The organism is Nisaea denitrificans DSM 18348 (assembly GCF_000426505.1).
In the GTDB taxonomy this organism is placed as follows: Bacteria; Pseudomonadota; Alphaproteobacteria; order Thalassobaculales; family Thalassobaculaceae; genus Nisaea; species Nisaea denitrificans.
This window is the reverse complement of record NZ_AUFM01000011.1, coordinates 1,202,907-1,317,235: the sequence shown is the minus strand read 5'-3', so window position 1 is coordinate 1,317,235 and position 114,329 is coordinate 1,202,907. Positions and strand designations below refer to the sequence as shown.

Sequence of the window (114,329 nt, the reverse complement as noted above, 5' to 3'; positions counted from 1 at the left end):
CAACAGCTCCGGGATGATGGTCTCGAAGCCATGTCGATCAACACGCTGCTTGCCAAGATGGGCACGTCGGACCCGGTCGAACCCCGGCAGACACTTGATCAGCTCGTCGCCGATTTCGATATTTCCAAGTTTTCCCGAGCGACGCCGCGTTTTGATCCGGCGGAGCTGCATGGCCTGAATGCAAAGATCCTGCACGACACGGCGTTCACTGTTGTTGCCGATCGGCTGGCGGGGATGGGTATTGCCGGTGGCGAGCCGTTCTGGCTGGCGGTCCGGGGCAATCTCGAACTTCTGCCGGACGCGAAACTCTGGTGGGATGTCTGCTCGGGCGAGATCGATCCGTTGATCGAAGATGTGGAATATGCCGCTGCCGCTGCGGCTATCCTGCCGGAAGGCCCGTGGGACCAGGGAACCTGGAAGGCATGGGCGGATGCGGTCAAGACGGCGACCGGGCGGAAGGGCAAGCAGCTCTTCATGCCTCTGCGCGAGGCGGTAACCGGGCAAAGCCGTGGACCGGACATGGGTGAACTGTTACCTTTGATCGCGCGCGAGAAAGTGCTCGCGCGGCTGCAAGGCTCTCGTGCCTGAGGAACTCTCGATGTTTTCGCGCAAGCTGCATGACGTGATCAATGTACCGGCTTTTCTTGCCGGCGATCTCTGTCGCGCCTAGGCGCCCGGACCGGCTCTGACCGGTTCCCCTAAATAGTCCCCATTCCACGCGAAACGGAAGCCCGCGCGATGTCCGCCATGACCATTAAATTGCACAATACGCTGACGCGTCAGAAAGAAACCTTCGAGCCGATCGATCCGGCGAACGTGCGGCTCTATGCCTGCGGCCCGACCGTTTATGATTATGCTCATATCGGCAATGCGCGGCCTGTCGTCGCTTTCGATATGCTGTTCCGGCTGCTGCGTCTCGTCTATGGCGAAGAGCATGTGCTCTATGTCCGCAACATCACGGACATCGACGACAAGATCAACGCACGGGCCAAGGAGTCCGGCATCAGTATTCGCGAGCTGACGGAGGGGACGGCTGAGGTCTACCGGGCGGACATGGCGGCGCTCGAGGCTCTTCCGCCGTCGGTTGAGCCGCGTGCGACAGAGAATATTGCCGGCATGATAGAAATGATCGGAACCTTGATCGACAAGGGCCATGCCTATGCCGCGGACGGTCACGTTCTCTTCAGCGTACCGTCCATGGAAAAATATGGCGGGCTCTCCCGGCGAAATAGGGACGAGCTGATTGCCGGTGCCCGCGTCGAGGTGGCGCCGTACAAGAAGGACCCGGCCGATTTCATCCTCTGGAAGCCGTCGGACGATGAAACTCCGGGCTGGGAAAGCCCCTGGGGATACGGCCGGCCGGGCTGGCATATCGAATGCTCGGCGATGAGCGCGCGCTATCTTGGCGAGGAGTTCGATATTCATGCCGGCGGATTGGATCTGATCTTCCCACACCATGAGAACGAGATCGCCCAGAGCTGCTGCGCGCACGATACCGAAAGGATGGCCCGCTATTGGGTGCATAACGGCTTCGTCACGGTCGAGGGCGAGAAGATGGCCAAGTCCGTTGGCAATTTCTACACCGTCAACGACCTGCTGAAGGACTGGCAGGGTGAGGTGATCCGCTATCACCTGCTGTCCACCCACTATCGGGCGCCGATGGATTTCTCCAAGGAAGGCCTGAAAGAAGCGAAAGCCGCGCTCGACCGGTTCTATCTGGTGCTGCGCAATGTGGAGGTGGACGAGCTTCCCGACTCGAAGCCTGATCGGCATCTGGTCGATGCACTGGCGGATGACCTCAACACGCCGCTTGCGATTGCCCGTCTGCATGTGCTCGCGACAGAAGCAAACAAGGCGCCGACCCGGCGCAAGAAGGCGAAGGCGCAGGCCAAGCTGAAAGCATCGGGTGAGCTGATGGGGCTCTTCGGCAGCGATCCGGATGCCTGGTTCCGGTGGTCGTCCGACGCGGGTGAAAGCCTCAGCGATGCCGACATCGAGGCGCTGGTCGCACGCCGCATCGAGGCACGTAAGGAAAAGGATTTCGCCGAGGCTGATCGTGTCCGCGATCAGCTTGCCGAGGCCGGCATCGTGCTGGAGGATGGCGCGGGCGGGACGGCTTGGCGGCGCGGCTAGGCTGTTATGCCCTAGCCTGGTCTCAGACGCTGTTGAAGGGGATCTCGGTGGCCACCATGCTCACGAGAATTCGTTTCACCGTCGCGTCCTCGTCGACGAGCGGAAGGATCAGGCGGGACCAGCGGTCCCAGCGGGCGATCTTGTCCAGCTCATGAGCCCGATCCTTGTCGTGCTCGGTATAGACAGTGATGTTGTTGCGCGCGGCCGCCTGATATTGCGGCCGCACATTACGCGTCGATTCTGTATTAAGTTCCGCGCTGGTGCGACCGGTGAGATCGGCGCCATAGGTATCGACCACCTGTGAGCCGTAAAGCCGATAGCGGTAATTCGCGTAATTGTCCGTCGGCTCCAATACGACAATTGTCCCGAGCGCTGGCTTGACGTCGAGCGGATCAAACCGTTTGTAGAAAACCCCGTTGATGTCATCGCGGTATTTCGATTTGAACCAGTCCACCAGACAGCGGTGCTGCGGATGGATGAAATGGTTGCTGTCTAGGTCTGCATTGCGGACGGCGGAAATCGCGTAGTTGTGCAAGGTGTAGCCGCGCGGATCCGGCAGTAACCTCTGCAATCTGGGATCGGCGGGGGCAAGGGAAGCGTAAATGAAATTGTCGTCTCGCAATGGTGCACTCACTAGGTTGCAGAGGGTCTGAACTGGTAGGTGTGCTCATAGCGAGATATGAATAATTTTAAGTTAAAACGCCAATTAAATTCAATAAAGTTAGGGCTGGTTTCCGAGGTTGGTTCACCAATCATGAGCCATCGTCGTCACCTGTTGAGGTCGTTGTTCAGTCCTGCCGGGCTAATGCCTTTGTGCCAGCCATCGCGGCAATGCTAAAACACCGTCACGCATAACAGGATCGGGCCCATGACGGACAATCGTATCTATCTTTTCGACACGACACTCAGAGACGGACAGCAAACCCGCGGTGTTGATTTTACGCCGGCGGACAAGATTGCGATTGCGCGCGCTCTGGACGAGATAGGGATCGATTACGTCGAGGGGGGCTGGCCGGGCGCCAATCCCACCGATGACCGGTTTTTCGCCGATCCGCCAAAACTGGAGCGGGCAACCCTTGTTGCTTTCGGGATGACGCGGCGTCCCGGGCGCAGTGCGGAGAATGATCCGGGGCTTGCCGGCGTGCTCGGCTCGAAAGCGGGTGCGGCGTGTCTGGTTGGCAAGACATGGGACTTTCACGTCGATGTCGCCCTTGAGATCGAACGGGACGAAAACGTCCAGATGATCCGCGACAGCATGGCCCTGGCGATCAAGCGCGGTTTCGAGCCTATGTTCGATTGCGAGCATTTCTTCGACGGCTACAAGGCCAATCCGGAATATGCACTGTCCTGCGTAACGGCAGCCTATGAATCCGGTGCGCGCTGGGTCGTGCTTTGCGACACCAATGGCGGCGCGCTGCCGCATGAGGTCGAGCAGATCGTCACGGATGTCATCAAGGTGGTGCCTGGCAGTCATATCGGCATCCACACGCATAACGACACGGAGAATGCGGTGGCCAATACGCTGGCGGCTGTTCGCGCCGGAGCGCGGCAGGTGCAGGGCACGATCAACGGTCTGGGTGAGCGCTGCGGTAATGCGAACATCGTGACCCTGACAGCGATCCTCGGCCTCAAGATGAACTACGAGACCGGGGTCGACGCCAAGGGAATGACGCAGCTGAAGAAGCTGTCACGGATGCTGGATGACCGTCTGAACCGGTCGCCGAACCCGCATGCGGCCTTTGTCGGTGACGCGGCCTTTGCCCATAAGGGCGGCCTGCATGTTTCGGCGGTCCAGAAAGATCCGAAGACTTATGAGCATATCGATCCGGAGCTGGTAGGGAACCAGCGCCATATTCTGGTCTCTGATCAGGCGGGGCGCTCGAACATTCTTGCCCGCTTTGCCGAGATCGGGGTCGAGATCGACCCGAAAAATCCGAAGATCCAGCGTCTGGTCGAGGATGTGAAAGAGAAGGAATTCCTCGGCTATTCCTTCGACACCGCCGAGGCCAGTTTTGAATTGCTGGCGCGCAGGACTGTTGAGTCTGTGCCTGATTACTTCTCCATCGAGCGCTTCCGGGTGATGGATGAACGCCGCTTCAATGCGAAGGGGCAGACGGTGATCGAGTCCGAGGCGACAGCCACCGTCGTGGTCGCCGGTCAGCGCCTGCACGAAGTCGCGGTCGGTAATGGTCCCGTCAACGCGCTCGATCTTGCCATTCGCAAGGCTCTGAGCACCGCTTACCGGAACATCGATGACGTGAAGCTGATGGACTACAAGGTGCGTATCCTTCCGCCGCCGCCGAACAGCGACGGTACGGACGCGGTGACCCGGGTGATGATCGAAAGCGCCGCGCCGGACGGCACCACGTGGCGAACGGTCGGCGTCTCAGCCAATATCATCGACGCGTCAATCATGGCGCTTTCCGACAGCCTGAACTACCGGCTGCTCAAATCCGGAACCACCGCGAAGGTCGACGCCTGAGCCATGGCTGGAACAGATAAGAGCAAGGCGGGCGCCCGCGGTGATGCGGATGCGCCGGTTGTCATTCTCGTGCGCCCACAATTGGGAGAGAATATCGGTGCCGCCGCGCGGGCCATGCTGAATTGCGGGCTTGAAGAGATGCGGCTGGTGGCTCCGCGTGACGGTTGGCCGAACCCGAAGGCGGAATCCATGGCGGCCGGCGCCGTCACAGTCCTGGAAAATGTCAAAGTCTTCGATACCACGAAAGACGCGATTGCCGATCTCAAGCTGGTTTTGGCAACCACGGCCAGGAGCCGGGATCAGGTGAAGCGCGCCTTTACGCCCCGTGCGGGTGCGGCGGAAATGAAGCGCCATATCGGCAGCGGCCATCGGGGCGGTCTCTTGTTCGGGCCGGAGCGGTCAGGGCTGGAGAATGACGAGGTGGCTCTGGCCGATGCCATCGTGCATGTACCGCTGAACCCGGCCTTCTCGTCGCTCAACCTCGCACAGGCGGTCTTGCTGCTGGGCTACGAATGGTATCAGGCGGGGGACGAGACCCCCGATGTTATCCTGAGCGGCCAAAGCGACCCCGCCAGCGTCGAGGACAGGGAGTATTTCCTGAACCGCCTGGAAGACGAGCTGTACGAGGGGGGCTTCCTGTTTCCGGAAACCCTCGCGCCGACCATCCGCCGCAACATCCGCAATATCTTCAATCGCGCTCAAATGACGGATCAGGACGTGCGAACGATGCATGGCGTGGTCAGCACGCTGCTGAAGAACAAGGTGCGGAAAAAGGGCTGACCGCTCGCCTCGCAGTGATAGCTCGCCCAGAGCTCAGCCTTCCGCCTTCTTCCTTTGTGCGCGCGCCACCAGGTTGAGCACTTCCACTGCGGCAGAGAAGAACACAGCGAAGTAGATATAGCCGCGCGGAATGTGGAAGTGCAGTCCGTCGGCAACCAGCGCCACACCGACCAGCATCAGGAAGCTGAGTGCGAGCATTTTTGTCGTCGGATGCTTCTCGATAAAGCTGGCGATCGGACCGGCTGCAACAATCATCACGGCCATGGCAATGACGACGGCGGCGATCATGACGCCCAGATCGTCAACCATGCCGACGGCGGTAATCACGGAATCGATGGAGAAGACGAGGTCGAGCACGATGATCTGGCCGATCACGCCCGCGAACCCGGCGCTGACCTTTGCCTTTGTCTCTCCATTTTCGCCCTCGACCGAGTTGTGAATTTCGTGCGTGCCCTTGTAGAGCAGGAACAGCCCGCCGAGCAGCAGGATGAGATCGCGCCAGGACAGCGTGAAGCCCTGGATTTCCGCCAGCGGTGCCGTCAGGCCGACTATCCAGGCGAGCGCCGAGAGCATCACCAGCCGCAGGATAAGCGCCAGCCCGAGGCCGATCCGCCGGGCCATGGGCCGCTGGGATTCAGGCAGGGTCTCGGCGACGATCGAGACGAAGATAATGTTATCGATCCCGAGAATGATTTCCAGCGCTGTCAGGGTGGCGAGGCTTGCCCAGATCGCGGGGTCCAGAATCCAGTCCATGCGCTGATATCCTTCTTTGGCTGCGTTGCTCGATTATGCTTATAACGTGCTGCGTTTTATCCGGTTCAATCCCGCAGTGCACCGCCTAGTTAAACCATCCGTTCCGGTGCTTGACTTGAGGGCCGCGATCCTTATAGTGCGCGCCTCAATTCCCGAGAACGTGGGGCAGGCGGATAAGCCGTCGGTCCCCGGCCCAAGGCTCTCTAAAGTCATGGGCACTATCGGGACAAAATGAAGAAAACTAAAGGAGATGGGTTATGGGCAAGCGCCTTAACTCGAAGCATAAAATTGACCGGCGCCTTGGCGTCAATCTCTGGGGCCGCGCGAAGTCTCCGTTCAATGACCGCGAATATGGCCCGGGCCAGCACGGTCAGCGCCGCCGGAAGCCGTCCGACTTCGGTATTCAGCTCATGGCGAAGCAGAAGCTGAAAGGCTACTACGGCAATATCGGCGAGAAGCAGTTCCGTAAGTATTTTGCAGAAGCGGTCCGGCGCCGCGGTGATACCGGCGAAAACCTCGTTGGTATTCTGGAGTGCCGCCTGGACGCCGTTGTCTACCGCATGAAATTCGTGCCGACCGTGTTCGCCGCACGTCAGGCCGTCAGCCACAACCACGTGATGGTGAATGGCAAGCGCGTCAACATTCCGTCCTACATGGTCAAGGAAGGCGATGTCGTTGAGCTCAAGGAAAAGTCTCGCGAGATGCCGATGGTGATCGAAGCGGCCGCTTCCAACGAGCGTGACATTCCGGATTACATGGATGTCGACCTCGACAAGAAGCGCGGCACCTTCACCCGGGTCCCGAAGCTGGAAGACGTCCCGTACCCGGTTCACATGGAACCGAACCTCGTGGTCGAATTCTACTCCCGTTAAACCGGGATCAGACAATTACGGAAAAGGCCGCTCTTCGGAGCGGCCTTTTTTGATTCTGCATCTCATCCTTGGTGTGCTGTCAACCGTAGACGGTCGGCGTAGGATTATTCCCCCGCCGCCATGCTCGCTGACCGCTTCGGCAGGACCCAGTTCGGGCGCGGAAAGTGGCAGGTGTAGCCGTGCGGGACGCGGAGGAGGTAATCCTGGTGTGCGGGTTCGGCCTCCCAGAAGTCGCCTGCAGGGGTGACTTCCGTCACTACCTTGCCGGGCCACAGGCCGGAGGCCTCGACATCGGCGATGGTGTCCTCGGCCACCTTCTTCTGATCCTCCGACAGGTAAAAGATCGCGGAGCGGTATTGCGGGCCGCGGTCGTTGCCCTGGCGGTCTGCTGTGGTCGGGTCATGGATCTGGAAGAACAGCGCCAGGATATCGCGGTAGCTTGTCTCCGCCGGATCGAACTGGATCTGGATGGATTCCGCATGGCCGCTTTTGCCGGTCTTCAGGTCGTCATAGGTCGGGTTGGCAACCGAGCCACCGGTATAGCCGACGCGGGTCATGGTGACGCCCGGGTGCCTGCGGATCAGGTCCTGCATGCCCCAGAAGCAACCTCCGGCGAGGAGGGCGGTTTCTCGTTCCGTGCTCATAAATCAGCTCCCTTTGCTCACAGCATCGCTCATTCTCTGATATAGGGCAAAATTTCCGGGTTTCAGGTCACAATGCCGCGTCTTTGGGTCGGCCTTTTCCTTGCCGATCATGACAGTTTGCCTATACTCCCGCGCCGTTGGTGGTGCAGCGGCCTCTTAGCCGCGCCCCGCTTGTGTTTCACGGGCCCCGCCGGGCCCTCTATCGTCAAGGCGAACCCATGTCCGAGAGCGTCAAAAAAGTTGTGCTGGCCTATTCCGGCGGCCTCGATACCTCCGTAATCCTGCGCTGGCTGCAGGACACCTACAATTGCGAGGTTGTCACCTTTACAGCCGATCTGGGGCAGGGAGAAGATGTCGAGCCGGCGCGTGAGAAGGCCCGGATGATGGGCATCAAGGAAATCTATGTCGAGGATCTGCGCGAGGAATTCGTGCGCGACTATGTTTTCCCGATGTTCCGCGCCAACGCGCTCTATGAAGGCACCTATCTGCTTGGCACCTCGATCGCCCGGCCGCTGATTTCCAAGCGTCAGATCGAAATTGCCCAGGAAGTTGGCGCCGATACCGTCTCCCACGGCGCGACTGGCAAAGGCAACGACCAGGTCCGTTTCGAGCTCAGCTATTACGCGCTGCAGCCGGACATCAAGATCATCGCGCCGTGGCGCGAATGGGACCTGACCTCGCGCACCAAGCTGATCGAGTTTGCCGAGAAACACCAGATTCCGATCGCCAAGGACAAGCGCGGCGAAGCGCCGTTCTCGGTCGACGCGAACCTGCTGCACTCCTCCTCCGAGGGCAAGGTGCTGGAAGATCCGTGGAAGAGCCCGGAAGAATATGTCTTCCAGCGCACCGTCTCGCCGGAAAATGCGCCGGACAAGGCGACCGACATTGAGATCGATTTCGAGCATGGTGACCCGGTTGCGATCAACGGTGAGCGGATGTCGCCGGCGACCCTGCTGACCGCGCTGAACGAGTATGGCGGGGCCAACGGCATCGGCAGGCTTGATCTGGTGGAGAACCGGTTCGTCGGCATGAAGAACCGTGGTGTCTACGAGACCCCGGGCGGCACCATCATGCACCATGCCCACCGGGCGATGGAAAGCCTGACGCTCGACCGCGGCATGGCGCATCTGAAGGACGAGATGATGCCGCGCTATGCGGAGCTGATCTATAACGGCTTCTGGTTCTCGCCGGAGCGCGAGATGATGCAGGCCGCGATCGATCACAGCCAGCGCAACGTCACCGGTACCGTGCGGATGAAGCTCTACAAGGGCAACGTCACCTGCACCGGCCGGAAGGCGGATCGCAGCCTCTATTCCGAGGATATCGTGACCTTCGAGGAAGGCTCCGGCACCTACGATCACAAGGACGCTGCCGGCTTCATCAAGCTGAACGCGCTGCGCCTGCGTCTGAACAAGATGCTGCAGGGATAACTCTCTCCCGCGGGCATCTTGCCCCCGGTTGTCATCCCGATGAAAATCGGGATCCACGGATAGCATTTGTCGCTCTATGATCCGTGGATCCCGGATCGGGTCCGGGATGACGAAGGGAGAGATTGTGACCGGTTTAATCTTCTCAGAAGAGGTTGAAACGGCCTTGTCCGACGGCCGTCCCGTCGTCGCGCTTGAAAGCACCATTCTCACTCACGGCCTGCCGAAACCGGACAATCTCCATATTGGCCAGGAGATCGAGGCGGAAATCCGCAGCGCGGGAGCTGTGCCCGCGACTATCGCCGTGCTGGACGGGACCGCTCGTATAGGACTGTCGACACCGGATCTGGTTCGGCTTTGTTCCATGGACGATGCGGTGAAGCTCTCCCGCCGCGATCTTGGTGTGGCGCTCTCTAAGAGCTGGACCGGCGGGACCACGGTCGCCGCCACCATGATCCTCGCTACCAGGGCCGGGATCGAGGTCTTTGCGACCGGCGGGATCGGCGGTGTGCATCGCGGGGCCGAACTGGATTTCGATATTTCCGCCGATCTGGATGAGTTGGCCCGAACTCCGGTGATGGTGGTCTCGGCCGGAGCGAAATCCATTCTCGATCTGCCGAAAACACTGGAGGTCCTGGAAACGAAAGGCGTGCCGGTGATTGGCTATGGCACAGACGAATTCCCGGCCTTCTTCTGCCGCGCCAGCGGGTTGCGTGTGCCGCTGCGCCTCGACAGCCCCGAAGAGATTGCCGCCGCCTGGCGTGCCGGACGGGATCTGGGCCTCGATACCGGCATGCTGATCGCCAACCCGGTGCTGGAAGAGCATGCCCTCGACCGGGCGACAATGGAGCGGATCATCGACGACGCCCTGTTCGAGGCGAAACGGACCGGCGCATCGGGCAAACAGGTGACGCCGTATCTTCTGTCGCAGATCCGGGCCGCGACCGGCGGCGCCAGCTTGACGACGAATATCGCGCTGGTTCGGGCCAATGCCCGTCTCGGTGCGGGAATTGCGGTCGCGCTCGGCACGCCGCGACAAAACTGACCAGCGTCAAAATCGCACATTGCTGCGACGCAGCATTTTCGATTAGGCAAGTGGCCTGACGGCGATAAGCCGAAATGGCCACCTATCGAGGATTTTGATAATGCTGAACCTTTTCTACTCTGTTCCGTTCGTCGGCTGGATGGTTCGTGATTTGCGAACGGGAGGCGAGTCGGTCTTCACCTATTTCCTCATCAATTGCGGGCTGCTCTGGATCCTGTCGGCGGTCCTGTTCGGCTATCCGGGGATCATCATTCCGGCGCTTTGCGCCGTGCCGGTGATGTTCACGCTCCTGCTCCTGCTGACGCGTGGCAAATACGAGGTCGGGTGATCGGGCCGGAAGCCATGTTTACATCGGTATAGCGCTCACTCCTACGATATAGGGGTGGGCGCCATGCAGCACAGCCCAAAGCACGAGCCCGCCGCCGAAGCGAAGCCAGCCGATACCCTTCCAGTCGAGCTTTGTCCGGCCTTCAAGGATTGCCCGGAACGGCAGCACGGAGGTGGTTAGCTCAAACGGTGCCCATTTGGCGCCGAACTCGGCCCGCTTCTTGGTGTCGATCTTGACCATGCCGCCGAAAGCCAGCACGGCCATGCCGCCGAACAGCAGCATTGAGGCGGCATCGCCGCGCACGGTCAGGTGCGCCAGCGCCCAGAGGCCGATGGCCATCATGACCGGGTGGCGGGTCACCGTCAGGATGCCGCGCACCAGATGGGGGTCGTCGAAATCCTCTTCGGCCATCATGGCTGTCGGGCTGAACGGATTGTAGCCGCAGACCAGCAGGATCGCGGCGAGCGGCATCACGACATTCGGGATCCAGCGGGTCCAGAGCGGCGGCTCCCAGACCGTGACATAGGGCGCATCGCCGTAGGCGAGAACCATCCAGACCATGGCAACGCCGGCGGCGAGGGAGAACAGGCCGCGGAACCGGTTGGTGCCGATCTGTTCGATCAGGGCCAAGCGGATGCTCGGCCAGCCGAGCAGGAAATGCCCGCCGACAAAGGCCACGACGGCGGCGAAGAGTGCGTCCAGGCTTCCAGTCATACCGCTCCCCAAAGCAGTTGTTCTCCGCGGCGCCCGACTCTTGAGGTGGACGGGTAGCCGGTTTCAGGTCATCACAGGCCATATAAGTGTAGCCGGTCGGGAAGCAAAGATGGATGACGAAAGCCTGAAAAAACTGATGCGGGAGATGCTTGGCTCCGCTGTGGGAGACGGTCGGCTGTCCCCGAACCAGATTGGCGCGGCGGCGGGCGGCGATCCGGGTGGACCGAAACCGGCCTGGCGGGCGCTGTTACGGCAAATTGAGCGGGTCGCCGTGGTGCTGGAGGCCGAGGGCGTGCTGGTGGCACTGCGGAAAGGGAAGCCAGTTCCGCTGGCCGAGGCGAAGGGCGTGATCCGCTACGCGGCCAAACCCAATACCTGAGCCAACAAGGTCCGAATCAGAGTGCCGGCATATCCCAGCCGCGGCGGCGGCAGGCAGCTTCAACTGTATTGCGGAGCAGACAGGCAATGGTCATCGGGCCGACGCCTCCCGGCACCGGGGTGATGGCGCCTGCGACTTCGGAGGCGCTGGCGAAATCGACATCGCCGACCAGCCGGGTCTTGCCCTCGCCTTTCTCAGGCGCGTCGATCCGGTTGATGCCGACGTCGATCACGGTCGCGCCCGGCTTCACCCAGTCTCCCTTGACCATCTCCGGACGCCCGACGGCAGCCACCAGAATATCGGCCCGGCGGCATTCCGCTGGCAGGTCCTTTGTCCGGGAATGGGTAACAGTGACGGTGCAGCTCTCGCGCAGGAGCAGGGCGGCCATCGGCTTGCCGACAATGTTGGAGCGACCGACGATGACGGCATGTTTGCCGGTCAGGTCGCCCAACTGGTCGCGCAGCAGCAGCAAGCAGCCGAGCGGGGTGCAGGGCACCAGCGCATCGCCGCCGGTGGCCAGACGGCCGGCATTGATCACGTGGAAGCCGTCGACGTCCTTTTCCGGCGCGATAGTGTCGAGTACGGCCTGGGCATCAATATGATCGGGCAGGGGAAGCTGCACCAGGATGCCATCAACTGCCGGATCGGCATTCAGGTCGGCGATCAGTTTCAGCAGAGTATCCTGACTGGTCGATGCGTCGAGCTTGTGCTCGAACGAGGCCATGCCGCTCTCGATCGTCTGCTTGCCTTTGTTGCGGACATAGACCTGGCTCGCCGGGTCTTCGCCCACCAACACCACGGCAAGGCCGGGGACGGCGCCGTGTTTGGATTTCAGATCCGCGATGGCGGCGCCGATGCGGTCCCGCAGCCCGGCCGCGAAGGCTTTTCCGTCGATCAGTGCGGCAGTGCCCATGGGGTGTTTCCCTCTATTGCCCGAACTCTCTATTAGCCGGGCGCTTGTTGCGCGAGCCAGTCTTCCAATTGTGCCGCGAGGGCCGCTCCGTCTCCGGCGATCAGCAGGGTCTTGCGCCGCTGCGTCGCGCCGGACCGGACATCAATGCTGCTTTTCGGAAGCTTCCAGCTTTTCGACAGCATTTTGATCAGGGCCTTGTTGGCGCGGCCATTCTCCGGAACGGAGGTGACCGTGGCTGTCAGCCATGCGACCTGTTCAGCATCCATCGCGACACCGCCGATGGCATCACGCGATGCATTGGGCGTCAGGCGGACATGTAAACGCAGCCCTTCCGCAACCGTCTCGAAGGGCCATGCGGTCATCAGGTGCGGAGTCCTAGCCGAAATATTCCCACATCAGGCTGCGTAGAAAACTCAAGCCCAGGACCAGGACAATCGGCGAGATATCAAGGCCGCCGAGGTTAGGCAGGACGTTCCGGATCGGGCGCAGCAGCGGCTCGGTCACGCGATAGAGGAAATCCATCACAAGATAGACAAACCGGTTCTGCGAATTGATCACGTTGAACTGCACCAGCCATCCCATAATGATGAAGATGAAAAGCGCGTAAATATAGAGCTGGATGACTGTACTAACGAGATTCAGCAACGACAGCATGTGCGAGTTTCCGTCCTTCAGGGATGTTCGGCGCCACGGACCGTACCGTCCGGCTGCGCGATGGGCAAGCGCTTGGCGCTGCTGATTTTAACCCTGCTTATATGGGAGGGGTAGAGCCATATGCAAAGCCCTGGATCAGAGGTGCTTTGCCCTTGCAATGAATTGTTGCTTCTTTTATCTGTCTGCATCGCGCCGGAGCACGTGATTGCCCGGCTTCGGTGGGGCCGTAGCTCAGCTGGGAGAGCGTCGCGTTCGCAATGCGAAGGTCGGGAGTTCGATCCTCCTCGGCTCCACCAAAATCTCCCCCCAATTCATTTCAGTATTTTTCGGGTTTGAGCCCGGGCACGTATGCACCCGGGTTCGTTAGAATTTGGCGTGTCACAAACCATCGACCATCAGCCTGGCGAGCCCCGCGCAGATCGCCAATACCCGACCGATGCTCCAGTGCCATCGCAGCAACAGAAACCCATTCAGTGCGGTGAGCACCGCCACGCGCCAGTCGAATGTTGCAAGCTCGGGCTGCCAAAGCGTGAAGGGGCCGATTTCCTGCCTCGTGACTTCCCCGAACATCACATGCAGGCCAAACCAGAGCGACAGGTTCAGGATTACGCCGACCACCGCTGCGGTGAGTGCCGCTCGCCTTCCTTAAATGCGTCGATGTTTGTTACACTGAATGAGTGAACGAAGAAGCTGGTAAACCGGCTCGATTTAGGGAGGAGTTTGCGGGTGGTGGCGAAATGATCGTCTCATATGATCCGCTTCTGGTTGTGGCGTCGGTGGCGGTCGCGGCGATGGCGTCCTTTACCGGGCTGCGGCTGCTGATCGGATTGCGCCATGTTGACAGTGCGACCCGCAAGGCACAGCTCGCGAAAGCGGCGATGGCGATCGGCGGCGGGATCTGGTCGATGCATTTCGTCGGCATGCTGGCCCTGCGCCTGCCGGTGCCGGTGGCCTACGACCTGCTCTATACGCTCGGCTCCGTGCTGATCGCGATCCTGATCACGGGCGCAGGCCTTGCCCTGATGCATCTGGGCACCCGTTCGCTTTCCAAGACCGTTGCGGCGGGAACTCTCATCGGATGCGGCATCGTGGCGATGCATTATGTGGGCATGGAGGCCCTGACGGGGAGCTGCATCGTCAGCTACAGCCCGTTCGGCTTCGTGCTGCCGACCATGATTGCGGTCCTGTCCTCGACCTGTGCGCTGGCGCTCGCTTACAAGAAGCGCACCCTGATGCAGCTCAGTCTGGGCGCGCTGGTGCTGGGGGTCACGATATCCAGCATGCACTATTCGGCCATGGCATCTACCGCCTTCAGCCGTACCGCGACCACCATACTGGTGGAGGGCCCGATGCTGCCCGATACCTATCTGGCCTTGGTGGTCGCGGTCGCCGCCTTTGTCGTCTGCGGTTTGTTCCTGCTTTCCGCGCTTCCGATGGACGGCCCTCTCCCGGTCCGCGATACGACGGCGCCGGAAACGGACGAGACGAGAGAAGACGCTTCCGCTCTTGCCGGCCTGTCTGCATCCGACGAGGTCGCGGCGCAACAGGCCCGCCCGATGCCGACCGGACCGCTCGGCCGGATCCGTATTCCTTATGAACGCAACAACACGACCTACTTCCTGACTCCGGACAACATCCGGTCCATCAGGGCCGACGGTCACTACACCGAGATCTATGACGGCGCGGCGCATGTCTTCTGCCCGTGGTCACTGTCCAAGCTGGAAGGGGTGCTGAAAGGCACCGCCTTCCTGCGCACGCACCGGAGCTTCCTGCTCAATATGGAGCATGCGGCGGGTTTCGAGCGGCAGAAGGACAAGGCCTTCGTGCTGGTCGCCGGGCAGAGCCGCGAGGCGATACCGGTCAGCCGGTCCCATATGGGCGACGTGCGCAAGGCGCTGGGACTGTAACCCCGCCGTCAGTAGCCGCTGCAGTTCGTGCAGCTATTTCGCCATTCGTGCAAGTGAGGCGCCCGGGGCGCATAGCCATCTGTGCATCCGCCGCCGTGTATTCATGCTGTCCCTCAAGTGCCGGCAAACCGGCAACGAGGCCAATAGAGCCGCAGTCCTTGAGGGAGGGTAGCCACAATGATCCCAGGATCATTCGAATATCATCGCCCGGAATCCGTCGACGGTGCCATCGCCTTGCTGAACGAGCATGGTGACGAGGCGCGCCTGCTCGCGGGCGGTCACAGTCTGATACCGATGATGAAATTGCGCATGGCGGTGCCGTCGCACATCGTCGACCTGCAGGCCATCGATAGTCTGCATGGCATCTCGGAAGAGGGAGGCGAGCTCGTCATTGGCGCGCTGACAACCCAGCACGAGGTGTTGACCTCCGACCTGCTCGCGGCCAAATGTCCGATCATCCCGGAAGCGGCGGCGCTGATCGCCGATCCGCAGGTGCGCTATTGCGGCACGATCGGGGGCAATGTCGCGAACGGTGATCCCGGCAATGACATGCCGGCGATCATGCAGGCGCTCGGCGCGCGGTTCCGTGCGGTTGGCCCTAACGGCAGCCGGGACATCGCCGCCCGGGACTATTACGAAGCCGCCTACTTCACCGAACTCGAGGAAAACGAGGTTTTGACCCAGATCCGGATTCCGACTCCGGCCGTGGGCCACGGCTCCGCCTACGAGAAACAGAAGCGCAAGATCGGTGACTACGCGACAGCCGCGGCCGCCGTTATCCTGACCGTGGAAAGCGGGCGCTGTATCTCGGCATCGATCGCGCTCACCAATGTAGCGTCGACGCCGCTCTATGCGGAAGCGGCGGCAGGCGCGCTCGTCGGAACTGATCTCGGGGCGGACGCAGTCGACACGGCGGTGCGCCTCGCCGAGGAGATCACTGAACCCACGAGCGATGGACGAGGGCCGGCCGATTTCCGGACCCATGTCGCCGGTATCATGGTGCGCCGGGCTATCGCCCGCGCCCAGAAGAACGCCGGTTGAGGGAGAGCCGACTGATGTCAAAGATGCATGTCAAAATGAACGTCAACGGCGCCGAGGTCGAAGGCCTCGCCGAGCCGCGCACCCTGCTGATCCATTTCCTGCGCGAGCAGCTTAGCCTTACCGGCCCGCATATCGGCTGCGAGACCAGCCATTGCGGCGCCTGTACCGTCGATCTGAATGGCAAGTCGGTGAAATCCTGCACCGTCTTCGTCGCCCAGTCGAACGGCGCGGAGGTGACCACGATCGAGGGTATTGCGAATGCCGACGGCACCCTGCACGCGCTGCAGGAAGCCTTCCGCGAGCATCACGGCCTGCAATGTGGCTTCTGCACCCCGGGCATGATCACGAGAGCATACAGGCTGCTGCAGGAAAACCCGAACCCGAGCGAGGAGGAAATCCGCTACGGCATCTCCGGAAATCTCTGCCGCTGCACCGGTTACCAAAACATCGTCAAGGCCATCCAGGCCGCGTCGGACGAGTTGAACGCGAGCAAGGAGGCTGCGCAATGAACGCCGAAGTCGCCAGCGTCGAGGAACGTAAACAGAACCTGAAAGGCATGGGCACCTCCCGCCGCAGGGTCGAGGATGCCCGCTTCGTGCAGGGCAAGGGAAACTATGTCGACGACATCAAGTTGCCGGGCATGCTGTTCGGCGATTTCGTCCGCTCGCCATATGCCCATGCCCGTATCAAGTCGGTGAACAAGGAAGCGGCGCTGGCCGTGCCGGGGGTCAAGGCGGTGCTCACCGCGGATGACCTGAAGCCGGTCAATCTCGCATGGATGCCGACGCTCGCCGGTGACGTGCAGATGGTGCTCGCCGACGGCAAGGTCCTGTTCCAGGGCCAGGAAGTGGCCTTCGTCGTCGCCGACGACCGTTATGCGGCGTCCGATGCGGCCGAGCTGGTCGAGGTCGAGTACGAGGAACTGCCGGTTCTGGTCGATCCGTTCAAGGCGATGGACGCCGATGCACCGGTCCTGCGCGAGGATCTCGAAGGCAAGACCGAAGGGGCGCACGGGCCCCGCCGTCACCACAACCATATCTTCACCTGGGAAGTCGGCGATCAGGACGGCACCGAAAGGGCACTGGCCGATGCCGAAATCGTGGCCAAGGAGAAGATCACCTACCAGCGTGTCCATCCTTGCCCGCTGGAGACCGCTGGCTGCGTCGCTAGCATGGACAAGGTAAACGGCCATCTCACCCTCTGGGGTACCTTCCAGGCGCCGCATGCGGTGCGTACCGTGGCCTCGCTGATCTCCACAATTCCGGAGCACAAGATCCGCGTGATCTCACCGGATATCGGCGGCGGCTTCGGCAACAAGGTCGGCGTCTATCCCGGCTATATCTGCTCCGTCGTCGCCTCGATCGTGCTCGGCGTCCCGGTGAAGTGGATCGAGGACCGGATCGAGAACCTGCAATCGACGGCCTTTGCCCGCGACTACCACATGACGGGGGAAATATCCGCGACCAGGGATGGGCGGATCACCGGGCTCAAGTGCCACGTGCTCGCGGACCATGGCGGCTTCGACGCCTGCGCGGACCCGACCAAGTTCCCGGCCGGTTTCTTCAACATCTGCACCGGCTCCTACGATATCCCCGTCGCCCACGTATCGGTCGACGGCGTCTATACCAACAAGGCGCCGGGCGGCGTCGCGTACAGGTGTTCCTTCCGGGTGACGGAGGCATCCTATTTCATCGAGCGGATGATGGATGTGCTCGCCCGCAAGCTGGAGATGGATCCGGCGGAGCTCAGGATAAAGAACTTCATCAAGAAAGAGCAGTTCCCATACACCTCGGCGCTCGGCTGGGAGTACGACAGCGGCGACTACCATACCGCGATGGAAAAGGCGCTGGAGACGGTCAAGTACAAGGCGCTCCGGGACGAGCAGAAAGCCAACCGCGAGGCCTTCGCGCGCGGCGAGACCCGCTCCCTGGTGGGGGTCGGCGTCGGGTTCTTCACCGAGATCGTCGGTGCTGGTCCGATCAAGAACTGCGACATTCTCGGGCTCGGGATGTTCGACAGCTGCGAGATCCGGGTGCATCCGACCGGCAGCGCGATTGCCCGGCTCGGGACCATAAGCCAGGGGCAGGGTCATGCTACGACCTTCGCCCAGATCCTGGCCTCCGAGATCGGCATCCCTGCGGACCAGATCACGGTCGAGGAAGGCGATACGGACACCGCGCCTTATGGCCTCGGGACCTACGGTTCCCGCTCGACGCCGGTCGCCGGCGCGGCGACGGCGATGGCGGGCCGGAAGATCAAGGCCAAGGCGCAGATGATCGCCGCCTGGCTGCTCGAGGTGCATGACGACGACGTCGAGTTCGACGTCGACCGGTTCGTGGTCAAGGGCGCGCCGGAACGTTTCAAGACCATGGCCGAAGTCGCTTTCGCCGCCTACAACAACGTCCCGCCGGGTCTGGAGCCGGGTCTGGAGGCCGTCAGCTACTACGATCCGCCGAACATGACCTATCCCTTCGGGGCCTATGTCTGCGTCGTCGACATCGACGTCGATACCGGTGTGACCGACATCCGCCGCTTCTACGCGCTGGACGATTGCGGCACCCGGATCAATCCGATGATCATCGAGGGACAGGTGCATGGCGGCCTGACGGAAGCCCTTGCCATCGCCATGGGCCAGGAGATCTCCTACGACGAAATGGGGAACGTGAAGGGCGCGAGCCTGATGGACTTCTTCCTGCCGACGGCGGTTGAAACGCCGGTCTGGGAGACCGATTTCACCGTCACGCCGTCGCCGCACCACCCGATCGGTGCGAAGGGTGTCGGGGAGTCGCCGAATGTCGGCGGCGTCTCGGCTTTCTCCAACGCCGTCAACGATGCCTTCGCCCATCTCGGTCTAACCCACACGCAAATGCCGCATGATCACTGGCGGGTGTGGAAGACGGCCGAGCGGCTCGGCATCACGGCCTAGAAACCCACCTCCGGGCCGGGCGGCAACCCATGCGTCGTCCGGTCCGGGTTTTCAAACCATGAGAGATTACAAAGAGCTACAGGCAAAACTCGCAGAAGCCGGTTACATCGCGGAGGAAAGCCTCGCGATGGCGCTGACGCTTGCGACCGAGATTCACCGTCCGCTGCTGCTGGAGGGCGAGGCGGGCGTCGGCAAGACCGACATCGCGCGGGCGCTGGCGAAGCTGCTCGGCACCCGGCTGATCCGGTTGCAGTGCTACGAAGGGCTGGATGCGAACGCGACGCTCTACGAGTGGAACTATCAGCGCCAGCTGCTGTCCATCCGGGCCCGCGAGGCAACCGAAGGGGCGGACTCTGCAGAGACCCTGGAGAACCATATTTTCTCCGAGGAATACCTCCTGCGGCGACCGCTGCTGGAAGCGATCAGCCAGCTCGAGCCGCCGGTCCTGCTGATCGACGAGATCGACCGCGCGGACGAGGAGTTCGAGGCCTTTCTGCTGGAACTGCTGGCCGACTATCAGGTGACGATCCCGGAACTTGGCACCATCGAAGCGGTCTCGATCCCGCATGTGGTCCTGACCTCGAACGGCACCCGGGCGCTCTCCGACGCGCTCCGCCGGCGCTGCCTCTATTCCTGGGTCGATTATCCGGACGCGGAGAAGGAGCGGGCTATCCTTGCCGCGCGGATGCCGGAGATCGACGACGAACTCGCACGGCGGATCGTCGGCTTCGTGCAGCAACTCCGCCGCGAGGAGCTGGAGAAGGTGCCAGGCATTGCCGAGACGCTGGACTGGGCGACGGCGCTTGTTGGTCTCAAGGTGGAGAAACTCGAGGACAATCTCGATCTCCTGCAGGCGAGCCTCATCTGTTTGCTGAAGACAGAGGCGGACCAGCGCGCGATCGCACCGGAAGTTACCCAACGCCTGATGGGAAAGGTCGCGTGACGATGGCGGAGCCCGGCGAGAATGGCGCCCTGCCGGAGCCCCCGGGACCGCGGGAGCGGATGCGGGGCTTCATCGCCCATCTCCGGCTGAACGGCTTCACTCTCGGTCCGTCTGAGACGGCCCTGTCGCTCGACATCGTCAGGCGCCTCGACAGGCCGACACCGGACGGCGTACAGGCGGCGCTCAAGGTCGCGCTTTGCGGCAACCGGGAGGACTGGGAGCGGTTCGACACGCTGTTCCGGGCCTATTGGTTCGGCGAGGGTGTGAGGCGCGCGAATATCCTGCGGGGGGAGAATACCAGCACGCCGAAACGGGCACGCCCGGCGCTCTGGGACAAGGTGCTGCCGCCGGAAGATCGGGCAGGGCGTCCGATCGGCGGGGCGGCGCAGGCGACAAACGCCAGCGACGGCGAGGAGGATGCGGAAGCTCCCTCCGCGCCGCACCGGATTGCCGCCGACCGGCGTGACAGCCTGTTCAAGACCGATCTGCGCGAGATCTCGGCGAAAGAGGATATCGCCGAGGCGGAACGGGTGGCGGAGAGTTTGGCGAGCGCGATGCGGTACCGTCTCAGCCGACGCCGCAAGCCTTCTGCACGGGGGCGCGGTCTCGACCTCCGGCGCACCATCCGGCGCAACATCGCCCATGGAGGCGAGCCGGTGGATCTGCTGAAACGGACGCGGCCGGACCGTCCCGTGCGCATCGTGATACTGCTCGACGTTTCCGGCTCGATGAAGCTCTACAGCCGGTATTTCCTGCTCTTCGTACGCGGCCTGCTCTGCCGCTGGATGCGGGCCGACGCCTACCTTTTCCATACCCGTCTCGTTCGGGTGACTGACGCACTTACCGACAAGGACCCGTTCCGGGCGCTGGCGAAGCTCTCTCTGATGATTGAAGGCTTCGGCGGCGGCACACGGATTGCCGGCGCGCTTGAGGATTTCAACACGCGCTACGCCAAGCAGGCGATCGACAGCCGGACCGTCGTGGTGATCCTGAGCGACGGCTACGATACCGAAGCGCCGGAGCATCTGGCGCGAGAACTGAAGCGGCTCAAAACCCGCGCGCGCCGCATCGTCTGGCTCAATCCGCTGCTCGGCTGGAAGGACTACGAACCTGTGGCGCGGGGCATGGCGGCGGCGCTGCCCCATATCGATCATTTTTCCGCTGCGAACAGCCTCCAGGCGCTGGCCGCGCTCGAGCCCGAGCTGGCGGCCTTATAGGGAGACGGAGGAATGGAACGGCAGCACGATGACGTTTTCACCACGATCGCGGCCCTGATGGAGGCGGAGGCGGAGTTCTGCGTTGCGACCGTGGTGCGGACCGAGAACGCGACCAGCGCCAAGGCCGGGGCGAAGGCGGTGGTGCTCGCGGACGGGACGATCAAGGGATTTCTCGGCGGCGGCTGCGTGCAGGGCGCCGTGCGCCGCTCCGCGGAAGCGGTGCTCGACGCGGGGGAGCCCCGCCTGATCCGGGTGAAGCCCGGCGACGAGGTGGTCGAGCGGCTCGACCGCGACGGTGTTGAGCTGCACAAGAGCGGCTGTCCGAGCGGCGGTACCGTCGACATCTTCATCGAACCGATGCGACAGGCGCCGCGGCTGGTGATCTGCGGCGGCTCTTCGGTCGCGACCGTTCTCGCGCGGCTCGCCGTTACCCTCGGCTACCGGGTGACGGCGGCGGCGCTGGCAGAAGATCTCGCCGGATTCACCGTCGATGTGGTGCGACACGAGGGGTTCGAGTTCGAAGCGTTGGATCTGGCGGCGCGCGACTTCGTCGTTGTCGCGACGCAGGGCAAGCGCGACCGCGAAGCACTCGCGGGGGCGCTCGACAGCGGTGCCGGTTTCGTCTCCTTCGTCGGCAGCCGTCGCAAGGCGAACGTAATGCGCACACACTTGGCGGAGCGCGGACTGCCGGAGGCACGATTGGAAGCGCTCAAGGCTCCGGCGGGACTCGACATCAACGCCATCGAGCCGGAGGAAATCGCGCTTTCCATCATGGCGGAGCTGGTTGCGGTCCGCCGTCAGCGCGCCCGCGACAGCGCGGAAAACAACGGGAGGGCAACGGCATGAAGCGACGTCTCGGCAGAGCGGTCGGACGGATCCGTGCCTTGTTGCGGCGCGCGATCGAACAGGCCTCGGCCATAGTGCCTGTCTGTTGCTGAGCTAAAACTTTGCGGCAATCAGATTTCTAGTAACATATTGAAAAATATATATTTCGGGAATTCATGGAACACTAAAGAACCTTGGGAAACAAAATATCTTGGCGTTCGCAAAGCGAAGGTCGGGAGTTCGATCCTCCTCGGCTCCACCAAAATATCCCCAAGTCATTTCAGTATTTCTCGGGTTTGAACCCGGGCACGTATGCACCCGGGTCCGTTAGAATTCAGTGTGTCACAGACCGTCCACCATCAGCCAGGCGAGTCCTGCGCAGATCGCCAGTACCCGGCCGATGCCCCAGTGCCATCGCAGCAACATCAGACCGCTCAGAGCGGCCAGTACCGCTACGCGCCAGTCAAATGTTGCAAGCTCGGGTTGCCAGAGCGTGAACGGGCCGATTTCCTGCCGTGTAACTGTTCCGAACATCACATGCAGGCCGAACCAGAGCGACAGGTTCAGGATCACGCCGACCACCGCTGCGGTAATGGCCGAAAGCGCGCCTTTGAGGCGTGGCTGGGCCGAAATCCAGTCGATATAGGGAGCGCCGGCGAAAATCCAGAGGAAGCAGGGCACGAAGGTGACCCAGAGCGTAAGGGCCGCCCCGGCTATTCCGAGCATGATGCCGCCGTCACGATAGGCGGCGAGGAAGCCGACGAACTCCGTCACCAGGATGAGTGGGCCGGGCGTGGTCTCGGCGAGACCGAGGCCGTCCATCATTTCGCCCGCGTTAAGCCAGCCGAAGGTGCCGACCACGTCCTGTGCCATATAGGCCAGCACGGCATAGGCGCCGCCGAACGTGACCACCGCGAGCTTGGAGAAGAACAGGCCAAGATCGGTCAGGACCGGAAACCCGGAGAATTGGGCGACGAGCAACACCGGAAGCCACCAGATAACGAGCCAGACGGTAACCGTCAGCATGGTTCCGCCGAACGAGCGGCCAATCGGCGCGGCAGTGGTATCCGACGCTGAGGCCGAGCCGCTTGCCGCCCAGCCCCAGAGGGCTGCGGCGCCAACGATGAGCGGGTAGGGCAGATCGAGGATGAAGATCCCTGCGAAGGCCAGGCCGGCAACGATCCAGTCACCGCGCCCGCGCAGCGCCCGTTTCGAGACCCGCAGCAAAGCTTCGACGACGATCAGAAGAACCGCCGATTTTACCCCGAGGAACAGGCTGTCGATCAGCGGCACCTGACCGAACAGGGCATAGATTGCCGCTAGGGCAAGGATCAGCACGGCCCCTGGTATGACGAAAAGCAGGCCGCCAATCAGGCCGCCGGCTATGCCGCGAAGACGCCAGCCGGCATAGGTGGCGATCTGCATGGCTTCGGGGCCCGGCAGTAGCATGCAGAAGCTCAGAGCATTCAGATACTGTTGCTCGGTGAGCCATTTCAGCTCCTCCACCAGCAGCCGGTGCATCAGGGCTATTTGCGCTGCCGGACCGCCGAAGGACAGCAGGCCGATTTTCAGGAAGACCTGGAACAGGGTACCGAGCGACGGGGCATTGCGCGCCGCCGCGACGGTTTCGGTATATGTGTCGGTCATGGCTTCAGGCCTTCACCTTCGCGGTCGGCCAGTCATGTCCCTCATCGACCGCGTCCCGGCACCACCGGTAGAAGGCATCGTAGAGCGTCATGCCTGCTTCAAGCTGGCGCAGGTCGTCCCGGTACATGCGCGACAGGCCAAGTGACGCGGCAAGCAGCCCGGCGGCCTGCGGTGCCAGATCGTGGCGATCGGTATCCGCAGCGCGAACGATAGTTGCCAGCAGTTTCAGCGGTTCCGTTTCAAGGCCGAATTCCGAGACCATCGTGTCGAAGCTGCACTCTTCGCCGCGATGGCTCCAGAACACACCTTCGACATCGAACGGGGTGGCCCCAAACCTGTCGGCGACGTCCATTACTTCGGCCGGGGAAACGAAAAGAAAACGTGCCGAGGGATCGACGAAACGGCGAATAAGCCAGGGGCAGGCAAGCCGGTCGACTTTCGGGCGATGGCGCGTGACCCAGAGAGTTTCGCCGGATTTCCTGCGTGGCGGTATGGACACTGCCGGGACCGCCGGTTGTCCGGCCTCGTGCCAGGCTACGACACCGCCGTCCAGGCTTTCGGCGGCAATTCCGCTGGTTCGGAGAAGGGCTGCTGCCCCCTGGCCGAGTTTGTGGCCTTTCCGGCAGACGACGACCACCCTGTGGTCCTGAAGCCGGGGCACCAGCGCTTCAATGTCGTTAAACGGATGCCTGAATGACCCAGGTATGAGACGCGGGTCGGCGTTGAAATCATCATCGACGCAGACGTCGACGACGACCGGTGCTTCTGGCGTGCCGATAAGGCGGGCGAGTTTGGAAACTGTAATTATATCTGGTGACGGCATGGCGCGTCCTCCCAAAATGCGGGTTCAAAGGACGCGAAACTTGGGCTGTCGCCTCACGAGGCGCTCGCGAGCCCCATACGATGAAAATGCGAGAAGGGCCCGCGGCTGTCAAGGATGTCGGGATCAGTAAATACGGGCGGCCAGAAGAGTGTCCTCGTCCATCGTGATCCCGAGGCCTGGCGCATCAGGTACGGTCAGATAGCCGTCCCTTGGCACAGAAGTCGATCCGCTGATGCAGCGGATGATCGACTCATGGCCTTCATGATATTCCATCGCTCCATGCTCCAGAGCGCCCGCCATCAGGTGCAGATTGATGAAATCCCAGCCGCCTGCCGGGCAGACCTCCCGGTTGTGGCGGCCGGCGAGGCGGATGACGTCGAGAGCTTTGCTGAAGCCGCCGGCGAAGACGGCGTTCGGCTGGATGACGGAGACGCCGCCCTGCCGGATAAGTTGCTCAAACCGGTATTCCGACTGCTCCATCTGTCCGGCGCCGACGGGACAGTCGATTTCGCCGGTGAGTTCCGCCAGTCGGCGCGGATCGTTGTCGCGCAGGGGTTCTTCCAGCCAAGAAAAGCGGGCATCCGAGACCGCATAGGCTAAATTGCGGGCGGTGAGGAGATCGAACCCGCAATTGGCGTCTGCGATGAGATCGGCATCCGGGCCGATGGCCTCGCGGACGGCGAGAATGCGTTCCGCGTCCTCCTGCCAGGGGCGGCCTTTGGCTGCGATGACGATCTTCACACCGGCTGCACCGGCCTTGATAGCGAGTGAGGAAGCTGCCTGCAGGGCGTCGATGTCGAGATGGGGCAAGCCGCAGGTGACATGCACAGGAACGCGGCTGCGCTTGCCGCCGAGCAGGGCGGCAATGCTTTTCCCGGCAGCCTGGGCCCGGATGTCCGTAAAGGCGATTTCAAGAGCGGAGAGGGCGGAGATGACCACGCCTGTCATGGCACGAGGATTGAAACGCCGTTCGATGGTTGCCATGAGATCCGGTCCGAGGGGATCTTCCCCGGTAATCGCTTCAGACAGCGCGTGATTCAGGAAATGGGAGACCTCGGCGGCGAGGAAGCGTCCCGTGAAGCCATTACCTGAAATGCCTTCATCTGTATCAATGCAGCAGCGGAGGAAGACCGGACCGTCTGTCCCGGCATAGGTTGCCCTGCTTTCCTGCTCGCCTGCTGCAACCGGGCGGTGGACGCTGGCCTGTATCCGGGTAATGCGCATCTGGGGGCCTCATGGTCTGATATGCATCGGGGCGGCCGAAGCCGCCCCGAGACGATAATGTTTAGCTCTGGACCGCGTCAGCAGCCTTGCGTTCCTGCCTTTTGGTTCGGAACAGAGTGACCAAGGGCCAGATCATCGAGGTCAGTGTCAGGACCAGGAAGGTCACCACAATCGGTCGCTCAAGGAAGTGGAACCAGTTGTGGTCGAAGATGATCAGGGACTGCTTAAGGCTGTTTTCTACGAGCTCGCCGAGGATCAGCCCCATGATGATCGGGGCCGCGGAGAAGCCGTAGCGCTTCAGCACGAAGCCGAACAGGCCGGCCAGCACCATGATCCAGACATCCATGATCGACTGGTCCATGGCATAAGCACCGATGGAGGCGAGCACGAAAACGGCGGGCCAGAGGAACTCGGTCGGGATCAGGGTGACGCGTGCGAACAGTTTGGCACCGGCGAAGCCAAAGGCGGCGAAGGCGAAGTTCGCGATCAGCATCGACAGGAAGATGGCGTAAAGCAGGGTCGGTGTCTCGGTGAAGAGATGCGGTCCGGGCCGCAGGCCATGCGCCAGCAGCGCGCCGAGGATGATCGCCGTAGTGGCGCTGCCGGGAATGCCGAGCGCCAGGGTCGGCACCATGGCAGCCCCGGTCGCGGCGTTATTGGCGGCTTCCGGACCGGCAATGCCGCGGAGATCGCCCTTGCCGAACTGGCTCTTGTCCTTGGCCCAACGCTTTGCCTCGTTGTAGCCGATCATGGCTGCAACGGTGCCGCCCTCGGCCGGAAGTAGACCGATGAAGGAGCCGATACCGCAGGACCGGCAGATCGTGCCGAAGCAGTGCTTGAAATCGGCCCAGCCGGGCAGCTTCACCGCATCGAAGATGGCACGCACCCGGCCTTCCTTAAGCTTGGACGCCTGCGTCAGGAACTCACAGCCGGCGAACAGGCCGATCATCACCGGAATGAAGTGAATGCCTTCCGACAGCTCCCAGTAGCCGAAGGTGAAGCGGTCCACGCCAGTGGTGAAATCCATGCCGATCGTGGCGAGCAGAACGCCAAAGGCACCGCCGATCAGGTTCTTCAGGGCTGACTCGCCGCTGATCGTCGCCAGCATTGAAAGGCCGAAAAGAGACAGGGCGAAATATTCGGGAGGGCCGAAATTATAGGCGACCCGAGAGAGCAGGGGGGCCGCCACGATGAGCACGACGACGCTGAAGATCCCGCCGATCACGCTGCTGACCGCGGCCATGCCGAGAGCCATGCCGGCTTGTCCTCTCTGGGCGAGGGGATAGCCGTCGAACGCTGTCGCCGCTGCGGGTGGTGCACCCGGGGCATTGACGAGGATCGCTGTGATCGATCCGCCGAACGTTCCGGCGCAATAAAGCGCACTCAACAGGGAAATCGCCGGGATCGGATCCATGGTCAGTGTGAATGGCAACAGCAGTGCCGTGGCCATCGTGGAACTCAGGCCGGGCATGGCGCCGACCAGAACGCCGCCTATGGTCCCGATCAGGATAACCGTGATCAGGTAGGGATCAGAAAAGGCCACAAGGGCGGTGAGAAACGCATTCATCAGTTCGAACCAATCTGAACGCTAGAAACCGAGAATGCCGGCATCGAAATGCACGCCGAGCCCAAAGGCGAACAGCGCGTAAATCGCTCCGGGGAAGAGCACTGCAAACGGAATGACCGCGTGCCAGCGCCGCTCGCCCCAGATCACGGGCATGAAGAAACAGAACAACGCCATGGCAAGGATGAAGCCGATGGCCTCGAAGGCGACCACGAAAGCAAGCATCATGGCGGCAGTCATGGCGACCATTGCCGGCACCGACTTGCCCGGACGTGAATCCTTGCGGAACGAGATCACCATGAGGGCGAGCGCAAGGACGGCAATCACCGAGATCACCAGGCGGGGGAAGGTTGCCGGTTGCACGTTCTGGGCGACAGCGGCCGGAGCGTCGGCGAAGCTGAGGGTGATCCAGTAGGCGACCGCGCAAAGGACCACGGTACAGAAACCGATGACCATATCACGCGGAAACCGGGCTGCTGGTGCAGCCCGGTCAACGGAGGGTTTGCTTGACATAGTGTCCTCAGAGCATACCGAGTTCAGTGAGGGCCGTGGTGCTCTCGTCATAGATCCGGCGGATGTGCGCGGTCCATTTCTCGGCACCGATGACGCTGGATTTCGGCATGCCGCCGGAAGCCAGGTACCCTTGGTAGACGCCGTGCTCCATCGCTTTCACGAGGCCGCCGCTGAGTATATCGATGCGGTCCTGCGGCACGCCGGAGAGGCAGGCGAAACCACGGACCGTGGAAGCCACTGAGTCGACGCCGGAATCGCGGGCGGTCTTGACACCGTTGAGGGCGGCAATCGGCTCTTCGGAGAGGCTGACGACCGGGCGGAATTCACCGGCGCTGTACTGGGACTCGCCTTCTGCATAGTTCAGCAGGGCCACGTCGATATTGCCGGAGACCAGGTTCGTCACGATGTCCCCGCCACCTTTGAACGGGACAATGGTGTACGGCATGTTGCCGCAAGCCTTGGCGAAGTTGTGGATGCCGACATGGTCAGCGCCACCGGCGAAGGTGGTGCCCCACTTCAGGCCGCCTTTCTTAGCGGCGGCGGCGGCCATCAGATCGTCGAGGGTCTTGATCTTGCTGTTCGAGCCCACGGTGACGATCTGCGGATCGTCGGTAGCGCGTGCCAGGCCGACCATTTCCTCGATCTTGATTGGCACTTTCTTCTGAATGATCTGGAAAATGTGCGACTGCGTGATGGTCATGAAGGTGTAGCCGTCACGGGGGCGCGACTTTGTGTACATCAGCGCAGCCGAACCGCTGCCACCGCGCTTGTTCACTACGACCAGATCCTGTTTGAACACCCTGCGGGCCCGCAGCATCATCATGCGGGTGGTGATGTCGGTGCCGCCGCCCGGACCGGCATGGGTCACGACGTTCAGGGTCTCGGCCGGGAAGTCTTCTGCGAAGGCCTGATCACCAAAGGTGGCGACTGCCGCGCCGGTAGCGCCAGCCAATACCGTGGATTTCAGAAAATCACGGCGATTGAAGAAAGCTGAATTGGACATAAATTTCCTCCATTGTCCTAACTCGTAGAAAAGGCGCACCAGGATCACCCCCGCGAGGGAGTGCCGTTGATGATGCGTAGGCGATTGTCAGTCCGGTTCTTTTAGTGGCCGGCCAGATTGGTTTTCTGAGGGTCCGTCTTGGAGAGCCCAGACGGTTCTTCGGTCAATGTGCCAAGGAAGCGTTTGCATCCTCGTTCGATATGAATACGCCCGGCTTCGCGAGCGGCGTCGGGATCGCCGACGACGATGCCGGCAAGGATGGTTTCGTGCTCTTTCACGGACTCCGCGATGTTCGGAACGTTTGACAGACCGCGGCGCCGGAACAAGTGCATTTCCTTCACGACGCTGTGGTAGACGTCGATGGCGCGCTGGTTGTGCGAATGGTTAATGATGGCGGTGTGAAAGTCGACATTAAGCCGGTAGTAGGCTTCCTTGTCGTCGCAGGCGAGGGCCGCCCGCATCGCGCTCATGTTTTCGCGCAATAACGTCACGGTCTCATTATCGTGCCGCCGGGCGACTTCCTGACACGCCAAGGCGAAAAGAGCGCCGCGTAGGGCATAGAGATTCTTGACCTCACCGAGGCCGATTGTCCGCGCTATGGCGCCTTTGTTGGGGAGAATTTCCACCAGCCCGGATTGTGCCAGACTGCGCAGGGCTTCCCTGACGGGCCCGCGGCTGACGCCGAGCTCTTCGGCAATCAGCGCTTCCCCTATCCGTGCGCCCGCGGCGATTTCGCCGGTCAGCACGCGCCTCTCGATCTCACGCTCAACGTGAGTTGTCAGAGTCGCGTATTCGCGAGCGTGGAAGGGTTTGTTTTGCATGGCCATCTTTTTTATAGGCGTTTCCTCGTTATGTCGACTGTAAATAGTAGAAATGCAGATTGTCAACAATCAACAAACTACATATTGTCCGCAGGTAACCAAATTCGCTGCGACATTCATCGCGGTGCCCTGTAAAAAGGGTTCCAAGTAATTGAGAAACCGGAGGAAAGTGTTCAAAAATGGGCATTTCTCATGCCAGTACGGTGCTGAACAAATACAAGGTTCTTGATCTTACGCGGGTGCGCTCGGGTCCGACTTGCGTGCGGCAATTGGCCGATTGGGGCGCCGACGTGATCAAGATCGAGATGCCGGCGACAGACAATGCCGGGCAGCTTGGCGGACCGCGTGAAGGCGCCGATTTCCAGAACCTTCATCGCAACAAGCGCAGTCTGACCCTTAACCTTAAGGACAAGCGCGGGCTTGAGGTTTTCCGAAAACTCGCCCGTGAGGTCGATGTCATCGTCGAGAATTTCCGTCCGGACGTTAAAAACCGGCTGGGCATCGATTACGAGACGCTGTCCAAGGACAATCCGGGACTGGTCTATGCATCGATTTCAGGCTTCGGCCAGGACGGACCGTTGGCCAAGCGCCCGGGTTTCGATCAGATCGCGCAGGGCATGGGCGGCTTGATGTCCATTACCGGCAAGCCCGGGGAAGGACCGATGCGGGTCGGTATTCCGATTGCGGACCTTACTGCGGGTATTTTCTGCTCCCAGGCTATCCTGCTGGCCCTGCTCGAGCGCGAACAGTCCGGTAAGGGGCAGTGGGTGCAGACCTCGCTCCTGCAGGCCCAGGTCTTCATGCTGGATTTCCAGGCGGCGCGCTGGCTGGTCGACGGCGACGTGCCGAAACAGGCTGGAAACAATCACCCGACCAGCATCCCCACCGGGGTCTTCAAGACGTCCGACGGCTACATGAACATCGCCGTTGCCGGACAGGCCATCTGGGAAAAGTTCTGCGCTGCCATGGGCAAACCGGAATGGAACGAGAATCCGGATTACGCGACAGGAACAGCCCGGTCCGATAACCGGGACGCCCTGAACGCAGAGATCGAGGCGGAGACTCTCAAGGACACCATGAGCAACTGGATCGAGCGGCTGAATGCCGCCGGTGTGCCTTGTGGTGAGATTAATGATATCCAGCAGGTCTTCGAAAGCCCGCAGGTGGCGCATTTGGGGCTTGCCCAGCCGGTCAAGTCGCACGAGCGTGGCGATACCCATCTGGTGGGCCAGCCGATTATCATGAGCCGGACGCCATCGACCATTGCTTCACCGCCACCGATGGCGGGTGAGCACAATCAGGAAGTGCTGACGGATCTCGGCTTTGCCGCTGATGAAATTGAGACATTGAAACGTGACGGCGTCATCTGAGCGCTGGAATACAAAGGGAAAGAGACAGACCATGACTGACAAGATTCTCACCAGCCAGGAAGGCGCGATCGCCCGGATCGTTTTTAACCAGCCGGAAAAGCGCAATGCCGTATCGCTGGAAATGTGGGAAGCGGTTGAAGCGGCGCTCGACCGATATTCGGCCGATGACAGTGTTCGGATCCTGATCCTGTCCGGCGCGGGCGGAAAAGCCTTCGTCTCCGGCGCCGATATTTCCAAGTTCGAATCCGAACGCGCCAGCGCCGACGGTGTTGCCCGCTACAACGCAACCACCAAGCGGGTCTATGACAAGGTCGCCGATTTCCCGAAACCGGTCATTGCACAGATCAACGGCTTCTGCGTCGGCGGCGGTGTTGCGCTCGCGGTCTGCTGCGATCTCAGGATCTGCGGTGAAAGCTCCAAGTTCGCGATCCCGGCCGCCAAACTCGGTCTCGGATATGGCTACCCGGGGATTTCCCGCCTGTCCGCGCTTGTCGGGCCGAGTTTCGCCAAGGAAATCTTCTTCACCGCAGGCCGCTTCGAAGCTGAAGACGCCCGTATCATGGGGCTGGTGAACCGGGTTGTTCCGGACGATCAGGTCGAACAGTTCTGCCTCGATTATGCAAAGACCATCTCAGAGAACGCGCCGATGACCGTTAATTCGGTGAAGTTCATCGCCAATCAGACCGTGGCGCCCGAAAGCGAGCGGGATCTGAAGAAGTGTGACGAACTGGTCACGGCCTGCTTCGCCAGTGAAGACTATATCGAAGGCCGCCGCGCCTTCATGGAAAAGCGTAAGCCCGAATTCAAGAACCGCTAAGATCAAGAGACATGCGGACGTGGCATTGCTGCGTCCGCGTTTTTATACCCGAACGTTCATTGCGGGCGGATCGCGGTAAATATTTCTGAAATCAGTTCTTAAACGGGCTGTTTCGGATGATAGGTTTTCTCCAACAGAGGGAGAAAGCAGCAATGGCACACGAAAAAATCATACGGACCGATGGAAAAGTGTCCCGCAGCGGCGCGGTCAATGCTGAAAGCTATGATGAATGGGCCAGTGACTATGACCGGGAGCTGGCAAGCTGGGGCTACGATGCGCCGGAGCAGGCAGCCGGACTGCTAAAAGGTCATCTTCCCGGTTTCGAGAAAGCGGCGATCCTCGATTGCGGATGTGGGACAGGATTGACCGGCGCGGCGCTCAGGGCCGCTGGCGCTGGTGGCGACTTGACGGGGTTGGATGCGTCTGAAGCCAGTCTCGAAACTGCGAAGCTGAAGAAAGTCTACGACCGTCTGGAATATGCGGACCTCAACAAGCGACTCCCGCTTGATGACGAGTCCGTGGATGGCATCCTTTGTATCGGTGTTCTGACCTATCTTGAGGAAGCGGCCATCTTCAAGGAATGGCTGAGAGTGCTCCGTGCTGGCGGTGTCGCGGTGTTCACCAGCAGGGATGATTTCTGGCAGTCGCGCGGTATCGCCGAGATGCTGAACCGGCTGGAGCTGGAGGGCCGTTGGGAGTCGCTGCATGTCTCCAGGCCGATGCCTTATCTGCCGGGCAACCCAGATTTTGCGGACAAGGTGAAGGCTATCTACGCGGTTTACAGAAAGCTCTGATCCCGAAACATAGCGAGGCGTGCAACGGACTGTTTGGGCGGGCTAATTCTCAGCGTCATAATTGTAGATATAAGGCAGGAACAGGCGCGCAATCGATGGGTGCTTCAGGGCGAGATCGCGGATGTCGGTCTCGCCCGGATAGGTTTCGAGATGCAGGCCGACCTGGCTGGTGGCTACGATATTGATCTTCAGGCCGGAAACCTCATCGCCTATCGAGAGCAGGGCTTCGCCGCGGAATTCAATCGACGTTTCCGATGTGAACAGAAAGCCGATCAGCGAGACGTTGACGATCTCACCCTTGATGACGGTTCCGTCCGGAAGTGCCAGTTCTGCGTCGACATGGAATGCCACGCGATCGAATGCGCGGCGCTCCTGGTCCGTCATGTCACGCATCCAGCCGGTCCTGTTGTAGCTCTCGTTCAGCTTGTCACTCATGTTTGATCCCAGGGCGGTTGGCTGTACTGATTTGTACGGTACGTTCTCTGATAACCCAACTTTCAAGTTAGCGGAATGGGGCGCGACAACCTTCTTCGAATCTATGCGTCATCCTGAAGCATTGAAAGGGCTCGTTAAAGGGGCCACTCTTCACGTGTATCTTCAGAAGGAGGCTGGGTCGTGCATCTCAAATCTCCCATGCTGCGGTTCCTGTTCGGTCACGGGGTGATCGGTGGCGGGGCCGGTATCGCCATTGCGATCAGCCTGCTCGTGTTCGATGTTGCCGGGCTTGCAAGCCTGAGCATGAAATCCGAGCCGACGTGGCTTGGCCCGTTTCTGCTTTGCTTTTCCTTCTTTGCGTCCTTCAGTGCGCTGGCAATGGGGGCTGCGGTCATGAGTTATGACGATTATGGGAATGATGGAGATGACGACGGAACGACTGTCCAGCATCGCATCGTCCCGGATACGCAAAACTCAGAGTCCGGCCGGGCCGAGAGAGCCGTTATCAGAGTCCGTAAATAGGTCTCTCTTCTAACGCGGCAGGGCAGCTTCAACGGCCTTGATCAGCTTTGCGGCAGATGGGGCAGTCGTCGATGCAAACCAGTCGATGGCCTTGCCGTCCGGGCCAATCAGGATCTTGTAGAAGTTCCAGCGAGGCTTCGAGAGTGGCCCCAGTTCTTTCGCTGCCCAACGGTAAAACGGGTGCGCCTGCTCTCCGGAGACCGTCTGTTTTTCCGTCATGGGAAAGTCCACGGCGAAATTGACCGCGCAGAAGTCCTTAATTTCGTCTGCAGTTCCGGGTTCCTGCGCACCGAAATCGTTGGAAGGTACGCCGAGCACCACAAGGCCGCGCTCCCTGTAACGTTCCCAGAGTGCCTGCAATCCATCGTACTGCTTCGTAAAGCCGCACAAAGAGGCTGTGTTCACCACGAGCACCGCCTTTCCCGCGTACTCCTTCATGGAAAGCGGATCTCCTTCTATCGAGACGAAGGAGAAATCGTGGGCACTCGTTGCCGCGGCTTGACCGGCAGGCATCAGGAGCAGCCCGAATAGGATTGCGCCTGCAAGGCGCGTTGCGTGAATGTCCATGTCCGTGATCTCCAATCTCTCTCGATACGAAGCCCGGCCTGCATCGGATGACCTTGCCGGTGGATCATGTCGACAGCAGCAGGAAGAAGATTCCGGTGATTACCAGGCCGATCCCGGCGAGCTCCAGCGGGCTGCTCTTTTCCTTGAAGAAGAGATAGGAGGCCGCGAAGGTGAAAACGAGTTCGATCTGGCCGAGCGCGCGGACATAGGCGGCATTCTGGATCGTCATGGCGGTAAACCAGCAGGCGGAAGCGGCCATGCCGCTGAGCCCGACAATGCCTGCGACTTTCCAGTTCCGCAGCGCTGCCGTGATCTGCCCCGGGTCCCGGATGCGCATGTAGCCCGCCATGGCGACGGTCTGCATGATGGTGACGCAGCCGAGCGTGAAGCCGGCCTGGATCAGGAATCCTTCACCTCCGAGGGAAAGCGACGCCGCACGGTAGGATACCGCCGAGATACCGAAGCAGGCGCCGGAGGCGAGACCGATCATGGCCGTCCGGCTGGTCAGGGAACGGACGATGCCGGAAATCCCGGTGGCCTGCTTGGCGGCGGAAATGGCCAGTACCCCAATGAAGCTGATCAGGATCGCGACCATTGCGCCGGCGGTCAGCGGGTCGCCGAGAATGACGATGCCGAAGACCGCGGCCTGCACTGTCTCGGTCTTGGAATAGGTGGTTCCAACGGCAAAGTTCCGGAAGGCGAAGAGATAAACGAGCAGGGCGGTGGCGGCGATCTGAGTCGCTCCGCCGATGGCCGCATAGATCCAGAAGGCCAGTTGCGGCTCCGGCATGCTGAGACCGACACCGTCATGCAGGAACCAGACATAGAGCCAGGCCGGGACTACCGCATAGAAGAAGCGGATAAAAGTCGCTCCGGACGTGCTGAGCTTCGATGTCAGATGCTTCTGCAGCGCAGAGCGCAGGTTCTGGCAGAAAGCCGCAGCGATAGTGATCGGAATCCAGAGTTCGATCATTAAAAATACCTATATTTCAGAATATTGTGAGTGTTTGTTAAAGTGATGAGCGGCGGATGTGACAATCCGGTCGTTTGAGGATATCCGGCTGCAGGCTGAGGCCGTGTCCGGCGCCTGCCGGTGCCGTGATCTCGCCGTTGGTGACCGGGGGAAGCTGTGTGACGAGATCACTATACCAGCCGTAATAGAAGGCGCGCACCATTTCCTGGATGAAGCAATTATGGGTGTTGAGGGCCAGATGGGTCGAGGCGGCAAGGACGACAGGCCCGGTGCAGTCATGGAAGGCGACTGGAACGTGCCAGGCATCCGCCATGGCTGCCATCTTGCGCGCTTCGGATACCCCCCCGCCCCAGGCGATATCGGTGATGATCAGGCTGAGGGATTCCATCTCCAGCAATTGCCGGTAGTCGGCACGGCCACCACGCGTCTCGCCGACAGCGATGGGGGCGGCGGTGGCACGGGCCACCTCGTCAAGGCTGGAGAGATTGTCCATAAAGACCGGGTCCTCGACCCAGAGCGGGTCTACGGCTTCCAGGGCACGGCTGATCTTGATTGCGGTCGGCCGGTCCCACATGGAATGCAGCTCGGCCATGATGTCCATGCGGTCGCCGTGAGCCTCGCGGATCTTTTCGAACGGTGCCATGGCTGCCGTCAGGTCGCGCGGGTTGATATGGTGGCCCCGGCTGGCTTCGGCGGCATAATCGAACGGCCAGATCTTCATTGCCGTGATGCCCATTTCCAGCAGGCTGGCGGCAAGCTCGTCGGCGTGATTCAGGAAAGCGTCGAGATCCTCAAAACCTCCCTGATTGGCGTCGAGGCCGAAATTATCAGTGCCCTGGGTCGGTCGGTTCTGCACGTAGCGGGTGCCGGCGCAGGTATTATAGACGCGGATGCTGTCCCGGACCGCGCCGCCAAGCGCCTGGTGCAGCGGCATGCCTTTTGACTTTGCGAACAGATCCCAGAGCGCGATGTCGACCGCGGAGCGGCCACGCATCTCCGCGCCAGCTCCGCTGAAGCCCACATAACCGGTCAGGTCGCGTTGATGCTGTTCGATCCGGTGCGGATCCTTGCCGAGCAGATAGGGAGCGATGATGTCGTGAATATGGGCCTCGGCGGCGCCGGGCCCATAGAAGGTTTCGCCGAGGCCGTCCGCGCCGTCGTCGGCGATAACGCGGACCCAGAGCAGGTTTGGAAATTCCTCGATCCTGATGGTTTCGATTGTCGAGACTTTCGCGCCCATTCTTTTCCTCCACCTTCGTCACCGGTCTTTGCCGTTTTTTCGATTGTGGAGCGAAGCGGGAGGGAGCGCCAGCCAGCGGTCGGAAATAGGCGCGCTTTCTTAAAGCACCAATCCAACTCCTTTCTTGATCAATCCGATGACCGAGTTGATCGCATCGACGCGCATGCTTTGGGCTGCCGTTGCGTCTTTTGCGGCTTTGATCTTTGCGTCCATGTCCGCAATCGTCGGGGTGTTGATGCTCGCCATCTTGTCCGCAATGTCAGAAAGCGACATCCCGTCGATCTCGTTCTTCAGATTATTGATCTTGACTGTTGTCAAGGTGCGGTCCGGCTCGTCAAGGGAGCTTGCGGCGCTTTCCAGCGCGGCGATCTTTTGGTTCAGTTCATCGCGGGTCATACGGAGAATCCTTCCGGAACAATGCGTGGGAACGAGCGGTGGGGTTAGCCATCCAGACCGGTCAAGAGGACCTTCAGGTCATTGGCGGCACCGGTCACGCGCGGGATGGTCATTTGGACCTTTGTTATCAGATGTGAGACGGAGGGCTGCTCAAGCACGCTGCTGACGATTTTCTGGCCTGCTTTTTCCGACTCGATATAAGCATCCAGGGCGATCTGCACGTCCTTCATCGTGGCGATGTACTGTCCGAGCTCCTCCGATTTCGCCTTTATGGCGTGGAGATCCTGCTGCAGCTTGGCACGGGCCGCAGCTGCTGATTTCGCGGATGATTCGGACGCTTTCAGGACTTTTTCCGCCAGTGTCTTACGTTCGGCCGCGCTGTCGCCCTTATTGCTATCGGACAGGAGCGTAACCAGTTGCGCTTTGCTGTCTGCTTCCCGGGCGGCAATCCGCTCCTCCGCCTGTTTCTGAATTTTAGTGGAAGCAAGGACAAGGGCCTCGGACTGGGTGGCGACGGCTGTGATTGCCGTTTCGAAATACTGGATTTGCGCCGTTGAAAGCTGTTTGACCTCGGGCGGTGTCGCGCAGGCGGAAAGTGCAATCAGCATCGCGCCGGCCATGATGTTTCGCAGAGTGCGCATACAACCTCCATGGAGCGCTGTTGCGCTCAACTGTTATAAATATTCTCCTAAAAAGTGTATTTTGTGTTGCGACTAATGGCAATCGAAAAAAATACTTATTTACTCAAGATGAAGGTGTGGCTCGTACTTGCAGACGCGTTTTATCAATCGTAGCTGCGCGCGTCCTCGATCACCTTGCCGTCATTTGCAAGGCTGCCTTCGGCGACGAGTGAGACCGAACCACGAAGTTTCGTGACGGATTGCAGGCTGGACGCAACAGCGTCGGAAAGAGCTTCTCCGGATGCTGCCGTTTCGCAATGCAGAGTCATTACGTCCTCGCCGGTTCGTCCGGTGACGATAAGGCGTGCTTTCGAGATTTCCGGATGGCGTTTCACCACCTCGGCGACCTGCCCCGGGTGAACGAACATGCCTTTGATCTTGGTGGTCTGGTCGGCACGGCCCATCCAGCCCTTGATGCGCTGGTTGGAGCGCCCGCACGGGCTGGCGCCGGCCAGGACCGCAGACATGTCTCCGGTGCCGAAGCGGATGAGCGGATAGCTCTGATTGAGGCTGGTGACGACAATCTCTCCAACCTCGCCTTCAGCGACCGGATCGCCGGTGCCGGGGCGGACGATTTCCACGATCACGCCTTCGTCCAGGATCATGCCCTCCAGAGCCGGGCTCTCATAAGCGACGAGCCCGAGATCTGCAGTGCCATAGCATTGCAGTACATCGCAGCCGAGATCGGAGAGTTCCTTGCGCAGGCTCGGGGGCAGGGCTTCGCCGCCGACGAGGCCCTTCTTCATGCTGGAGATATCGACACCGAGTTCCCGTGCCTTTTCCAGGATGATTTTCAGGAAACTTGGCGTTCCGCCGTAGCCAGCAGGTTTGAGGTCGGAAGCTGCCTGGACCTGCATTTCGGTATTTCCGACGCCGCCCGGAAAGACGGCACAACCGATGGCGCGTGCGGCGCTGTCGACCATCATCCCGGCCGGGGTCAGGTGATAGGAGAAGCAGTTGTGCAGGATCTCGTCCTTACGGAACCCGGCGGCGTAAAGTGTACGCGCGAATCTCCAGGGATCGGGCTCGGGGCCTTCTGCATCGTAAATCGGGCCAGGCGACATATAGAGCCGGGCAAGGCCGTTCGGTGCGACAGTGGTCATGCCGCCAAAGGGAGGTGTGCTTTTCTGCAGGTCAAGCAAGTCGCCCTTGCGGGTGACGGGGAGGCCGGCAAGGGCAGTACGGCTGGTGATCGCGCCCGGATCGACATCCGCCAGCAGTTTTCCGAAATAGGCGGTCTTGCCCTTGGCCAGGGCGACCTGAGCGGACAAGGCCGCCATCTGGGCGGCCTCGCGTTCGTCGGTACTGCGGGTTTCAAGCGTGTCGTAAAAATCGCCGCTCATTTCGGTACGGTCCCCAACTCTTGAATGCGTGACGATGTGTTAGCCGAGCCAACGTTTGCGACGGCGGTAATGCTTCACGTCGCGGAAGCTCTTCCGGCCGCCGGTGCTGATGCCGAGGTAGAATTCCTTCACATCCTCGTTTGAGCGCAGGCTTTCCGCATCGCCTTCCATGACGACCCGGCCGCTTTCCAGGATGTAGCCATACTTCGCGTAGCGCAGAGCGACGTTTGTGTTCTGCTCGGCCAGCAGGATGGAGACACCTTCCTGCTCGTTGATCTTCTTGACGATCTCGAAGATCTGTTCGACCAGCTGCGGGGCGAGGCCCATGGACGGCTCGTCCAGCAGGATTGTTTTAGGCCGGCTCATCAGTGCCCGGCCGATGGCAACCATCTGCTGCTCGCCACCGGACGTGTAGCCCGCCAGGCTGGTGCGCCGATCACGCAGGCGCGGGAAGTAATTGTAGACCATCTCCAGATCCCGGGCGATGCCCGCCCTGTCCCCGCCGCGTGTGAACGCACCGGTCATCAGGTTTTCCTCGACGGTCAGATGTTCGAAGCAATGGCGGCCTTCCATGACCTGGATAACGCCCTGCTCGACCAGATTGTGAGGGTTCATCGACTGGATCGGGTTACCCTCGAATTCGATCGTGCCTTTCGTTACCTCGCCGCGTTCAGACTTAAGCAGGTTCGAAATGGCTTTCAGTGTTGTGGTCTTGCCAGCGCCGTTGCCGCCGAGAAGGGCGACGATGCCGCCGCGCGGGACTTCAAGGGAGACGCCCTTCAAGACCAGAATGACGTGGTCGTAGATGACCTCGATATTATTGACGCGGAGTATCGGTTGTTCCGCTCCGGTTTCCTGTTCGACCGCTGTCACTTCCTGTTCCTCCGGATGATTGGACGCGGCGCCGGTTGTCCGGCGCCGCGTCCGTATCAGGTCATCAGCTGCAGCTGCGCGGCGTGATGTTGTTTTCCTTGGCGTAAGCCGCGGCATCTTCCTTCACGAGGGCGCGGACGACATCGTGCATCGGCTCGATCCACTCGGAGACGATGTTCCACTTGCCTGCGGCCGCATCCCATTGCTGGATTGCGATCGGGCCGTCACCTTCGTGATTTTCGCAGGTGATCTTGATCGGCTTCATGAAGTTTTTCAGGCCGAGGCGATCAAAATCGGCTTCCTTGAGGTCGATTGCCTCGAAACCGTCACGCACATGCTCACCGCGAATGTCCTTCGTGCCATGGATCTTGATGGCATTCCGCATCGCTTCAGCCGTGAAAATGGCTTCGAGCATGCCACGGTTGTAAAGGACTTCGCCCACACGAGCTTCTTCGCCCGCGCCGTTGCCCTTGGCATAGACGTGGGTTTTGATTTCCTCCAGAGCTTTGAAGTTGGAGCCCGGAGCATGCATGGTGCCCGCGAGATAGCCGTTCGCAGCCGGACCGGCCGGTGCGACGTCATTCTCTGAACCGGACCACCAGACGCCGATGAACTTGTCCATCGGGAAGCGGATGGCTGCGGCTTCCTTGATGGCAACCTGGTTCATCACGCCCCAGCCCCACATGAAGATCCAGTCGGGCTTGCCGCGGCGAACCTGCAGCCAGGTAGCTTTCTGTTCCTGACCCGGATGGTCGACCGGCAGAAGCATCAGCTCGAAGCCGTACTTGGCGCCGAGCGTTTCCAGCGTCTTGATCGGCTCCTTGCCATAGGCGGAGTTATGGAAGACGAGGGCGATCTTTTTGCCCTTCAGGTTCTCCATGCCACCTTCCTTTTCGCCGACATATTTGACGAAGGCGCTGGCCTGGGACCAGTAGGTCGCCGGGAAGTTGAAGATGTACGGGAAGACGGTGCCGTCAGCTGCGGAGGTCCGGCCGTATCCCATGGAGAGGATCGGAATTTTGTCTTCGCTGGCCTTCGGGATCAGCGCGTAGGTCACGCCGGTGGAGTGCGGGTTGAAGACGAGGGCACCTGACTGGCCTTCGTTTTTCAGGTTCTCGTAGCACTCGACGGAGACCTTGGTGTTGTAACCGGTCTCGCACTCGACGACATCGACCTTGATACCTTCAACGCCGCCGTCACGTTCGTTCAGCATGTTGAAATAGTCGATGAAGCCGTTCGCCAGCGGAATGCCGTTCGGGGCATAGGCGCCCGTCCGGTAGACCAGGTTCGGAACGGTATAGGAGTCATAGTCCGCCCGGGCGGTTTCCGCCCAGGCCGCGCCAGCGATAACGCCCGCCGCCGCGATGGCAATGCTTGCCTTCGATAGTCTCATTAGTTGCCTCCCTTAAAGTGGCCGCATATTTCGCGGTCCGTTCAGGTTAGTGCGTGAAGTGCCACGCGGAGCCTTTTCCCCCTGCCAGACAAGGCTGGTCAGTAGGGGAAGGGCCAAAGTCGGAGCTTCTCCTTGGCGATCTGCCACATGCGTGCCAGACCGTGTGGCTCCTTGATGAGGAAGAAGATGATCAGCGAGCCGACGAGCATGAACTCGATATGTTTCGCCGTCACCGGAACCATCCCGATCCAGTCGACCAGAACGACCTTCAGCCCGACCGGCATCAGCGCCATGAAGGCGGCACCGAGGAACGATCCGAGCACGCTGCCAAGACCGCCGATGATGATGGCGAACAGCACGAAGAACGATTGCAGGATGTCAAAGGCTTCCGTGGCTTCGACGGTGCCGAGCCAGATATGGAAGATGATCGCACCGCCCATGCCGATATAGAAAGACGAGACGGCAAAGGCCAGCAGCTTGGTCTGCAGCGGGCGGATGCCCAGAAGCTCGGCCGCGATGTCCATGTCCCGGATCGACATCCAGCTACGCCCGACACGGCCGCGTACCAGATTCAGGGCTATCCATGTAAAGACGATGATGAAACCGAGCACGAACAGATACTGTGCGGCGGGCTCGGCCTGCGGTCCGGAAACAAGGAACCCGAACACTTCGCGCGGCGGTGCGGTGATCTGGCTCATTTCGTAATTGTAGAACCACGGCACCTTGTTGAACATCCAGATCAGGAAGAACTGGGCCGCCAGCGTTGCGACGGCGAGATAGAACCCCTTGATCCGCAGACTAGGCAGGCCAAACAGCACGCCGACAGCCGCTGTACAGCCGCCGGAGAAAAGGATCACGAAGATCAGGTTCAATTCCGGAAAGGCCGTGCAGAGCTTATAGGAGCTGTAGGCGCCGACAGCCATGAAGCCGCCGGTACCGAGGGAGATCTGGCCGCAATAGCCGACGAGGATGTTCAGGCCGAGCGCGACCAGCGCATAGACCATGAACGGCAGCAGGATAGCTTTCGACCAGTAGTCGTTGATGACAAATGGAATGATGGCAAGTGCCACCACCAGGATAGCGGCCAGCAGAATCTTGTCCTGAAAGATCGGAAAGAGCTGCTGATCGGCGGCATAGTTCCGTTTGAACTGGCCTGTTTCACGGTACAGCATGGACTTAAACCCTTTCGATGATCTTGTCGCCGAACAGTCCTTGCGGCCTGAACATCAGGAAGGCGAGTGCCAGCATGAAGGCGAACCAGTTTTCCACGGCACCGCCATGGACGCTGTACCAGAAGACTTCGACGACCTTTTCCCCAAGCCCGATGATCAGACCGCCGATAATGGCGCCGGGGATGGAAGTAAAACCGCCAAGGATGAGGACGGGCAGGGCCTTCAGCGCGATCAGCGACAGGCTGAACTGCACGCCGGACTTACTGCCCCACATGATTCCGGCCACCAGCGCGACGATGCCGGCGACAGACCAGACGATGACCCAGATCTGCTGCAGAGAGATGCCAACGGAGAGGGCCGCCTGATGATCGTCGGCCACGGCGCGGAGCGCACGGCCAATCCGGGTCTTGGTGAAGAATATTGCGAGGACGGCGACGAGTGAGCCGGCGGCGATGGCCGCGGTTACATCGAGCTGCTCGACATAAACCCCGCCGATATCCCAGATGTCGGTCGGCAGACCGATATCCAGAACCTTCACATCACTGCCCCACATCAGGTCGCCGGCGCCTTCCAGCACGTAGGAGAGGCCCAGCGTGGCCATGAAGAGAATGATCAGCTCCTGGTTCACCAAGGGTCTGAGCACGACCCTTTCGATTATCACGGCGAGAAGGATCATGATCACCACCGTGGCGCCTAATGCGACGATGACGGTGAGCCATTTGGGCAGGCCGTCCGGCATATATTCCATGATGCCTGTAAGGGTCAGCGCGGCAAACAAAGCCATCACGCCCTGGGCAAAGTTAAAGACGCCGGATGCCTTGAAGATCAGCACAAAGCCGAGGGCGACGAGGGAGTAAAGCACTCCGGCCATCAGGCCCTTGATTACGGTTTCGATGAAGATGAGGGGGTCGAGGTACATGTCCACGAAGGGCTGCACCAGCACTGCATAAATTAGTTCCACGTTCGGACTCCTTTGGCGCGCCGTGTCAGTCGTGGCTCACGCCAAGATAGGCGTCGATGACATTTTGATTGGCGCGCACCTCGTCGGGCGTGCCGTCTGCGATCTTCACACCGTAATCCAGCACGACGACCCGGTCGGACAGGTCCATGACCACGCCCATGTCGTGTTCGATCAGGATCACGGTGGTGCCGAATTCCTCGTTCACATCCATGATGAAGCGGGACATGTCCTCCTTTTCCTCGACATTCATGCCGGCCATCGGCTCGTCGAGCAGGAGAATGTCCGGATCCATCGCCAGTGCGCGGCCGAGTTCAACCCGCTTCTGCAACCCGTAGGGCAAGCGGCCGACAGGCGTGCGCCGGATCGGCTGGATCTCGAGAAAATCGATGACTCTTTCCACATGCGCCCGGTTTTCCAGCTCTTCCTTCTGGGCCGGGCCGAAATAGAGGCACTGCCAGAAGAAATTGCTCTTCATCTTCAGCAACCGGCCGGTCATCAGGTTGTCCAGCGTGCTCATGCCGCGAAACAGGGCGATGTTCTGAAAGGTCCGGGCGATGCCGTGCGAGGCCGCGTAATACGGGTCCATGGACGGGAAGGTCTTGCCGGCGAATTTGATCTGGCCCGAGCGCGGTTTGTAAAAACCGTTCAGGACATTCAGCATCGAGGACTTACCGGCCCCGTTCGGGCCGATGATGGCGCGGATCTCGCCCTTGCGGACGTCGAAACTGACATCGTTGATGGCGGTCACACCGCCGAATTTCACGATGATGTTCTCGACGGCGAGAACCGGGTCGCCGATCGTGCGCGTGTCGACGCTGCCGGAGGGCGGGTTCACCCCGCCTGAATCGATTACCTGTGCTTCTGCCACGCTCAGCCTGCCTTTTTCATTTCGGGCGCTGCGGCGCCGTCGACTTTCTCGATGTGCATGGACGCTTCGATGTTGCCCTTGCGGCCATCCTCGAACGTCACCTCGGAATTCATCTCCGCCCGGTCGCCTTCGCCGTAGAGCGCTTCGATGATCGGACCGTAGCGTTCGGAGACCACACTGCGGCGCACCTTGCGGGTTCGTGTGAGCTCTCCGTCATCCGCATCCAGCTCTTTGTAAAGAAGCAGGAACTTCCGGATTTTCTGGGTGTCCGGCAGGCTCTCGTTCACATGGGCGATTTCGCTGCGGATCAGCTCGTAGATCTCCGGGCGGTCCGAGAGGTTGGTGTAGGAGGTGAAGGGGATGCGGGCTTTCTCTGCCCATTTCGAGACGATCGAGAATCGGATGCAGATGATCGCCGTCAGATAATCCCGATCGGCCCCGAGGATCACGGCCTCGCCGATATAGGGCGAGAACTTCAGTTTGTTCTCGATATATTGCGGCGAGAATTTCGTGCCCGTGCGGGTCTGGGCGATGTCCTTCACCCGGTCGATCACCGTCAGCCGGCCTTTGTCGTCGAAGAAGCCGGCATCGCCGGTATGCATCCAGCCGTCCTTCATGTCTTCCTTGGTAGCTTCCTCATTCTTGTGGAAGCCGCGAAACATGTTCGGGTGCCGGGTGATAATCTCGCCGACGCCGTCTGTGTCGGCATCGATGATCTTCACTTCACAGCCCTCGAACGGCACGCCGACCGTATCGACGTCGATTTCCTTGCCGTCCTGCAGGGTGTAGGCACCAAGCAGCTCGGTCTGGCCGTAGAGCTGCTTCAGCGGTACGCCCATGGCGAGGAACAGTTTGAAGGTGTCGGGCCCCATGGCGGCGCCGCCGGTGGCGGCGGAGCGTACATTGGCAAAACCGAGCCGGTCGCGCAGGGCGCTGAACAGGGCGACATCAGCCAGCCAGGACTTGCCTCCCTTGTCGAGTGCCTCGCGTCCCATCTCCACGCCCTTGTCGAAGATCCACTGGGTCAGTGGTCCCGCATCCATCACCCGGGCGCGCATGTCGGCGGCGATCTGCTCCAGCACCCGCGGGGCGAGCAGCAGGAAGGTCGGGCCGATCTCGCGCATATCGCTCATCGCGGTTTCCTCGTTCTCCGGGAAACTCACTTTCATGCGGGAATTCAGCCCGAAGCCGATGGTGTAGACCTGCTCCATGATCCAGGGCATTGGCAGAACGGAGACATATTCGTCCGTCGAGTCCTTCGGGTCGTGCTTCAGATAGAGCTGGGTGTGGCGAACGAAATTGCCGTGCGGCAGCTCTGCCAGCTTCGGGTTCGACGTGGTGCCCGAGGTGGTGCAGAGAATGGCGATATCTTCGCCTGTCACCGCGTCGACCATCTGGTCGAACAGTTCAGGCGAGGCGGAATGGATCTCGGCGCCGCGGGCGACCAGATCGTCGAAGCTGACGATCCGAGGATCGTCGAACTTCCGCATACCGCGGGTGTTGGAATAGATGATTTTCTCGATCGTCCCGGCGCGGTCGCCGAGATTGAGGAACTTGTCGACCTGCTCCTGATCTTCGGCATAGGCCATCCTGGCCGCGCTGTAGCCGGTGAGATAGGCGATCTCGTCTTCCAGCACGTCGCGGTAAAACCCGATGGTCATCGCGCCGACGGACTGGGCCGCAAGCTCGGCGCAGATCCAGTCGACATTGTTATCGCCGATGATCGAGAAGACGTCGCCTTTGACCAGCCCGGCTTCGTTCAGGGCCAGCGCAAGATTTCGGACCCGTTCCAGATAGTCGGCCCAGGTGAATTCGGTCCAGACACCGAAATCCTTCTCGCGCAGCGCTACGTCATTGGGAAACCGTTCCGCGTTATAGCGGAGGAGCTTCGGCAACGTGTCGTAAACCGAAGCGTCCGGGTATTCGTACGCCATGTTCCGTCCCTATTACTCGGACCGAAACCGGGCAGGCGCAGACGGAATTCAGCTATGGAAGATAGCCGTGGATGGACCCGTGGCGTGATGCCGCGAGCCGTTCCTCCCTGTCTGTCCTGGCCCTTGACCTCCGCGTTTGCCGCGGATGATCAGCTTCGGACCTTTTGTTATTTCCGGGTCCAGCGACATTGCGCCGGGCCTCGTTATCGGTGCCGATTTTTGGATGCACTCGTGCCTAGGTCAACAAGATAATTTCGATACGGGCATTTTGCGGAACTGAATTTCGCAATTTCACCGGGCCAGCGCATGCACTGGGTACTGGCACTCGTCGGTGGAATTTCCTATATAAAAGATGCGCGGTCAGGGGCGCTCCCCTCCCACGCCACAAAGACTTATGGAAAAGACCGGGCCGAGGCGCTCCTCGGGCGGCCACCATCACAAATCATAGGAGATGATAGTGACTGCTGGCCAAGACAGCCTGAAAACCCGACGTACGCTCAAGGCGTCCGGGAAAAGCTATGATTATTACAGCCTTGAAGCCATGGCAGATGCCGGTTTTCCGGAGATTCGCAAGCTTCCGCACTCGCTGAAAGTACTGCTGGAAAACCTGCTGCGCTACGAAGATGGGCGCACGGTAACCCTGGACGACGTCAAGGCGCTGTCCGAATGGGTAAAGAATAAGAAGTCTTCCCGTGAAATCGCCTATCGTCCGGCCCGGGTCCTGATGCAGGACTTCACAGGAGTTCCGGCCGTGGTCGATCTCGCCGCCATGCGCGACGCCATGACGCAGCTCGGCGGTGATCCGGAAAAGATCAATCCGCTGTCGCCTGTCGACCTGGTGATCGATCATTCGGTCATGGTGGACGCATTCGGCGGTCCCGACTCGTTCAAGAAGAACGTCGATCTGGAGTTCGAACGGAACGGCGAGCGGTACGAGTTCCTGCGCTGGGGCTCCAAGGCCTTCCGCAACTTCCGCGTTGTCCCGCCGGGAACAGGCATTTGCCATCAGGTCAACCTGGAGCATCTGGCCCAGACTGTCTGGACCAAGGACGAGGACGGCAAGACGATTGCCTATCCGGACACGCTGGTCGGCACGGACAGCCACACAACCATGGTGAACGGCATGGCCGTGCTCGGCTGGGGCGTCGGTGGTATCGAGGCGGAAGCGGCCATGCTCGGCCAGCCTGTCTCCATGCTGATCCCGGAAGTCGTCGGCTTCGAGCTGACCGGCAAACTGCCGGAAGGCGCGACGGCTACCGATCTGGTGCTGATTGTGGTGCAGATGCTTCGCAAGAAAGGCGTGGTCGGCAAGTTCGTCGAATTCCACGGCTCCGGCCTCAGCCACCTCAGCCTGGCGGACCGCGCGACCATCGCCAACATGGCCCCGGAATACGGCGCCACCTGCGGCTATTTCCCGATCGACAACGAGACCCTCAGCTACCTCAGGCTGACCGGCCGCGAAGATGACCGGATTGCGCTGGTGGAAGAGTACGCCAAGGCCCAGGGCATGTGGCGTGACGACAGCCAGGAAATGGTGTTCACGGACACCCTGTCGCTCGATCTCGGTACCGTGGTGCCGTCAATTGCCGGCCCGAAGCGTCCGCAGGACCGCGTGCTGCTGACCGAAGCCGCTCCGGAATTCGCCAAGGCCTTCATGGATCTCGCCGGCGGTGTCGCGCCGCGGACGATGGACGTCGAAGGCGAGGACTATACGCTGAGCGACGGTGACGTGGTGATTGCCGCAATCACCTCCTGCACCAACACCTCCAACCCGTCAGTGATGATTGCGGCCGGCCTCGTCGCTCGCAACGCGGCGGCCAAAGGCCTGACGGCGAAGCCATGGGTGAAGACCTCGCTCGCACCGGGCTCCCAGGTCGTCACCGACTATCTGGAAAAGGCCAACCTGCAGGTCGAGCTGGACAAGCTCGGCTTCAACCTCGTCGGCTACGGCTGCACTACTTGCATCGGCAATTCCGGCCCGCTCGACCCGCATATCGCGGAAGCGGTGGAGAAGGGCGATCTGGTCGTCACCTCTGTGCTGTCCGGCAACCGGAATTTCGAGGGCAGGGTGAACCCGCACGTCAAGGCGAACTATCTCGCCTCGCCGCCGCTGGTCGTTGCCTATGCCATCGCCGGTAACCTGAACGTGGACCTGTACAAGGACGCGCTTGGCGAAGATCCGGACGGCAACCCGGTCTACCTGAAGGATATCTGGCCGACCAACCAGGAGATCAGTGAACTCCTGGAGGCCGATCTCAGCCGGGAGATGTTCCAGAACCGCTATGCCAACGTGTTTGAGGGCTCGGCGGAATGGCAGGCGGTGCAGACCACCGGCAGCCTGACCTACAACTGGAACGACGGTTCGACCTACGTCCAGAACCCGCCTTACTTCAAGGGTATGGACAAGGAGCCGGGCGCGTTGGCGGACATCACAGGTGCCCGCGAGCTGGCCATCCTCGGCGACTCGATCACCACCGACCACATCTCACCGGCCGGCTCCATCAAGTCGGACGGCCCGGCGGGCGACTATCTGCGCGAACGTCAGGTCCGCCCGGTGGACTTCAACGCCTACGGCGCACGGCGCGGCAATCATGAAATCATGATGCGCGGCACTTTTGCCAATATCCGGCTGAAGAACGAGATGGTCGAAGGCGTGACCGGCGGTTACACCAAGCACCAGCCTTCCGGCGAGCAGATGGCGATCTATGACGCCGCCATGCGCTACGAGAAGGAAGGCGTCTCTCTGGTCATCGTCGGGGGCAAGGAATACGGCACCGGCTCCTCCCGTGACTGGGCGGCCAAGGGCACCCGTCTGCTGGGCGTCAAGGCCGTGATCGTCGAGAGCTTCGAGCGTATCCACCGCTCCAACCTCGTCGGCATGGGCGTGCTTCCGCTGCAGTTCAAGGACGGCATGAACCGCGAGACCCTGGGCCTGAAGGGGACGGAACAGTTCGACATCACGGGGATTGCCGACGGCATCACCCCGCGCATGGACGTGCCGTGCAAGATCACCTACGCGGACGGCTCCACCAAGGATGTGACCCTGCTTTGCCGCATCGATACCGCGGACGAGGTGGAGTATTATCGTCACGGCGGCATCCTGCAGTACGTGCTGCGGAACATCGCCAAGGCGGCATAACGCCCACCCGTACAGCGTCGAAAACCCGAATGGAAAACGCCCGGCTTCAGCCGGGCGTTTTTGTTGCTTGACGGCCAGTTTAAAGTGACTACATGAACGCGTCATGGGCGCGGATAATAAAATGTTTTACATCCAGGGCGAGCTTATCGAGGCCGGGTCGACACCTGGTTTCGAGTTTGCGTCGTATCGCCATGCCCCGGACGTCCTGCACCGGATCAAGGTGGTCGGCCCGATTGGCCTGAAAGAACGCATCCCGCTCTATCGCAAGACCCTCGCACTGACCCCGGCCGATACGTATTTCTGTATCCTCGACAACAGCGAGCGCCATCCCAACAGCCTCAGTTTTGAGGATATCAGGTTCCTCGACCAGTTGTTGCTGGACGCGGGTATCGCCACTTTCTATGGGGCGACGATTACGCTCGACGCCGGATACCGCGATATCGTCGAGCTTGCGAATGCGAACGTCGAGAATATCGGTTTGAAGGGAAAACTGATGACGACGCACAGCCCGGAGGAGGCCGAAGCCTTTATCATGGAAATGCTCGCAAGCACTGACGGCGGGAAGTAGAAACCGGCGTGCCCCAGCCCGCCCGCACTAGCCTCTTTCCAGCGGTCATCCCCCCAATTTCATCGTCCTAACCCTCAATCAACTCTGTCAGCTCGAACTTCGTCACATCCACCAGCCCGAGATCGCTGATCCGCAGCTCCGGGATCACCGGCAGGGCGAGCAGGGAGTGCTGCATGTAGGCGTTGTTCAGCGTGCAGCCGCATGCCTCCATGGCGGCGACCATGCGGTCGGCCTTGGCGGCGACCTCGATTGCCGGGTGGTCGGACATCAGCCCGGCGATGGGCAGCTCGACCAGCGCGAGCTCTTCGCCGTCCTTCCACACCGTGACACCGCCGCCGACGGCGCCCAGCCGGTTCGCGGCCAGCGCCATCATCTCCCGGTCGGTGCCGACGACGATCATGTGGTGGCTGTCATGGGCGACGGTGGAGGCCATGGCCATCCGGCCCTTGTAGCCAAAGCCGGAGACAAACCCGTTCACCACGCCGCCGGTGGCGCGGTGCCGCTCAACCAGCGCGATCTGGCAGACGGCGCCGTCTCCCTCGACCACACCGTCCGCGACCGGCAGCTCGGCTGTCAGCGCCTTGGTCGGTGCCTGGTTCTCGACCACGCCGATCACCTTGGCGGTGACCGCATTCGCGCCCTCCGGCGCCGGGACCGCGAAATCCGCCGCGGCCAGTGTCTTGCCCAGATGCACCGTGTGCCGGGCGGAGTCCGGCCAGTCGTAATGCGGGCAGTCGACGGTGATCTTGCCGTCCATCGCCACGGTCTCCCCGCGCGCGATGACATGCTCGATCGGCAGGCTCACAAGGTCCGAGGTCAGGATCATGTCGGCCCGGCGGCCGGGCGTGATCGAGCCGAGTTCACGCTCCAGCCCGAAATGGGTCGCGGTGTTGATCGTCGCCATCTGCAGCGCCACCAGCGGATCGCAGCCGCAATCGATGGCATGGCGGACGACGCGGTTCATGTGGCCGTCATTCACCAGCGTGCCGGAATGGCAATCGTCGGTGCAGAGGATGAAGTTCCGTGGGTCCAGACCCTTCTCCGTCACCGCTGTGATCTGGCTTTCGACATCGTACCAGGCCGAGCCCAGCCGCATCATCGAGCGCATGCCGTTGCGCACCCGGGCAATCGCGTCGGCTTCTTCGGTGCCCTCGTGATCGTCCGCCGGCCCGCCCGCCACATAGGCGCTGAAGGCGATACCTTTGTCGGGAGAAGCGTAATGCCCGCCGACGGTCTTGCCCGCCCGCATGGCCGCCGCGATTTCCGCCAGCATCTGCGGATCGCCGTTGATCACGCCTGGGAAGTTCATCATCTCGCCCAGCCCGATAATCCCCGGCCAGCTCATCGCCTCCGCCACGTCCTCGGCGCTGATCTCGAAGCCCGTGGTCTCCAGCCCCGGCGCGGAGGGGGCGCAGGAGGACATCTGGGTGAAGATGTTGACCGGCTGCAGCAGCGCCTCGTCATGCATCATCCGGACGCCGGCAAGGCCGAGCACGTTGGCGATCTCGTGCGGGTCTGTGAACATGGTCGTGGTGCCGTGCGGGATCACGGCGGCGGCGAACTCGGCCGGCGTCAGCATGCCGGACTCGATATGCATATGCGCGTCGCACAGCCCAGGGATCAGATACCTCCCGCCGCCCTCGATCACCCGCGTGCTCTCGCCGATGCAGTGGGAGGCGTCCGGCCCGGTATAGGCAACCCGCCCCTCGGCCACGGCGACCTGCCAGTCCAGCACCTCGCGGCTGTGCACATTGACGAGGCGCACGTCGCGGATGACGAGATCCGCCGCCTCCCGCCCGGCGGCAACGGCAACCAGACGCGGCGCGGCCTCGGGCCAGCTTTTCAGCGCGGGCCGGCTCTGGAGCGAAGAATCGGACATGGGCGTGCCTCCGGAACAGGGAATGGCTCGGTTGAGCCTTGTTCTTATGTATGGCCGGGCCGCCGGCGATGCAAATGGTGCCGGTGATGCAAATGGTGAAAGCGGGGCCGGTACCCCTGCTTGGATATGGAATTAAGGCTTTTGGATCGCTGTCCGGGGATGCTTTGATGACATCGAATGATGTGAGCTGACCGAAGACCGCCTTATGCTGACCGAAAACCACACTATTGCGGGCGAGCTGATCGAAACCGGGACGATGAACTGTTTCGAGTACGCCTCCTATCGGGTCGGAGGGGAAGTCTTGCACCGGATCAAGGCAGTCGGCCCGATCGGCATCAAGGAGCGCCTGCTGCTCTATCATGTGATCGCCAGGCAGAGCCCGTCGGGCGCCTTGTTCGCGATCCTCGACAACCACCAGCGGCACGAGAACAGTCTCTCGATCGAGGACATGGACGCGATCGTCGAGGTCCTGAAGGCGGGCGGCGTCACCGCTTTCTACGGCGCCACCGTCACCCGCGATCCCGACTACGACAAGATCGGCAAGCTCGCCAACGCGCATATCGTGCTCTCCGGCCTCGTGGGCCGGGTGATCGTGACCGGCGATGCAGAAGAGGCCGAAATCTTCATGCAGGAGATGCTCTCGGCCCGCGCCGCCGCCCGGGGCGAGCAGGCGTAACCGGCCGGGGGAGCGTAAGCGCGCGGCAATGCAAAGACGCTATCGGATCTGCTGCCTGACCAAGAACAGAGCCAATCCAGCCTATGTCGGTGCGCAGATCGCGGCGGCACGGCTGGCGCAGACCCTCGGCTGCGATCTGACCGGGGCCGCGCCGGAGACCCCGGACGATATCGACGAGCAAAGGGCATTGCTCTCCCAGGCCATCGACAGCCGCCCCGACGCCATCCTGATCGCCCCCGTCCATCCCTCGGCCCTCGACGAGAGTTTGCAGAAGGCAAAGGATGCCGGGATTCCGCTGGTCTATTTCGTCGCCCATTCGGACCGGGTGACGCCCGCGAGCTTCGTCACCTCGGACAATTACGCCCTGGCAGTGGCGGCGGCGGAGACCCTCATCCGGGAGCTGGGCGGGCGCGGCCGGATCGGCATCATCGAGGGCGCGCCGAACTCCCCGACCACGGCGCCGCGCACCAGGGGCTTTCTCGACGCCGCGGCAAAGCACCCGGAGATTTCCGTCGCGGCCCAAGAGACCGGCCAGTACCAGCGCCCCGGCGGCCGGCAGGCGATGGCACGGATGCTGGCGCAGCACCGGCAGCTCGACGGCCTGCTCGCCGCCAACGACGCGATGGCCCTCGGCGCGCTGGAGGCCCTCGACGCCGCCGGGCTGTCCATCCCCGTGGTCGGCATGAACGCCATGCCGGAAGCGATCACGGCGATCCGCGCGGGCCGGATGCTCGCCACGGTCAGCTTCGACGCCCCGGCACTGGTCTGCACTGCACTGATGGCGGCACTGCGGATACTGAAGGGGGAGGCGGTGCCGGAGGTGATCGAACTTCCGGCGGAGGTCATCGGGCGGGAGAACTGCGCGGCCTGGGATTGCCCGTATGAGGAGCGTCCGTTGCCGGAGTGGGGCGAGGGGGATATGTCGTCCTCTCAATTGTGTGAGGTTTGAATATGTCTAGGGTGCCCAATTTCTACTGGGTCACTCAAGTTTATCGATTTCAAGCGTACCGTCGTCCTTGATGAAGTATCGAAACATAAACTGAATGTCATTTTCGTCCGCATCCCACTCCTCAGATTCTTCGATAATTCGTGCATAATTTGCCTCGGCTGCCTGAATATCGTCAATATCTTCGAGTTCTAGTTCGTCGTGCATCCAAGAATACGGTAATTTAGCGATCTTGAGATCGTGGCGAGCACGAAGTGCTTGCACAGATTCGAGGTTATAACATTCTGAAAAATCGACTTTTCTCAAGCGAGGCAGTTTTTCGGTGAAATCAATTTGTCGAAGTTGATTTGAATCTATGAGTATAGATTCCAAATTTTTGCATTCTTGTATCGGACTAAAATCATCAATATTTTTGAGTCCGCGTAAAAAAATATTTGAAATATTGGGAAAGAATTTCAAAAAATTTAGACTACTTAATGATGTGTCAGATCTAATAGAAAGAGATTTTAAATTAACTAATTGTTTTTTAATTTTTCCATTAATATCAGACTCGGTTTTCCAAAATGTAATTTTTTCAAGACTATTTAACGAAATGGCAATGTCTAGATCTGCATCGGATTCGATGTTAAATGTTTTTAACGTTTTGCAATGAGATAGAACAATTTTTTTATAATCTGTGCTAACGAATAAATTCTCGCCATCCTTCAGAATAGAATCAATTTTGGGGTTTCCGATTTGGGCAAATTTTTGTAATGCATACATAGCTTCGTTTTCTGAGGTAGAGATTAAGGCAGATACACAATACTCCCAGTGTTTCCTGTATTTTTTGGCCGTAAATCTCATTAGAGGATCGATGATAATGTCTCCGACTGATCCTAAATCATCGGCTTCCGAAAAGTTCTTAGGTGGAAGAATTTCGGTTATGTAACTATTGATACGATCTCTTAAATTTCTATCTAGTTCGGATATCTCTGGTATAAACATTTGTAATTGTATTATGCATCGGCGCCTATTCTCACTGTCTAAATTATCGATTTCGGATAAAATATCTGAAATGCATTTATTTGAGAAATCAGGCGGTGCGATTGATAATACGAACCCGTTTATGATAAGAGAATCAGGGTCGAGAAATTTTCGAATAACGAATTCTACATTCCGTCGTTCAGAAATTCTTATTGAATAAAAATACTCCATAAATGTCTTGTGTGAGAAATCGACATCATTAATAGAAGGGCTTCGAAGTAGGTGGCTTCGTTCTGTTAGGAATTTAATTATATGATTTGCATGATTTGAGTTTATATCGAGAGAAGGCAGGTATTCTTTAAGGGAATCAGATATATCTATAGCGGGTAATTGAATTGATTTTCTGGTGTAAAAATATTCTGAAATATAACACAGTATTTTCCTGATTATTTTTTCATCTAAAAAAACGGGTAAATCCGCCTCAATATCACGTTCGCTGTCGCGGCGAATTAATGCATCTGTGGCAATTCGATATAGTTCTCCTTTGCTTTTTGGTATTTTTCCTTTTCTATCGGAGTTTACTAGACATATTAATGAGCATATCAACGGAGTTCTAACAATATTTCTCAGCATTGTGTTCGTAAATATCTGTTTTATCAGTCTGTTTTTTAATACATTATTTTCATCTTTGTCAGATTTATTGTTGTTGTATTGTTGTTCGGTAAAAGCATCGTGCCATTTGTTTATTAGTGATAGTACTTGATTGTTGTCCATTGGTTCTATGTTTATTATAACTTCATCTGATCCATATTCTTTGACTAGATTGTTGAGTTCCGTGCTTGCATATGGTCTAGTAGATAGATAGGCTTTTGATGAATTAAATGACGATAAGAGTTCGTCTATCCATTCTCTTGCATTTTTTCGTCTCTTCTCAGTAAGTTCATCATACCCATCGATTAAGAAGAGAATTTGGCGTGTTTGCATTACGTGGGTAATCCAAGATGGATCAATCTGTGAGGACACCAACTCAATTTGTCCGATAATCAAATCGTTTCCTGTAGGGAATTTTTTGTCGCTATAATCCCTAAGTTTAATGAATATAGGAAAGTAATCATAAAATTTCTTAATCTGTTCGGGTAGTTTTCTTTGCAATATAGAGATTGCAATCCAAGAGAAAATAGTTGTTTTTCCAGAGCCTGGATCGCCAGATAATATCCTAAGCTGAGAATTGTGTTTCTCCACTGTTGACAGTGCGAGTATTGCATTCTCTTGGTTGTCGGCATGTGCCCGAGAAAGAGATAAGTTTACATAGGCCATTGTCAAATCGTATCTTTTTGGAATATCTACTGTGTCAACTCCAAATATATTCAAACGTCCAAGTTTTTTAGTCATTATTTGGCGGTATATTTGATCATTTATGCTGAGGTCTGGTGCGAGAATTTTATTAAATCGATCGAAGTGAGATTCTATATTCGCGACTCGATCTAATATTTCAGCGGTATCGGATAATATTTGCTTTAGAGAGTCCCTAGTGAATTTTGGAAAAGTATCTACAATTAGAACGAATTTTTGAATTATGAAGAATCCAATTCCAAAAAATAATTCATCAGAAACAAATAGTTTCTTGGCTGTGTTGATATTGGCTACCTTAAATTCGTCAAATATAGCGTCAAATTGTAGATTATTATTTATGCATGTAATGTAAAAAGACTCTGATATTGTATAATTGAAACAATACTCGCATGAAATTCGTACGTCACCGGTTTTGTGGCTGGAAAATTCTGTTGATATTAAATTAGAAAGGTCAAAAAAAATCTCATCTTCTATTTCGTCTAAAAATCGCTCAGATTTTCGCCGGATTAAATAATCTGAGAAGTTCTTATTGATAAATTTTTTGACAGCATTTTCCCCAGCGGAAAGTATTGACTTATCTTCCGTCCAGATGGCGAGGATGGATTTTGCCGCATATCCTGCGAAAAGGGCTGTTAGCGTCTCTATCATAGAATGACCATTTAATTCGGTGTTTGAGATGGTCTATTATAATTAGCATTAGTTCACTGAAGACAGCGAAAAAATTGTGTTGAGTTGAATGGGGGGTATGGGGCGCGATACTTAGTTCTGGGGGTCACTCAACGTTTGCCGTACGTAGAGGTCAACTGATGAATCCTTCCCCCTATGATATAAGGCCGATGACCTGCCGCTACCGTCTTAGATATCCACCCCTTTCCCTCGCGCCCCCGCATGTCCTAATATCCGCTCCAAACAGCCCGGCGGCGTCAAACCGCCGTCCGAGTGATATGCGCCCACCCTGAGGAAATGCTCCCGTGAAGAATTCAAAGACCGTCCTTATCGACCGCCATCCGGGCCGTTCGGCCCAGACCATCGGGCTTGCCAATGCGCTCGGCACCGATCCGGAGCTGATCCACGAGCCGTCCGTCGGCGTGGTCGGCACCAAGGGGGACAGCCAGTGCTATCTCGGCGTAGCGGAGAAGGTGGAGGCGATCCACGAGGCGCTGAAAGGCCGGATCGGCCGGGAGGCGGGCAAGCTGCCGTTCCGTCTGGTGCAGCCGGAATTCACCATCGCCACCTCGGACGGGGTGCGCAACGGCACGCCGGAAATGCGCTACTCGCTGATCGGCCGCGAAGTCACCAACGACGCGCTGTGCGAGCATCTGGAAGCAACCGGCCTTGCCGGCACCATCGCCGTCGTCGCCTGCGACAAGCCTCCGGTCGGCACGCTGGCGGCGCTGCTGGAGCATAACCAGCCTGCCATCATCATGTCCGACGGCCCGATCCATCCGGGCAAGGACCCGGAGACGGGCGAGGCGCTCGATATCGTGTCGGCCTACCAGGTCGCCGGCAACCCGGACGCCGAGTTCCGGCACCGGATCTCCTGCAATGCCTGCCCGGGCATGGGCAGCTGCGGCGGCATGTTCACCTACAACACGATGCAGACCTTCATCGGCGTCGTCGGCATGCAGCCGCTGCACATGGTGGCCCCGGCCTCCGACGATCCGCGCCGCCTGGAGGAATTCCCGGCCGAGCTGGTGCAGATTCTCTCCGAGATGATGAAGAACGACCTGAAGCCGCGTGACATCGTGGTCCGGGACAGCCTGCGGAACGCGATGATCGTCGCCATGGCCATCGGCGGCTCCACCAACGTGACGCTGCACGCGCCGGAAATCGCCCGCGCCGCCGGGTTCGCCGATTTCTGGAAAGAGGTGATCACGCCGGAAGAGTTCAACCATCTGGCCGAGCATGTCGTGCCGGTGCTGACCGACGCGCGGCCCTACGGCAAATACTCGATGGTCGATATCGACGGCGTCGGCGGCGTCCAGGTGATCGTGCGCGAGCTGCTGGAAGCGGGCCTCTTGAACGGCGACGTGCTGACCTGCACCGGCGAGACGCTGGCCGAGCAGGTAAAGCGGCTGGAGACGAAGAAGGTCGACGGCACCGTGATCTATCCGGTCGAGAAGCCCTACAAGCCGACCGGGGGCCTGCGGGTGCTCGGCGGCAATCTCTCCCCCGACTTCTCCGCCATCCTGAAGCTGGCGGGCGTCGAGGGCGGTCTCGACGACAACAAGTTCATCGGCAACGCCCGGGTGTTCGAGGGCGAGCCGGCCCTGCTGAAGGCGCTGGACGAGACGCCGGAGCGGTTCCAGAACAACGATATCATCATCATCCGCTATGCCGGCCCGAGCGGCGCGCCGGGCATGCCGGAAATGCTCGACCCGACCTCGCGCATCACCACGCTCTGCCGTGAGCGGGATATCGTCGTCGCCCTGATGACCGATGCCCGCTTCTCCGGCGGCTCGGTCGGTCTGGTGATCGGCCATGTCGGTCCGGAAGCGGCGCTCGGCGGCCCGATCGCGCTGATCGAGGACGGGGACGAGATTATCGCCGACCTGACCACGAACGAGCTGATCTGCACCGCGCTGAACGACCCGGCGGTGATGAAGGCCCGCAAGGCGGCCTGGGACAAGGTCGTGGCCGACAATGGCGGGGTGCATCCGCTCTGCGGCGTCGCCGATACCCGCTTGCTGCACCGCGCCCGCCACACGGCGGTCCCGGCGTCCCGCGGCGGCGGCCTGCACCCGAACCGCGAGGTCTGGGTCCGCGAGCAGCGCGAGGCGACACGCTCCGGCTTCGTGCCGAAAAACAAGTACCGCCCGGAGACCGTGAAAGCGTTCTGATCCGGACGGGTGTGAGATTGAGGAGGCCGGTGCATCGCGAGGTGCCCCGGCCTTTTTCGTTTCGTGCGCAGTTCGCTCTCTCCCCCATCGTCATCCCGACGTAAGTCGGCATCCATAGCTCGGAGGGCAAGCCGCAACCATCCGGGCTAGATTTTCCGGTCTTGTTTCGCGTCACCACCGTGTGGATCCCGACTTGCGTCGGGATGACGGTGAGGGTGGGAGGGTGAAGGAGCGAAAGGACGAAGGGACGGGGCCGGGGGAGCGTTCGGGCTATTCCAGCGCTTTGCGGCGTTCCTCGAATTCTTCCCGGTCAATCTCTCCCTTGGCGAACCGTTCCCGCAGGATCGTCAGCGCGCTGTCTTGCGCCCCGGCCGCGTCCGGTTTTGCCGTATGGCCTAAAGAGCGGAAGGCGTAAATCCCGGCGCCAATCAGGAAGATGATCAGGACCATCATCATGAACGGCCCCATGAACCAGCCGCTGCCCATCATGTGGTGATATCCGCCATAGCCCTCTCCGGCGTCCGCCATTGCTGGCGGGGCGGTAAGGGCGAGGGTGCTGAGGGCGGCGGTAGCCGTCGCCAGTAACAGGAAAGGCTGTTTCATCGCGAATTCCTCTGACCAATGTTGACTGGATTTCCATTCTGCTGCTTCCAGCCGGGGGAAGGTCAATGGGCGAAATGCGGGGTTTGTGTGCGCCTGGCCGCGAAGGCGACACCAGATCTCTTCCCCGCCACCTGAGCCGGTGCTAGCCTCGCTTTGTATACAAAAAAATCAGGGAGACTCTCCATGGCCAAGCTCGGCCTGTTCATGATGCCGCTGCATCCGCCGTCGCGGGATTTCGCGGACGTGCTGGAAGAAAACCGCCAGCTTGTGATCCTCGCGGACAAGCTCGGCTACGCGGAAGCCTGGATGGGAGAGCATTACACCTCGACCGCCGAGCCGGTGACCTCGCCGCTGCTGTTCAACGCCTCGCTGATCGCGGAGACGACGCAGATCACCTTCGGCTCCGGGGTGATCTCGTTGCCGCAGCAGCATCCGGTCGTGGTCGCAGGGCATGCGGCCTTGTTCGACCATCTGGCGCGCGGGCGGTTCATCTTCGGGATCGGCTCCGGCGGGCTGTCGAGCGATTGGGAGATTTTCGACAATCTCGACCACAAGGCCCGGGCCATGGCCATGATCGAGTCGATCGACCTGATCCAGAAAGTCTGGAGCGAGGATCCGCCCTGGAGCCACGAGGGCGAGCATTTCACGGCGCGGATCGAGGATCGGGTGCTGCCGGAAATGGGCATCGGCCGCTTCATCCGGCCCTTCCAGCAGCCGCATCCGCCAATCGCCGTTTCGGTACGCGGTGCCAATTCCATGACCGCCAATTTCGCCGGCCAGCGCGGCTGGTGCATGTTGTCGGGCAACTTCGTCCCGGCCGCCGATATCGCCACCCACTGGCCGACCTATGCGGCGGGCGCGGAGAAGGCGGGGCGCACACCAGACCCGTCGGTCTGGCGCGTCGGCCGGTCCGTGCTGATCACCGACAGCGATGCCGAGGCGGAGGCAATGCTCGCAGATCCGGACGGGGTGTTCTCCTGGTATTACCAGTATCTCGGGGCGCAGGGGCGTCTGGCGAACGGCGATGCGCCTGCCTCCATCGACTGGGACGCGGTGAAGCGCGAAGCGATGGAGAAAGCGCGCGAATTCGTCATTGCCGGGACAGCGGAGACCGTGCTCGACAAGCTCATCGCCTTCCGGGACGAGATCGGCGATTTCGGCACCTTGATGCTGACCGGGCACGACATGGAAGGCACCGAGGCCCTGTGGCACCGCTCCTTCACCCGGATGGCCGAGGATGTCTGGCCGAAGCTGAACGCCTATATGGAAGACAAGCGCGGCGCCCAGGCTGCGGAATAGGTTGCGCCCTCATCGAACCCCGATCCGGATCGTCTTTCCTGCGAAAGCAGGTTAGGGGCTGTCCGGTATCGCGCTATGATCGTTCTAGGCCCGGCGCTCCGTTCAGGAGGATGCCGGGAGTTACATGAACGGGAGAGTGGAGCTGAAGACAACCGCGCCTGCCGGAGACGGCGATGCGGGCAGCCGGACTGCTGGTCCGCTTTCCCTGATCGCCGATCCGACCTTTCGCAAGCTCTGGCTGATCGGCGTGCTGATGGGCGCGATGCGCTGGCTCGAGATGCTGGCGGTCGGAGTCTGGGTCTACGATCTCACGGACTCGCCGGTGCTGGTCGCGCTTATGACCATGCTCCGTCTGCTTCCCATGGCACTTTTCGGATCGATCATCGGAGTGATCGCCGACCGGCTTGATCGTAAGCTGTTGCTGGTCCTGTCGCTTTCCCTGATGGCAGGGGCGGCCGGTGTTCTGGCGCTCTCGGCCTGGGCTGGAACACTGGCGCTCTGGCAGGTCGGGCTCGGCGCCTTCCTGTCGGGTCTCGGCTGGTCTACGGACCTGCCGGTGCGCAGGACGATCCTTGGTGAATCCGTTGGTCACGCCCGGCTCGGCCCGGCGATGTCGATGGACAGCGCGTCCAACAATGCAACCCGGATGATCGGCCCGATTGCCGGCGGCGGCCTTTATGCCGCGATCGGCATGGCCGGCACCTATGCGGTTGCCGCTGTGTTCTATTTCGTTGCCGTGGTTCTGGCGCTGCTTGTGGTGTACCGGGCGGCGGACAAGGAGCCCCGGCCGCTCGCGCTGCTCCAGGAGATCGCCCAGGGCTTCGCCTATTTGCGCCGCAGCCCGGCATTGCTCGGTCATCTGGGGATTACAATTATCGTCAACCTGTTTGCCTTTCCCTATGCCTCCATGGCGCCGGTTGTCGGACGGGAGACCTTCGATATCGATCCTGTGCGGATTGGGCTGTTGCTGACGGTCGAAGGGGCCGGGGCCTTCGCCGGCGCGATGCTGATTGCCTTTCTCACGTTCCCGAACCGGTTTCGCCGGGTCTATCTGCTGGGCTCTGTCCTCTTCGTCTGCTGCATCCTGGCCTTCTCTGTGGTCACAAGTTACACCGCAGCCCTGCTGATCCTCGCGGTCGGCGGTTTCGGCATCGCCGGTTTCGCCTCGATGCAGAGCGCAATCATGTTTTCGGAGGCGCCGCCGGAGATCCGGTCCCGGCTGATGGGCATCCTCTCGGTCTGCATCGGCGCCGGGCCGCTCGGGATCCTGCATGTAGGTTGGCTCGCCTCGCTGATCGGCGGCTCCCAGGCCCTGACGGTGATCGCGCTTGAGGGGCTTGTGGCGATCGCTGTGCTGGTCTGGCGTGTGCCGGAGCTGCGCCGGTAGCGGTTGCCGCGGCGCCCTGGCCGCGGAGTAGGGGGCCGTCCTGACGGCCATGAGGCTGTGACGAGTTGTCACTGGCCGGGGATGGCTGGAGGTCTATAGTTCAACCATCGCCTGCTTTGATCGGAGGTCTCGCCATGATTGCGAATGTTGGAACGCTCGACCGTCTGTTGCGTCTTGTGCTCGGCGTCGTGCTGATTGCCGCGCCGTTTCTTCTCGACTTGCCGCTGCTCGCGAACCCGGTGCTGAAATATGGCCTGCCGGTGGTTGGCCTGATTCTCGGCGCAACCGCGCTGATCCGCTTCTGCCCGCTCTACGCGATCCTGGGCGTCCGGACGCACCGGGACAGCTGAGCACCGTTTGCCCGTCCTGTTTCTTCGGGCGCTGGATCCTGCTGCTGATCCGGGATACTGAATTAGATCAATGCCGGGACCGGGGCGATGGATTATTCTATGCTCTGCCTACGACAGCAAAACGCAGGGTGACGGGATGGACGAGACGCCGAAAGACTGGAAGCCGCACATCGTCCAATGGGTGATCATGGCGCTCGCGGTTGTCGCCATCCTCTCTCTTTCCCGCCTTCTTCCCGGGACCGATACCCACCCGGTGCGGAGCTACACGGACTTCAAGGCGTTGGTCGCCGGAGGTCAGGTAGCGAGCGTGCTGTTCCGGGGGGAGCGGATAGAAGGCCTTCTGCATACCGCTGCGTCGGGTCCGGGCGGCACGACGACTGCTTTCGTCTCCTACGTCCCGCCGACGGGCGATCCCGGGTTGCTCGACGCATTACAGAACGCCGGTGTCGAGGTTCAGTCACGCCCGGCCGAAGAAACGTCCTGGCTCGTCAGCCTGCTGCCATGGCTGCTGATCGGGGCGTTCTGGTTCTTCATGTGGTCACGTATGTCCGGAATGATGCCCGGCGGGCTCGGCGGCCGGGGGGGCGCCGGAGATTTCCTGCGTGGCCGGATGAAATCCGTCACCAAGGCCGAGACACCGAAGATCCGCTTCGCCGATGTTGCCGGGCAGGAGAACGCCAAGGCCGAGGTCTCCGAACTTCTGGAATTCCTGCGTGATGCGGAGCGTTATCAGCGGCTCGGCGCGGAAGTCCCGCACGGCATCCTGCTGCAGGGCCCCCCGGGTACCGGCAAGACCATGCTGGCCCGCGCGCTGGCGGGGGAGGCGGGCGTGCCGTTCTTCCATATGTCGGCCTCCGAATTCATCGAGATGTTTGTCGGTGTCGGGGCCTCCCGGGTCCGCACCCTGTTCGACGAAGCAAAGAAAGCGGCCCCGGCCATTATCTTTATCGACGAGCTCGACAGTGTCGGCCGGGTACGCGGTGCGGGGCTCGGCGGCGGGCATGACGAGCGCGAGCAGACCCTGAACCAGATCCTCGCCGAAATGGACGGTTTCGAGGGGCATGAAGCCGTGGTCGTTCTTGCTGCCACCAACCGGCCCGATGTGCTCGATCCTGCGCTGCTGCGGCCCGGCCGCTTTGACCGGCACGTGACGCTGGAGCTCCCCGACCTGAAGGGCCGTGAGGCGATCCTGAAAGTGCATTGCCGCAACGTGCCGCTGGCCGAAAGTGTCGATCTGCATCTGGTCGCAACCGGAACGCCGGGCTTTTCCGGCGCCGACCTGAAAAATCTGGTCAACGAGGCTGCGATGGCGGCGGCGCGGGAGAGCTTGCTCAAGGTCGAGCCTCGGCATTTCGATGAAATGCGTGACCGCATCATCATGGGTGCTGTTCGTACGCTGGCCATCCATCCGGAGGAGCGGCACCGGCTTGCGGTACATGAGTCCGGGCATACCGCCGTCGCCTATTTCCTGCCCGGCGCAGACCCGCTGCACAAGGTGACGATCATCCCGCGCGGGCGTGCCCTCGGTGGTACCCATCAGTTGCCGGAGATCGAACGCCATACCCTGACGGAGGAATATCTGAACGACCGGCTGACGGTAATCCTCGGTGGCCGAGCCGCGGAGCAGGTCTTCCTCGGCTCTGTCAGTTCCGGTGCCGATGAGGACATCCGCATGGCCACCCAGATCGCCCGCTCCATGGTTGGGCGCTGGGGCATGTCAGAGGAGGTTGGCCCGGTCGATGTACGGGAGAGCGAGTCCCATCCTTTCCTCGGGCGCGAGATGGCGCAGCCGCGGCACTTCTCGGAGGCAACGGCGGCTGCGGCCGACGTTGCCGTCCGCAGGTATCTTGTGGCGGCGGAAGAGCGGGCGGTGAGCCTTCTCAAGGAGAACGAGCCGAAGGTTACGCGTCTGATAACGGATCTGGAAGAACGCGAAACCCTCGACCGCAATGAGATAGCAGTCTGTCTTGGGCCGAAGGAAGTCGTGGGTGGTGCCAAGGACGGGGTGAAACCAAAGGGGGCATCCCGGACAGGCGACACCCAAGGTGCCGACTAACAACCGGGCACCAGGGTAATGACACGCGTCGCGCGGGCAGCACATGAGTCGGCTGCCGAAAACCCGAACCGGTCAGCTGCGGAGACTCCGCATACGCTATCGCCGGAGCAGGTGCTTCGTGAATATGACGTCGCCCTCGATAGCGGGTTGAACGATGCGGATGTCGGGCGACGGCGCCGGAGTGCAGGTCCGAACCGATTACGTGCGGCCAAGCGCAAAAACGTATGGGCTATTCTCGCAGCCCAGATCCGCAGCGTTGTCGTCTATCTGCTGATCGCCGCTGCAACACTTTCAGTCTTCCTTGGGCAGTGGGTCGAGGGGAGCGCCATCCTGGCGGTCCTTGTCATCAATTCGACAATCGGTTTCGTCACCGAATTGCGGGCAGTCCGCTCCATGGAAGCGCTGCGGCGCCTGTCGAAAGTACAGGCAAGACTACGCCGCGCGGGCCGTACAGTCACTGTTCCGGCAGAGGACATCGTGCCCGGAGACATTGTCGTTCTGGAGGCGGGCGACGTCATCCCGGCGGATCTCAGGCTGGTCGAGAATACCGGACTCCATATTGATGAATCGGCCCTGACCGGCGAGTCCGTGCCGGTCGTCAAAAGCATTGAAGCGGTGCCATCCGATGCTGAGGTCGCTGACCGCAGCTGTATGGCGTTCAAGGGAACTGCCGTCACCAGCGGCAATGGCCTTGGCGTAACCGTCGCCACGGGCATGACCACGGAGCTCGGTCAAATTGCTGCTCTCGCGGACGATGCCGAAGCGCAGATGTCCCCGCTGGAGAAACGCCTCGACCGGCTGGGTGGACAACTGGTGTTTGTCACCCTGGGGCTGACGGTGCTCATCGCCGTAACCGGCCTCTATGCCGGGCAGGACCTGGTGCCGATGGTCCATACGGCCATCGCTTTGGCGGTCGCTGCTGTTCCTGAGGGACTTCCTATCGTCGCCACTGTGGCGCTGGCCCGCGGCATGTGGCGGATGGCCCGGAGAAACGCGCTGATAAAGGACCTGTCGGCGGTCGAAACGCTTGGCGCGACAACAATCATCCTGACCGACAAGACAGGCACATTGACCGAGAACCGGATGTCGGTCGTGCAGTTGCAGCTCGAAGAGGGCGTGTTCGATGTCGCGCCTGGGGAGGATGGTGCGCCACCGACGGTAAGTCTGCAGGGCGACCCGGTCGATATCCAGCCCGGGCAACCAATCCAAATGGCGCTGCGCGTCGGTGTTCTCTGCGGTAACGCGGAACTTTCGGAAACCGAGAACGGTGCGGCGAGTGTCGGCGATCCGATGGAGACGGCCCTGCTTGTCGCCGGCCGCGCTGCCGACCTCGACCGGAACGAACTGCTGTCCCTGATGCCGGAAGTGCATGAGGAGCCTTTTGCGACGGAAACCAGGATGATGGCCACGACCCATGCAACGGGTGACGGCTTTCTGGTTGCGGTTAAGGGCGCGCCCGAGACGGTTATCGAGCACTGCACTCATGTTCTGACGAACGCCGGTCCGGTCGCGATGGGCGCGGACAGCCGGAAGGCTTGGAACCAGCGCAACGAGGCGATGACCAGCGACGGGTTGCGCGTTCTGGCTCTTGCCATGAAGTCCACTGAAGCCGCCGATGAAGCACCCTATCGGGAGCTGACGCTGATCGGCCTTGTTGGTTTGCTCGACCCGCCCCGTCCGGACGTTGCGGACGCCATCGCCGCCTGCCACTCCGCTGGCGTGCGTGTCGCGATGCTGACTGGAGATCACATCGGAACGGCGAAGGTGGTTGCCTCTCAGGTCGGGCTCGCCGATGAGGCCGCCGCAGCCATGGGGCCGGATGAGTTTGAGAGCCTTGATGGCGGCACGCCCGATGACCGCGCGCGCCTTCTGGCCACGTCGATCTTCGCCCGGGTTAGTCCGAAGAAGAAACTTGAGCTGGTCTCGCTCTATCAGCAGAGCGGCGCGATTGTGGCGATGACTGGAGATGGTGTCAACGACGCTCCCGCTCTGAAAAAAGCGGATATCGGGATCGCCATGGGGCGTCGCGGGACCGACGTTGCCCGGGAAGCCGCGGATATGGTGCTGACGGACGATGCTTTTCCGTCGATCGTGGAGGCGATGCGGCACGGCCGGATTATCTTCTCCAATATCCGCAAGTTCGTCATTTATCTGATGTCCTGTAATCTGAGCGAAATCCTGGTCATTGGCGTGGCGACACTCTGTGGCTTGCCGCTTCCGCTTCTGCCGCTGCAAATCCTCTATCTCAACCTCGTCACGGACGTGTTTCCCGCCTTCGCACTCGGGGTGGGTGAAGGCGGGGCCGACGTCATGCGCCGGCCGCCGCGTCATCCGAAGGAGCCGATCCTGGACGGTCCGCGCTGGCTCTCGATCGCTCTATTCGCCGCTGCGATCACCGCCGGCACGCTCGGTGCTTTCATCATCGCGCTCAAATGCCTTGCCTATGCGCCGGAGGACGCTGTGACGATCGCGTTTCTGGCCTTGGCCTTCGCCCAGCTCTGGCATGTTTTCAACATGCGGAATCCGGGTACGGGGCTGATCCGGAACGAGATCACTGCAAATCCCTATGTCTGGGGGGCGCTGTTGTTGTGTGCGGCCCTGATCATGGCGGCGGTCTACCTGCCTGGCCTGTCATCGGTGATCGGACTGCAGCCTCCCGGTGTCGAAGGCTGGGTGTTGAGTGTTGGTGCCAGCCTGGTTCCGGCCCTCGTCGGACCGGGAATCAATCTGGTCACGGGACATTTCCGCAATACCTCACTCGCTTCCGGCGGTCACGAGAGCGCTGTTTCTCCCGGTCCGAAGGACATCTCGGACCGCCCGTAGGTGCCGACCCCGGGCATCCTGGAAGTGAGCTCCTCGCCGTCAAAGGGACGGTTAGGCGATCTGTTCAGGCTGACCGCCAATTGACGCTATTACGCGGTTCCGGCCCTGCTGCTTCGCCTTGTACAGGGCATCGTCTGCCTGTCTGATCTGCTCGGATATGTCGATACCGGGACCGGTTGCGTCGGAAACGCCGATACTGACCGTCAATTTCGCTGTCCGGGTGTCCGGCAAAGCGAAGGTATGGTCTTCAACAGTGCGACGAACCCGCTCCGCAACGAGTATGGCGCTCTCAAGATCGGTTTGCGGTAGAAGGGCGACGAATTCCTCTCCTCCCCACCGACAGAAACTGTCGATCGTTCGTAGATCGCATCGGGCCAGTTCGGCAAATTTCTGCAGAATGATGTCTCCCGAACTGTGCCCAAAGCAATCGTTCAGAGCCTTGAAACGGTCTATGTCGAAAAACAGGCATGCCAGGTTCGTGCCGTGCCGGTTGGCACGTTCACATTCATTTTCCGCAATTTCCAGGAAGCTCCGACGGTTCAATTGCCCTGTCAGCGGATCGAGTCTTGCCTGTTCTGACAGATCGTCAAGCAGCTCAATGCGCCAGCTGATATCCCGCAGGATTGCGGCGTATACGTAACCGTTGCCGTTGTGAACACGCACGATACTGGCACCGAGTTTGATTTCATGGCCGTCGGCGTGGCGTCCGACAACATAGCTTTTCCGGTCTCCCATATATCGGGCATCCTGACCTGTGGTCAGGAAATGTTTAATATCTCTATCATGTCTTGTGTGAAAACGATCAGGAATAAGGACGTTCAGATTTTTTCCGACAATATCTTTTAAGTGATGACCAAATAACATTTCAGCAGAATGATTAATAAAAATTATTGCGTGGTTTGAGTCTATTGAAACGATAGCATCAGTTGTTTGATTGATGATGTTTTTATAAAAATCACCTTCAATACTTACGAATTTTTTATTACTCTTGGTTGACATGTAGGCGTTGCCCTGTCCTTAGGAAAGATGCCTGCAACATTCACTTGATTGGGTAAATTATCCGTTAAATTGTATGGAATAGAAGCGTCACGATCATTTTCCCGCTGACTTTGCCCTGCAAAGTAAACGCTCCCCCGATTGCAGGTTGCGAGAAGCGGGACGAGGGTTGTGTGGAATGCTATGTGAGGAAATATCATTCGAGACAGGGCGCCCATTCGGTGCGGAATTGTCCAATAGCCAAGGGAGAGCAACATGAACAAAGCCATCGTTACCGGGCACAGCAAAGGCCTCGGCGCCGGCATCACTGCCGCGCTGCTGGCGGAGGGATTCAATGTGCTCGGTCTCTCGCGTTCAGCATTACCCGGCTTCGAAGCGGGCCTGGAGCAGGTCGCGCTCGATCTCGGGGATGCGGATGCGCTGGCTGCCTGGCTGGACGGCGGCGAGCTTGAGAGTTTTCTGGAAGGCGCGGAGAGGGCGCTGCTGATCAATAATGCCGGGCTCGTCGAGCCGATTGCGCCGCTTGGCCGGCAGGGTGCTGCTGCAATCGCCCGGGCCGTCACCGTAAATATCAGCGCGGCGCTGGTCCTTGCGGATGCATTCGCAGCGGTGAGCACTCATCTTTCCGATCGGCGGCTGGCACATATCTCCAGCGGCGCCGGACGGAACGCCTATACCGGCTGGAGCGTCTATTGCGCGACCAAGGCAGCACTCGACCAACATGCCAACGGGGTACGTGAGGATGCGCTGCCGGGGATGAAGATCGAGAGCCTGGCGCCTGGCGTGCTCGATACCGGAATGCAGTCGACGATTCGGGGAAGCTCGGAAGAGGATTTCGCGCTGCGTGCTCAGTTTGTCGAATTGAAGGAAACCGGCGCGCTGGCCGACCCGGGCGCTGTTGGGGCCAAGATAGTTGCGCACATGATCGGCGAAAAGTTCGGTACGGAAACCGTTACCGACATCAGGTCTGTCTAGAACGGCAGGACAACGGCGGGCTGCAGCGCGGCGTGCCCCACACGGTAGCGGCGGCAGTTCGCGGGTTTCCGTCGCGTTCAATCTCAGTCTCTGAGACCGGCTTCAGTCACCCGCCCGTGACGGGTGTTGATTCGAGCCGGGCTGAAAGAGCGCATATCGTCATCTCCCATGATGACCACGCGACGCACCCTTCTTGGCGGCATCGCCGCCGCTGGCGCCCTCGGCTTTGCGGCCCTGGCGCGCCCCACCCGGCCCGTGATGGCGGCAACCCGCCGGTCCGGCCCGATCGTCCTTGAGCTTTTCACCAGTCAGGGCTGCTCCTCCTGTCCGCCGGCGGATGAACTGCTCGGAGAGCTGGCGAAAGCTCCGGACGTCATCGCGCTCGCCTACCACGTCGATTACTGGAACTATATAGGCTGGGAGGACCCGTTCTCCTCCAAGGAGATGAGCGACCGGCAGCGGCGCTATGCCCATGCCATGAATCTCCGCACGATATACACGCCGCAACTGGTGATCGACGGCGAGGCGGACCTGGTAGGCTCCCGCCGCTCCATCGTGCTGCAGGAACTGGACCGGCGCCGGGCGCAGCGCGACGGACCCGGTCTTGCCGTCGCCCTCAACCGGGACGGCGCGGATTTCGAGTTGCTGCTGGATGCGGAACAAGGCGCTGACTATGCGGGCGCCGAGCTGTTCCTTGTCGGCAGCGATGACCGCCATGTGACCGAAGTTCCGCGCGGGGAGAACAGGGGCCGAACGCTGGAAGATTTCGCTGTGGTCCGGTTCTATCGGTCGCTTGGAACCTGGGACGGCAAGGCGGATACACTCCGCATTCCGGGCAGCGCCGCCAGCATGCAGACGGACCGGCTGTCAGTCCTCGTGCAGACGCCGGGACATGGCCCGATCCATGGTGCGGGAGCGCTGGATTTGCGGTCAGCCTGACCGGCATTCAGGTTACAGGGAGCCTTCGAACGGAGGAAAAGAGGACCTCGGCATTATTCCGTCGGGATCGGCCTCGCCAGCCCCTCGACGACTTCCGCCATCGGTTGATCCAGCAGCAGTTTCGGATCGACGATCAGCTTCGAGGATCGGTTGCCGCCGCCGAGGATGATCGCTTTCCGCGCCATCACGTCCGCATCGATCCAGAGCGGCAGATCCGCCGGAAGCCCCAGAGCCGTGACGCCGCCGATTTCCTGACCGGTCAGCTCCTTCGTCTCCTTTGCGCTGGCGAAGGACACCTTTCGGGCCTCCAGCTTCTTCCGCACCACCTTGTTCACGTCCAGCCGGTGCGTCGCCAGCACCACACAGGCGGCGTATTTCAGATCGCCCGTCTTGGAGCGAACCAGAATCGTATTCGCCGAATCTTCCGGCGCCTTGCCATAGCGTTCACAAAATACGGCCGTGTCGGCGAGCTCTGGATCGCACTCCATAATCTCGTAGGCATAAGGGGAGGCTTCGAGAATGGCGCGGATTTCGGGAAGGGTGTCGGACATTGGGAAGGGGGCCTCTTGGCTTCGTTAACCATGTGTGCGACCGTCGGAATGCGCGACCCAATCAGGGGCGCATGATCGACTTCATCAAAGGATCACAGACATGATTAAAGCCTTATCTCTTGGCGCCGCAATCCTTGTTGCCAGCGCATCCTCCTCCCTGGCGCATCTTAACCCGGCAGAGCATGGCTCTTTCGCCGCCGGTCTGTCGCACCCGATGATCGGGGCGGATCATATCCTTGCGATGATCGCGGTCGGGATCTGGGCTTTCCAGATGGGCGGCAGGGCACTGGTCGGCGTACCGCTCGCCTTTGTCGGCTGCATGGCGTTGGGCTTCGGGCTTGCACTGTGGGGCGTGGCCCTGCCGTTCGTTGAGCCTGCGATCCTCGCCTCTGTCGTCGCGCTCGGCCTGCTGGTTGCCTGCGCGGTGAAGCTTCCGGCAACTGTCGGTGCGGTTGTGGTCGGCGCCTTCTCGCTGTTCCACGGACACGCCCATGGCGGTGAAATCGGTGGTGCGACGGCGCTTGCCTATGGCGCCGGTTTCGTTGCCGCGACCGCGCTGCTGCATGTCGCAGGTCTTGGTGCCGGGGTACTGGCGCAAAGACTATTCTCGGAGCGCGCCGCGCTGGCTGCAGGCGTTATCCGTGGTGCCGGTGGCGTGACTGCCGCCGCCGGTTTTGGCCTGATGCTGGCCTGACCATTTCCTGAATTTAAAGAGAAGGCCGCCTTCCAGTTCGGAGGCGGCCTTTTTCATGCGCGGAGATCCGGTTTAAAGCGAGACGACGATCTTGCCGATATGTCCGGCCTGCTTCATGTGCTTGAAGGCATCGGCGGCTTTTTCAAGCGGGAATGTGCTGTCGATCACGGGCTTGATGCCGTGCAGGTTCATCGCCCGGGCGAGATCGCGCAGCCCGGCCTGGGAGCCGACCACGACGCCTTCCATCCGGACATTAGGGCCGATGAGCTGCATCACGTTCAGTGGTACCTCGGCGCCCCCGACAAATCCTATCACGCCGATAAAGCCGCCGAAGGCAACGGCCGCGAAGGATTGATCAAGAGTGCTGCCGGTGGTCTCGACCACGATGTCGGCCCCGTGCCCGTCAGTTGCCTGCTTAACAGCGGCTCCCCATTCCGGCGTCTCGCGATAATTGACTACGTGATCGGCGCCGAGCTTCTTCAGCATATCGGCCTTCTCGGCGGTGGAGGTGAGGGCGACGACCTCAGCACCCGCTGCCTTGGCGAGTTGCAGGGCGAACAGCGCAACGCCGCCGGTGCCTTCCACCAGAACCCGGTCGCCGCTTTTCAGGCCGCCCTGTTCAAGGCATGTCCAAGCGGTAAGGGCTGCTATCGGAAGCGTCGCCGCCTCGGCATCGCTGAGATTGGCCGGCGCCGGGATGACCTCGTCAGCGGGGACGGCGATATATTCCCGCAGCACGCCTGGAAGGGGGCCGCCGAGGGTCTGCTTTGTGCGCTGCTGCTGGGTTACCTTGCCGTCGCGCCAGCCCTGGATATAGCAGGGCACAACCCGGTCGCCTTCCTTGAAGAGGGTGACGTCCTCCCCCAGTGCGACCACGGTGCCGCAACAATCGGAGCAGGGCACATAGGGCATCGGCAGGCTCGGCATGTAGGTGCCGCCAAGCACGGCAAGGTCACGGTAGTTCAGGGTGACGGCGTTCACCCGGATCAGGACTTCGCCGCGCCGGGGAATTGGCACCGGCCGTTCCACAAGGCTCAGGCTGTCGATGGAGAAGGCCGAGGCCTCGATGGCTTTCATGGTGCCGGTCGGCTTGGACATGTCTGTCTCGCTGTTTGGGAACGTGTGACGGCTCAGGACGGCAAAACCTTGCCGGGATTCATGATGCCTTGCGGGTCGAGTGCCTGTTTGATCGCCTGCATGGTGTTGAGCGCCAGCCCGTGTTCGGCTTCCATGTAGCGGATCTTGCCCTGGCCGACGCCGTGCTCGCCGGTGCAGGTGCCGTCCATTTCCAGCGCCCGGAACACCATGCGCTCGTTATGGCCCTTGGCGGCTTTCACTTCCGCATCGTTGTTCGGATCGATGCAATAGCCGACATGGAAATTGCCGTCGCCGACATGACCGACGATGCCGGCGGTCAGGCCGCACTCGATCAGGTCCTTCTGGGCTTCCAGGATGGCTTCCGCCAGCCGTGAGATCGGCACGCAGATATCGGTCGCCATCACCTCGCAATCGGGGCGCATGGATTTGATGGCGTAATGGACGTTGTGCCGGGCTTCCCAGAGCTTGTTCCGGTCCTCGGCCTTCTCCGCCCACTGGAAGGCGCTGCCGCCGAATTCGGTGGCGATGCCTTCGACCATTTCGGCCTGTTCCTTCACGCCGGTCTCGCTGCCGTGGAACTCGAAGAACAGGGTCGGCTTTGTCTCGTAGCCTTCCAGTTTGGAGAAGCGGATGCAGGCTCCCATCTGGTCGGCGTTCAGAAGCTCGATGCGGGCCATTGGCACGCCGGACTGGATGGTCAGGATCACCGTGCTAACGGCGCTCTCGAGATCGTCGAACTGGCAGACGGCGGCGGAGACCGCTTCGGGTATGCCGTAGAGCTTGAGAGCAACCTCGGTAATCACGCCGAGCGTGCCTTCGGAGCCGACAAACAGCCGGGTGAGATCGTATCCGGCGGAGGATTTGCGGGCCCGGCGGGCGGTGCGGATAATCTCGCCGCTTGCCGTCACCACGGTCAGCGACAGCACGTTCTCCCGCATGGTCCCATAGCGCACCGCGTTGGTGCCGGAAGCGCGGGTCGCCGCCATGCCGCCGATGGAGGCATCGGCGCCGGGATCGATCGGGAAGAACAGGCCCTGGTCGCGCAAATGGGTGTTGAGCTGCTTGCGGGTGACGCCGGCCTGCACCCGGCAGTCCAGGTCCTCGGCATTGACTTCGAGGACCGCGTTCATGTTCGAGAGATCGATGCAGATGCCGCCCATGACGGCGCCGATATGGCCTTCCAGCGAGGTGCCGGTGCCGAAGGGAATGACCGGAACACCGTGGGCGGCGCAGAGCGTCACCACCTCCGCGACCTCTTCGGTGCTGTTGGCGAAGACGACGCCTTCAGGCGGCAGGGCCTTGTGATAGCTCTCGTCCTGACCGTGCCGCTCGAGCACGGCGGGTGCTGTCGAGAGCCGGTCCGCGAAGCGCTCTTTCAGGATATCCAGAACCGGCGCGGTCTTTGATGCGCTTTCGCGGGCCTGCATGGTGTTTTCTCCCTTGAATTTGCGCCCAGCCTAGAGAGAGGCGGGGCCGCGCTCAATCCTTGAATTGGCATGAAGGACAAGCCGCGCAAGAAACGGAGATCCGTCCCGGCGCGGGTATGATATCAGCACGGTCAGTCATGCCCGTTTTGCGGCGGCATTGTTATCCACGAATCCTAGAATCCCCGCAGTGACGAAACTGAATTGAACCGAAAAGGCTTGGACCGGACATGAATGCCAAGGTCAATCTCACCATGGGGCCAATGGAATGGGGCATCCTCATTCTGCTGTCCTCCGTCTGGGGCGGGTCGTTCTTCTTTGTCGAGGTGGCAATCCATGAGGTGCCGCCGCTGACCATGGTGCTGGTCCGGGTCGGGCTGGCGGCCATTGCCATGCAGATTGCCCTGCCGCTTTTCGGTCTGCGCATGCCGACGGACTGGAAAATCCTGCGGGCATTCCTGTTCATGGGGTTTCTGAACAATGCGGTGCCGTTCTCCCTGATCGTCTTCGGCCAGACTCAGATCGCCAGCGGTCTCGCCTCCATCTTCCTCGCGGCGACACCAATATTCGGCGTTCTGGTGGCGCATTTCCTGACCGATGACGAACGGATCACCCCGCTGCGCGTGTTCGGCGTGGTGTTTGGGTTCGGCGGCGTTGCGTTGATGATTGGTAATGATCTGTCAGCAGGGTTCTCCGGCACGCTCATTGGCCAGCTTGCGCTTTTGGGGGCGGCGCTCAGTTATGCCTTTGGCGGCGTTTTTGGACGGCGCTTTAAAGGGATGGGTGTCCAGCCCGCGCAAACCGCAGCGGGTCAGGTGACGGCATCCAGCATTCTCATGATACCCGCCGTTGTTCTCGTAGACCGGCCATGGGAGTTACCAGTGCCAAGCGGGACAACCATCGCGGCTCTCATTGGTCTGGCCCTGCTGTGCACGGCCTTCGCCTATATTCTCTATTTCGAGCTGTTGAAGCGGGCAGGGGCGATGAACCTGCTGCTGGTCACCTTGCTCGTGCCAGTCAGCGCCATCTTGCTCGGCGTGACATTCCTGGGGGAGTCCCTGGCGCCAAGCCATTTCGCCGGGATGGGGCTGATCGCGGTCGGGCTTCTGGCGATTGATGGGCGTCTGTTCCGCTCAAGGCGCGTCAAGCAGGTATAGAAAAAGGCCGGCATTGAGCCGGCCTTTTTCTTTTCATCGTCATCCCCGCATGCGCGAGGATGACAGATAAATAACGAAGCAGCTTACGCTTCGGCGCCGATCTGGGCGTCGATGTCTTTGCTCTTGAACATTTCCAGCAGTTCGCCGGTCTCGTACATCTCGCGGATGATGTCGCAGCCGCCGACAAACTCGTTCTTCACGTAGAGCTGCGGAATGGTCGGCCAGTTGGAGAATTCCTTGATGCCTTCGCGCACGGCCGGATCTTCAAGGACGTTGATGCCCTTGAATTTCACGCCGATATGGCTGAGGACGCCGACAACAGCGGCGGAGAAACCGCACTGCGGGAAGACGGGCGTGCCCTTCATGAAGAGAACGACGTCCGTGCCGCCGATTTCGTCCTGGATTCTCTGGCGGGTATTTTCGTCAAGCATGGCGTGGTCCTTTCATGGGTCCGTGTGCCGTCGGGTTAGTGGGTAAATCCTGTGCGATCAGGCCGGCGTGCCGGTCTGCAGGGCGAGGGCGTGCAACTCGTTGCCCATCCGGCCCTGAAGGGCTGCATACACCATCTGGTGCTGCTGGATACGGGTCTTGCCTTCAAAGGCCGTAGACAGAACGTGACAGGCATAGTGATCGCCGTCCCCGCGCAGATCCTCAATCGTGACCTGGGCGTCGGGAAACGTCTCCTTGATGAGGCGTTCGATCTCTCCGGCTTCCATTGCCATGCGTTCTTATCCTTTTTGCCCGTTCGGGTTTCTTGTCTTGTCTGTCTCAGGATGCGGCCATGAAGTCCGGCAGCCAATCCTCGAATACGGACCGTAGCATTGAGACGGATATGGAGTCACCGGTGCCGAGTTTCAATTCACCAGTGCCGGTTGTCTTGCCAATGACGGTCGCCGGAACTCCGGCAGCCGCCGCGGCTTTCAGGATGCCTTCAGCGTCCTTCGCCGTGACCACATAGCGCGCCTGGTCCTCGCCGAAAGCCCAGGCATGGGGTGGCAGACCGCCTTCCGGCGTAACATCCGCACCGAGTCCTTTGGCGCCGAGCGCCATTTCCGCAAGGGCGATGGCGAGGCCGCCGTCGGACACATCGTGACAGGCAGTCACCGAGCCTGTTTCGATCAGACCACGAACGAAATCGCCGTTCTTTTTCTCCAGCGCGAGATCGACCGGTGGCGGAGCACCTTCCTCGCGGCCTTCGATTTCGCGGAGATAGATGGACTGACCGAGCCAGCCCGTGGTCTCGCCGATCACGACGATGGCTTCATCCGCTGCCTTGAAGGCGACGGTGCCGCGTTTCTCGATATCGGCAATGACGCCGACGCCGCCGATCACCGGGGTCGGCAGGATGGCGGCGCCTTCGGTCTCGTTGTAGAGCGAGACGTTGCCGGAGACGACCGGGTAGTCGAGAGCGATGCAGGCCGCCCGCATACCATTAATGGCGCCAACGAACTGTCCCATGATCTGCGGCTTCTGCGGGTTGCCGAAATTCATGTTGTTGGTGATGGCGAGTGGCTTGGCGCCGGTCGCGGTGATGTTCCGCCAGGTCTCCGCCACGGCCTGTGCACCGCCGGTCTCCGGTGCCGCTTTCACATAGCGCGGCGTGCAATCGACGGTGAGGGCGAGACCCTTCTTGCTGTCGCGCACACGCACCATGGCGGCATCGCCGCCGGGACGGATCGCCGTGTCACCCATGATCAGGTGATCGTACTGTTCCCAAACCCAGCGCCGGCTGCAGAGATCCGGGGTGCCGATCAGGTCCTTCAGTGCGCCGGTCAGGCTGGCGGGTGCCGGGACTGTTGACGCATCCACGACCGCAGAGGCCGCTGTCGGCTCCCACGGGCGGTCATATTCGGGAGATTCGTCGACCATCGGCGCGATCGGAATATCGCCGACCAGCTCGTCGCCCATCTTCAGAACCAGATGGCCCGTGGTCGTCAGCGTACCGATAACGGCGAAGTCCAGCTCCCACTTGTCGAAGATCGCCCGGGCCTCGGCCTCGGATGCCGCATCCGGCTTCAGGATGATCAGCATGCGCTCCTGGCTCTCGGAGAGCATCAGCTCGTACGGCGTCATGTTCTCTTCGCGGGCCGGAACCTTGGCCAGGTCCATCTCGATGCCGAGGCCGCCTTTACCTGCCATCTCGACAGCAGAAGAGGTGAGGCCGGCGGCGCCCATGTCCTGAATGGCGATGATGGTGTCGGTCGCCATCAGCTCTAGGCAGGCTTCGAGCAGCAGCTTTTCGGTAAACGGATCGCCGACCTGCACGGTCGGGCGCTTTTCTTCGGAATCCTCGTTGAATTCCGTTGAGGACATGGTCGCACCGTGAATGCCGTCACGGCCGGTCTTGGCGCCGACATAGATCACCGGGTTCCCGGCACCGGCAGCGGCCGAATAGAAGATCCGGTCCGCCGGGGCGAGCCCGACGGTCATCGCGTTGACCAGGATGTTGCCGTTATAGGCCGGGTGGAAGTTCACTTCGCCCGCGACCGTCGGAATGCCCATGCAGTTGCCGTAACCGGCGATACCGGCGACCACGCCGCCGACCAGATGCCGGGTCTTCGGGTGATCCGGGCTGCCGAAGCGCAGCGCGTTCAGGTTGGCGATCGGCCGGGCGCCCATGGTGAAGACATCGCGCAGGATGCCGCCGACGCCGGTCGCCGCGCCCTGATAGGGCTCGATGAAGCTCGGGTGGTTGTGGCTCTCGATCTTGAAGACCGCCGCTTCGCCGTCGCCGATATCGATCACACCGGCATTCTCTCCCGGGCCCTGGATGACGTGCGGCGCCTCGGTCGGAAGCGTCTTCAGCCATTTCTTCGAGCTCTTGTAGGAGCAATGCTCGGAATACATGGCCGAGAAAACGCCGAGTTCCGTCATGTTCGGCTCGCGGCCGAGGATCTTCAGGATGCTGGCGTATTCATCTTCGGAAAGGCCGTGCTCGGCGACGATTTCCGGGGTGATAGCCGTATTGGAAATGCTCACGAGAGGGCCCTCACCAGTCCGTCGAAGAGGCCGCGCCCGTCGGTGTTGCCGACAGCGGGGTCGATGGCGTTTTCCGGGTGCGGCATGAAGCCGAGCACCGTCTTATCCTTGTTGAACACGCCGGCAATGTTGCGGGCGGAGCCGTTCGGGTTACCCGCTGCGCTGGTCTCGCCATTCTCGTCGACATAGCGGAACGCGACCTGGCCATTCTGCTCGATCCGGTCCAGCGTCTCGTTGCCGGCGAAATAGTTGCCGTCATTGTGGGCCACCGGGATCGACAATATCTGACCGTCCTCGTATCCGCCGGTGAAGAGAGACTGGCTGGTCTCGACCTTTAGGCCGACATTGCGGCAGATGAATTTGAGCCCGGCATTGCGCATCAGCACGCCCGGCAGCAGGCCGGTTTCCGTCAGCACCTGGAAGCCGTTGCAGACCCCCATGACCGGCGTGCCCTTCGCGGCCTTTTCCTTCAGGCTGCGGAGCACAGGGGAATGGGCGGCCATGGCGCCGGCGCGCAGATAGTCGCCATAGGAGAAACCGCCGGGGACCACGATCAGGTCCACATCGGGGATTTCACTGTCTTTGTGCCACACCATGAGCGGCGCCTTGCCGCTGGCCTGTTCAAGCGCAATCGCCATGTCGCGCTCTCGGTTCGTGCCTGGGAAGACGATGATCGCAGATTTCAACGCAGGGGCCTCTTATTTGGGGCTGGATCGGCGCGGCGGAAAGTACGGGAGGCCGCGCGGAAGTGCAAGTCGGGACACCGGCGTGGCGGTGGATTCAGCTACGCGCCTGATGCGGCTCGGATTAATTCAACGCAGGCGTCATGGCGGCCATGGTTGTGAGTAATAGGTTGATTTACGCGAAACCCGAATAATAGAGTAATGAGCTGGTGAAGGCCGATCAAGGCAGTGCTGGCGAAAGACGGGGGCGGTTTTGATGGAGAAAATCGACGTCGATAATGCGAGCGATGTCGCTTTAGTCGAGACGATTCTGACCTCCATCGATCAAGGTATGCTGCTGTTTGATGAGCTGCATAATGTCCGTGCCGCCAATTCCCATTTCACGAAGCTTTTCGGGCCGTTGCTGAACGGCTCTCCCGTTGGTCAGCCGATCGGCGCGCTGTTTGATGCGATTGACGGGCCAGGTGCGAGCGGTACTGGTTGGTCCGCGCCGATAATCGGAGCCGCCGCCAATGGCGATACGCTCGAATGTCGGCGAATCGTGGCCGGTGAAATTGTCTGCGAGATACGCGGCCTGCCGCTTCAACAGACGGGCTATCTCCTGACCTTCAGGGATATTTCAGAACAGGACCGCTCCGAAGAGGCGCTTCTCGACCAGGAGCGTCACATTCATCAAATCCTCGATGACAGCCCTATCGGGGTAAATATCGTCGGTCAGGACGGGCACCGCCGATACTCCAATAGAAAGATCCGCGAGATGCTGGGGCTATCGGAAGAGGAAATCCGGCATACCCATGCAGTAGATCATTATGTTGATCCGGATCTGCGCAACCGCGTGATCGCGAAAATGACGCAGGCCGGCGCTGTTGAAAATGAAGAGGTGGAGCTTTTCAGAAGTGACGGGCGTCGTTTCTGGGCCCTGGTCTCCGGTCGGCCGTTCACCTATCACGGCGAGGAATGCATTCTTGGCTGGGTCTATGAGATTACCGACCGGATGGAACTCGAAAGGAGCCAGATCCGGAGCCGCGAAGAGCTGGAAATGCAGGTTCTTGAATTGCGTGACCGGGAAGAGCGAATGGCGCGTCAGACAGCCGAGCTCGAAACTCTCGCGACGCGTCTCGCTGAGTCAGAGAAAAAAATGGCGGAGCTCGCCAATCACGACAGTTTGACAGGATTACCGACGCTCCGGCTTTGTCACGATCGATTGAATCAAGCTATGGCGCAGGCCCAACGCAGCCAGACCCTCATGGCTGTCTTTTATGTCGATCTGGATGGTTTCAAGCCGGTTAACGATACCTATGGCCACGATGCTGGGGATCAGGTTCTGAAAGAGGTGGCTAATCGCATGCGTGGATGTTTCCGCGAAGTGGACACGGTATCCCGGATTGGAGGCGACGAATTCCTCGTTCTGCTGACTGGCCTTGGCTTTCGGGATGTTGTGGCGCCGTTGGCAGAACGCCTGCTGAACAGTTTTTCCGATGAATTCAGCTTTGAGGAAGGTGGCACGAATATCGGGGCCAGCATCGGCATTGCCTTTTTCAACGGTGCCTCGGACACGCCGGATTCGCTCATCAAACGCGCGGACAAGGCCATGTATGACGCGAAGAAGAACGGCAAGAACCGCTATTCGGTCGCCTAGCCGCGCGGGTCCTTGATCATCAGCGCGAACGCGTCTTCATCAAGATTGAACCGCTCGCTAACGGTCCAGCCGAGGCGCTGATAAAGCGGTTCGGCTGTATGCGTATACAGATGCAGACGTTTGATGTTACGCGCGGCAGCTTCACGTTCGACCGCGCCGACGAGTGCGCTGCCGAGGCCTGTTCTCCGAAACGCCGGGTCAACATAGACGCTGGCGAGCCAGTGAAGCAGGTCCGGCCGTTCCTCAAGATCATTATCAACGAGGCAGGCCATGCCGAGCGCCGTGCCATCCCGCTCTGCGATGACGCATTCCTCGCTCGGTTTCCGGATCATGTCCTGAAACCACCCCTCGCTAACGGACAGAGACCGGCCGGCGGTCACGCCCCATTCCGCATGATTCCACGCAACAACTGTGTCGAGATGGTGCGGGGCGTCTGTAAGGCGGAGGATGCGGAGAGGAGCCATGAAGCCGCTCTTAGTCCTCGATCTCGACCGTGTAGTTCTCGATGACTGTATTGGCGAGCAGCTTCTCGCACATGTCGGTTACCTGGGCGCGGGCCTTCTCCGCGTCGGTCTCGCCGAGATCGAGTTCGAGGAACTTGCCCTGGCGAACCTGATTGACGCCGCCGAAACCGAGCGCGCCGAGCGCATGTTCGATGGCTTTCCCTTGCGGGTCGAGAACGCCGTTTTTCAGCGTGACATGGACTGTGGCTTTCATGCTCTCACCAATTAGTTGGTCGTTCGTGCCGACGTGCGGCTTTACTGGATGGCTTTCGGACCCTTGAGGTCCATGGGTCCGGCTTCTGGAAGGACGCCGAGACGGCGGGCAACTTCCTGATAGGCCTCGCGGACGCCACCGAGATCGCGACGGAACCGGTCCTTGTCCAGCTTTTCGTTGGTTTTCGAATCCCACAGCCGGCAATTGTCCGGGCTGATTTCATCCGCCAGTACGATCTGCAATGTGTCCTCGGTATAGAGCCGGCCGAATTCGAGCTTGAAATCGACCAGGCGCAAACCGACGCCAATGAACAGCCCGGAAAGGAAATCGTTCACCCGGAGCGATAGCGCGACGATGTCGTCGATGTCCTGTGTGGTCGCCCAGCCGAACGCGGTGATGTGCTCTTCGGAGATGATCGGATCGCCGAGCTCATCGGATTTGTAAAAGTACTCGATGATCGAGCGCGGCAGCGGAGTGCCTTCCTCTAGCCCGAACCGCTTCGCGATTGAGCCTGCGGCGACATTGCGGATCACCACCTCGACCGGAATGATCTCGACTTCACGGACGAGCTGCTCGCGCATGTTCAGGCGACGCATGAAATGCGTCGGGATGCCGATTTCGGTCAACCGCGTCATCAGATACTCGCTGATGCGGTTGTTCAGCACGCCCTTGCCAGTGATGATGCCCTGCTTTTCTGCGTTGAAAGCTGTGGCGTCATCCTTGAAATACTGGATCAGGGTGCCGGGCTCGGGGCCTTCGAAAAGGTCCTTTGCCTTACCTTCGTAAACTTTTCTGCGTCGTGCCATGGGTTCCCCGCCTGCTGGCTGGCGGTCTATTTCCGTGATGGACTGAACCTGCCACTACGGCAGCAGGAAATGCCGCTCCATATAAACATAAGGTAGGACAAACACAATCAGGGAAGCAGACCCGCGGCTCTGCGTGGTCCGGGCGTTTCAGATGGCTGGTCCGGGTCCCGGCAGATCCGGGACCTGGTTTCTCTTATCCGGCCTTGTCGTCCGATGCCTGATAGATCTCGCTACCCTTGTCCCGGAACAGCTCTGCCATGGTTTCCATGCCTCGTTTCGCCTCGTCCTTCAGCTCGTGCGAGATCCGCATGGAGCAGAATTTCGGGCCGCACATGGAGCAGAAATGCACCGTCTTGTGCGCTTCCTTCGGCAGGGTCTGATCGTGAAAATCCCGGGCGGTTTCCGGGTCGAGGGACAGGTTGAACTGATCCTCCCAGCGGAAATCGAAGCGCGCCCGTGACAGCGCGTCATCCCGGCGTTGCGCGCCGGGATGGCCTTTCGCCAGGTCCGCCGCATGGGCGGCGATGCGGTAGGTGATCACCCCGGTCTTCACATCGTCCCGGTCCGGCAGGCCGAGATGCTCTTTCGGCGTCACGTAGCAAAGCATGGCGCAGCCGAACCAGCCGATCATGGCGGCCCCGATGCCGCTGGTGATGTGATCGTAGCCCGGCGCGATGTCCGTGGTCAGCGGGCCAAGCGTATAGAACGGGGCCTCGTCGCAGACCTCCAGCTGCTTGTCCATGTTCTCCTTGATCTTGTGCATCGGCACATGGCCCGGCCCCTCGATCATCACCTGTACATCATGCTTCCAGGCGATCTTGGTGAGCTGCCCCAGCGTTTCCAGCTCGGCGAACTGGGCCTTGTCGTTGGCGTCCGCGATGGAGCCCGGCCGCAGCCCGTCCCCCAGCGAGAAGGAAACGTCATAGGCGGCCATGATCTCGCAGATTTCCTCGAAGTTTTCGTAGAGGAAGCTCTCCTTGTGATGGGCCAGACACCATTTCGCCATGATCGAGCCGCCCCGGCTGACGATCCCGGTAACCCGGTCCACGGTCAGCGGGATGAAGGGCAGCCGGACGCCGGCATGGATGGTGAAATAGTCGACGCCCTGTTCGCACTGCTCGATCAGCGTGTCGCGATAGATCTCCCATGTCAGGGCTTCCGGAACGCCGTCGACCTTCTCCAGCGCCTGATAGAGCGGCACGGTGCCGATTGGCACCGGCGAGTTCCGGATGATCCATTCGCGGATATTGTGGATATTCCGCCCGGTGGAGAGGTCCATCACCGTGTCGGCGCCCCAGCGGATGGCCCAGACCATCTTGTCGATCTCGTCCGCGACGGAGGAGGTGACGGCGGAATTGCCGATATTGGCGTTCACCTTGACCAGGAAGTTCCGCCCGATGGCCATCGGCTCGGTTTCCGGGTGATTGATGTTCGCCGGGATGATAGCCCGGCCCCGGGCGATCTCGTCGCGGACGAATTCTGGCGTCACCACGTCCGGGATGGAGGCGCCGAAATCCTCGCCGTCCCGCGCGGTCTGTTTCAGCTCCTCGCGGCGCTGGTTCTCGCGGATAGCGACGAATTCCATCTCCGCCGTCACGATACCGGCCCTGGCATAGGCAAGCTGGGTCGGCCGCTTGCCGGTTTTGGCACGCAGTGGCGGCTTAATCGCGCCAAACTCCGTGACCAAATTGCCGTCGCCGACATTGCCGTTGTCTTCCGGCTTCACGACGCGGCCCTGATAGGTCTCGACATCGCCTCGTGCCGTGATCCAGTCCCGGCGCAGTGCGGGCAGCCCCGCCTCGATATCGATATGGGCATCGGCGTCGGTATAGGGGCCGGACGGGTCATAGACGGTTACCGGCGGTTCTCCGGCGGACGGATGCACGGCGATCTCGCGCATCGGCACATGGATATCGGGGTGGATGCTGCCCGGCACATAGATTTTGCGCGAGGCCGGCAATGGTCCCGTGGTGACGGCGGCGATGGGGGAGTGCTTGTTCATAAGGTGGATCCCTTGCAGTCGGTTGCACAGAGATCCGGGGGAGGCTTCAGGATAAATGGGGTGCGTATGGCTGCAAGAGCGGTAACGCGTTTCCATCCCTACGCCGGCATGACCCGGATCAGGTTCGAAGGGTCGGCGCAATGCCTCTCAGCCCGTACGGGCACCCCTTGGAATACGCAAAGCCTAGGCGGGAACCATCCCGATGAAAAGGGTTAATCCAGCTCTTTTTCGAAGCTGGCGAGGGTCTTGCCGAGGCGTGTGACGATCTCGTCCACTTCCTCTTCGGTGACGGTAAGCGGCGGGGTGACCATCAGCCATTCACCATATTTGCCGTTCGCCGTGCGCCGGGAATAGAGCAGCAACCCGTTCTGCATGCCGATCTCGATCAGCCGTGAGAGAGCCTGCCGGGAGACCGGCAGGATTTCCTTTGTTTCCTTGTCACGCACGATCTCGATGGCGTTCAGCAGGCCGAGGCCGCGGACATCGCCTAGAATACCGCTTCGGGTCTGCAGATCGCGCAAACCGGCCCGCAGGCGCTCTCCCATCTTTGTCGCATTTGCCATCAGATCGTTGTCGACCAGCTCGCTCACCACTGCATGACCGACGGCGCAGCTCAGCGGATTGGCGACATAGGTATGGCCGTGCATGAAGCCGCCCGTGCGGGTGACGGCTTCGACCATGGCGGCCGGTGCCAGCACCAGGCCGAGCGGCGTGTAGCCGGCCGCGATACCCTTGGCCAGGGTGATCATGTCCGGTTTCGCATCGGGCCAATGATCGGCGCACAGGAAAGTCCCGGTGCGCCCGGCGCCGCACATCACCTCGTCATAGATCAGCAGCACGCCATGCTTGGTGCAGATGTCCCGCACCGCTTTGTAGTAATGGTCGGGTGCAACCAACGCACCGGTGGCGAGGCCCCCGACAGGCTCCATGATGAAGGCCAGCACCGTTTCCGGGCCTTCCTCAAGGATGGCTTGTTCCAGCATCGCGGCGGCATGCCGGGCATAACTGTCGGCGTCGTGATTGTCCGGCAGCCGGTAATTGAAGGGCGCCGGCACTTTCGGCATCACTTTCATCATGCCGGAGAACAATGCTTCGGAGGCCGGGTCGCCACTGATCGCGGCGGCGCCGAGTGTGGAGCCGTGATAGCCGGGGTCGCGGCCCAGCACCTTGCAGCGCGCGGTCTCGCCCTGAGAGATGGCGTATTGTCTTGCCAGCTTGATGGCGGCTTCGTTCGCTTCAGATCCGCCAGAGCAGACGAAGACACGCTCGAAGCCGGGGCCGGCATGTCTAGAAACCAGATTGGCGAGATCGATATTGGGTTGGTTCTCGAAATGCTGCCGGCCGGCAAAACAGATTTTGTGCGCCTGATCGGTCATGGCGGCGATGACGCGTTCGTTGCCGTGGCCGAGATTGGTTGCCACCGGTCCGCAGCATGCATCCAGATATTGTCTTCCCTCGGTATCCCAGATCCAGGCGCCCTTGCCGTGTGAGACGGTCGGGTGTCGCTTGCTGCCTTCCGGCATGTAGAAAACGTCGATCGGCCCGCCGTGGCTGCCAAATGTTCCGCCGGTTCCGTTGAGTTCAGCCGCCACTGTCCGCTCCCGATATTGAATGAGGATCATGCTTCGAGCAGGAGAAAATCATATTATTGTACGGTGTACAATAAAAGCTATTCGAGTTTGTCGTCGCGGTGAATTTTTTGCGCCAGCCCGGCGATCAATGCGTCCGTAAACATCTCGAAGCCGGGCTCAAGGGAGGACTGGGTTCCGTTTTGCCAGCGCAGCACCAGCGCCCGGTTTAACAAGCGGTGACGTTCGGCGGCCAGGGTCGGGTAAAGCGCGGGATCTGCCTCTTCGACGCTGGCCGTGAGAGACGCTTTCAGATCGCCGTCCGGATCGGGGAAGACATGGGCGAATTCCTGCGTGGCGTATCCGCACAGGCCGGTGATCACGGCATTATAGGCGGATACCAGATCCTCTCCCGCGAAACCGGCCCGGGCGAGGGTGGCAAGAATGCCTTCGACCAGTTTCAGGTCGGCGCTTGCACTGGAGACCAGATGTCCCCCGATCAGAGGCGATATGTTCGGATGCGCACGCACTACATTCCGGTAACGCCGGAACAGGGACTTCAGCCAGACTTGCCAGTCCGGGTCCGGTTCCGGCAGCACATCGGCGAACAGGGCTGCAATCAGCCTGGCGATCAGGTGATGGCGGTTCGGGACATGCCAGTAGAGCGCGGTGGGATAGACGCCCAGAGCCTTGGCGATGTTGCGGATGGAGAAATTGTCCAGCCCCTCGCGGTCAAGCAGATCGATGGCGGCGGCGATGATGGCATCGCTGGACAGCGGCACACTCTTCGCTTTGCGTTTGGCGGGTTTCTCTTGGGCCACCGGTTTAGCCCGACAGATCGACGGGAGAGAAAGCGGTCTCGTCCGGCGGACCGCCCGCGAAGCGCCAGACCGGATTGCGGCCCGGATCGCTCGGCAAGGCAATCAGGGATGAAGAGACGGTGGCGAATCCCGTGCCGTTATCCAGGTTGATGGCCGAGCCATATTCGCCTGCAGACGCACGTGTCCGATCCGCCAGGAGCTTTTCCCAATCCAGCCAGTCGTCATCGTCGGGTTCAGGTGTTTTTGCGATTCGGAAGCGCGGCAAGGCCCGTCGCACCCGGGGGCTGGCCGGATCATTGACGTCGAAAGCGGTGAAAACCGAGACACCCTCGGGAACTTCGAAGACATCAATTTCGTCGTCTTCCGTTGCTTCGTTGCGGAGCCAGAAAGCCTTTTCCGCATCCGCGATCAGCATGTTGAAACTGCGATAACTGGTGCCGTCCAGCTCGCCAAGCGCCTTGGCGGCAGTCTCGGCCTCCGCATGGTCCAGTGCTTCGAGCACGATTTCGCCACGGCTGCGTTTGCCATCCGCAGGCCCAAGCGAACCCTGGCGGTTCAGGATTCCTGCGGCCAGGCCATGATCGTTGACGCCGAGCCAGGAGCCTCGGCTCAATTCGTCGAGGCCGGCGACGATATGCGATCTGTCGGGCCAGTGGCGGGCTGGTGCCTGCCAGGATCTGGATTGCATTTCATCGCGGTTGGCGGCGATCAGAACCGGCCAGGAATGGCCGGGACGGCGCAGTATAACAAGGGTGCACATGGCCGAGACCCTACGCCGGGTAAGAGATCACTGAAACATTTTTTGACAAGCGTCGGAATTGCGGCAATCTGCCGGTTAACAGAGGATGCTGCGCCTGATAGATTGCGGCCGCATTCAAGATTCTGCGCTATACCGGAGACCGATGAGTCGGCTGGTTTGGTGTTCAGTACGGGAAAGAGACGAAGGGGTATTCGACCGATGTCAGGTTTCGACAAACGCCAAAAGGGCGAAGAAGCAAAATTTGCACACGATTCCGAACTCGAATTCAAGGCAAGCGCCCGGCGCAACAAGTTGCTCGGTCTCTGGGTTGCCGAAGAATTCCTCGGCAAGACCGGCGATGACGCGGCTGCCTATGCCAAGGAAGTCGTTGTGGCCGACATGGAAAAGCCGGGTGTCGACGATGTCGTCGAATTCATTCTGAAGAGCGTCGAAGGCACCGGTGCCGATCTTTCCGAGCACCGCATCCGCCACAAGCTCGAAGAGTTCATGACGGTTGCGCTGGAGCAGCTCAAGACCGAGGGCTGATTGTTGCTAGGCTAAACATCACGAATATATAAACAGCGCCTATTTGGCGCTGTTTTTTCAATGATCTAAAATAAATTATCTTGATCTGCCGTAGCTCCACGTTTCTTTTGATTGTCTGATCCGAGATCAGAAAAATAAGTTACTAGATGCTCTACCGTTAATTTTTCTTTGTTCAGTTTTTTTGCGCTCTCACAATAGGAAATCATTCTATTCAAAATTTCAATAGCCATATCGTTGTTATGTTTTTCTTTTTCTGATCGCACACGGGAAAGTAAAAGTAAGGCTGCGCTGGGCACGTTTATGCTATTGGAGAATGTTTCCAAGTGAACATATTTTAGGTGCTGGTCGTTCTGTAGGACCTTTGTTATAACTTCACGCCGCAGTGACGGTGTGTGCCGCCCTTCATACACATAATTTTCGAGGTGTTTTGACGCTTCGCTTTTGTTCCCGTCGAACTTATACGCAATTAATTCTTCTAAAACGGCCAGAAGAGTGCTCGAGTTCCTTGTCTTTTTCTTGAGTGAGGGAAAATCGCTCATTTTCGCATAAAATTGAGTCTTTTCGATTCGCACCTTAGATACGGTAATAAGTGTATATTGCTATATGAAGGTTAGAAGAGTTTCAATTGACCTTCAACCTTGTGGTTGGCCAACCACTCTGATCCTCCAGAAGTAGCCGTTTTGCGGCGCCACTTGGAGGAGCAAAGAAAGTTTTTCGGCTGACCATGCTTCTTCCAAAATTGTCGTCAGCCGGGAAAAATTTGGATCTCTGCGTGTCTATGAGATTCGAATTTGAGAACGTCGCACAGAGATGCTTGTGGGGCAGCGGTGAAGGATGAGAGGAGGCTATGATGGTTGAGCTAAAAAACTACACCAATTCAGGAGCTTCGCAGGTCGATTTTGGAGATCTAGTCTCTCTGCTGGAGCACTTTCCGATAATTCAAGAGAATCCAATAATTTCGGCTATTGTTTTGGCAAGTTCAATCTATGGGACCGCCCGCCTAGTTCCCGATTTGCTAGACTGGACCGTTTGGTTTCTCAAGAAATTGACTGCCATCCTGATATTCACTGCGGATACTATTCGAAGCGTTTTTCGAGCAATATCGGCGGCTCTAGCGAAGCGCTTTAACCGGTGCCGTTACTCCTTATCTTGCTGGCTATGGCCGAAGCGGGGGAAAACAGACGAGTTCAATAATGGCGACTTAAAAACAGATATGAAATTGGATGAAAGGGTACAAGCTGCTGCGGACGAGGAAGAAATTCATTCTGAGCTGTTAGATGCTCAGGTAGGCGCATGCAAATCAATTTCTATGCCATCGGTACGTAGGGCTGTAGTCATAGAGCCTGTGATAGATGCTTGAAGCCGAGCGGTAGATAAGCTCGATAGATAGTAAGCGAAGGTCATCGGCTATCGATACGAAAACGGCGCCCATGGAGGCGCCGTTTTTTATTGCTCAAGCCGGGAGCATTTAGCTTTCGCCGAAGACCCGGTTGAAGATCGTGTCCACATGCTTGGTGTGGTAACCGAGATCGAACAGGGATTCGAGGGCAGCTGCGTCGAGCAGCGCGGTCACTGCATCGTCAGCCTTCAGCAGGGTCAGGAAGTCCTTGCCCTCCAGCCAGACCGGCATCGCGTTGCGCTGAACAGCCTGATAGGCGTCTTCCCGGCTCATGCCGGCTTGCGTCAGGCCAAGCAGCACGCGCTGGGAGTGGACCAGGCCGCCGAGCTGGTCGAGATTGGCCTGCATGCCTTCCGGATAGATCAGCAGTTTGTCCACCACGCTGGTCAGGCGGGCGAGGGCGAAATCAAGCGTCACGGTGGAGTCCGGGCCGATCATCCGCTCGACGGAGGAGTGGGAGATATCCCGCTCATGCCAGAGCGCGACATTCTCCATCGCCGGGACAACGGCGGAGCGGACCAGACGGGCGAGGCCGGTCAGGTTTTCGGTCAGCACCGGGTTGCGCTTGTGCGGCATGGCCGACGAGCCCTTCTGACCCGGCGAGAAATACTCCTCGGCCTCGCGGACTTCGGTGCGCTGCAGATGCCGGATTTCGGTGGCGAGACGTTCGACCGAGCTGGCGATGACACCGAGGGTCGCGAAGAACATTGCGTGACGGTCGCGCGGGATGACCTGGGTCGATACCGGCTCGGCAACGAGGCCGAGCTTTTCGGCCACATGCTCTTCGACGCGCGGATCGATATTGGCGAAGGTGCCGACAGCGCCGGAAATGGCGCAGGTCGCGATTTCCGCCCGTGCTGCCAGCAGCCGTGTCCGGTTACGGTCGAACTCTGCATAATACCCGGCGAGCTTCACGCCGAAGGTCAGCGGCTCGGCATGGATGCCATGGCTGCGACCGACTGTCGGGGACATCTTGTGCTCGAAGGCGCGGCGCTTGATCGCGGCCAGCAGAGCGTCGAGATCGGCCAACAGCAGATCTGCCGCCTGGGTGAGCTGCACTGCTAGGCAGGTGTCGAGGACGTCCGAGGAGGTCATGCCCTGGTGCACGAAGCGGGCTTCGTCGCCAACATATTCGGCGAGATTGGTCAGGAAGGCGATGACATCGTGCTTGGTCTCGCGCTCGATCTCGTCAATCCGGTCGATGTCGAAATTACCGCGTTCCCAGACAGCCTTGGCGGCTTCCTTCGGGATCACGCCAAGCTCGGCCTGTGCGTCGCAGGCATGCGCCTCGATCTCGAACCAGATGCGGAATTTGTTCTCGGGCTCCCAGATCTTGACCATCTCGGGGCGGGAATAGCGCGGGATCATGTGTATCCTCGGGTGACAGCTGCGTGCGATTAATGCCGGAATGCTTACCTGAATGCGTGATGGCAATCAGGCAGGCGGGGTTTTATCATTGCCGCCGCTTGGAGTCACGCTGCGGGCGGACAGTTAAGAAGACAGCTCAAGAGGGAGCGTACCCATGAAGATCGACGGCAAGCCGCATCGCACGATCTGGCCGGCGCCGGACGGCAACGCGGTCGAGATCATCGACCAGACGAAATTGCCGCACCTTTTCGAGGTCGCCCGGCTGGAGACGCTGAAGGACGCGGCCCATGCGATCAAGGCGATGCTGGTGCGCGGCGCGCCGTTGATCGGGGCAACAGCGGCCTATGGTATGTGGCTGGCCATGCGCGAGGATTCCTCCGACGCGGGTCTGTCGAACGCCTATGACCGGCTCTATGAGACCCGGCCGACGGCGGTTAATCTGCGCTGGGCGCTTGATGCCGCGCGGACAAAGCTCGGCCCGCTGGCGCCGGATGCGCGCGCGGATGCAGCCTTCACGCTGGCGGGCGAAATCTGTGACGAGGACGTGGAGATCAACCGCTCCATCGGGGAGGCAGGTCTCGCGGTGATCAAGGATATCCAGTCCCGCAAGAAGCCGCGCGAGACCATCAACGTGTTGACCCACTGCAATGCGGGCTGGCTGGCGACGGTGGATTGGGGCACCGCGACCGCGCCGATCTATCTGGCGCACGATGCGGGTATTCCGGTTCATGTCTGGGTCGACGAGACCCGGCCGCGCAACCAGGGCGCCAGCCTGACGGCGTGGGAGCTGAGCAATCACGGCGTGCCGCACACGGTGATCGTCGATAATGCGGGCGGGCATTACATGCAGCACGGCATGGTCGATCTGGTGATCACCGGCACCGACCGGACCACGCGGGCCGGTGATGTCTGCAACAAGATCGGCACCTATCTGAAAGCACTGGCCGCCCACGATAACGGCGTGCCGTTCTATGTTGGCCTGCCGTCCCCGACCGTCGACTGGACAATTGTGGACGGCGTGCGCGACATTCCGATCGAGGAGCGCGATTTTCGTGAGGTGACGGAAATCACCGGGCGCCTGGCGGATGGTAAAGTGGTGACGGTGACTATCACGCCGGAAAAGAGCGCGGCAGCGAACCCGGCATTTGATGTCACGCCGGCGCGTCTTGTAACGGGCCTGTTGACCGAACGCGGTCTTGCAGAGCCAAGTGAGGAGGGGCTGCTGCGACTGTTCCCGGAAATGCGTCAGGCTGGCGAGGATTAATGACTGTGAAAATCGGCAAGGCTGAACGCGCGCTGCGGCAGGAAGTCATTGACACCTGTCTGAACATGAACGCGATGGGCCTGAATCAGGGCACTTCCGGCAATGTCAGTGTGCGCTGCGGCGACGATCCCGCGGAAGGCTTCTTCATGACGCCGTCCAGCATCCGTTATGACAGGCTTGCGCCGGAAGACATCGTGCGGATGGATCTGGAAGGGAATGTGGAGGGCAAGCACAAGCCTTCCAGCGAGTGGCGGTTCCATCTCGATATCATGCGGGCCCGTCCGGATGCGGAGGCCATCGTCCATACGCACGGTATGTTCTCGACCACGTTGGCCTGTCTGCATCGCGAGATTCCGGCTTTTCACTACATGATAGCGCTTTTCGGTGGCCCGACGATCCGCTGCGCCCCATATGCGACCTATGGCACTCAGGAGCTGTCCGACCATGCTCTGACGGCGCTGGACGGGCGCAAGGCGTGCCTGCTGGGCAATCATGGTCTTATCGTGCTGGGGCCGAATCTGGAGCGGGGACTTGCACTGACCCAGGAAGCGGAAACTCTCGCTGCGATGTATTGGCGGGCTCTGCAGATCGGTCAGCCGGCGATCCTTCCTGACGAAGAGATCGAAAAGGTTGCGCAAAAATTCGGGGTCACGGGATATGGTGGACGCTGATCCGGGCTTGGAAGAGGAGGGAGCGGTTCAATGATCGGTAAAGGTCTTCTCTGGGCAGCGGCCCGCCGGATTATGCAGAATCCCGAAGTCCAGCAACGGGCGACTGATATTGCCGCGGAAGTTTATACACGGGCGAAGCCTAAACTGGATAATGCCGGACGTCAGATCAGTGAGTCCATGCGGGACGCGGCAGCGGAGCATGATCCGCTGCAGGATCCGGTTGGGTTCGTCAAGTCACTGAAAAATAAAGCATTACCGCCAGAAGATCGAAGCTGATCGATTTGGCTTTGATAGGGTTAGGCGTGTTCTGAGGCTATTAATATAATGCGCATAATTGACATATTTATCTAAAATCCAATATAAATAAGCCATTCACCATGAGGGTGATGGATTATTTGACCGGTTTGCGTCAGAGTACTGACTGGAGACCGGCCTGAGTGATCAGGGTTGGTAATGGCTATTGGTCCGCTAAACAACTTCCCTCTGATACCGGTTCCGACCGGTCAGAGACAGGTTCCGGCGCAGCCCAGCGGCGCCGATGGGCGGCGGAATAGTGCCGAATCCCTGGATCCGGCTACCAGCCGGTTCGCGCAGGAACTGAATGGCGCGGATCAGAACTCGGATCAACGCACCCCACAGCGTCAGAAAGCGATCCCCCTGGAAGAGGTCAGTGCAGACCTGCCCCGCGGATCTATCCTCGATATTACCGTTTAGATTCTCTATGTACCTGTAGATACGCAAGATTCGGCCAAATGCCGGAACAGCGTGTTAGGCTCGAAGGGCTTGGTGACATGGCCGCACATGCCTGCTTTGCGGCATTTCTCGATCTCTTCCGACACGGCGTGCGCGGTCAGCGCGATGACTTTGAGAGTGTGGTGCCTAGGATCGGCCAGAATGAGTCTGGTGGCCTCGTGACCATCCATGATCGGCATTTGCAAGTCCATCAGAACGGCATCGATCCGGGGTGGAGCATCGGACAGCATGATGTCTACAGCCTCTTTGCCGTGCTCGGCTGATGTCACCGTGATGCCGGCACCTTCGAGCAGAACAGTCGCGATTTCTCGATTGATCGCATTGTCCTCCACCAACAAAACCTGAAGGCCGTCACACGCCGCACGCCAGTCTCGTTCTCCACTGATCGGGATGGCACTGTCATCGGTGATCAATGGTAATGGCAGGTCTACATGGAACGTGCTGCCATGGTCTGGCTCGCTCTCGACCCAGACCTCTCCGTTCATCGAATGTGCAAGCTCCCGACAGATGGCAAGCCCGAGACCTGTCCCGCCATACCGGCGCGTTGTCGATGCATCTGCCTGATGGAAGGGAATAAAAATGCGCTCTGCAACACCCTTATCCATACCGATTCCGCTATCGGATACGGAAAACCGGGTTTGACTGATCCCGTTCTTTTCAGGCTCGGATGTCACGGTCAGCTGTACATAGCCGGTATCGGTGAACTTCACGGCGTTGCTGCAATAATTGGTCAGGATCTGGCCGATATGAAACGGATCTCCCAGGAACTGCATGTTTTCGGTTCCATTCGGGATCACTTCAAAGGCAAGCCCTTTCTCCTCGGCGCGCGTTTCGGCAATTGAAACAACGCTATCCAGAACATCGCTCAGTCTGAAGGGGATTTCCTCTATGTCGAGCTGACCCGCTTCGATTTTCGCGAAATCAAGGACGTCATTCACGACGCTGAGCAGGGCATTTGACGAGGAGCGGGCCTTGGCGACGATGTCTGCCTGTCTTTCAGTCAGCTCTGTCTCTGCCAGAATGCGGTTCAGGCCGATCACGCCATTCAGTGGAGTCCGGATTTCATGGCTCATGCGGGCAAGAAAATCGGATTTCGCCTTGTCGGCAAGTTCGGCGCGGCTCTTTGCTTTCCGCATTTCAGCTTCTGCGCGCTCCGTTTCTCGCAATTGAGCATTCAGCTCGGACGTTCTTTCTTCGACCCGCGTTTCCAGCTCTTCGTTGGTCGACCGCAGCAGTGCCTCAAGCCGCTTTTCGTCAGTGACATCCCGGTAAGTCGCCACAAAACCGTTTTCGATAGGACGGCGGTTTACTTCGATAATTGTTCCGTCTTTGCGTTGCCGGATCGAGGTGTAGGAATTGGGACCAGCTGCGGCGGTGGCGTGCCGTTCGACAATCTCTTCGATGTCGCCTTCGCCGAATTCACCCATCCCGGCCTGGTATCGCAGGAACTCGGTAAAGTGACGGCCGGGTTGGTTAAAATGATGCGGTACGGCCATCAGATTGAACGCCTGCGGATTTGCAACCACCAGATTCAGATCCCTGTCGAACAGGGAGATACCGTAATCCAAAGTTTCCAGGATGGTTTCGAGAGCCGAGGTTTTTTCGACCAGTTCATCGTTGTTTGCCCGCAAGAGGGCTTCCAGTTGTTTCTGCTCGGTTACATCGACATAGGTGGCCACGAACCCGTTCTCTACAGGACGGCTCCAAATCTCGTAGATCTTCCCGTTTGACTGCTCTCGGGTGTAACGGAGGTGGTCGAACTGTTTGGCAAGGTCGACCCGCTCCTGCACCTGTTCCTCTATATTGCCCGGGCCATATTCGCCGCGCTCGGCCAAGACCCGGGCCAGAGCTCCGAACGGTGTTCCAGGCCGGTTCAATTCCTGGGGGATACGCATCATGTCGAAGGCCAGACGGTTCGCGGCAACCAGGCGCAGGTCGCGATCGAACAATGTGATGCCGTAGTTAACCGCTTCGAGGGTGGTTTCGAGCGCTTCGGTCTGGGCTGAGAGATCTTTCTCTCGTTTCTGAAGCTGCGCTGTGCGCTCCAGAACCAGCTCGTCCAGGCGCTCGTTCGATTGCTCAAGCGCCTTTTGGGATTTCCGCAGCTCTGTAATGTCATCGTAGGTGGTTACAAAGCCGCCACCGTCGACGGGAGTACGGGTGATGCGCAGGATCGTTCCATCCGGCCGCTCGGGCTCAAAGCTGTGTGCTTCTGCCTGACGCACCATTGCGAGCCGTTCATTCACGAGGTCTTCGACTCGCCCGGGACCGTACTCACCGCGCTCCGCATTAATCCTGAAAAACGCGGCAATCGGTGTACCCGGAATGCCCAGATCGTGTGGAAATCCAAGCATATCCAGATAACGCCGGTTACAGACGACCAGGTTGAGGTCCTGGTCGAAGTAAGTGAGACCCTGGCTCACATTTTCGATCACGGACGAAAACATGTCCTGGTCCGTAATGTTTGGTTTCATGGCGATGGCCGGGTCTTTCATCAAGATGACGCTTTGTCAGTCAAAGTGGAATATACAGAGAGTATATTAATACTTGGTTGCCCAAGCCCGGGCACTTAAGCGGCATATTCTTCAATGCGCGCTGCGTAGTGGGTTTGCAGTTCACTGGTCATTGGTCCGGGAAACCCGCCGGAGCCGACCGGTTTGCCATCGATCTCTGCGACGGGTGTAAGGCCACCAAAGGAGCCGGTCAGAAAGGCCTCGTCGGCACCATGGCAATCCACCAGCGAGAAGTTCTTTGCAAAGACGGGGATATCGTTTTGCCGGCACAGGTTGATGACCTTCTGCCGGGTGACGCCGTTCATGCAATAGTCTCCGGTCGAGGTCCAGACCTCGCCGCGTCGGACGATGAAGAAATTGCAGGCGTTCGTCGTGTTGACGAAGCCGTGCGGGTCCAGCATCAGCCCTTCATCGGCGCCAGCCTGTTCGGCCTGCAGGCAGGCGATGACGCAATTCAGCTTCGAATGTGAATTCAGTTTCGGGTCCTGGGAGTGCGGCAGTCCTCTGACTTGGGGAACAGTGGCCAGCCGGATTCCGCGCTGGTGCAAGGCACTGGCGGGTTTCGAATGCTCCAGGATGATCACGATTGTCGGCCCGCTGCGGGAGAGGGAGGGATGCTGGAATGGCCGCGCCTTGATCTCGCGTGTGATCATCAGGCGGCAATGCACGTCAGTCTGCATTTGATTGGCCGCCACGGTTGCATCCATGGCGGCGCGGATGCCGGCGCGGTCCATGCCGATATCGAGGGAGACCGCCTTGCAGCTTTCGAAAAGCCGGTCCATGTGCTCTTCGAAGAACACCCATTTGCCATTGTGCAGCCGCATTCCCTCCCACATGCCATCACCCAGCATGAAGCCGGAATCGTAAACGGAAACAACAGCATGGGCGCGCGGAGCCAGATCTCCGTTTATGTATATCTTGATGTCCTGGTTACGCGGGTCGTCTTCTGCATCGTGCGTGGTCTTGCGTTCATCCGAGCCGTTGTTATGCATGAAATCCTCGTATCCGATGTTGCCGGGAGGAAGTGTGTCGTGCTGACGGACTGATGACAATTCAATGCGGCTGTCCTGCTATGCGGATGATTGACCATGACCATGGCGTCATGTCACTGACATCGGCGAAAGTCTCGTTTACGGAGTCTGCCGCGTGACCGCCGAAGCCAAGTCTCCTGCTTTTTCTCCTTCCCGCGCGCTGCTGCTTGCCGGCTGGCTGTTTGCCTCGGTATTCTTCCTCTACGCCTTCGTGCTCCGGGTATCGCCGTCCGTCATGGTCGATGACCTGATGCGTGAATTCGCGGTTGGCGGTGCGATTCTGGGTAATCTCTCCGCCGTCTATTTTTACGTCTATGCAGGCATCCAGATCCCGATCGGTGTCGCTATTGACCGGCTCGGCGCACGCCGCCTTGCGACCGGAGCCGCGGCGATCTGTACTATCGGCGTTCTGGTGTTTGCCGGGGCCGATACGCTCTGGATGGCATATTTCGGACGGTTTCTGATCGGCCTCGGCTGCGCGTGCAGCTTTGTCGCCGCTTTGTCGGTGGCGGCCATCTGGTTTCCGGGACGTTTTGCCCTGTTGGGTGGCCTCGCGCAGATGCTTGGCGTGCTTGGCGGCGTATTGGGGCAGGGGCCGTTCGGCTATGCGGTGGAGCAGATCGGCTGGCGCGAGACGAACTGGTGGGTCGCGATGGGCGGTGTCGTTCTGACAATTTGCCTGTTCCTCACGGTCCGGGACAAACCCTCTGGCGGAACGGAACCGTCCCGGCCGCTTCTGGAAGGTGTGAAACGCGCGCTCAGCAACTCCCAGACCTGGTTGGCGGCAGCATTCGGCGTGGGCATGACCGGCTCCATGCTGGCATTCGGCGGCCTATGGGGCGTGCCGTTCTTCATGGAAGCGCGCGGTCTGGCGAAACCCGAGGCCGCGGCGTTGGCGTCTGTCATGTTTTTCGGCTGGGGTGTCGGCGCTCCGCTCAGCGGCTGGCTCTCCGACAAACTCGGCAAGCGGCGCCCATTCATGGTGCTGGGAGGCCTGCTGGCAACGGCAGGCATCACACTGACCATCCTGTTTCCGGCGATGCCGCTGCCGTTGCTGCAGGCGGTTCTGGTGATGCAGGGCTTCGGCTCTTCCACCATGGTGTTGAGCTTCGCCGTGGCACGGGAGCACAATCCGCCATGGGCTAACAGCGCGACGCTCGGCATCATCAACAGTTTCGTGGTTGGCAGCGGTGCGGTGCTACAGCCAGCCATCGGCTATCTGCTTGATCTCGGCTGGGACGGCCGCTTGGTCGACGGGGCCCGGGTCTATTCCCTCGATACGTTCGGCTTCGCTCTACAGGTGCTGCCGTGGTGTTGCCTTGCGGGAGTGGTGGCGGCCTGCTTCATCCGGGAAGTCAGGGACCGATGACATCGGTCGCGGCCGCCCTGACGGCAGTTCCATGAACGTCCGATAAGCGAAGAATGGGCCTTTGCTGACCCTCATTCCCTCATATCAGGCCTTGCGCCTTGAAACTGGTATGCGCGGCCCGGCCGACGATGATGTGGTCGTGCAGCACAATGCCGAGCGCTGACGCTGCCCGCTGGATCTGGCCGGTCATGTCGATATCGGCCTTGGACGGCGTGGTGTCGCCACTCGGATGGTTATGCACAAGGATCAGCGCAGTCGCTCCGAGATCGAGCGCGCGTGCCACCACCTCGCGGGGATAGACCGGCGTGTGATCGACTGTGCCTTCCTGCTGCACCTCGTCGGCGATAATCCGGTTTTTCTTGTCGAGGAAGAGCACACGAAACTGTTCGCGTTTCGAGAATCCCATCGCCGCCCGGCAATAGGCAATCAGCTGATCCCAGGAGGAGACGACGGCGCGTTCCTGGACCTCCTCCCGCATCAGCCTCACAGCGGCGGCACGGATACTTGTGAGGGCAATCGCCGTGCTCTCCCCGACGCCGCGGACCTTCATCAGGTCTTCCGCCGGCGCGGAGATGGTTTCGGCAAAGCTGCCAAACCGTTCCAGCAGGGACTTGGCGAGAGGCTTTACATCCCCGCGCGGCCGGGACTGAAACAGCACCAGCTCTAGCAGCTCATAATCCGCGATAGTGTCCGGGCCGGATTTCAGAAAACGTTCCCGGAGCCGGCGCCGGTGTCCGGAATTGAAGTCCGGACTCACTAGGTCCCGTGGCACGAATGAAGCCTCCCCTTCGATCACTCACTGAAATGATCATGGAAGGGGCGGGTGTGTTTTTTCGGCCGGTAGGGAGATCAGTCCGCGTAGGGCGGCTTGGTATAGCCCTTGGGGGACTCCGTGAAGATTTCGCAGCCGTCTGCCGTCACACCGATCGAATGCTCGAACTGGGCGGAGAGGGAACGGTCGCGGGTCACGGCTGTCCAGCCGTCCGGCAGAATCTTCACGGCGTATTTGCCGTCATTGATCATCGGCTCGATGGTGAAGAACATGCCTTCCTGCAGGATCGGGCCGGTGCCTTTCTCGCCGTAATGCAGCACGCTCGGCGCAGCATGGAAGGTCCGGCCGAGGCCATGGCCGCAGAAATCGCGCACCACGGAGCAGCGTTCGCCCTCGGCATAGGTCTGGATCGCGTAACCAATGTCGCCGAGCGTTGCACCCGGCTTCACCACGGCAATGCCGCGCATCAGGCTTTCGTAGGTTATGTCCATCAGCCGGCGCGCCTTCACGCCGACCTTGCCGACGCCGTACATCCGGCTGGTGTCGCCGTGCCAGCCATTCAGGATAACGGTGACGTCGATGTTGAGGATATCGCCGTTTTCCAGTTTCCGGGGGCCGGGAATGCCATGACAGACAACATGATTGATCGAGGTGCAGATCGACTTCGGAAAGCCCTTGTAGCCAAGCGGTGCCGGGGTCGCGCCATGCTCCAGAATGAAGTCGTGGGAGAGCTGGTCCAGCTCCTCGGTGGTCACACCCGGTTTGACATGTGGCGTGATGAAATCGAGCGTTTCCGCAGCCAGGCGTCCGGCCAGGCGCATGCCCTGAAAGTCGAGCGGGCCGTGCAGCTTGATGGCGCGGTAATTCTCATCCTGGGCGAGTGAAGGATCTTGCATGCTGTTCCAAAGTGCGCGGCGCGGGCCGGGCAATGTCAGTAAATGTGTCTGCCATAAATGCGACCCGAGGGCGCGAGCGTCAAGTCAATCCGGCCCGGAAAACGCCGTCAGGGCCAGACAATGGGAAGTTGGCGGCGGACTGAAATAGCCTCGGTGGTGATTGACGTGTCGTAGCAGATCGCCTCGACACCGGCCTTGCGCGCGACCCGCAATGCCTCGGCATAGCCGGGGTCGATATCCTCGGCGATGCAGAACCGGTCGCAGTCCATGCGCTGCACCAGATAGACCATGATAGCTCTATTCCCCCTGGCGACTTCGTTGCCGAGTTCGACCAGATGTTTGGCTCCGCGCTTGGTGACGGCGTCCGGAAACTCGGCGGCGCCGGGGTTCGGGCCATCGTCGCGCTTCAGGTGAACGTTCTTCACTTCGGCGTAGCAAATGCCCTTCGCGGGATCCTCGAGATAGAGGTCGATCCGGGAATTTTCGCCATACTTCACTTCGCGCCGGAGGCTTTCGTATCCGGAGAGTTCGGTGATGGTGCCGTCCCGCACAGCTTCCTCGACGATGGCGTTCGGATGGCCGGTGTTGATACCGACAAGGCCGCCGGACGTCTCGATAAGCTCGAAAGTATAGGCGAGCTTGCGTTTCGGATTGTCCGATTTGGAGAGCCAGACCCGGGAGCCTGGGTCCTTCAGGCCGATCATGCCACCCGGATTGGGACAGTGGGCCGTCACCTCCGTTCCGTCCAGCAGCCGGACATCGGCGAGAAAGCGCTTGTAGCGCTGGATCAGGGTGCCTTCATACAGCGGCGACGGAAGTTGCATAGGGGCGTCCGTTGTTCCATGTTTCCGGGGCTCTATTTTCCTTTTCCGTCATAGCAATCCCGGTCGATCATGTCAGACGAAACCGTCACTGCCGCCTTCCTTATCATCGGTAACGAAATCCTGTCCGGACGCACTAAGGACAAGAACCTTGGTTTCCTTGCCGAGAAGCTGACCGAAACCGGTATCCGGCTTTCCGAAGTCCGGGTGGTGCGGGACGAGGAGGGCGAAATCGTCTCGGCGGCCCGGGCGCTCTCGGAGGCCTATACCTATGTCTTCACCTCCGGCGGGATCGGCCCGACCCATGATGACATCACCTGCGCCTCTATCGCCGCAGCCTTCAACAAGCCGGTGATCCGTAATCCTGAAGCGATGCGGCGGATGGCGGTGCATTACGAAACCATCGGCCGGGAATTCAACGAGGCCCGGAAGAAGATGGCGGAGACTCCGGAAGGGGCGACGCTGATCGATAATGTTGTCTCGGTCGCGCCGGGCTTCATCATCGGCAACGTGCATGTCATGGCCGGCGTGCCGAGCGTGTTCCAGGCGATGGTGCTGGAACTCCTGCCGATCTTGAAGCACGGCACCAAGATGAAATCCCGCTCCGTCAGCTGCACAATCGGGGAGGGTACGGTCGCTGCTCCGCTTGGTGCGATCCAGGACCGCTTCCCTGACGTGGAGATTGGCAGTTACCCCTATTACCGGGCTGGCGGGTTCGGCACCACGCTGGTAGCGCGCGGCACGGACGAGGCTGCGCTGGAGGAAGTCGCCGACGCAATCCGGCAAATGATCAGAGAGTTTGGCGGCGAGCCGTTTGATGCGCGCCCGGAAGACAGTGGGGAGACAGAGAATGCCGGTTGAAATCGGTCGCAAGGAACTGGGCACAGGGATTGTTGTCACCATCACCTGGGACAACAGTCAGAAACTCAACATCGTCAATTCGGCGGCGATTGAGGAGCTGACTGCCGCTGTCACCGGGCTTGACGACGACGATACCATTCGTGCCGTGATCCTGCGCGGTGCCGGGCATAAGGCCTTCATCGGCGGCGCCGATATCAACGAGATGGCGGCCTGCGACGCAGACAGTGCGGAAGCTTTCATTTCCGGCCTGCACGGCCTGATGAAGGCGATCCGAGAATGCCGCGTGCCGGTGATCGCCGCCATTGACGGCTACTGCCTCGGTGCAGGCATGGAAGTCGCGGCGGCCTGCGATATCCGGATTGCCGGAGAGAATGCCAAGTTCGGTATGCCGGAAGTCAAGGTCGGCATTCCGTCGGTTATCGAGGCGGCCCTGTTGCCGCGGCTGATCGGCTGGGGAAAAGCCTCCTATTTGATCTATACCGGTGCCACGATTGATCTCCGGACGGCCCGCGATTGGGGCTTTGTCGAGCGCATGGTGACGTCTGACTCGCTGTTCGAGATCGCGGAGGATATGGCGACGGAAATTGCTAAGGCCGGCCCGGCGGCGATCCGCATCCAGAAGCAGCTGTTGAAGGTGTGGGAAGAGGAGCCGCTGGAAGAAGCCATTGAGGCCGGTATCGAAGCCTTTGCCGCCGCCTACGAGACTGGCGAGCCGCAGGCCATGATGCAGGCCTTCCTGGCCAAGAAGAAGGGCGCGGCCTGAGCCATGGCACGGGTGCGGAGAGCGGCGTTCTTGCTCTGCCTCACGCTTGCCGTGGTGGCCCGTGCCTCTCATTCAGCGGCATCGCAGGTCGAGGGTGTCTGGGGTATCGCCGGGCCGGACGGGCGGGCGAAATGCAGCGGCACGGCGGTGATGGTATTTCATCAGGGGATTTATGTGCGCGCCCTGCCGAAGCACGGCACGCTCTCCGGCGACCGGGTCCTGAAGATGGGGCGCTCGACCTACCGGATATCCGGTGACCGGGTTGAAGTCGATCAGGTTCTGACCTGGTCCGCGCCGGAGCCTCGGCGGACCTACCTGATCAAGCGTGGCGGAGAGCCGGAGCTGATCCGGGAGGGAGAGACGCAAATAATCCTGAAACGCTGTCCGTCATTAGACCCTAAACAGTTGATTCAATAATGAACGGAAGCGCATAATTCGCTAAGCCAGACTGGCTGGAGGGATCTTCCATGGCTGATGGACTGTCCAGAGCGGACCCACAGGACCCGAAACGCGTGCGGCGAGCGGCTGCGCATCATGACACTCATCCGGACATCGATTCCGATACCCGGCAGGAGTTTCTTGCCCTCTATACCGACGCCTCGGAGAACATACGTTTCGCCAAGGCACAGCAATGGCACACGCTGATCTACTTTTCGGCGCTATGCGTCGGTGTGGTGGCGGTCGGTGTCTGGCTCCGCTGGGGCGATGTCAGCCTGATCAAGTTCCTGTTCTACCTTGTCTGGCTTTTCAGTCTGGCGACTGTCGGCACGATCCTGATGCTGCAGAGCTGGCAAGGCTCCGAAGCCAAGAAACAGGCTTTCATGCGTGCCCATCTGGGGGAGCTGACCCGCACCGCAATGGCGCAGAAATCGCGATTCACCAGCGATGTGCATCGCTACATCATGCTCGGCTTCATGTTGCTCTATGTGGAAATGGCGACTTTTGCCGTCTCCCGGATGCTCTGGCCGCATTTTTAGTTAACAGCACTGGGCACGCTTCTTGCTGGAGATGATTGCGTATCATCCAGCAAAGGAACGTAATCGTGAAAGCTGTTACCTACAGAGATTCGGCTCCCGGCATCGTAAGCTCGCCGTCTGCGGCGAAGGGATGGGAAAAGCTTGATCTGATCAAGCTTTTCGAGGGGGATTTCCGGATGTATCCGACTGGCCTCTATAGTAGCCGGATCGCGGCAGCCTTTGCCGGGGCGGAAGAAACTTCCCAGCCGAACGAGGGAACCGGAACCAAGGACGAGGCCGCCTGAGCCGGTTTTCTCAGATCGTTCTGACAGTTGGCATTGAAAGCAAAATAAAAGGGCGCCGACAGGCGCCCCATACTCTGAGACCCAAGTCCGGGTCCCTAAAAGATTTGCGAGCCCTAGCTGACGCCGCGTGCCGCTTCCTCAAGCAGCGCCGGGTTGCTGACGATCCCGGTGTCACTCGGCAGGTTGGCAAGTTGTTCGGCAATGCTTCCGGCAAGCGCGAGCGCATCTTCGCTGGAAAGATTATCGTTCACGCTCTCGCCAAGCTCAGACGCTTTCTGACTTTCACCGGGTACGGATACGGACACGGCACCCGCCGTTCCCTGGGGCTGACCCGGGGCCTGCGGACCGTCGTTGCGCTGGACAGGCTTGGCCTGCGTGCTCGCGATACTCTGGGAGGCAACGGTGCTTTTGATGTCCATGGATCTTTTCCCTCGGCTTTGAGCCTGATGAGCCACCATATCCGCCACGACCTTATTTGTCACCCCGGCCCGGTTCCATATCCAGACCTGTTCTGAGGCGTTCCAGATAGGGAGCCATATGGGGCGGCGGCGGTGCTTCCGCATAGACCGGTGGTTTGCTCTGTTGCATCGGCAGGCGCAGAGCCCGGGAGTGGAGTTGCAGAGGCTCTTCTCCATCCTGCGCCGTGCCATAGAGCGGATCTCCGACGATCGGGCAGCCGATGGCGGCGAGATGGACGCGGATCTGGTGTGTCCGGCCGGTGCGCGGGAAGCATTCGATGAAGCTCATACCGTCCGCAGCGCTCACGACCCGATAGTCGGTGACGCTCTCCTGGCCGTCTTTCCGATCCACCACCATGCGCCAGCCCTTGTCCTTGCTGCTGACTTTTCGCAGCGGCAGTTCAATGCGGCCGTCCGGCTCTTTTGGAGCTCCGTGAGTGATTGCCCAGTAGGTTTTCTCGACAAGGCCTTCACGGAACAGTTTTCCAAGCTTCTTCAATCCTTTTGGATTGCGCCCAAGGGCCAGACAGCCGCTCGTGTCGCGGTCCAGCCGGTGTCCGAGTGCCGGTGTATGCTGGATGCCATATGTCAGATGCTTGAAATAGGCTTCGAGATTGTCCCCGCTGCCGGGACCCTCATGAACGGGTAGTCCGGCAGGCTTGTCGATGACCAGGATCAGTCCGTCCCGATGCAGCACCCGGTCGCGGATTTCCTCAGGGGTCATGGAGTAGCCTTTCAAATGAAAACGGCCCCGCGCCGGGTACGGGCGGGGCCGTTTCGTTGTTTCGCTGGTTGAATTAGTTCGGGATCTTGCCCTGAACGCCTTCGACATACCAGTTCATGCCGAGCAGGGCACCATCATCGAGCTTTTCGCCCTTCTTGACCTTGATAGCGCCGCTCTGATCCTTGATCGGCCCGTCAAAAGCATGGATGGAGCCGTCGGTGAGGCCGGCGATCGCTTCGTTTGCGAGTTTTTTTGCGTCTTCCGGAACGGCAGCGCCGAAGGGAGCCATCTCGACCATCCCGGACTTCAGGCCACCCCAGGTGTCCGTGGACGCCCAGGTGCCGTCCAGAACCGCCTTGGCACGGGCCACATAGTAGCTGTCCCAATTATCGATGATTGCGGAAAGCTGTGCCTTTGGTGCGAACTTGGTCATGTCGGAGGCCTGGCCGAAGCCATGTACGCCGCGGGATTCGGCAACCTGAAGCGGGGCCGGGGAGTCGGTGTGCTGCAGGATGATGTCCGCGCCCTGATCGATCAGGGCCTTGGCTGCATCGCCTTCCTTGCCGGGGTCGTACCAGGAATTCACCCACACGACCTTCACTTCGGCGTTCGGATTGACCGAGCGTAGAGCCAGCGTAAAGGCGTTTATGCCCCGGATCACTTCAGGAATCGGGAAGGAGCCGACATAGCCGATCACGTTCGACTTGGTCATCTTGCCGGCGATCAGGCCGGCGACATAGCGGCCTTCATAGAAGCGCGCGGCATAGGTGGAGACGTTCTCGGCGCGCTTGTAGCCGGTCGCGTGCTCGAACTTCACATCCGGAAACTTCTTGGCGACCTTCAGGGTCGGATTCATGAAGCCGAAGGAAGTGGTGAAGATCAGCTTGTTGCCGTCGCTGGCAAGCTGGCGGATGACGCGTTCGGCGTCGGGGCCTTCCTGCACGTTCTCGACGAAGGTTGTCTTGGTCTTGCCGGCAAGCTGTGCCTCGATGGCCTTGCGGCCGATATCGTGGCGATAGGTCCAGCCATGGTCGCCGACCGGGCCGACATAAACGAAGCCGACCTTGAGTTCGTCCGCATTGGCGCTGGAGGGCACGACGCCCGCAGCCAGCACCGTCGCCGCCAAACCTGCGCCGCCGAGGAGGGCGCGCACGATGTCTCTAATCATTGAGATCTCCTGAATTTGTGAAGCCTTGAGGCGATGCCAGCCTACTGTTTGCCGGTCTTCTCGCGCCTAGAGGGTGATCCTCCCGTATTATTTTCCGAACCTCCGGAACATCGGTGATTTACCGGTCGCGGGTTTTGTTCGGTCCGGACGATCGCGAATATGACAATTTGGCTGCGGTCTGTGAAGCGCCAACACGTGCCGGTGAGCGTGAATCTGCCAGATACACGCGAGAGGCCGAGACGTCAGCGGATGCCGGGGGCAAACTGGAGGAAGAAAGCCGGAGCGCGAAAGCCGGAACAGGCGGCGCACGTAAAAGGGGCCGGCTATATCTGGATACAGCCGGGTCGAGTGTTTTTATTCATTCAGGCACCGCTGAAGGACAGGCGGTGCGCGCTGTTCTAATCCGCGACCGACAAATCGACGGCCTTGGGGCCGCGAGCGTCTTCCTGAACTTCAAAATTCAGCCTCTGGCCTTCGGAGATGGTTGTCAGTCCGGAATTCTGAACGGCGGAAACATGTACGAAGACATCGCGTGATCCATCTTCGGGTGTGATGAACCCGTAGCCTTTGTCAGTCTTGAAAAACTTCACTGTACCCGTTGGCATGACTGGATACCTCTCCTCTTCACAAACTCCAAAAAAACCACTTACTCAGTCACTTACTCTTAGACACGCTTTAGGAGAGACGCTCGGCACTGACCAGCAGAAGGCACCCCATTTGTAAAGCCGTCCACAGACAGAACTGAGATAGGGTGGGCGCGTCGGCGCGGCAAGTGAACTTGTGATTAAAAGTAGAATTTTGCGGGAGGCTCTTAACTGGGTGCAGCCTCTCTGGGACGGACGGATTTGCGGTCGAAAAAAAAAAGACCGCGCCGGAACGATGAGGGAGGCGGGGTGTTCCCTGACCGATCATTTATGGCGCGGCTCTGAAGATGACTCTCAGGGTAAAACACTCTTTCCAGTCGGAAGGGGGAGCACCACCAAGGCGGGGGAATCGCTGTTGCGGTGGCTGCCCGGATCCCTTCCTTCTGCTAATAGAAAGATAGGGATGTTTTCGTCCGGTCGGTGTGGGATTCCGCACTGAGGCGACGGCTCGAGGTCAAAACACTCCGGCGGAGCGGGCAAGAGCGGGTTTCGACGAGCGGTTGTGAGCGGGCCTGCCCTGTTGCTAGATAAGGTGCTTGGGTTTACGGGCGGTGCCGGTCCGGACGATTGATGATAGGGTCGGCAACCAAAGCGGGGAGATGCCAGTGTCGACTATGAATCGCAGCCTGGGGGCATGTCATTTGCTGCGGTGCTTGCCGGAAGCGAAAATCGCCGATCTCGACAAGAGGTGCCGCTGGCGGAACTTTGAAGCGGACCAGGTGATCATCAATCTCGATGATGAATCGACCGACGTTTACTTCATCAGCTGGGGCGATGTTCGGGTGACCGTTTTTTCCGAAACCGGAAAGACCGTTATCATTCACGATCTCAAGACAGGAGACCATTTCGGCGAATTTGCCGCAATCGACGGCGGACGGCGCTCCGCCAGCATCGTTGCGCTGAGCAGGACGACCGTTGCCTGCATGCCGGCCGAGCTGTTCCGGGAGCTGCTTGCAGAAGTTCCGGAAATGGCGCAGATCGTCATGAAGCGCATGGTTGGCTCGATCCGGACGCTGGTGGAACGTGTGGTCGAGTTCAGCACGCTTGGCGTGCGCAACCGCATCCATGCGGAATTGCTGCGTCTGGCGCGGGCCGGGCGCATCGTTGATGGGACCGGGCGCATTTCGCCGCCGCCGACCCATGCCGAGATCGCCGCCCGGATCAGCACGCATCGTGAAGCGGTGACCCGGGAGCTGAAAGCTCTTGAGCGGAGTGACTTGCTGGAGAGGACGCGTGGCGCTTATGTCGTGAAGGATATCGCCGAACTCGCGCGAATGGTCGATGACGCGCGCGCCGGTCGGGAAACGAGCTGATGCCTGCTGTAAATTGTGCGCTGCGACAAATTAGCTTCGGAGTGCATTAGAACTGACACATTTCGGCGGCATAGTTATTATATTGCGCTGCAACATAATGAGGCCGTTCCATGTCGATCAGGAATCTGGATAAACTTTTTCAGCCGAGTTCGGTCGCCATTATCGGGGCGAGTAACCGCGAGCAGTCGGTCGGCAAAGTGTTGTCCCGGAACCTTCTGGGCGGAGCATTCAACGGTCCGGTCCTGCCGGTCAATCCGCATGAGGCCTCTATCGGCTCCACGCTTTGTTACAAGAGCGTAACGGATCTTCCGATCGTTCCTGATCTCGCGGTTATCTGTACTCCGGCCGCGTCGGTGCCTTCTGTGCTGGAGGACCTGGCGGCAAAGGGAACAAAGGCCGCTGTCGTCGTCACTGCCGGTTTCGGTGAGGCGGATGGCCACGGCGCCGATCTGGCCGCCGAGATCGAACGCATCAAGTCGCAATATCCGCTGCGTGTCGTCGGGCCGAACTGCGTCGGCATCATGGTGCCGCCCATCGGGCTCAATGCCTCTTTCCTGCATATTGCGCCGCCTGCCGGCAATCTTGCGTTCGTCACGCAGAGCGGCGCTGTCGCGTCCGCCGTGGTTGACCATGCAGCGCACCACAATATCGGCTTCTCCCATGTCGTTTCGCTCGGCAACATGACCGATGTCGATTTCGGCGACATGCTGGATTACCTGGTCGCGGACCCGAACACCAAGGCGATCCTGCTCTATATCGAGTCGATTAGCAGTCCCCGGAAATTCATGTCGGCTGCGCGGGCGGCGGCCCGGAACAAACCGGTCATCGCCATCAAGTCGGGTCGTAACAAGGAGGCGGCGAAGGCGGCTGCCTCCCATACCGGCGCGCTTACGGGCTCTGATGCTGTTTTCAACGCCGCCTTCCGCCGGGCCGGCATCCTCCGCGTGTATGACCTGCTTGAGCTGTTCGACGCGGTGAACACGCTGGGCACCGGCCTGAAGGCAGCGAACGACCGTCTGGCGATTGTCACCAATGGCGGCGGTCTTGGGGTGCTGGCAACCGAATCCCTGATCGAGCTGGGCGGCCGTCTGGCGGAGCTCAGCCCGGAAACGATTGCGGCGCTGGATGGCAAGCTGCCGTCCACCTGGTCGCGGGGAAATCCTGTCGACATCATCGGCGATGCGCCGCCGGAGCGCTATGAAGCCGCGCTTGAAGAGGTGATGAAGGACCCGAATGTCGATGCGGTTCTGGTGCTGAACTGCCCGACCGCGATTGCTGACAGTATCAAGGCGGCGGAGGTTGTGCAGCGTGTCGTTGCCGGGAAGCCGCGCGTGCCGATTCTGACGAACTGGGTGGGTGAAGGGGCGCAGGAAAAGGCGAAGAAGGCTTTTTACCGGGCGTCGGTGCCGTCCTACGATACGCCGAACCAGGCGGTGACCGGCTTCATGCACATGGTGCGGTACAAGCGCCGCCGGGACATGCTGATGCAAACGCCGCCCTCCTTGCCGGAAGGGTTCCGTCCCGAGACCGAGCGGGCGCGGAAGGTCGTCCAGAAGGCGCTTGATGACGGCCGGGAGTGGCTGACCGAGCCGGAAGCGAAAGACGTGCTGGACGCCTATGGCATTCCGGTCGTGGAAACCGTGATAGCCAAGACGCCGGACGAGGCGGGGCTCGCCGCTGTCGAGCTTGGCAACCACGTCGTGCTGAAAATTCTCAGCCACGATATCACGCACAAGAGCGATGTCGGCGGTGTGCGTCTCGATCTGACCGGCCGTCAGCAGGTTGTGGCGGCGGCGGAAGAAATGCTCCGGACCGTGGCGCGTGTGAAGCCGGAAGCCCGGATCGACGGCTTCGCGGTCCAGCGTATGGCGGCGATGCCGCATGCGGAAGAGCTGATCATTGGCATCACCACGGACCGTGTGTTCGGGCCGGTCATTTTGTTCGGCAAGGGCGGGGTCGAGGTCGAGGTCGCGGATGACAGTGCGGTTGCCTTGCCGCCGCTCGATATCCCGTTGGCGCGCGACATGGTGCAGCGGACCCGGGTCTGGTCGCTTCTGCAGGGCTACCGGAACCGTCCGGCGGCGGCCATTGAGGAGCTGACGGCGGCGCTGGTCAAACTCTCGCAGATCGCCATGGATTTCCCGGAGATCCGGGAGCTCGACGTCAACCCGCTCTACATCAACGATTTCGGCATTCTTGCCCTGGATGCCAGGGTCCGGGTGCAGGAGGCGTCCAAGGCGATCCCGGTTGCCATCCAGCCCTATCCGAAACATCTGGAGCGGCATATCAGCCTCGATAACGGACGGTCCCTGACGGTTCGTCCGATCCGCCCGGAAGACGAGCCGGCATTGCTGGAGCTGATCCAGAAATCATCCCAGGACGATCTGCGACGGCGGTTTTTCGCACCGGTCAAGACTTTGCCGCACGAAACGGCGGCCCGTCTTACCCAGATCGACTATGACCGGGAAATGGCGCTGATTGCCGAAAGTCACGGTGAAATCCTCGGCGTTGCCCGCCTGACGGCCGATCCGCATTTCGAGACCTGCGAGTTCGCCGCCCTGGTCCGGACCGACCAGCAGGGGCAGGGGCTTGGCCGCCGCCTGATGGGCGATCTCATCCGGCACGCCCATTCGCGCGGCCTGCAAAAGATGTTCGGCTACGTGATGTCGGAGAACAAGGCGATGCTCGCGCTCTGCCGAGATCTCGGTTTCGTTGAAACTCCGTCCCCGGACGATGTCAGCACGCGGCTGGTCACGCTTGATATCAAACAGGGCGACTGATCGAAATCTTCGTCAGTCGGGCTTCAATCGAGGTTTCAGACGCGGTATGCCCATATGGTGGGGTAACCGGAGCCTGAAAACATGCGCGTCGATCTCAATTCCGATCTCGGGGAAAGCTGGGGAGCCTACGAGCTGGGCGCCGATGCCGACATGCTCTCGATCGTCTCCAGCGCTAACGTCGCCTGCGGCTTTCATGCGGGCGATCCGAATGTGATGCGGGAGACCGTGATCCGGGCGCGGGACGGCGGTGTCGGGATCGGGGCGCATCCGGGCTATCTCGATCTCTGGGGTTTCGGACGCCGCAAGATCGCCGGCGACAGCCTGGCCGATCTGGAGAAACAGACCGCCTACCAGATCGGTGCCCTGATGGGGCTTGCCGCTCTGGAAGGGGTGAAGGTGACCCATGTGAAGACCCATGGCGCGCTTGGCAATCTGGTGGCGGAAGATGAAAGCGTGGCCGGTGCCATTGCCCGAGCGACGAAGTCCGTCGACCCGGACCTGATCCTGGTGGTCATGCCGGGCATGGCGACGGAACGGGCGGGCGAGGCTGCCGGTCTGCGCCTGGCGCGTGAGATCTTCGCTGACCGGGCCTATCAGGATAACGGCAATCTGGTGCCGCGCAGCGAGCCCGGCGCCGTGATCCATGACGCCGAAGCGGCCGCCGCATCCGTCCTGGCCATGCTGGAGGAAGGCGCTGTCATCACCAGGAGCGGCAAGCGCATCAAGGGCCGGATCGACACGATCTGCGTGCATGGCGACAATCCGGCGGGCGTGCAGATGGCACGGGCACTCCGGACCTCTCTGGAGGCGGCGGGGATAGAGATCGCGCCGTTCCATCACTTCCTCTGACACCGCGACCCGCGCCGCTGCAGGAACAGTTCATTCGCAATCCGGCCCCTTGGGCGCCGCCCGCCGATCCTGCATAGTCACAGCCAACCAATAAGGAACGGGGAGGCTGGAATGGGCTATGTGAAAACGGATGACGGCGTGTCGCTCTATTGCGAGACGATCGGTGAGGGGACGCCTGTCGTCTTCGTGCATGAATTCGCCGGCGATCACAGGAGCTGGGAGCCGCAGGTCCGGGCGCTGTCCCGCTACTACACCTGCATCACCTACGGCGCCCGCGGCTATCCGCCGTCGGACGTGCCGGAAGACCCGGCGCACTATTCGCAAGCCCGGGCGCGGGACGATATCAGGGCGGTGCTGGATGCCATGGATATCGAGGCGGCGCATATCGTCGGCCTCTCCATGGGCGGTTTCGCCACCCTGCATTTCGGCCTCGCCTATCCGGAGCGAGCCCTGTCGCTGGTTGTCGCGGGCTGCGGCTATGGCGCCGACCCCGACCGGCGGGACGATTTCAAGAAACAGTCGAACCTGCTCGCGGACAAGATCGAGGGCGAGGGCATGGACAAGGTCGCGCCCGTCTACGCGCTGGAGCCGGCCCGTGTTCAACTCCAGAACAAGGACCCGCGCGGCTGGGCGGAATTCGCGGCCCAGCTCGGCGAGCATTCCTCGAAAGGCTCCGCCAACACCCTGCGCGGCGTGCAGGCCAACCGGCCGTCGCTCTGGGAGCTGCGGGAGCAGATGGCGGCGCTGACCGTGCCGACTTTGATCGTGAACGGGGACGAGGACGAAAGCTGCCTTGAGCCGGGCCTGCTGATGAAGCGCACCATCCCGTCCGCCGGGCACGCCATGTTCCCGAATACGGGCCACACCCTCAATATCGAGGAGCCGGCCCTGTTCAACCGCACCATTCTCGACTTCTTCCACGAGGTCGAGGCCGGCCGCTGGGGCCTGCGCGACCCGCGCTCGCTGAAGGGCGGCACGCTTGGTCGTTGAAGAATTAGGCCGCTAAAGAGCCGGGCCGCTAACACACCGGAGACACGCCATGACCGACCTTCCCATCATCGAGCTTCGCCGCATCGAGGCGAACGTGATCAAGCCGCTCTACGAGGAGATGGTGGCGGAGGTCGGCGCGGCGGCGGCGCAGAAGATCATCGGCAACGCCATCCGCAAGGCCGCCATCGCCCAGGCCCGCACCTTCGCCGAACGCGACGGCCCGGACCGCGACATGCGCAGCTTCCAGGATCTCTACAGCCTCTGGACCCATGGCGGGGCGCTGGAGACGGAGGAGCTGGAGCGGACGGAAGACACATTCCACTTCAACGTCACCCGCTGCCGCTATGCCGAGATGTACCGGGAAATGGGCCTCGGCGAAATCGGCCACCTCTTGTCCTGCAACCGGGACGGCAGCTTCTGCGAGGGCTATTCCGACAAGATCACAATGGAACGCGGCCAGACCATCATGAGTGGTGCCAGCCACTGTGATTTTCGGTATCGGTATGAGGGGGAGTGAAACCGGCTGAACCCGGTCTTGTGTCCCCGTAAGCGCTGAATTTCAGGAACTCAGAAATGTCCGATCCAGTCCGTCTTTCCCTGATCCACGCAACACCGCTCGCCATAGCCCCGGTAGAGGCGGCGTTCCGGGAGGCATGGCCGGAGGCTGAAATTCTCTCCCTGCTGGACGAGGGCCTGTCGGTCGACCGTGCGAAAGAGGCTGCGCTGACGCCGGACCTGGCGGCGCGGATCATTGCGCTCGCGCGCTATGCCGAGGGAACGGGGCCGGCGGGCATTCTCTACACCTGTTCGGCCTTTGGTGAAGCAATCGAAGAGGCCGCGCGCACATCGCCGCTGCCGGTCCTGAAACCGAACGAAGCCATGTTCGAGGAGGCCTTCGGCCACGGCACCCGTGTTGCGATGATCTACACCTTCCCGGCGGCGGTCGAGGGTATGGCAGAGGAATTCCGCGAAGAGGCGGCGCGGCGGAAGTCGGATGCATGCCTGACGACGGTGTTCGCCGAGGGGGCGCGGGAGGCACTGAACGATGGCGACGCCGAAACCCACAACCGCCTCATCGCCGAGGCGGTCGCCCGCACGAAAGACGCGGATGTCTTCCTGCTGGCCCATTTCTCCATGTCCCCAGCTGCCCCGGACTGCCGAGTCGTGACCGAACGGCCGGTTCTGACCGCTCCCGAAGCGGCGGTGCGGAAAATGAAGGCGTTGATTGAGGCGTGGGAGCGGGCTGGGTGACGGGCTTTTTCGTGGAATGAGGCCGGGTGAGGGGATGAGAGACTTGGGCTTTTTGGAGCGTGAATTACGTTGTGTCCCTTTAATTCGTCAAGTGGCTGCGACTATCGTCGAGAAATCCCGGCATTTTTCTTGCTGGTTTGTCGCAACCATCATTGCGTCGAGCTGCAATTTCACTTGTGCCAAGTAATTGTCTTGGCTGCTGAGGTTTTTAAAAAATGTATCAGGGTCAACAATAGATGTTAGTAGAGGGAGTATGGATTCGACAACTGGCAACCATCTTGTTGATAGATCAGTAAGTACAGTTCCTTTTATTGCGTTTGGCTTAAAGCTAACTGTAATAGGATCGCAGTATTTTCCAACTATGACCTCTAAGCTGCCGGATATCGTGGCGATCAAAAAGGATTTAAAGTTTAAATTCCGCAGTAAATTTAGTTGAGATTTCTCAATGGATATTAATGTTTCTGTCGTGGATTTTTCTTTTAATTCTAATCTTTTATTATCAATCGCACGGGCGAGAGAGTAAACAAAAATAATGTGTCGCGCTTTTTTGTTCTCAAAAGCATCTCCATAAAGATGCTTTTGTAGGAATAATTGATTCTTTCCGCGAACAGCGTCTCTCGGTCGACCATGAAATGCTAATAGAGGTTGGAGTACCTGCTCGATTCCTATTTGATCGCCTTGATTATTAAAGCCACGTTTTCTGTTGTACGCATACCCAAGTTCCTGAAATTCATCTGATAATCTCTTTTGATCCGGGTCATTGCTGAATCGATCCCATGTGGTGATTATATTTTGCGTGTTATTGAATCGGACTATTTTGTCAATTGTTAGTTGATCCGAGCATTCAATTACGCGACATAAAATATTAACATTGTCTAGTTGTATTTTCTTTGTATCTATCGATCCGATGCTGCCAGATGTTTGGGCGCCATTTATTATAGATATGCCTTTTAGTATTCTTTTTCCGTTGCTATTCTTTCCGATGGATAGTGTTAATATTGTGATGCCATTATTGTACGCCCAAAAATTACCTGGCTCTTTTTCTGCTGTTTCGCGAATTCCATGGTTTACTCGTCGCCGACCATCTGAACCAAGAAAGCCGCGATAATTTGCGCTGTATAGTTTATCTCCGTATTTTTCATATAGTTGGTGAAGCCAATTCCCAGCTACTGTGGCTACACCGGCGGACCAGTTGTCACCGTTCTGATGGATTCCGATTTCCCCAGGAAATTCAATTGAATCAGTTACTTCTATGTGGGAATCTTGTGCAGTAAATAG

General features: G+C 60.2%; 110 protein-coding genes, 1 tRNA gene and 1 riboswitch (2 of these 112 cut by a window edge). Of the genes, 53 read left to right on the top strand and 58 right to left on the bottom strand.

Annotated elements, in window-relative coordinates:
- Both gltX and cysS read left to right on the top strand, forming a co-directional pair.
- On the top strand, positions 1–588 hold the final stretch of the coding sequence (gene gltX / locus K328_RS0107155) for a glutamate--tRNA ligase (protein WP_028465393.1). The gene continues 762 nt to the left of window position 1, outside the view; only the last 588 of its 1,350 coding nucleotides appear in the window; its start codon lies beyond the left edge, outside the window; its stop codon occupies positions 586–588.
- Between the two features lie 159 nt (positions 589–747).
- Positions 748–2,133 carry a cysteine--tRNA ligase gene (gene cysS, locus K328_RS0107145; protein ID WP_028465392.1) on the top strand — a complete coding sequence of 462 codons (1,386 nt, stop codon included), beginning with the start codon at positions 748–750 and terminating at the stop codon, positions 2,131–2,133.
- Between the two features lie 22 nt (positions 2,134–2,155).
- Here cysS and K328_RS0107140 read toward each other — a convergent pair whose 3' ends face one another.
- Positions 2,156–2,755 (bottom strand): PAS domain-containing protein, encoded by a 600-nt coding sequence (locus K328_RS0107140; RefSeq protein ID WP_028465391.1) that lies wholly within the window; start codon positions 2,753–2,755, stop codon positions 2,156–2,158.
- Positions 2,756–3,001: 246 nt separating this feature from the next.
- Between K328_RS0107140 and cimA the strand changes: the two genes are divergently transcribed.
- Together cimA and K328_RS0107130 are read left to right on the top strand one after the other, a co-directional pair.
- On the top strand, positions 3,002–4,615 hold the full coding sequence (cimA, locus tag K328_RS0107135) for a citramalate synthase (RefSeq protein ID WP_028465390.1): 1,614 nt from the start codon (positions 3,002–3,004) through the stop codon (positions 4,613–4,615).
- A gap of 3 nt (positions 4,616–4,618) precedes the next feature.
- Positions 4,619–5,395, top strand: a complete 777-nt coding sequence (locus K328_RS0107130) for an RNA methyltransferase (RefSeq protein ID WP_028465389.1) — start codon at positions 4,619–4,621, stop codon at positions 5,393–5,395.
- Positions 5,396–5,428: 33 nt separating this feature from the next.
- Here the strand turns inward: K328_RS0107130 and K328_RS0107125 are convergent, their stop codons facing one another.
- On the bottom strand, positions 5,429–6,148 hold the full coding sequence (locus K328_RS0107125; protein WP_028465388.1) for a TerC family protein: 720 nt from the start codon (positions 6,146–6,148) through the stop codon (positions 5,429–5,431).
- A gap of 257 nt (positions 6,149–6,405) precedes the next feature.
- Here K328_RS0107125 and rpsD point away from each other — a divergent pair, with 257 nt between their 5' ends.
- Positions 6,406–7,020, top strand: coding sequence for a 30S ribosomal protein S4 (gene rpsD, locus K328_RS0107120; protein WP_028465387.1), 615 nt, complete (start codon positions 6,406–6,408; stop codon positions 7,018–7,020).
- 104 nt (positions 7,021–7,124) lie between these two features.
- Here the strand turns inward: rpsD and msrA are convergent, their stop codons facing one another.
- Positions 7,125–7,664 carry a peptide-methionine (S)-S-oxide reductase MsrA gene (gene msrA / locus K328_RS0107115; RefSeq protein WP_028465386.1) on the bottom strand — a complete coding sequence of 180 codons (540 nt, stop codon included), beginning with the start codon at positions 7,662–7,664 and terminating at the stop codon, positions 7,125–7,127.
- A 218-nt stretch (positions 7,665–7,882) separates the two neighbouring features.
- Here msrA and K328_RS0107110 point away from each other — a divergent pair, with 218 nt between their 5' ends.
- The 3 genes from K328_RS0107110 (at position 7,883) to K328_RS0107100 (ending at position 10,464) form a co-directional block, all read left to right on the top strand.
- Positions 7,883–9,094 carry an argininosuccinate synthase gene (locus K328_RS0107110; RefSeq protein WP_028465385.1) on the top strand — a complete coding sequence of 404 codons (1,212 nt, stop codon included), beginning with the start codon at positions 7,883–7,885 and terminating at the stop codon, positions 9,092–9,094.
- 124 nt (positions 9,095–9,218) lie between these two features.
- Positions 9,219–10,136, top strand: coding sequence for a pseudouridine-5'-phosphate glycosidase (locus tag K328_RS0107105; protein WP_342665265.1), 918 nt, complete (start codon positions 9,219–9,221; stop codon positions 10,134–10,136).
- 100 nt (positions 10,137–10,236) lie between these two features.
- A complete protein-coding gene (locus K328_RS0107100) occupies positions 10,237–10,464 on the top strand; it encodes a hypothetical protein (protein ID WP_036553222.1) in 228 nt (75 codons plus the stop codon).
- An 18-nt stretch (positions 10,465–10,482) separates the two neighbouring features.
- Here K328_RS0107100 and K328_RS0107095 read toward each other — a convergent pair whose 3' ends face one another.
- The gene (locus tag K328_RS0107095) at positions 10,483–11,178 is read right to left on the bottom strand and encodes an NnrU family protein (RefSeq protein ID WP_028465382.1); all 696 of its coding nucleotides are present in this window, start codon (positions 11,176–11,178) and stop codon (positions 10,483–10,485) included.
- Positions 11,179–11,287: 109 nt separating this feature from the next.
- Here K328_RS0107095 and K328_RS26850 point away from each other — a divergent pair, with 109 nt between their 5' ends.
- A complete protein-coding gene (locus K328_RS26850; protein WP_028465381.1) occupies positions 11,288–11,557 on the top strand; it encodes a DUF3253 domain-containing protein in 270 nt (89 codons plus the stop codon).
- A gap of 16 nt (positions 11,558–11,573) precedes the next feature.
- On the opposite strand, the gene folD is transcribed toward K328_RS26850, so the two are convergent.
- The 3 genes from folD to K328_RS0107075 are packed head-to-tail and all read right to left on the bottom strand — an operon-like array spanning position 11,574 to position 13,124.
- Positions 11,574–12,470 carry a bifunctional methylenetetrahydrofolate dehydrogenase/methenyltetrahydrofolate cyclohydrolase FolD gene (folD, locus tag K328_RS0107085; protein ID WP_028465380.1) on the bottom strand — a complete coding sequence of 299 codons (897 nt, stop codon included), beginning with the start codon at positions 12,468–12,470 and terminating at the stop codon, positions 11,574–11,576.
- 32 nt (positions 12,471–12,502) lie between these two features.
- Entirely contained in the window at positions 12,503–12,832 is a 330-nt protein-coding gene (locus tag K328_RS0107080) for a DUF167 family protein (RefSeq protein WP_028465379.1), read from the bottom strand.
- A 13-nt stretch (positions 12,833–12,845) separates the two neighbouring features.
- The gene (locus K328_RS0107075) at positions 12,846–13,124 is read right to left on the bottom strand and encodes a YggT family protein (protein WP_028465378.1); all 279 of its coding nucleotides are present in this window, start codon (positions 13,122–13,124) and stop codon (positions 12,846–12,848) included.
- Between the two features lie 220 nt (positions 13,125–13,344).
- On the opposite strand from K328_RS0107075, the gene K328_RS0107070 reads away from it, so the two are divergent.
- Positions 13,345–13,420 (top strand) — tRNA-Ala (locus K328_RS0107070).
- A gap of 82 nt (positions 13,421–13,502) precedes the next feature.
- On the opposite strand, the gene K328_RS0107065 is transcribed toward K328_RS0107070, so the two are convergent.
- The gene (locus tag K328_RS0107065) at positions 13,503–13,742 is read right to left on the bottom strand and encodes a hypothetical protein (RefSeq protein ID WP_028465377.1); all 240 of its coding nucleotides are present in this window, start codon (positions 13,740–13,742) and stop codon (positions 13,503–13,505) included.
- Between the two features lie 119 nt (positions 13,743–13,861).
- Here K328_RS0107065 and K328_RS0107060 point away from each other — a divergent pair, with 119 nt between their 5' ends.
- The 7 genes from K328_RS0107060 (at position 13,862) to K328_RS0107030 (ending at position 22,004) form a co-directional block, all read left to right on the top strand.
- On the top strand, positions 13,862–15,031 hold the full coding sequence (locus K328_RS0107060; RefSeq protein ID WP_028465376.1) for an MHYT domain-containing protein: 1,170 nt from the start codon (positions 13,862–13,864) through the stop codon (positions 15,029–15,031).
- Between the two features lie 177 nt (positions 15,032–15,208).
- Positions 15,209–16,072, top strand: coding sequence for an FAD binding domain-containing protein (locus tag K328_RS0107055; protein ID WP_028465375.1), 864 nt, complete (start codon positions 15,209–15,211; stop codon positions 16,070–16,072).
- Between the two features lie 14 nt (positions 16,073–16,086).
- Positions 16,087–16,581: a (2Fe-2S)-binding protein gene (locus tag K328_RS0107050; protein WP_028465374.1), complete on the top strand. Its 495-nt coding sequence runs from the start codon at positions 16,087–16,089 to the stop codon at positions 16,579–16,581.
- On the top strand, positions 16,578–18,998 hold the full coding sequence (locus tag K328_RS0107045) for an aerobic carbon-monoxide dehydrogenase large subunit (protein ID WP_028465373.1): 2,421 nt from the start codon (positions 16,578–16,580) through the stop codon (positions 18,996–18,998). Before K328_RS0107050 ends, K328_RS0107045 begins: the two co-directional genes overlap by 4 nt.
- Before the next feature lie 58 nt (positions 18,999–19,056).
- Positions 19,057–19,941: an AAA family ATPase gene (locus tag K328_RS0107040; protein ID WP_028465372.1), complete on the top strand. Its 885-nt coding sequence runs from the start codon at positions 19,057–19,059 to the stop codon at positions 19,939–19,941.
- A 2-nt stretch (positions 19,942–19,943) separates the two neighbouring features.
- Positions 19,944–21,158 carry a vWA domain-containing protein gene (locus tag K328_RS0107035; protein WP_051284611.1) on the top strand — a complete coding sequence of 405 codons (1,215 nt, stop codon included), beginning with the start codon at positions 19,944–19,946 and terminating at the stop codon, positions 21,156–21,158.
- A 12-nt stretch (positions 21,159–21,170) separates the two neighbouring features.
- Positions 21,171–22,004: an XdhC family protein gene (locus K328_RS0107030; RefSeq protein WP_036553221.1), complete on the top strand. Its 834-nt coding sequence runs from the start codon at positions 21,171–21,173 to the stop codon at positions 22,002–22,004.
- A gap of 321 nt (positions 22,005–22,325) precedes the next feature.
- Here the strand turns inward: K328_RS0107030 and chrA are convergent, their stop codons facing one another.
- The 7 genes from chrA to K328_RS22920 form a co-directional block, all read right to left on the bottom strand.
- The gene (gene chrA / locus K328_RS0107025) at positions 22,326–23,630 is read right to left on the bottom strand and encodes a chromate efflux transporter (protein ID WP_028465369.1); all 1,305 of its coding nucleotides are present in this window, start codon (positions 23,628–23,630) and stop codon (positions 22,326–22,328) included.
- A gap of 4 nt (positions 23,631–23,634) precedes the next feature.
- Positions 23,635–24,453 carry a chromate resistance protein ChrB domain-containing protein gene (locus K328_RS0107020; protein WP_028465368.1) on the bottom strand — a complete coding sequence of 273 codons (819 nt, stop codon included), beginning with the start codon at positions 24,451–24,453 and terminating at the stop codon, positions 23,635–23,637.
- 123 nt (positions 24,454–24,576) lie between these two features.
- Entirely contained in the window at positions 24,577–25,677 is a 1,101-nt protein-coding gene (locus K328_RS0107015) for a mandelate racemase/muconate lactonizing enzyme family protein (RefSeq protein ID WP_028465367.1), read from the bottom strand.
- Between the two features lie 61 nt (positions 25,678–25,738).
- Positions 25,739–27,244 carry a tripartite tricarboxylate transporter permease gene (locus tag K328_RS0107010; protein ID WP_028465366.1) on the bottom strand — a complete coding sequence of 502 codons (1,506 nt, stop codon included), beginning with the start codon at positions 27,242–27,244 and terminating at the stop codon, positions 25,739–25,741.
- 21 nt (positions 27,245–27,265) lie between these two features.
- Entirely contained in the window at positions 27,266–27,754 is a 489-nt protein-coding gene (locus tag K328_RS0107005) for a tripartite tricarboxylate transporter TctB family protein (RefSeq protein ID WP_028465365.1), read from the bottom strand.
- Positions 27,755–27,761: 7 nt separating this feature from the next.
- Positions 27,762–28,757, bottom strand: a complete 996-nt coding sequence (locus K328_RS0107000) for a Bug family tripartite tricarboxylate transporter substrate binding protein (protein ID WP_028465364.1) — start codon at positions 28,755–28,757, stop codon at positions 27,762–27,764.
- A 101-nt stretch (positions 28,758–28,858) separates the two neighbouring features.
- A complete protein-coding gene (locus tag K328_RS22920) occupies positions 28,859–29,578 on the bottom strand; it encodes a GntR family transcriptional regulator (protein WP_205620588.1) in 720 nt (239 codons plus the stop codon).
- Positions 29,579–29,757: 179 nt separating this feature from the next.
- Between K328_RS22920 and K328_RS0106990 the strand changes: the two genes are divergently transcribed.
- The 3 genes from K328_RS0106990 (at position 29,758) to K328_RS22915 (ending at position 32,559) form a co-directional block, all read left to right on the top strand.
- Positions 29,758–30,948 (top strand): CaiB/BaiF CoA transferase family protein, encoded by a 1,191-nt coding sequence (locus tag K328_RS0106990; RefSeq protein ID WP_028465363.1) that lies wholly within the window; start codon positions 29,758–29,760, stop codon positions 30,946–30,948.
- A gap of 31 nt (positions 30,949–30,979) precedes the next feature.
- The gene (locus K328_RS0106985) at positions 30,980–31,765 is read left to right on the top strand and encodes an enoyl-CoA hydratase (protein WP_028465362.1); all 786 of its coding nucleotides are present in this window, start codon (positions 30,980–30,982) and stop codon (positions 31,763–31,765) included.
- A 152-nt stretch (positions 31,766–31,917) separates the two neighbouring features.
- Positions 31,918–32,559, top strand: a complete 642-nt coding sequence (locus K328_RS22915; RefSeq protein WP_051284609.1) for a class I SAM-dependent DNA methyltransferase — start codon at positions 31,918–31,920, stop codon at positions 32,557–32,559.
- Positions 32,560–32,601: 42 nt separating this feature from the next.
- Here K328_RS22915 and K328_RS0106975 read toward each other — a convergent pair whose 3' ends face one another.
- A complete protein-coding gene (locus K328_RS0106975) occupies positions 32,602–32,994 on the bottom strand; it encodes a PilZ domain-containing protein (protein ID WP_028465360.1) in 393 nt (130 codons plus the stop codon).
- 180 nt (positions 32,995–33,174) lie between these two features.
- On the opposite strand from K328_RS0106975, the gene K328_RS0106970 reads away from it, so the two are divergent.
- Positions 33,175–33,516, top strand: coding sequence for a hypothetical protein (locus tag K328_RS0106970; protein ID WP_156901188.1), 342 nt, complete (start codon positions 33,175–33,177; stop codon positions 33,514–33,516).
- 9 nt (positions 33,517–33,525) lie between these two features.
- Here the strand turns inward: K328_RS0106970 and K328_RS0106965 are convergent, their stop codons facing one another.
- From K328_RS0106965 to K328_RS22910, 12 genes are all read right to left on the bottom strand, one after another.
- Positions 33,526–34,083 (bottom strand): glutathione peroxidase, encoded by a 558-nt coding sequence (locus K328_RS0106965; protein WP_028465358.1) that lies wholly within the window; start codon positions 34,081–34,083, stop codon positions 33,526–33,528.
- A 64-nt stretch (positions 34,084–34,147) separates the two neighbouring features.
- Positions 34,148–35,056: a DMT family transporter gene (locus K328_RS0106960; protein WP_205620587.1), complete on the bottom strand. Its 909-nt coding sequence runs from the start codon at positions 35,054–35,056 to the stop codon at positions 34,148–34,150.
- Between the two features lie 37 nt (positions 35,057–35,093).
- The gene (locus tag K328_RS0106955; protein WP_028465356.1) at positions 35,094–36,296 is read right to left on the bottom strand and encodes a mandelate racemase/muconate lactonizing enzyme family protein; all 1,203 of its coding nucleotides are present in this window, start codon (positions 36,294–36,296) and stop codon (positions 35,094–35,096) included.
- 99 nt (positions 36,297–36,395) lie between these two features.
- Complete coding sequence (locus K328_RS0106950) at positions 36,396–36,692, bottom strand: hypothetical protein (protein ID WP_028465355.1); 297 nt, start codon at positions 36,690–36,692, stop codon at positions 36,396–36,398.
- Positions 36,693–36,736: 44 nt separating this feature from the next.
- Positions 36,737–37,333, bottom strand: a complete 597-nt coding sequence (locus K328_RS0106945) for a hypothetical protein (protein WP_028465354.1) — start codon at positions 37,331–37,333, stop codon at positions 36,737–36,739.
- A gap of 143 nt (positions 37,334–37,476) precedes the next feature.
- The gene (locus tag K328_RS0106940; RefSeq protein ID WP_028465353.1) at positions 37,477–38,715 is read right to left on the bottom strand and encodes a phenylacetate--CoA ligase family protein; all 1,239 of its coding nucleotides are present in this window, start codon (positions 38,713–38,715) and stop codon (positions 37,477–37,479) included.
- 39 nt (positions 38,716–38,754) lie between these two features.
- A complete protein-coding gene (locus K328_RS0106935; RefSeq protein ID WP_028465352.1) occupies positions 38,755–39,588 on the bottom strand; it encodes an ABC transporter ATP-binding protein in 834 nt (277 codons plus the stop codon).
- Positions 39,589–39,652: 64 nt separating this feature from the next.
- Positions 39,653–40,981 carry an ABC transporter substrate-binding protein gene (locus K328_RS0106930; RefSeq protein WP_028465351.1) on the bottom strand — a complete coding sequence of 443 codons (1,329 nt, stop codon included), beginning with the start codon at positions 40,979–40,981 and terminating at the stop codon, positions 39,653–39,655.
- Positions 40,982–41,079: 98 nt separating this feature from the next.
- Positions 41,080–42,153, bottom strand: coding sequence for a branched-chain amino acid ABC transporter permease (locus K328_RS0106925; RefSeq protein WP_028465350.1), 1,074 nt, complete (start codon positions 42,151–42,153; stop codon positions 41,080–41,082).
- Positions 42,154–42,157: 4 nt separating this feature from the next.
- On the bottom strand, positions 42,158–43,114 hold the full coding sequence (locus tag K328_RS0106920; protein ID WP_245577417.1) for a branched-chain amino acid ABC transporter permease: 957 nt from the start codon (positions 43,112–43,114) through the stop codon (positions 42,158–42,160).
- A 25-nt stretch (positions 43,115–43,139) separates the two neighbouring features.
- On the bottom strand, positions 43,140–43,964 hold the full coding sequence (locus K328_RS0106915) for an ABC transporter ATP-binding protein (RefSeq protein ID WP_084608218.1): 825 nt from the start codon (positions 43,962–43,964) through the stop codon (positions 43,140–43,142).
- 20 nt (positions 43,965–43,984) lie between these two features.
- Entirely contained in the window at positions 43,985–45,916 is a 1,932-nt protein-coding gene (locus K328_RS22910; protein ID WP_036553220.1) for an AMP-binding protein, read from the bottom strand.
- Positions 45,917–46,367: 451 nt separating this feature from the next.
- Between K328_RS22910 and acnA the strand changes: the two genes are divergently transcribed.
- On the top strand, positions 46,368–49,055 hold the full coding sequence (gene acnA / locus K328_RS0106905; RefSeq protein WP_028465347.1) for an aconitate hydratase AcnA: 2,688 nt from the start codon (positions 46,368–46,370) through the stop codon (positions 49,053–49,055).
- A gap of 121 nt (positions 49,056–49,176) precedes the next feature.
- Positions 49,177–49,623, top strand: coding sequence for a hypothetical protein (locus tag K328_RS0106900; protein WP_028465346.1), 447 nt, complete (start codon positions 49,177–49,179; stop codon positions 49,621–49,623).
- A 67-nt stretch (positions 49,624–49,690) separates the two neighbouring features.
- Here the strand turns inward: K328_RS0106900 and ade are convergent, their stop codons facing one another.
- Positions 49,691–51,502, bottom strand: a complete 1,812-nt coding sequence (gene ade / locus K328_RS0106895; RefSeq protein ID WP_051284608.1) for an adenine deaminase — start codon at positions 51,500–51,502, stop codon at positions 49,691–49,693.
- Between the two features lie 205 nt (positions 51,503–51,707).
- Here ade and K328_RS0106885 point away from each other — a divergent pair, with 205 nt between their 5' ends.
- Both K328_RS0106885 and K328_RS22905 read left to right on the top strand, forming a co-directional pair.
- Positions 51,708–52,178, top strand: a complete 471-nt coding sequence (locus K328_RS0106885; RefSeq protein ID WP_028465344.1) for a hypothetical protein — start codon at positions 51,708–51,710, stop codon at positions 52,176–52,178.
- Positions 52,179–52,206: 28 nt separating this feature from the next.
- A complete protein-coding gene (locus tag K328_RS22905; protein WP_051284607.1) occupies positions 52,207–53,127 on the top strand; it encodes a sugar ABC transporter substrate-binding protein in 921 nt (306 codons plus the stop codon).
- A gap of 30 nt (positions 53,128–53,157) precedes the next feature.
- On the opposite strand, the gene K328_RS26280 is transcribed toward K328_RS22905, so the two are convergent.
- The gene (locus K328_RS26280; RefSeq protein WP_084608138.1) at positions 53,158–56,088 is read right to left on the bottom strand and encodes an NACHT domain-containing protein; all 2,931 of its coding nucleotides are present in this window, start codon (positions 56,086–56,088) and stop codon (positions 53,158–53,160) included.
- A gap of 323 nt (positions 56,089–56,411) precedes the next feature.
- Between K328_RS26280 and K328_RS0106870 the strand changes: the two genes are divergently transcribed.
- Positions 56,412–58,280 (top strand): dihydroxy-acid dehydratase domain-containing protein, encoded by a 1,869-nt coding sequence (locus K328_RS0106870; protein WP_028465343.1) that lies wholly within the window; start codon positions 56,412–56,414, stop codon positions 58,278–58,280.
- Positions 58,281–58,550: 270 nt separating this feature from the next.
- Here the strand turns inward: K328_RS0106870 and K328_RS0106865 are convergent, their stop codons facing one another.
- On the bottom strand, positions 58,551–58,883 hold the full coding sequence (locus K328_RS0106865) for an SHOCT domain-containing protein (protein WP_051284606.1): 333 nt from the start codon (positions 58,881–58,883) through the stop codon (positions 58,551–58,553).
- A 183-nt stretch (positions 58,884–59,066) separates the two neighbouring features.
- On the opposite strand from K328_RS0106865, the gene K328_RS0106860 reads away from it, so the two are divergent.
- The 5 genes from K328_RS0106860 (at position 59,067) to K328_RS22895 (ending at position 66,798) form a co-directional block, all read left to right on the top strand.
- Positions 59,067–60,182, top strand: a complete 1,116-nt coding sequence (locus tag K328_RS0106860) for an LLM class flavin-dependent oxidoreductase (protein ID WP_028465341.1) — start codon at positions 59,067–59,069, stop codon at positions 60,180–60,182.
- A gap of 124 nt (positions 60,183–60,306) precedes the next feature.
- Positions 60,307–61,569, top strand: a complete 1,263-nt coding sequence (locus K328_RS0106855; RefSeq protein ID WP_084608137.1) for an MFS transporter — start codon at positions 60,307–60,309, stop codon at positions 61,567–61,569.
- Between the two features lie 134 nt (positions 61,570–61,703).
- Positions 61,704–61,919 carry a YgaP family membrane protein gene (locus tag K328_RS0106850; protein ID WP_028465339.1) on the top strand — a complete coding sequence of 72 codons (216 nt, stop codon included), beginning with the start codon at positions 61,704–61,706 and terminating at the stop codon, positions 61,917–61,919.
- Between the two features lie 136 nt (positions 61,920–62,055).
- Positions 62,056–63,975: an ATP-dependent zinc metalloprotease FtsH gene (ftsH, locus tag K328_RS22900; RefSeq protein ID WP_084608136.1), complete on the top strand. Its 1,920-nt coding sequence runs from the start codon at positions 62,056–62,058 to the stop codon at positions 63,973–63,975.
- Between the two features lie 18 nt (positions 63,976–63,993).
- Positions 63,994–66,798, top strand: a complete 2,805-nt coding sequence (locus tag K328_RS22895; protein WP_084608135.1) for a cation-translocating P-type ATPase — start codon at positions 63,994–63,996, stop codon at positions 66,796–66,798.
- Between the two features lie 51 nt (positions 66,799–66,849).
- Here the strand turns inward: K328_RS22895 and K328_RS22890 are convergent, their stop codons facing one another.
- Positions 66,850–67,797 carry a GGDEF domain-containing protein gene (locus K328_RS22890; protein ID WP_084608134.1) on the bottom strand — a complete coding sequence of 316 codons (948 nt, stop codon included), beginning with the start codon at positions 67,795–67,797 and terminating at the stop codon, positions 66,850–66,852.
- Between the two features lie 252 nt (positions 67,798–68,049).
- Between K328_RS22890 and K328_RS0106830 the strand changes: the two genes are divergently transcribed.
- A complete protein-coding gene (locus K328_RS0106830; RefSeq protein WP_028465338.1) occupies positions 68,050–68,769 on the top strand; it encodes an SDR family NAD(P)-dependent oxidoreductase in 720 nt (239 codons plus the stop codon).
- Positions 68,770–68,937: 168 nt separating this feature from the next.
- Positions 68,938–69,708: a DUF1223 domain-containing protein gene (locus K328_RS22885; protein ID WP_084608133.1), complete on the top strand. Its 771-nt coding sequence runs from the start codon at positions 68,938–68,940 to the stop codon at positions 69,706–69,708.
- Positions 69,709–69,761: 53 nt separating this feature from the next.
- On the opposite strand, the gene K328_RS22880 is transcribed toward K328_RS22885, so the two are convergent.
- The gene (locus K328_RS22880; RefSeq protein ID WP_036553217.1) at positions 69,762–70,259 is read right to left on the bottom strand and encodes a YbaK/EbsC family protein; all 498 of its coding nucleotides are present in this window, start codon (positions 70,257–70,259) and stop codon (positions 69,762–69,764) included.
- A gap of 100 nt (positions 70,260–70,359) precedes the next feature.
- Between K328_RS22880 and K328_RS0106815 the strand changes: the two genes are divergently transcribed.
- Positions 70,360–70,953: a HupE/UreJ family protein gene (locus tag K328_RS0106815; RefSeq protein WP_028465337.1), complete on the top strand. Its 594-nt coding sequence runs from the start codon at positions 70,360–70,362 to the stop codon at positions 70,951–70,953.
- A gap of 72 nt (positions 70,954–71,025) precedes the next feature.
- Here the strand turns inward: K328_RS0106815 and K328_RS0106810 are convergent, their stop codons facing one another.
- Entirely contained in the window at positions 71,026–72,051 is a 1,026-nt protein-coding gene (locus K328_RS0106810) for a zinc-dependent alcohol dehydrogenase family protein (RefSeq protein WP_205620586.1), read from the bottom strand.
- Between the two features lie 32 nt (positions 72,052–72,083).
- On the bottom strand, positions 72,084–73,478 hold the full coding sequence (locus K328_RS0106805) for an FAD-binding oxidoreductase (RefSeq protein WP_028465335.1): 1,395 nt from the start codon (positions 73,476–73,478) through the stop codon (positions 72,084–72,086).
- 227 nt (positions 73,479–73,705) lie between these two features.
- Between K328_RS0106805 and K328_RS0106800 the strand changes: the two genes are divergently transcribed.
- The gene (locus K328_RS0106800; RefSeq protein ID WP_084608132.1) at positions 73,706–74,632 is read left to right on the top strand and encodes a DMT family transporter; all 927 of its coding nucleotides are present in this window, start codon (positions 73,706–73,708) and stop codon (positions 74,630–74,632) included.
- A gap of 83 nt (positions 74,633–74,715) precedes the next feature.
- Here K328_RS0106800 and grxD read toward each other — a convergent pair whose 3' ends face one another.
- The 4 genes from grxD to purQ are packed head-to-tail and all read right to left on the bottom strand — an operon-like array spanning position 74,716 to position 78,297.
- On the bottom strand, positions 74,716–75,063 hold the full coding sequence (gene grxD, locus K328_RS0106795; protein ID WP_028465333.1) for a Grx4 family monothiol glutaredoxin: 348 nt from the start codon (positions 75,061–75,063) through the stop codon (positions 74,716–74,718).
- Positions 75,064–75,120: 57 nt separating this feature from the next.
- Positions 75,121–75,354: a BolA family protein gene (locus tag K328_RS0106790; protein ID WP_028465332.1), complete on the bottom strand. Its 234-nt coding sequence runs from the start codon at positions 75,352–75,354 to the stop codon at positions 75,121–75,123.
- A gap of 46 nt (positions 75,355–75,400) precedes the next feature.
- Entirely contained in the window at positions 75,401–77,611 is a 2,211-nt protein-coding gene (gene purL, locus K328_RS0106785; protein WP_028465331.1) for a phosphoribosylformylglycinamidine synthase subunit PurL, read from the bottom strand.
- A complete protein-coding gene (purQ, locus tag K328_RS0106780; RefSeq protein ID WP_028465330.1) occupies positions 77,608–78,297 on the bottom strand; it encodes a phosphoribosylformylglycinamidine synthase subunit PurQ in 690 nt (229 codons plus the stop codon). Before purQ ends, purL begins: the two co-directional genes overlap by 4 nt.
- Positions 78,298–78,550: 253 nt before the next feature.
- Between purQ and K328_RS0106775 the strand changes: the two genes are divergently transcribed.
- On the top strand, positions 78,551–79,933 hold the full coding sequence (locus tag K328_RS0106775) for a diguanylate cyclase domain-containing protein (protein ID WP_028465329.1): 1,383 nt from the start codon (positions 78,551–78,553) through the stop codon (positions 79,931–79,933).
- Here K328_RS0106775 and K328_RS22875 read toward each other — a convergent pair.
- The 7 genes from K328_RS22875 to K328_RS0106740 form a co-directional block, all read right to left on the bottom strand.
- Positions 79,930–80,397 carry a GNAT family N-acetyltransferase gene (locus tag K328_RS22875; RefSeq protein WP_051284604.1) on the bottom strand — a complete coding sequence of 156 codons (468 nt, stop codon included), beginning with the start codon at positions 80,395–80,397 and terminating at the stop codon, positions 79,930–79,932. The genes K328_RS0106775 and K328_RS22875 overlap by 4 nt on opposite strands.
- A gap of 10 nt (positions 80,398–80,407) precedes the next feature.
- Positions 80,408–80,650: a phosphoribosylformylglycinamidine synthase subunit PurS gene (purS, locus tag K328_RS0106765; RefSeq protein WP_028465328.1), complete on the bottom strand. Its 243-nt coding sequence runs from the start codon at positions 80,648–80,650 to the stop codon at positions 80,408–80,410.
- A 41-nt stretch (positions 80,651–80,691) separates the two neighbouring features.
- Positions 80,692–81,456, bottom strand: a complete 765-nt coding sequence (purC, locus tag K328_RS0106760; RefSeq protein ID WP_028465327.1) for a phosphoribosylaminoimidazolesuccinocarboxamide synthase — start codon at positions 81,454–81,456, stop codon at positions 80,692–80,694.
- Between the two features lie 193 nt (positions 81,457–81,649).
- The gene (gene thiC, locus K328_RS0106755) at positions 81,650–83,458 is read right to left on the bottom strand and encodes a phosphomethylpyrimidine synthase ThiC (RefSeq protein ID WP_028465326.1); all 1,809 of its coding nucleotides are present in this window, start codon (positions 83,456–83,458) and stop codon (positions 81,650–81,652) included.
- Between the two features lie 78 nt (positions 83,459–83,536).
- Positions 83,537–83,636: riboswitch (TPP riboswitch) on the bottom strand.
- A gap of 34 nt (positions 83,637–83,670) precedes the next feature.
- Positions 83,671–85,050 (bottom strand): aminotransferase family protein, encoded by a 1,380-nt coding sequence (locus K328_RS0106750; RefSeq protein WP_245577415.1) that lies wholly within the window; start codon positions 85,048–85,050, stop codon positions 83,671–83,673.
- 77 nt (positions 85,051–85,127) lie between these two features.
- Positions 85,128–85,847, bottom strand: coding sequence for a TetR/AcrR family transcriptional regulator (locus tag K328_RS22870; RefSeq protein WP_051284603.1), 720 nt, complete (start codon positions 85,845–85,847; stop codon positions 85,128–85,130).
- A gap of 4 nt (positions 85,848–85,851) precedes the next feature.
- Positions 85,852–86,607 (bottom strand): NRDE family protein, encoded by a 756-nt coding sequence (locus K328_RS0106740; RefSeq protein WP_028465324.1) that lies wholly within the window; start codon positions 86,605–86,607, stop codon positions 85,852–85,854.
- Positions 86,608–86,805: 198 nt separating this feature from the next.
- On the opposite strand from K328_RS0106740, the gene K328_RS0106735 reads away from it, so the two are divergent.
- Entirely contained in the window at positions 86,806–87,132 is a 327-nt protein-coding gene (locus K328_RS0106735) for a DUF1476 domain-containing protein (protein ID WP_028465323.1), read from the top strand.
- 65 nt (positions 87,133–87,197) lie between these two features.
- Here K328_RS0106735 and K328_RS26600 read toward each other — a convergent pair whose 3' ends face one another.
- The gene (locus K328_RS26600; protein ID WP_156901187.1) at positions 87,198–87,671 is read right to left on the bottom strand and encodes a hypothetical protein; all 474 of its coding nucleotides are present in this window, start codon (positions 87,669–87,671) and stop codon (positions 87,198–87,200) included.
- 311 nt (positions 87,672–87,982) lie between these two features.
- Between K328_RS26600 and K328_RS0106730 the strand changes: the two genes are divergently transcribed.
- Positions 87,983–88,492, top strand: coding sequence for a hypothetical protein (locus tag K328_RS0106730; RefSeq protein ID WP_156901186.1), 510 nt, complete (start codon positions 87,983–87,985; stop codon positions 88,490–88,492).
- 108 nt (positions 88,493–88,600) lie between these two features.
- Here K328_RS0106730 and purB read toward each other — a convergent pair whose 3' ends face one another.
- Positions 88,601–89,899 (bottom strand): adenylosuccinate lyase, encoded by a 1,299-nt coding sequence (gene purB / locus K328_RS0106725; RefSeq protein WP_028465321.1) that lies wholly within the window; start codon positions 89,897–89,899, stop codon positions 88,601–88,603.
- Positions 89,900–90,053: 154 nt separating this feature from the next.
- Here purB and mtnA point away from each other — a divergent pair, with 154 nt between their 5' ends.
- The 3 genes from mtnA to K328_RS0106710 are packed head-to-tail and all read left to right on the top strand — an operon-like array spanning position 90,054 to position 92,110.
- A complete protein-coding gene (mtnA, locus tag K328_RS0106720; RefSeq protein WP_028465320.1) occupies positions 90,054–91,163 on the top strand; it encodes an S-methyl-5-thioribose-1-phosphate isomerase in 1,110 nt (369 codons plus the stop codon).
- Positions 91,163–91,834, top strand: a complete 672-nt coding sequence (locus tag K328_RS0106715) for a class II aldolase/adducin family protein (RefSeq protein WP_036553214.1) — start codon at positions 91,163–91,165, stop codon at positions 91,832–91,834. The genes mtnA and K328_RS0106715 overlap by 1 nt, the downstream gene beginning before the upstream one ends.
- A gap of 30 nt (positions 91,835–91,864) precedes the next feature.
- Entirely contained in the window at positions 91,865–92,110 is a 246-nt protein-coding gene (locus tag K328_RS0106710; RefSeq protein WP_028465318.1) for a hypothetical protein, read from the top strand.
- Between the two features lie 443 nt (positions 92,111–92,553).
- On the opposite strand, the gene K328_RS25665 is transcribed toward K328_RS0106710, so the two are convergent.
- Together K328_RS25665 and K328_RS22860 are read right to left on the bottom strand one after the other, a co-directional pair.
- A complete protein-coding gene (locus K328_RS25665) occupies positions 92,554–95,061 on the bottom strand; it encodes a PAS-domain containing protein (protein WP_169721184.1) in 2,508 nt (835 codons plus the stop codon).
- Positions 95,062–95,156: 95 nt separating this feature from the next.
- Positions 95,157–96,152: an aminotransferase class IV gene (locus K328_RS22860; RefSeq protein WP_205620585.1), complete on the bottom strand. Its 996-nt coding sequence runs from the start codon at positions 96,150–96,152 to the stop codon at positions 95,157–95,159.
- Positions 96,153–96,246: 94 nt separating this feature from the next.
- Between K328_RS22860 and K328_RS0106690 the strand changes: the two genes are divergently transcribed.
- On the top strand, positions 96,247–97,500 hold the full coding sequence (locus K328_RS0106690; protein WP_028465315.1) for an MFS transporter: 1,254 nt from the start codon (positions 96,247–96,249) through the stop codon (positions 97,498–97,500).
- Positions 97,501–97,579: 79 nt separating this feature from the next.
- Here K328_RS0106690 and radC read toward each other — a convergent pair whose 3' ends face one another.
- The 3 genes from radC to sfsA form a co-directional block, all read right to left on the bottom strand.
- On the bottom strand, positions 97,580–98,272 hold the full coding sequence (radC, locus tag K328_RS0106685) for a RadC family protein (RefSeq protein WP_028465314.1): 693 nt from the start codon (positions 98,270–98,272) through the stop codon (positions 97,580–97,582).
- 77 nt (positions 98,273–98,349) lie between these two features.
- Positions 98,350–99,168, bottom strand: a complete 819-nt coding sequence (gene map, locus K328_RS0106680; protein ID WP_028465313.1) for a type I methionyl aminopeptidase — start codon at positions 99,166–99,168, stop codon at positions 98,350–98,352.
- Positions 99,169–99,275: 107 nt separating this feature from the next.
- A complete protein-coding gene (gene sfsA, locus K328_RS0106675; protein WP_028465312.1) occupies positions 99,276–99,992 on the bottom strand; it encodes a DNA/RNA nuclease SfsA in 717 nt (238 codons plus the stop codon).
- A gap of 69 nt (positions 99,993–100,061) precedes the next feature.
- Between sfsA and K328_RS0106670 the strand changes: the two genes are divergently transcribed.
- From K328_RS0106670 to K328_RS0106650, 5 genes are all read left to right on the top strand, one after another.
- On the top strand, positions 100,062–100,850 hold the full coding sequence (locus tag K328_RS0106670; protein ID WP_028465311.1) for a competence/damage-inducible protein A: 789 nt from the start codon (positions 100,062–100,064) through the stop codon (positions 100,848–100,850).
- Entirely contained in the window at positions 100,840–101,613 is a 774-nt protein-coding gene (locus K328_RS0106665; RefSeq protein WP_051284602.1) for an enoyl-CoA hydratase, read from the top strand. The genes K328_RS0106670 and K328_RS0106665 overlap by 11 nt, the downstream gene beginning before the upstream one ends.
- 3 nt (positions 101,614–101,616) lie before the next feature.
- On the top strand, positions 101,617–102,030 hold the full coding sequence (locus K328_RS0106660) for a hypothetical protein (RefSeq protein WP_156901185.1): 414 nt from the start codon (positions 101,617–101,619) through the stop codon (positions 102,028–102,030).
- A gap of 50 nt (positions 102,031–102,080) precedes the next feature.
- The gene (locus K328_RS0106655; RefSeq protein ID WP_028465308.1) at positions 102,081–102,590 is read left to right on the top strand and encodes a hypothetical protein; all 510 of its coding nucleotides are present in this window, start codon (positions 102,081–102,083) and stop codon (positions 102,588–102,590) included.
- A 65-nt stretch (positions 102,591–102,655) separates the two neighbouring features.
- Positions 102,656–102,874: a hypothetical protein gene (locus K328_RS0106650; RefSeq protein ID WP_028465307.1), complete on the top strand. Its 219-nt coding sequence runs from the start codon at positions 102,656–102,658 to the stop codon at positions 102,872–102,874.
- 113 nt (positions 102,875–102,987) lie between these two features.
- Here K328_RS0106650 and K328_RS0106645 read toward each other — a convergent pair whose 3' ends face one another.
- The 4 genes from K328_RS0106645 to K328_RS26275 all read right to left on the bottom strand — a co-directional run bounded on the left by K328_RS0106645 (position 102,988) and on the right by K328_RS26275 (position 105,829).
- A complete protein-coding gene (locus K328_RS0106645) occupies positions 102,988–103,293 on the bottom strand; it encodes a hypothetical protein (protein WP_028465306.1) in 306 nt (101 codons plus the stop codon).
- A 52-nt stretch (positions 103,294–103,345) separates the two neighbouring features.
- Positions 103,346–104,056, bottom strand: coding sequence for an RluA family pseudouridine synthase (locus K328_RS22855; RefSeq protein ID WP_051284601.1), 711 nt, complete (start codon positions 104,054–104,056; stop codon positions 103,346–103,348).
- A 73-nt stretch (positions 104,057–104,129) separates the two neighbouring features.
- Positions 104,130–105,224: a BMP family ABC transporter substrate-binding protein gene (locus tag K328_RS0106635; protein ID WP_051284600.1), complete on the bottom strand. Its 1,095-nt coding sequence runs from the start codon at positions 105,222–105,224 to the stop codon at positions 104,130–104,132.
- A 398-nt stretch (positions 105,225–105,622) separates the two neighbouring features.
- Positions 105,623–105,829: a cold-shock protein gene (locus K328_RS26275; protein ID WP_028465304.1), complete on the bottom strand. Its 207-nt coding sequence runs from the start codon at positions 105,827–105,829 to the stop codon at positions 105,623–105,625.
- A 653-nt stretch (positions 105,830–106,482) separates the two neighbouring features.
- On the opposite strand from K328_RS26275, the gene K328_RS0106620 reads away from it, so the two are divergent.
- The 6 genes from K328_RS0106620 to K328_RS0106595 all read left to right on the top strand — a co-directional run bounded on the left by K328_RS0106620 (position 106,483) and on the right by K328_RS0106595 (position 113,051).
- The gene (locus K328_RS0106620; RefSeq protein WP_028465303.1) at positions 106,483–107,181 is read left to right on the top strand and encodes a Crp/Fnr family transcriptional regulator; all 699 of its coding nucleotides are present in this window, start codon (positions 106,483–106,485) and stop codon (positions 107,179–107,181) included.
- Positions 107,182–107,291: 110 nt separating this feature from the next.
- Positions 107,292–109,961: a bifunctional acetate--CoA ligase family protein/GNAT family N-acetyltransferase gene (locus K328_RS0106615; protein WP_028465302.1), complete on the top strand. Its 2,670-nt coding sequence runs from the start codon at positions 107,292–107,294 to the stop codon at positions 109,959–109,961.
- A gap of 81 nt (positions 109,962–110,042) precedes the next feature.
- Positions 110,043–110,810, top strand: coding sequence for a LamB/YcsF family protein (locus K328_RS0106610; protein WP_028465301.1), 768 nt, complete (start codon positions 110,043–110,045; stop codon positions 110,808–110,810).
- 111 nt (positions 110,811–110,921) lie between these two features.
- Positions 110,922–111,800, top strand: a complete 879-nt coding sequence (locus tag K328_RS0106605; RefSeq protein WP_028465300.1) for an alpha/beta fold hydrolase — start codon at positions 110,922–110,924, stop codon at positions 111,798–111,800.
- A 49-nt stretch (positions 111,801–111,849) separates the two neighbouring features.
- Positions 111,850–112,317 (top strand): L-2-amino-thiazoline-4-carboxylic acid hydrolase, encoded by a 468-nt coding sequence (locus K328_RS0106600; RefSeq protein ID WP_028465299.1) that lies wholly within the window; start codon positions 111,850–111,852, stop codon positions 112,315–112,317.
- A gap of 56 nt (positions 112,318–112,373) precedes the next feature.
- A complete protein-coding gene (locus K328_RS0106595; RefSeq protein ID WP_028465298.1) occupies positions 112,374–113,051 on the top strand; it encodes an arylsulfatase in 678 nt (225 codons plus the stop codon).
- Between the two features lie 87 nt (positions 113,052–113,138).
- Here K328_RS0106595 and K328_RS26270 read toward each other — a convergent pair whose 3' ends face one another.
- On the bottom strand, positions 113,139–114,329 hold the 3' portion of the coding sequence (locus K328_RS26270; RefSeq protein WP_084608128.1) for an AIPR family protein. The gene runs 525 nt beyond the window's last position; the window shows 1,191 of its 1,716 coding nt (coding positions 526–1,716); the start codon falls outside the window, past its right edge; its stop codon occupies positions 113,139–113,141.

Coding starts and splice junctions, on each gene's coding strand:
- K328_RS0107040 (WP_028465372.1), top strand. CDS start 19,057: ATGAGAGATTACAAAGAGCTACAGGCAAAACTCGCAGAAGCCGGTTAC.
- K328_RS0106945 (WP_028465354.1), bottom strand. CDS start 37,333: ATGCGCACTCTGCGAAACATCATGGCCGGCGCGATGCTGATTGCACTT.
- K328_RS0106990 (WP_028465363.1), top strand. CDS start 29,758: ATGGGCATTTCTCATGCCAGTACGGTGCTGAACAAATACAAGGTTCTT.
- K328_RS0106810 (WP_205620586.1), bottom strand. CDS start 72,051: ATGTCCAAGCCGACCGGCACCATGAAAGCCATCGAGGCCTCGGCCTTC.
- K328_RS0107110 (WP_028465385.1), top strand. CDS start 7,883: ATGTCCGAGAGCGTCAAAAAAGTTGTGCTGGCCTATTCCGGCGGCCTC.
- K328_RS22905 (WP_051284607.1), top strand. CDS start 52,207: ATGCAAAGACGCTATCGGATCTGCTGCCTGACCAAGAACAGAGCCAAT.
- K328_RS22920 (WP_205620588.1), bottom strand. CDS start 29,578: ATGCAAAACAAACCCTTCCACGCTCGCGAATACGCGACTCTGACAACT.
- K328_RS0107050 (WP_028465374.1), top strand. CDS start 16,087: ATGTCAAAGATGCATGTCAAAATGAACGTCAACGGCGCCGAGGTCGAA.
- K328_RS0106800 (WP_084608132.1), top strand. CDS start 73,706: ATGAATGCCAAGGTCAATCTCACCATGGGGCCAATGGAATGGGGCATC.
- K328_RS0106955 (WP_028465356.1), bottom strand. CDS start 36,296: ATGGGCGCGAAAGTCTCGACAATCGAAACCATCAGGATCGAGGAATTT.
- K328_RS0107060 (WP_028465376.1), top strand. CDS start 13,862: ATGATCGTCTCATATGATCCGCTTCTGGTTGTGGCGTCGGTGGCGGTC.
- rpsD (WP_028465387.1), top strand. CDS start 6,406: ATGGGCAAGCGCCTTAACTCGAAGCATAAAATTGACCGGCGCCTTGGC.
- purS (WP_028465328.1), bottom strand. CDS start 80,650: ATGAAAGCCACAGTCCATGTCACGCTGAAAAACGGCGTTCTCGACCCG.
- K328_RS0106865 (WP_051284606.1), bottom strand. CDS start 58,883: ATGAAACAGCCTTTCCTGTTACTGGCGACGGCTACCGCCGCCCTCAGC.
- K328_RS0106940 (WP_028465353.1), bottom strand. CDS start 38,715: ATGAGCGGCGATTTTTACGACACGCTTGAAACCCGCAGTACCGACGAA.
- K328_RS0106790 (WP_028465332.1), bottom strand. CDS start 75,354: ATGGCAATGGAAGCCGGAGAGATCGAACGCCTCATCAAGGAGACGTTT.
- K328_RS0106660 (WP_156901185.1), top strand. CDS start 101,617: ATGGCACGGGTGCGGAGAGCGGCGTTCTTGCTCTGCCTCACGCTTGCC.
- K328_RS0106615 (WP_028465302.1), top strand. CDS start 107,292: ATGTCGATCAGGAATCTGGATAAACTTTTTCAGCCGAGTTCGGTCGCC.
- msrA (WP_028465386.1), bottom strand. CDS start 7,664: ATGAGCACGGAACGAGAAACCGCCCTCCTCGCCGGAGGTTGCTTCTGG.
- K328_RS0106830 (WP_028465338.1), top strand. CDS start 68,050: ATGAACAAAGCCATCGTTACCGGGCACAGCAAAGGCCTCGGCGCCGGC.
- K328_RS26280 (WP_084608138.1), bottom strand. CDS start 56,088: ATGATAGAGACGCTAACAGCCCTTTTCGCAGGATATGCGGCAAAATCC.
- purB (WP_028465321.1), bottom strand. CDS start 89,899: ATGATCCCGCGCTATTCCCGCCCCGAGATGGTCAAGATCTGGGAGCCC.
- K328_RS0106605 (WP_028465300.1), top strand. CDS start 110,922: ATGGGCTATGTGAAAACGGATGACGGCGTGTCGCTCTATTGCGAGACG.
- K328_RS0106620 (WP_028465303.1), top strand. CDS start 106,483: ATGAATCGCAGCCTGGGGGCATGTCATTTGCTGCGGTGCTTGCCGGAA.
- map (WP_028465313.1), bottom strand. CDS start 99,168: ATGCAAGATCCTTCACTCGCCCAGGATGAGAATTACCGCGCCATCAAG.
- K328_RS22890 (WP_084608134.1), bottom strand. CDS start 67,797: ATGTCAACCAAGAGTAATAAAAAATTCGTAAGTATTGAAGGTGATTTT.
- K328_RS0107010 (WP_028465366.1), bottom strand. CDS start 27,244: ATGAATGCGTTTCTCACCGCCCTTGTGGCCTTTTCTGATCCCTACCTG.
- K328_RS0107055 (WP_028465375.1), top strand. CDS start 15,209: ATGATCCCAGGATCATTCGAATATCATCGCCCGGAATCCGTCGACGGT.
- folD (WP_028465380.1), bottom strand. CDS start 12,470: ATGGGCACTGCCGCACTGATCGACGGAAAAGCCTTCGCGGCCGGGCTG.
- K328_RS0107125 (WP_028465388.1), bottom strand. CDS start 6,148: ATGGACTGGATTCTGGACCCCGCGATCTGGGCAAGCCTCGCCACCCTG.
- K328_RS0107005 (WP_028465365.1), bottom strand. CDS start 27,754: ATGTCAAGCAAACCCTCCGTTGACCGGGCTGCACCAGCAGCCCGGTTT.
- K328_RS0106610 (WP_028465301.1), top strand. CDS start 110,043: ATGCGCGTCGATCTCAATTCCGATCTCGGGGAAAGCTGGGGAGCCTAC.
- K328_RS0107130 (WP_028465389.1), top strand. CDS start 4,619: ATGGCTGGAACAGATAAGAGCAAGGCGGGCGCCCGCGGTGATGCGGAT.
- K328_RS0106815 (WP_028465337.1), top strand. CDS start 70,360: ATGATTAAAGCCTTATCTCTTGGCGCCGCAATCCTTGTTGCCAGCGCA.
- grxD (WP_028465333.1), bottom strand. CDS start 75,063: ATGCTTGACGAAAATACCCGCCAGAGAATCCAGGACGAAATCGGCGGC.
- K328_RS22875 (WP_051284604.1), bottom strand. CDS start 80,397: ATGGCTCCTCTCCGCATCCTCCGCCTTACAGACGCCCCGCACCATCTC.
- K328_RS22915 (WP_051284609.1), top strand. CDS start 31,918: ATGGCACACGAAAAAATCATACGGACCGATGGAAAAGTGTCCCGCAGC.
- K328_RS0106885 (WP_028465344.1), top strand. CDS start 51,708: ATGCTGACCGAAAACCACACTATTGCGGGCGAGCTGATCGAAACCGGG.
- K328_RS22855 (WP_051284601.1), bottom strand. CDS start 104,056: ATGACCCCTGAGGAAATCCGCGACCGGGTGCTGCATCGGGACGGACTG.
- ftsH (WP_084608136.1), top strand. CDS start 62,056: ATGGACGAGACGCCGAAAGACTGGAAGCCGCACATCGTCCAATGGGTG.
- K328_RS0107000 (WP_028465364.1), bottom strand. CDS start 28,757: ATGTCCAATTCAGCTTTCTTCAATCGCCGTGATTTTCTGAAATCCACG.
- K328_RS25665 (WP_169721184.1), bottom strand. CDS start 95,061: ATGAAACCAAACATTACGGACCAGGACATGTTTTCGTCCGTGATCGAA.
- mtnA (WP_028465320.1), top strand. CDS start 90,054: ATGAAGATCGACGGCAAGCCGCATCGCACGATCTGGCCGGCGCCGGAC.
- thiC (WP_028465326.1), bottom strand. CDS start 83,458: ATGAACAAGCACTCCCCCATCGCCGCCGTCACCACGGGACCATTGCCG.
- K328_RS0107080 (WP_028465379.1), bottom strand. CDS start 12,832: ATGACCGCATGGCCCTTCGAGACGGTTGCGGAAGGGCTGCGTTTACAT.
- K328_RS0106860 (WP_028465341.1), top strand. CDS start 59,067: ATGGCCAAGCTCGGCCTGTTCATGATGCCGCTGCATCCGCCGTCGCGG.
- sfsA (WP_028465312.1), bottom strand. CDS start 99,992: ATGCAACTTCCGTCGCCGCTGTATGAAGGCACCCTGATCCAGCGCTAC.
- K328_RS0106670 (WP_028465311.1), top strand. CDS start 100,062: ATGTCAGACGAAACCGTCACTGCCGCCTTCCTTATCATCGGTAACGAA.
- ade (WP_051284608.1), bottom strand. CDS start 51,502: ATGTCCGATTCTTCGCTCCAGAGCCGGCCCGCGCTGAAAAGCTGGCCC.
- K328_RS26850 (WP_028465381.1), top strand. CDS start 11,288: ATGGATGACGAAAGCCTGAAAAAACTGATGCGGGAGATGCTTGGCTCC.
- K328_RS22895 (WP_084608135.1), top strand. CDS start 63,994: ATGACACGCGTCGCGCGGGCAGCACATGAGTCGGCTGCCGAAAACCCG.
- K328_RS0106855 (WP_084608137.1), top strand. CDS start 60,307: ATGAACGGGAGAGTGGAGCTGAAGACAACCGCGCCTGCCGGAGACGGC.
- K328_RS0107100 (WP_036553222.1), top strand. CDS start 10,237: ATGCTGAACCTTTTCTACTCTGTTCCGTTCGTCGGCTGGATGGTTCGT.
- K328_RS0106975 (WP_028465360.1), bottom strand. CDS start 32,994: ATGAGTGACAAGCTGAACGAGAGCTACAACAGGACCGGCTGGATGCGT.
- chrA (WP_028465369.1), bottom strand. CDS start 23,630: ATGACCGACACATATACCGAAACCGTCGCGGCGGCGCGCAATGCCCCG.
- K328_RS0106925 (WP_028465350.1), bottom strand. CDS start 42,153: ATGCTGTACCGTGAAACAGGCCAGTTCAAACGGAACTATGCCGCCGAT.
- K328_RS22885 (WP_084608133.1), top strand. CDS start 68,938: ATGATGACCACGCGACGCACCCTTCTTGGCGGCATCGCCGCCGCTGGC.
- K328_RS0106645 (WP_028465306.1), bottom strand. CDS start 103,293: ATGGACATCAAAAGCACCGTTGCCTCCCAGAGTATCGCGAGCACGCAG.
- K328_RS0106965 (WP_028465358.1), bottom strand. CDS start 34,083: ATGGACATTCACGCAACGCGCCTTGCAGGCGCAATCCTATTCGGGCTG.
- K328_RS22910 (WP_036553220.1), bottom strand. CDS start 45,916: ATGGCGTACGAATACCCGGACGCTTCGGTTTACGACACGTTGCCGAAG.
- K328_RS0106740 (WP_028465324.1), bottom strand. CDS start 86,607: ATGTGCACCCTTGTTATACTGCGCCGTCCCGGCCATTCCTGGCCGGTT.
- cysS (WP_028465392.1), top strand. CDS start 748: ATGACCATTAAATTGCACAATACGCTGACGCGTCAGAAAGAAACCTTC.
- K328_RS0107095 (WP_028465382.1), bottom strand. CDS start 11,178: ATGACTGGAAGCCTGGACGCACTCTTCGCCGCCGTCGTGGCCTTTGTC.
- K328_RS0106665 (WP_051284602.1), top strand. CDS start 100,840: ATGCCGGTTGAAATCGGTCGCAAGGAACTGGGCACAGGGATTGTTGTC.
- K328_RS0106710 (WP_028465318.1), top strand. CDS start 91,865: ATGATCGGTAAAGGTCTTCTCTGGGCAGCGGCCCGCCGGATTATGCAG.
- K328_RS0107015 (WP_028465367.1), bottom strand. CDS start 25,677: ATGCGCATTACCCGGATACAGGCCAGCGTCCACCGCCCGGTTGCAGCA.
- K328_RS0106900 (WP_028465346.1), top strand. CDS start 49,177: ATGTTTTACATCCAGGGCGAGCTTATCGAGGCCGGGTCGACACCTGGT.
- K328_RS0106775 (WP_028465329.1), top strand. CDS start 78,551: ATGGAGAAAATCGACGTCGATAATGCGAGCGATGTCGCTTTAGTCGAG.
- K328_RS0107020 (WP_028465368.1), bottom strand. CDS start 24,453: ATGCCGTCACCAGATATAATTACAGTTTCCAAACTCGCCCGCCTTATC.
- K328_RS0107045 (WP_028465373.1), top strand. CDS start 16,578: ATGAACGCCGAAGTCGCCAGCGTCGAGGAACGTAAACAGAACCTGAAA.
- K328_RS0106805 (WP_028465335.1), bottom strand. CDS start 73,478: ATGCAGGCCCGCGAAAGCGCATCAAAGACCGCGCCGGTTCTGGATATC.
- K328_RS0106655 (WP_028465308.1), top strand. CDS start 102,081: ATGGCTGATGGACTGTCCAGAGCGGACCCACAGGACCCGAAACGCGTG.
- K328_RS0106735 (WP_028465323.1), top strand. CDS start 86,806: ATGTCAGGTTTCGACAAACGCCAAAAGGGCGAAGAAGCAAAATTTGCA.
- K328_RS0106960 (WP_205620587.1), bottom strand. CDS start 35,056: ATGATCGAACTCTGGATTCCGATCACTATCGCTGCGGCTTTCTGCCAG.
- K328_RS0106930 (WP_028465351.1), bottom strand. CDS start 40,981: ATGAGACTATCGAAGGCAAGCATTGCCATCGCGGCGGCGGGCGTTATC.
- purC (WP_028465327.1), bottom strand. CDS start 81,456: ATGGCACGACGCAGAAAAGTTTACGAAGGTAAGGCAAAGGACCTTTTC.
- K328_RS0106595 (WP_028465298.1), top strand. CDS start 112,374: ATGTCCGATCCAGTCCGTCTTTCCCTGATCCACGCAACACCGCTCGCC.
- K328_RS0106730 (WP_156901186.1), top strand. CDS start 87,983: ATGGTTGAGCTAAAAAACTACACCAATTCAGGAGCTTCGCAGGTCGAT.
- K328_RS26600 (WP_156901187.1), bottom strand. CDS start 87,671: ATGAGCGATTTTCCCTCACTCAAGAAAAAGACAAGGAACTCGAGCACT.
- acnA (WP_028465347.1), top strand. CDS start 46,368: ATGATAGTGACTGCTGGCCAAGACAGCCTGAAAACCCGACGTACGCTC.
- K328_RS0107075 (WP_028465378.1), bottom strand. CDS start 13,124: ATGCTGTCGTTGCTGAATCTCGTTAGTACAGTCATCCAGCTCTATATT.
- cimA (WP_028465390.1), top strand. CDS start 3,002: ATGACGGACAATCGTATCTATCTTTTCGACACGACACTCAGAGACGGA.
- K328_RS22880 (WP_036553217.1), bottom strand. CDS start 70,259: ATGTCCGACACCCTTCCCGAAATCCGCGCCATTCTCGAAGCCTCCCCT.
- K328_RS0106950 (WP_028465355.1), bottom strand. CDS start 36,692: ATGACCCGCGATGAACTGAACCAAAAGATCGCCGCGCTGGAAAGCGCC.
- K328_RS26275 (WP_028465304.1), bottom strand. CDS start 105,829: ATGCCAACGGGTACAGTGAAGTTTTTCAAGACTGACAAAGGCTACGGG.
- K328_RS0106600 (WP_028465299.1), top strand. CDS start 111,850: ATGACCGACCTTCCCATCATCGAGCTTCGCCGCATCGAGGCGAACGTG.
- K328_RS0107035 (WP_051284611.1), top strand. CDS start 19,944: ATGGCGGAGCCCGGCGAGAATGGCGCCCTGCCGGAGCCCCCGGGACCG.
- K328_RS0107030 (WP_036553221.1), top strand. CDS start 21,171: ATGGAACGGCAGCACGATGACGTTTTCACCACGATCGCGGCCCTGATG.
- K328_RS0106850 (WP_028465339.1), top strand. CDS start 61,704: ATGATTGCGAATGTTGGAACGCTCGACCGTCTGTTGCGTCTTGTGCTC.
- K328_RS0106635 (WP_051284600.1), bottom strand. CDS start 105,224: ATGATTAGAGACATCGTGCGCGCCCTCCTCGGCGGCGCAGGTTTGGCG.
- K328_RS0106715 (WP_036553214.1), top strand. CDS start 91,163: ATGACTGTGAAAATCGGCAAGGCTGAACGCGCGCTGCGGCAGGAAGTC.
- K328_RS0106985 (WP_028465362.1), top strand. CDS start 30,980: ATGACTGACAAGATTCTCACCAGCCAGGAAGGCGCGATCGCCCGGATC.